Here is a 115343-nt window from a genome sequence, read left to right on the forward strand (position 1 = left end):
TTTGTCGGAGCCTCTACTTTGTTTGTAATAGGGAAACTGAGCAGCCAACGGTTGATAAAATAGTGAGCAGTTACAGAAAGCAATTCACTAATATGGCTAAATGAGCGCACCCGTTGTCCATCGAAGTTGATGTATCGTTATCGCGTCGATCTTCGAAATTTTTGAAGTAAGTCGGTATTTTAAAGCCGCTTGGCTGTATTAAAATGGTCTACTATTGATAGATGGCTTAGCCTCTTTAATAGCGTCGCTACTTAGGTTTTTCGTTATACGTTGTACGCTTTGAGTGTGATTAATATGGCTCAATAAGCGCACGCGGATCCAGCTTGGGAGGTGGTCTTGCGAAATTATCGTTGTTTTATGGTGGCGCTAATCCTTCTATTGATCTGCGACCTTGCAGAATCACAGGAAGATCGTTCCGCGAGCGACATATTACGAGAAGCCGAAGACTATTTAAATGTACTTCCATCACGCTCCTATGAATTACTCCATTCTGACGTTGATTTGTCTACTTTCCAAGCATCTCAGTTGTTTCGCTGGTACATCGCCAAAATGAGAGCGGCGGTGAGTACCAACAATCTCATTGATGTAGAACTCGATATTGAGTTGTTATTTAAGCTAAAACACGAAGACTACTTTAAAGAAAATGCGTGGGATGTGTTTCGTATTACAGGTATTGTTCTTCGCAAACTCGGATTTTGGAACGAATCAAAGCTTTCGTTTGAGTGTGCTCTCTATCTAACTCAAACAGATAAAGAAAAATTAGGAATTTTAATTAGCTTAGGCATTTTAGAGCGTCATCTAGATCAAGATGAAATGGCGAAAATCCATTATAAAAAAGCAGGTGAAATCGCGGCTAAATTAAAAAATGAGCGTGCACTAGCTTCTGTGTACAATAATTTAGGGACGTTGGAGCTTGACCAAGGAAATATCGAAAAAGCCGAGGAATATTATCGTTCGGCGTTAGTCGCATTTCAAGATACCAATAAACGATCTGGAAATATCACGGCAGGAACAAATCTCTTGCTCATCTTTGCCATTCAAAAGAACACGCTAAATTTCCAACGACTATTCAGCCCCATAAATACATTTGTAGAAAATTACCCTGATGAATCCAAAAAAGCACTTATGTATTGGCTTTCATCCGCAGATAAACAAAATCAAGGTGCCGCTATCGATGCTGAGACCAAGAAACAATTGACTAAGTCATTTGAACAATTGGAAAGCATTAAGATGAAGATATTGATTAATAAGTATTTAGCACCTCGATTTGGAATGGTGTTCATCGTTCCTGAACAGCCTGAGGTCACACCCAAAAAGTCGCTTGCTTGGCTGAGTGAACTGCCAAGTTGTTTTCAGTTAAAAGCAAAATAAAGTACGAATGGCTCACTACGGTCGGTATAAACAAACGAGAGATTTCCTCGTTTCACCCTCAATTCCAGTAGAAAATCACCAGTTTTAATGTCTTGCTTACGTAACACTTATCTCATGCATTCTTTAGCAAAAGAATGCGTTAAACGTCGGTAAATGAGAGATAGGGAGAGTTACAATGACTAAGCAAGAAATGACAAAAGTATGTACAGCCGCCGCACGTGCAGTTCGCAAATTCATCACTGGTAGTAGCAACTTGAACAGTTATGGAGAGGGAATTCGGCAAATAGGTCAAAACCTTGGGTTGAGACTTGATGACCTAGACAATCTGAAGAAAACCCGAGGGTCTTGGCTTGGTACAATGGTTGATTTTTTAGGTGAAGACAAAGTTACCGCAGTCTACCAACTCATCAATAACGGAGATAAACAACCATCGATCTGGAATCAAAACCAACGAATGCTCAACAATCGGCCCTAAACATTCAAAAACTTGCCGAAGTTTATGCCTCATTCAAAGATTTTAAAGTACTTTGGAACGCCGGAAATAAACACCCAAAGTGGAATGAAGAGGCAGGTGTTTTAGCGAGGTCAAATAAAGAAAGCTTTGAAAATCTGGCGATACGAGCCGCGAGCAACGCGACCGCAAATTGTGGAGAAACATCATTATTGGCTTATATGTTACTTACGACATTGCCAAAAGATGGGAAATATAAAGATTTACATACTGCAATTAGTAATCTTACGGTTGGGTGGTATCACGGTACAAACTTCGATCATGCCTATGTTATTGTCTCAAACAATGGCTATGCAGCTGATAAAAACTCCGTAAACAACTATTGCGTTTGCGATCCGTGGCTTGGTCAGTCATTTGCTGATCTACAAGGCAATCTGCACTACGATGGGGTAAACGTGCAAAACGTTGCTCAGACCAGCTCATCTATGCCTGAAATGAAAGTGGGTACCTACACATATGCGTCAACTTCTGACTCGTTAACCAAAATTCAAGGTGTTACACAAATTTTCCATTCCGCATTCTTAGACGAATGGAACAAGCTTTGAGCAAAGGCTGATTTAATAGCACCCATTAATTTCTAGTTTGAACGAATGAAATGAGGTAGTCAGAGCATGTAAACTAAATTGTTACATGCTCGACTTTAATTTATTCGGACATTTACTCGTTTCGGTTTATCTATACGGTTGCCTTCATTATCAATCTTGACCCAGATTAGATTTCCATTTTCTTCGTTCTCATGTCGACTGGCACATATAAATATCCAATCAAACTGTTTTATCAACGAGCCTTCACTGTATTCTTGTCCTTGATACCAACAAACTCGTCGCGGCATATCTACGAAGACTCTTGGTGTTTCTGCTGCATAAGAGTTTGTAGCGCATAGGAGCGTACTAAGTAACAATAAATTGATCCGTTTCATGGCGTTCTTCGTCATTGCGTCTAATCTTAGTTAATACCATAGCGTACCTATAGAGCAATCCAAATAGAATTTGGATAGACAGCAGGGTGTACCCGCGAGCTTCTAATCGACGCTTGGTATTAAGCATAGTGACAAATCTGTGAGTATCAATATAAAAAGAAGAGTAGGTAAATTATGGCGTTAGACAAAAATATGTTAGATGAGTTGATTTTACTTTCTAAGTTCCCAGACTCAAGTATGTATCAAGGGCTAAAACTACATAAAGACGCAGATCCTACTATGGTTGCAGCAGCTGACCGATTGTTTGAGAAAGGTATTACAGACAGTCGAGATGGTGGTTACCTTACCGATTTAGGAATAGATATTCGAGAACATCTCGACAAATTAAGCCTAGCACTAAAATAATAAAGGAGGGCTAACCCTCCTTTATTATTTTACTGTGCATCAGATTGATTTTCCGGACGCGCGGCATCAAATGCAGGAAGCTGATTACAATGCGTATAAACCGCTAGCAATTTAGGAAATGGTGACATATCAACCTCAAAGCGAAGTGCATTGAAGATTTGAGGCACTAAACAGATATCGGCAAGTGTGATTTTATCGCCAAAACAAAATGGACCTTCTGGCACAACAAGCGGTTCTAACTTTTTAAAACCTTCAATAATCCAATGACGATACCAAGTATTCTTTTGCTCATCAGTTGCACCGAGACTCGGCGGCTAGATATTTCAATACACGTAAGTTGTCGATTGGGTGAATATCACACGCTATGGCATAGCAAAAACTGCGCACTTGAGCTTTGTCCCACGGATTAGTCGGTAATAAAGGCGTATCTGGAGAATAGTCTTCCAGCCATTCAAGTATTGCCATGGATTGCGCTAATACACCGTGTTCGGTTTCCAAGGCAGGCAGCAATCCTTGTGCATTTTTGCTTGTGTATTCGTTGCTGTGTTGTTCTGACTTCAAGAGATTAACAGGGCTAATTTCATGTGCTAATCCTTTCAAGTTAAGGGCTATACGCACACGATAGGCGGCCGAACTGCGAAAATAACTGTATAATTTCATTGTTTGTCCTTAGTCACGACGAAAGCACCCCGAAGAGTGCTTTGTAATTCTAAAATCAGCGCAAGTGATTATGCACCTTTGTAGTATTTCTTAATTCCTTTCCAACAATCAAGGTAATTTGTTTGTCGCTCTTTACCTTCTAACGCGTATTTTGTTGGTGAAATAACGTAGCGTGATTCAAACATAAACGCTAACGTATTCTCATAGCGTTGCGGTTGTAACTCGGCATTTGAGGCCTTTTCAAACACATCTGCTTCAGGTCCATGCGGAGACATGCAGTTGTGAAGGCTCATGCCACCAGGCACAAATCCATGCTCTTTGGCATCGTATACACCCTCAATTAACCCCATGAACTCGCTCATGATATTACGATGATAATACGGTGGACGGAACGTGTTTTCAGCGACCATCCAACGAGGAGGGAATATCACAAAGTCGACGTTTGCAACACCGGGCGTTCCTGAAGGTGACGTTAGTACGGTAAAGATAGAGGGATCTGGGTGATCAAAACTTACCGTGTTCATTACGTTGAAACGAGCTAAATCATACTTGTAAGGTGCACTGTTGCCTGTCCAGGCAACGACATCGAGTGGTGAGTGACCAATATCACAGCGGAACAAATTGCCATTAAACTTGGCAACTAACTCAAAATCGCCTTCAACATCTTCAAATGCAGCAACTGGATATTGAAAATCACGTTGGTTTGTATATCCGTTTGCACCGACAGGACCTCGCTCAGGTAATATATACGGATGGCCGTAGTTTTCACAAATATAGCCACGAGCAGTGTCGTTAAGAAGTTCGACATTGAATTTAATACCACGAGGGATCACCGCTATTTCACCAGGTTTAATCGCCAACTTACCGCATTCAGTGTGCAGTACGATTTGACCTTGTTGTGGGACGAACAAGAATTCACCATCTGCATTGTAAAAATAACGACCTTCCATCGACTTATTGGCAACGTAAACATGGATACCAATACCTGCTTGGCCATTCGCGCTACCGTTTGCTGCCATCGTTACAAGACCATCGACAAAATCTGTAGGGGTCGCCGGAATAGCAATTGGATTCCAGCGCAGCATTGTTGGCGGTGTTGGTACTTCGGTAATAGGTGCAGTGCGCAGATGTCCATTATCTATTTGTTCATAGTCGCCTTGCACAACCGATGGACGAATACGATAAAACCAGTTGCGACGGTTATCGGCGCGTGGGGCAGTGAAAGCTGTCGTATTGTACTGTTCAGCATAGAGATCATATTTTACTTTTTGTGGTGAAAATTGACCTATCGGTAGGGCACCTGGTAACGCTTCAGTTTCGAATTCGTTACCGAAGCCGGTTAAGTATTGATATTCAGTTGTCATTATTCTTGCTCCACTTGGGTTTTAAATAAAGATACTCTCACATGAGAGTATTTTCAAGCGTCAGCTATTTTCTAGCTGTAAAGACTTGTGTACAATAGGTATCTAAATTTGCATGTTTGAATCAAGGTTTTATGGAATTGAAATTAAACGAATTTTTACCCTATAGGTTGGTAAAGCTTGCTGCTAAGGTAAGTGATGAATTCGCTAAAGTATATGCAAAAGAAGCGGGGTTAAGTGTAGCGCAATGGCGTGTCTTGGCTCATTTAGCTGAACACCCCCAAAGTACAGCAAAACAACTGTGCGACTTGGCTACTATGGATAAATCGACGGTATCTCGGGCGGTTAAACAGTTAGCAGAGCAGGGAATGCTAATAAGTGAAATGAGCGAAAAAGACAAACGCGCAACGTTACTTAAATTAACTGCGCAAGGTGAGTCGCTCTATGCGCGTTTGGTGCCTTTAGCGATAGAATGGGAGAAATCTCTGTTAGAGAAACTAAGCACGAAAGATAAACACGTACTTTTTCGAATCATAGAAGAGCTAGGCTCCTAATAAGGTCTAGCTCTGGTGTTAATATTGGTTAAGAACCAATCACGTCATTGAGTGTCGCAATTACTTCAACGGAAAGAGAAGTCATACGCTCAACGTAATTTTTTCGGTCTTCAGTCTCGCGGTCAACGAGCTCTTGCCATTCTTCAGGTCCGTAGTAACCAACCACCCATGGTATATGACTGCGATACTCATTAAAGTATTGGACTCGATTTTCATAACCATCAGGTGGAAGACCTCCACCTAAATAAATGTTTTTATGTACATCTGAAACGGTATCCATATACATTGTTTGTAAAACTGACACGTGTTTACGTGCGATATTTTTTAGATAATTCTTATCTACAGCATTTTTAAGATATAGCTCGGTTGTGATGGCCATATGTAATGTGACGGCGGCGGCATAGGTTTCGGTTAAGTAGAAACTTTCTGCATTTCTTGCTTTGTTGAAGATATAGCTATTTACAATTTTTTGGGAATCTAAGTATAACGAGTTTAAAAGAGGGAGACCGTTACTACCCGATGAGGAATTGTAATATGCAATAGAGTCATCTAACGCGTCTATCAACCCGAGCACCTCGTTTACATTTTGCTGAACGAGTTCTTTTTTGATTATTTCTTCAATTCTGCGAAGCGCTTCTTCCGACAAGTCAGCAGCGTTAGCTCCGCCAAAACCAAAAATTTGGTCCAGTAGAATTGATGCAATCTTTTTACGTGCACCGCTTTTGATATTCTTAAGCACATCAGGCCAAAACGCACCAAGACTTTGCACCGATTGTGTTTCTTGTGTATCCGCAGAATGGATTGTAACGAAATTGTCTGAAGCTAAGGTTGGAAATGAAAAAGCTGCGGCGATAGCGCAAGCTATTAGTGATTTACTCATAAATTTTCCTTTTAAGAGTGTATAAAAAAAGCGCGACATCATGTCGCGCTTTATATGTTCAATAACTATTAGAACGTGTAGCGAACGCCTACACGCATTTCCCATAGTGATGGGTCTTTTTGCACAGTCGGTGATGATGCGCTGAAGTTAGAGTAGATGTACTTTCCATCTTCGTATTTCACATCAACAACGCGGTTACCAACGAAGTCACCTTTCTTCATTACACCCCAATCATCATTTAACAGGTTAGTTAAGTTATTGATTGTGAAGAATACTTGGCCTTTGTGACCTTCAGCAAAACCAGGGATTTCTTGCGTTACTTTTAAGTCAAATTTGACATACCAATCCGCATTTTGCGCGTTACGGCCAGCGATTTGACCACGTTGTAGATTTTCATCTTCAATGAACGCATTAAATGCTGCAAGTTCTTCGCCTGTCATGTCATAAACTACGTTTACGTCATTCTCAAGTGGTACGTACATTAACTGACGACCATCTGAGTTCCAGTTAGAATCACCAAACTGTGAATCAGATTTGTTGAACAAGAAGCTGTAAGGTTGACCTTCACTTGCTTGACCGAATAGGTTGAAGCGTGTTGCATAGCCATCAACAAATTCTGTTTTGTAGCCAAGTTGGAACGTGAAACGGTGTGGTACTTCGTAATCTGACGTTGCAAGACCAGGATTTACAGCGTTAGAAACCGCAAGGTTACCGTAGTTCGAACCAGCTGTTGAACTCGTCATTGGGTTAATGTCTTTAGAATCGGTATAAGCATACGTCAACGTAAAGTCGATACCATTATCAAACTGCTTAGAGATTGCCGCGGAAATGACAGATGAACGCGCATCTTCGCCTTTAACGTTCGTTAGGATGTACTCACCAGAGCGACCATTAATGCTATCGATCAGTGCACGACCATCAACTGAGCTTGTACCAGCAACAAACAACGGCGCATCGATAGTTGTCGCTGAATCTTGTTTGTCTGTGTACAAGTAATCTAGCGTGATTACGTAGTCGTTTTCAGTCGTATAAGTTGCACCTAGAGCATATTTCCACTCAGATGGGATTTCGAAGTTTGGATCGATGGCATTTGTAGAACCGTCGCCTGCACCTACAGGTAATGCACCGATTTCATCGTACATTGATTGTGGTACGTCGAAACCAGGTGTTCCGCCATCAAAGTTAGTCATAGGAACATCGAATAACGCTACGTTTTTCTTTGATAGACCAACTTGTGTTACACCGTCATTTGAGTAGGCATTTGATACCCATACGTTCGGGTTACCGCCAGAGTATAGACCTGCGCCAGCACGAACTTCTAAAGCGTCATCCACATACCATTGGAAACCGATACGAGGTTGGATAAGATCAAGTCCATCCATGTTCTTCGTGTTTGAGTAACCATAACGCTCTTCAAATTTAGCGTTATAATTTGGACGATCATCACTTGTGTATTTGTCGTAGCGTAGACCGAATGTTAATGTAGCATCGATGTCATCGAAGCTATATTCGTCTTGAGCGTAGAACGTATGTAGTTGATATGAGAATGAAGCCGCAACATCATTTTGATTGTTAGTACCAGCTGCATTGTTGTAGTACACGCGAGAAGCTAGACCTGCTTCAAAGTCGTCAATCGAATTGAAACGGAACTCACCTTGAGTGTGCTGCATAAATAGGTTAAATACGTTTAAGTCTTCGTATTCGTAACCTGCAGTGATGGTGTGTTTATCAAGGTAATAAGTACCTGCAACCTTAACGCTGAACGTATCGTAATCTAGGTCGTTAGCTTGACGAGAATCATCAGGACCTAAATAAACTGTTCCGCCAGCCGTGTTGACTTGTACTTCACCGAAACCACTAGCAGCATCTAGAGAAATTTGACGACCATCAACATCTTGCTTAGCTACACGAACTTCAGTCGAGAAATCTGAAGACCAATCTGAGTAAACAGACGCAACGATAGACTTAAGCTCTGTACCTTGCTCATAAAAATGGCTATCTAAAGAAACAACTTTTGAACCGCCGTCAGACTGAGAAAGTCTAAAGCCATCATTATAGTTGTAAACTAAACTTGCACGGTGGTCTTCGTTAATGTTCCAGTCGATTTTAAGAAGAATTTTTTCATCATCTACTGGCATGCTACCAGGTGTACCACCAGCGTTATAGCCGTATTTAGCATTTGCGATAGCAATAATACGATCTACTTCAGCTTGGCTGATTTTACCAGAGTCAAAACCTGCATAGCTAAACTGTTCTACACCTTCTAACTTTTCGTATGAAGCGAACATAAACAGGTTGTCTTTAATTAAAGGGAAACCAACATTGAAACCGTAACGTTTTTCAGTGAAATCACCTGTGTCGTAATCTTTACCGTCAGATTTGTCACCCTTCATCGAATCATTTGTGTAATCGTAGAAGACGCCACCGTGAATCTCGTTCGTACCAGACTTTGTAACTGCGTTGATGTTACACGCAGTGAAGCCACCGTACTGAACGTCAAATGGTGCAAGTTCTACTGCTACTTGTTCGATTGAGTCGAATGAGAAAGGAGGGCGTACTGTAGGGTAACCGTTTGAACCTAAGCCAAAGTTGTCGTTCATACGAACGCCATCAACCGTTAAACTGTTAAAACGTGGGTTACCACCACCACACTGAATCGCGCCGCGGCTGTCATCTACGTATACACGAGGGTCAACACGTACGATGTCGCTAAGGTCACGGTTGATTGCTGGTGCGTTTTCTAGTGTTTCTAGTGTAAATGTTGCAGCAGGACCTGTGCCACCAGACATTGTACTGATAGGGCGACCAGTAACAACGATTTGTTCAACGTCCGTTTTAGCTTGTAGTTGAACGTTTACTGGGTAGTCGTTACCTAAAGAAAGATATACGTTCTCTAAAAGTTGGTCTTCAAATTTGTCAGAATCAACAATAATTTGGTATGGACCGCCAACGCGAAGACCTTTAGCGCTAAAATAACCTGCTTCGTTAACTTCAACAACTTTCGTTGAACCTGAAGGAACGTGCATAATTGTGATTGTTGTGCCTGCAGCAGGGTTACCATTTGGACCAACGATTTGACCTTTAACAGCTGAAGATGTTTCGTTAGCGAATGCAGTACCACTTGCACCTACCAACGCAGCAACTGCTAGAGACAGAGCCGTTTTTCTCATTTGTAGTTTCATTTTTCTGTTGTTTCCCGTGTTTGAGAGTGAGTTTTTAAACGTGAACTCTTATCGGTTCATCATTTCGACCTATTATATTTCCATTTTATTAATAGGTCAGCCATAACTTTACCTAATTGAGTTAAAATTCTACAAAATATAACGTAATTTTACGGGAAGTGTATTGCGGTTTTGTTTCAGTGGTAGGAAAAAGTGCAAAAAAGGCCACCGTTTGGTGGCCTTTACATTCTGGGAGGATTAAAACTTATAGTTTACGCCTACTTTAATTTGCCAAGACGATGCACCTGTCTCGATCTTAGAGTAGTTACGAACGTCAGAACCATTGAACTTACGCTCTAGAACATAACGACCTTGGTCGTCTACGTCACGTAGATCGTAAAGAACCTGATCTGAGTAAGCTAGTTTACGCTCAATACCCCAATCTTTGTTCAATAGGTTAGCAAAGTTGTCGATCATGAAGTAGATCTGGCCTTTGTGACCTGCTTTGAAACCAGGGATATCTTGCTTAATGCTTAGATCCATTGTAGTAACCCAAGGTTGAGTTGCTGTATTGCGGTCTAAGATTTTGCCACGTTCTTTAATGCCAGCTGCATTGAGTAACGTTTCTAACTCTTCCCAAGAGATTTTAGATTTTTCCCAGTTTACTGCTGGATCATCTGCACCTGTCGGGATGTACGCTAGGTAAGCGTTGTGTGTGTATAGGTCTGAACCGAAGTCACCCAATTGCTCGTCTTTGTACAAGCCCATTGTGTAGCTCATTGGACGGCCAGAACGACGTTCGAAGAATAGGTTAAAGTGAGTATTGTAACCTTCGAAGAATTCGTGCTTGTAACCTAAGTTGATTTTTAGGCTGTGCTCAACTTCATAGAAACCACGACCCACTAAATCTACGTTGCGGCTCTTCGTTGAGCTGTGCTTGTAGTTAGAGTTTGTTTGTGAAGATGAACCAGCTTGTACTTCTTCAACGTCTTGGTGTGCGTAGCTAATTGTTGCACTAACACCGTTATCCCACTCTTTAGCAAGTGCTGTTGAGAAGATAATTGAACGGCCATCATCTTCAGAGTTAGTTAACATGATGTCCCAGTTGTCTTGACGGTCGCCTTCGTAAATACTTTCGTAAACGATACGCTCGCCGTCAGCAAGTGTGCCTACTGGACGAATAGACGTGTTATGCCATACAACTTCGTTTTCTTTCTTGTGGTAGCTAAGTTCAGCTTCCCATGTGTAGCCGTCACCAAAAATTTCTGAATCAAACTCATACTCGAAACCAATTTGAGCACGAATTGTTGAAGGTAATTCGAAATTCGGGTCAATATAAGCAACACTACCAGCACCTTGAACAAGTGAATCATTCAAGAATGTTGGCGCTTGACGGAAGTCTGCTTTGTTGTTTGCGAAGTATTCGTTAATTGCGCTAGCGTGGTGCATTTACGTAAGTAATACCATCTTTTTGGAATGGATCATTGTACCAAACGTTTGGAATACCGCCTTGGAAACGACCGATACCACCTTTAACCGTTAACGCCTCAGTTGCATAGTACTTGAAGCCAACACGAGGAAGGATAATGTCAAGACCGTCAAGGTTCTCTTGGTTTGTGTAGCCGTAAGTTGACTGGAATGTTTCGTTCAATGATGGTTTGTCATCAGAAGAAAGACGCTCATAACGAACACCCGCTGTTACTTCAACATCATCCGTCACGTAGAACGTATCTTCTACGTAAAGCGCTAACGTGCTGCGACGCGCATCGTATGCTACGTCATCCACGTTACCCGTATATGCGTTTGAGTAGTTGAAGTCGTAGTTGCCACGGTTAACCGAAAGATTACCGTTTGTAAAATCTTCAAAGTTATCGAAGATGTATGAGCCTTTAGAGTTTGGTGCAAAAATGTTGTAAAGGCGCAGGTTTTCGTACTGTAGACCAAAACCAATTTCGTGCTCATCCAATAGGTATGTTGCGTCGAAATCTAATACGAAGTTTTGGTTTTCTGCGTAGTTCGCGTGACGGTAAGTATCCGTTCCGAACACGAATGAAGAACTACCGTAACCATCTGTACGTACAGTAACTTGACCAAAATCTGATGAAGTTAAGCTGTCACTTGAAACGTCTTTGTAAGAAAGACCAATTTCAGTTGAGAATACATCACTCCAATCAGAGTATAGCTTAGCTGCGAAGTTGTTAAATTTAGTTTGGAACGTGTAGCCATTTGAAGCGAATTTAACTGTACTGCCGCCAAGACCAAACTCACGCGCGTCACGGTCATCTTGCCACTGGTAAGTGAAGTCTGCACGGTGCTGAGCGTTTACGTTCCAGCTTAATTTAACCAACACTTTTTCGTTTGTATCTTCTGGATCGCCACCTAGGCCATCTTGAACACCATAAGTGTTGTTCAGGATTGAAACAAACTCATCGTATTGCGCTTGAGTTACGTCAAACTCGTTTACTGCACCTGAGTTTTCAAAACCGTAGTCTAGGTCTAATTTGCTTGACCAGTTGCTGTAATCAACGAAGAAGAAAAGTTCGTCTTTGATAAGCGGACCACCAACGTTGAAGCCATAGCGCTTTTCAGTTTGCGTTGGCTTTGCTTCAACGATTTTGTATGTGCGGTGGTTGTTTTCATCTAAAACCGGCTTACCGTTTTCAGTGATTTCATCGATACGTACTGTATCGCCAGACATACTTGGAGTTGAAATTTCAGCAAATGATGAGAATTTGAACTCATTTGAACCAGATTTGGTTACCGCGTTGATCGTACCGCCACCGAAGTTACCTTTCTTTGCCGAGAAAGGAGAAACGTCAACAGAGATCTGTTCAATAGAGTCAAGAGAAACTGGAGGTTGCTGTGTTGGGTAGCCACCAAAGTTTAGACCGAAATCATCATTTTGACTGATACCGTCAACAGTAAGGCTGTTTGTACGTGGGTTGTTACCCGCGATGGTCATTTCGCCGTTACCGTTAATAGACGCTAGAGGGTTCAAACGAGCGATGTCTTTGATATCGCGGTTGAAGCTAGGTGTGTTATTAATAGAGTCTGCACCGAATACGCTGTTAGAGCCGCCCGCACGTTGTACGATACGGTAGCCAGCTACCTCGATTTTCTCCATTTTAAGCGCTTCTAACTGAGAGTTAAGACGCTTAGTTTCACCAAGTTCTAGGTAAATGTCTTTTAGCTCAGCATCGCTGAACGTGTCAGAGTCGATTACGATGTTGTAAGGACCGCCAACGCGAAGACCTTTAGCACTATAAAAACCTTCTGAAGTTGTTGTCACTTTACTCACAGTACCAGTAGGCACGTGAATAATTGTAATCTCAACGTTAGAAGCAGCTTCACCAGTTGGTGTTGTAATTTTACCGCGAATAGCAGATGACGTATCTGCAGCAAGCGCGCTTGTCGTTACCCCAAGTGCAAGCACCATTGCGCCTGCTACTTTCGATAAGCGTAAGTTTCTCATTGTGTTGTTTCCCGTGTGTGATGTATTTTATGATTTACGATTAATTTGCTGATTCCAAAGCAAGAGGCTTAGAAAGCGACTTAGCTTTAGCTTGCATCGATCCATCAAAAATTAGGTTCAGCAGACCCGCAAGGCGGATACCGCCTTGAACTAAACGTGTTTTGACAATGGGCATATGGTCAAAAACGTAGCGGTACTTCATTTCCGTTTGTTCCGCGTTGTAAATACTTTCTGCAATGTTGCTTGATTCAATCAGCCAGTCAGCCGGTGTGCTTGCAAGATACTCAGCAATCAGTTCTTTATTCTCTGTTTGGATAAAGCGAGTAAATTCGGTGAAAGATAAATTTTCGTTCTGGATTAATTCAGTATCCCAAACACTGTGTAGGTTTGAATTCTTACCGAAGAATTCAACTTTAATTTTATTTCCGCCGTGATCGTCTGCACGTCCAGCATGGAAAGGTTGGTGGCTATCACCGACAAGGTGAACTAGGAAGCGCATTGCAAAACGCTTTTCATCAATACTTGTCTTTTCAGACTTTAGCGTGTTGATTGTGTAATAAATGCCATCAAGAATGTTTTTTACTTGTTCTTTACTATGAATATCGGTGTGGACATGTTGTTGCATGTTCTTTGGGTCTGACACGTTAATATAGTGCCACTTTGTCGATTTTTTTTGCCAAAATTCATTTGGAGATGAACGCATTTCATCAGCCCAAGTCGAAACTTCAGCAAGCGAATCACCTTCTAATAAAGGAAGAATGGCTTGTTTTGTTGTTTCAGTTAAGTGAGCCTCTGCTAATTCACCAACGATGCGGTGTCCATTTTGACCCCATGCTTGAACCTGACTCGTTACAAGTCCAAGTAGCAATGTTGTAGCAAGCGTAATGCGACGCATATTGTCTCTCCAGTTACTGTCGAAAATTGGCAATAATCCCGTGTGTGTACGGTCAATTGTCCTGTTTTTTTGTTTTGCTAAACAGGCTTTGTTCATATTCATAATTTCCTGTTAATAAAGTAGTTAAAACAATAAGATATATGCATTAGGTAAACTTACCTATTGCAATGAGTAAAGAAAGTTGTTCAAATGGTCTTTCTGTTCTTTCGTACAATGATACTTGCTTTGATTAATGCAATGAAAAATACGTGGTTAGGTTTTGCTCTGATTGTTGTTTGTACTGCATTAGCATGGGTTTGTGGGCAAGCTTTTGTGAGTTACAAACCGCTTGCGATACCTGTAGTTGAACAAAACTATATTGATTGTAAGACTGGCTTATCCCAAAACGATCAAGCACTGATTGGTTACGTCCCAGTAAAGGGCATGGCAAAGCGGTTTGCTAACCAGTTATGCCAAAATAATGTTGTTTCAAAGCAGTACGGTCGCGTTGTGGTTTATTTTGGTTCTAGCATGGCGGAACAAATTGAATTTATTGCCAAAGGAGTTGCGGATGTCATCTTGGCTAAAGACGTTGTGGTATCAGCCTTTAAAGTAAAAGAGACCTATAACTATAAGCCTTTGGTCAGTTTCAAACAGTATAGTGCATACCTTATATCTCTACGTGAAAAGCCAATTCTGTCTAAAAATTACCTTTTAGATAAGCGGATCGGGCTACTTGACTATCCAACAAGTCGCTCTGGCCATATCCTACCTATGCAACAGTTCAAAGCACTTGGGTTAGATGTTGATAATATGAATATTGTTTACGGGAATACCCATAGCGAGCTTCAGAGAAATGCTCATGGCTGGCAATGTCGACATTATATCGTCTTATTGGCAAGAGAAGGACAAAGCGCATTTTACTGAACAGTACATTACGCCTTTTGCACAAAATATTGATGGTACAAAATGGTATTTTAAGATGAGCGAAAACAATACTGCGTTGGCATGCGCCTTACAAAATGAAATTGTAAAGGACGCGCAAGAAAATCAGTCAGGGTATTTCAGCTCACCAAGTACCTATTGGCAATGTGATAGTGCGCCTTTTCATTTTCTAGGTGAGGATGTGCATCATGATTAAGCGATTTAAGCCACTGTTACTGCCAGTTTTGTCTATGTTGATCTGTGCAACGGTATTTTCAGTGTCATACAACATTGCACTCTCTGATGCAAAATTGCATGCGTTAGAAAACATCAAGCTGCGAATCGCACTCGATTTCGATTCGATAGGCGTAGAACAACCGTTTTTTAAAAATGCAGGAAATGAATGGCAGTTAAAAAATTACATTGAAGCATTGAATGTAAAACTGAAAGAACAAAAGTCACCCGTGCTGGTAAAGCAAATTACGGCCATTTCAAAGGAAGCCGCGTTACATAGTAATGGTTTACATGTACTTGAGAAACCTTTTGGTACAATTCAGATAGACCTTACTAATATAAATACCTTCCCCTGGCACGGACTACCAATCGCCATGCTTATTGGTCTCGGCGCAAGTTTAATTTGGCAACGCAAACAAGTAAAACATCGTCACCGAGTCGAAATTACTGCATTGCAATCAGCAGAGCAGCCAGAAAAGCCTTTGTTAATTATCGACCTTTATCAAAAAACAATGCAGTTATTCGAAACGGGTAAAAAAGTAGCTCTGGCGAATAAACCGCTCTGTTTTTACCTCGCGCTACTGGAATACAGTACGATGAACCCAGATAAAATACTAAACGCGAATAAAGACTTGCCTCCGGAGTTTCAGGAGTTGGCAGATAAGTATTTTCATCGCTTAGTGGCGCTCGGTCACACTATCAGAAAAAGACCTAACTTTGGTAACAGTTTAGAAAAAACACTGAGTGAAATTCGTGCTGCATTGGATGAAGTGTTTGAGGAATTGCCAGATCTTAAAGCGTCATATTATCCGCCAAAAGCGCACGGTGAGGCTCTCGTTCGAAACTGCATAGCTTTAACCTACAAACATTTGATGCGGATACGGTTCAAATTCACGGTAAGTAGTCAGCAATAGATGATAAAAGTGCCGTTCTAGAGAATATATGAAGCATCGTTTGACGATAGAAACGATACTCGCGCTGATGTAGATAAAAGAAAAAAGCCATCGCCTGAATTGGGCAATGGCTTTTGCATTTTCTAGATAGATTAAAATCTAAAAGCAGAGGTCGCTACAGGACTATGATGTTGAAAGTATTCTTTCAATACTTCCGCGTCAGTACGTGATGTATCGACGTACGTAGGATTGTTTGTGAGGCTAGGGTAACCGTCACCACCTGAAGCATTGTATGAATTGATACTCATACGGTATTTGCCGTCAGGCTTTATTTGCGCACCATTTACTTTGATGTTTTCAATAGTATCTTGGCCTACCGTAAACGTAATGTTGTGGTACTGCAAATATGCACCTGAATCTGGTGGGTAACGCGCGATAATGTTCAAGTAATCGGCGAGTTCTTTACCCGTCCATTCCACGTATGTGATGCGGTTTTTGAAAGGGTGTACTTTTAAAATGTCTTTGTAGCTCACTTCACCAGCTTCGATGCTTGCTCTGATTCCACCGCCACTAATAATACCGAAGTCGGCATGAGTTGCGGCCATTTGTGCAGCAATTATAAGGTCAGCAAGCGGACTTTGTTTAAAACGTACTGTGCTTCGTTCGCCATCGAAAAAATCAACGGCATGACCCACTGCGCCCTCTAATTGTTTTGCCCCTTTTTCTTGATAAGGTGTTAAAAAGGACAGCATTTCAGGGTCTGGTTTGATTTCAGGATTAACAAAGTTACCTGTTTTATCTTTCAAATTCACTGGGATCAATGCATAGCTTAGTAGCTCGACTTTACCATCTTGAATTTTAAATTCTGCTTTACCAACATACTTACCCCATTCATGGGCTTGCATGATCCACGTACCATTTTGGTTATCTGGTTTACATGCTTTTCCTGGCGCAAACGAAGTATCTTCATCGCCTTTTTCGTCAACGCACACCGGTTCCTGTGAATGCCCACCTACAATTAAGTCTAATGTACCTTTTGGTAAGGTACGCGCAAGCGTAACATCACCCGGTGCGTTAATACCAAAGTTCGCGTTATGGTAATGACCCATGTGTGTCACGGCGATTGTCACGTCAGGGTGGTATTGCGCTTTGATACTTGAAGCTAGTTTTTCGGTAATAGTTGCAGGCTCTTCAAATTTCAAACCTGCAATATAGTCAGGGTTTGCAATTTTGGCTGTATCGACAGTCGTTAAACCAATAACGGCTATCTTTAAATGGCCTTTATCAATGATGGTATAGGGCTGATAGGCAGGTTTAGCGGTTTTCTCATCAATAATATTAGCTGAAAGGACGGGAAACTCGGCCCACTCAATTTGCTGTTTTAAAACGTCTTGGGTGTTGTCAAATTCGTGGTTACCGATGGCCATGGCGTCATAACCAAGCATTTTCATGCCTTTAAAATCCGGTTCTGCAAATTGCAGATCAGATTCTGGAATACCAGTGTTTATGTCACCGCCTGATAGCAGAATGACTTCTTGGCCTTTGCTTTTTGCTTCTGCTCGTAGATTATCTATTAATGTTTTTCTTGCGGCCATGCCATATTCACCGTGTTCGTTTTGCCAAAAACGACCATGGTTATCATTGGTATGAAGTACAGTTAGATATTGAGCTTCGCTCGATGTGTTCAGCTGAGCGCATGATGCCAGCGAAAGAGAAATAAGTAGTGTGCTAATTCGGCGCATACTGATCCCACTATTGCGTAAAAGTAACCACCAAGTTTAAAGCAAATGTCTAGCTTGAAAAGTAAAAAATCAGCTAATTTGTGGATTTATATGGTTGCTCGCTTCAACCGCTTCTAAACGACGGTTAAGTTCTTGCGAAGCATAGTCAGCAAAAGGGTGAGAGGACGCTATCATCCAATTTAAAAAGCTACTAGGTAGGCTTGTATAGGGTTCACCTTTATAAAGGCCAAAGTCACAGATTTTTGAGGTATCCATAGTTTGCTTCCGACTGTTCGAAATAAATTTCGAGCGACATCCTATCAAAGTAAGAAGCAAATTAAAGATTAATATGTTGTAAAAATATTGTTCTTATTGTTTTTGGGAATATGTGGCTGTCTATATGCCTATAAAAACAGTAAAGAGTAAACAAAGCCACTGCAAGAGGTTCATCAAGCAACTGATAAGAAAAATGCGATATCGGACAATAACCGTGTTTTTTCCAAGATGAATAATGGCATGCGCAAAGCGAGTTGTGACAAACACACAAGAGAATGCTACAAACCAAACACTAACAGCGTTTAGCGACAGTGCAGTAAGACTGGCAACGTAAAAGAGCACCGGAATTTCAAATTGGTTTATGAAACTTCTATCTGCAACTCTCACATGATCTGGCGCAGTTTCCAAACGCATTGTCGCAAAATCTTCTTTTTGTATTAATTTTTGCTTAGCCGCCGAGAAACGTCGACGACCCATAACGACGAGAATGCCATAAGTTAAAATAACTTGGGCAAAAATCGTCAGAATTAAGAACTTTTCTAGCATTTGCATGCTCCTACGATTTACTTAATGTTACAAACACACGACCTATAGTCGTTGCAAATGACAACATATTTCATAATGATAGTGTTAATCAAGAGGTACAAGTTAAGAGTGCATCTTAAACTTTGTAGCAAAGAATTTATAAAAATGGATTGATATGAAAAAACTATTTCCCCTTACGCTTCTCAGTATTGCAATTTTATCGGGCTGTAATTCAACACCATCTCAAGTTTATTCAAGCACGGAGTCTGCGCAGGCATTAGCGCCTCTCGTGGTCAGTCCTAACGATAAGCGCCAATACAAAACATTAACGCTCGCCAATGGCATCGACGTGATCTTAGTGTCTGACCCTAGCGCAGAAAAATCTGCTGCGGCATTAAGCGTTGGGGTTGGGCTTTTACATGATCCAATGTCGCAACAGGGACTAGCGCATTATCTCGAGCACATGCTGTTTTTGGGAACTGAGAAATATCCTGATACCAAAGGCTATTCAGAATTCATGACTAAAAATGGCGGAGATCAAAATGCATATACGTGGTTGGACATTACGAATTACATGTTCAAAGTAAATAACGATGCGTATGGCGAAGCGCTCGACCGCTTCTCTGATTTTTTCAAAGCACCCAAGCTTTATCCCGAATATTCTGAAAAAGAAAAGCACGCCGTTAACGCAGAATGGTCGATGCGCCGTGAAATGGACTTTTTTGGGCAGTATAAACTGGCTCGAAACATGATGGGCGACCATCCGGCAAATCGATTTTTGATCGGAAACTTAGAAACGCTAGGCGATAAAGAAACGAGTAAACTGCACACCGAAATGGTTAATTTTTACGATCAATATTATTCGTCAAACATCATGAAAGTTGCGATGATTTCAAACAAATCCATTGCTGAAATGGAGAAGCTCGCTGATCAGTATTTCTCGGATATTAAGAATAAAAATATTGACCGGCCTAAAGTGGAGCAGAAGCTAGATTTGTCGAAAGTGGCCGGCAAGAAGATTTTTTACAAGCCTAAAGAAGATGTGAAACAGATCAAACTAGATTTCACAATCGACAATAACATGGACCAGTTTGCTGCGAAGCCAAATTACTTCGTAACGTACTTAATTGCTAATGAAATGGCTGGAAGTCCTGCTCAAGTCCTTAAGCAACAGGGTTGGGTTAGTCAGTTATCTGCAGGTACGGAGCTCGACCTTTACGGTAACTATGGTTCGCTGACGGTTAATATTGAATTAACTGATGAGGGTATGAAGCACCGAGAGGAAATCGTTGCAACGGTGATGAACTATATCAACTTAGTTAAAGACAAAGGCATTGATAGTAAATATTTCCACGAAATTAAAACAGCGTTACAAAACCAATTCCGTTTTCTCGAAAAAGGAGACGAGTTTAATTACGTCAGTAACCTAACTGACAGCATGCAAAAATATCCTCTGCAACATGTCATCGATGCTGGTTTCCATTATGCGGGATTCGACGCCGAGGCGGTACGTAATGTATTAAATAGCTTAAATGATAAGTCTGTTCGGATCTGGTATGTGTCAAAACAGGAAGAAACTGATAGCAAGCTGCATTTTTACGATGGCGAGTATCGAATTGAACCTATTTCGCCAGACGAGGTGAAATCTTGGCATGAAAAGAGCCAGTTTGCTTTGCAATTGCCAAGTGTAAACAAATTACTACCAGAGAGCTTTGACATTAAAGAATCGCTCGCAAATACCGGACAAACCCCCGCGATTGTGTTTGATAAACCCGGTTTAACAATTTGGCATTTGGGTAGCCAGAGCTTTGCGCACCAGCCAAAAGGTTCTTTGGATATTTCAATCAATACGCCGCTTGCGACTCAAAATGAAAAGAATGCCATTTTGTTTGCCGTTTGGGCCGACCTTTATAACTTGCAACAGAGTAAGCTCATTACCGAAGCGTCAGTCGCAGGTGTCCCTTTCTCACTGTCTGCTAGCAATGGTTTATCGTTAAACATATCTGGTTTTACGGATAAGCAAACGGTTCTGCTCGAGGAAGCTTTAAAAGCACTTATTACGATAAAAGTGGATGAGCAGAGTTTCGCTCAAGCCCTTGAGCGACGACGTCAGGCTATTTTTAATCAGGGTCAGCAATTCCCGATTTATCAGGCGTTTGGTAAACTTTCTGAGTTAGTCGTGAACTCAAGCTTTGATGATAAATCCGTCCTAGAAGCACTTAACAGTGTAACACTCAAAGACTTCGAACTGCTTCAAAAGTCAACACTTGAACAACATCAAACACGTGTATTTAGTTTTGGAAATTATGATCAAGCTGATATTGATCAAATGGCAAAACTATTAGACAAAACGCTTGCACCGAAACGCGTTACCGAGTTCCAAAAAGCAAAATATTGGAAACCTGAATCTGAGCAAGTACTCGTTTGGAATGAAGACTTAGCTGTTGCTGATGTGGCTATTGTAGATATGTTCATGAACCCAACGCCAGGGTACAAAGCGAAAGCGGCTGCTGCTGTGTTACAAGGTCATATTGGTACGGCGGTATTTGAAAAGTTGAGAACAGAAGAGCAACTTGCCTATGCAGTAGGTGCTTCTGCACGCGCAATCAATGAATACTCAGGTCTTGCGTTTTACATTCAAACACCAGTCAAAAATGTTGCAGACATGCAAAAACGCTTTGACGAATATAAACATGAATATGCACAAGAATTGGCAACGTTAGACTCAGAAACATTCTCGAAACTCAAGAATGCAGTGTTAGTTTCATTAAAAGAGCCTGCCAAAAACTTGAGTGATGAAGTGTCTCCTTTTATTCGTGACTGGTATAAAGAAAACTACAACTATGACTCAAAGTCGAAGTTAATTGCTGCAGTCGAACAGATAACGATTGATGATGTAAAACGTTACTACCAAGAGACAGTAATGAATGACAAAGCCGCTCGCTTAAATATACAACTTCGTGGTAAAAAGTTTGCATCAGAACCCTTTGCACAACTTGAAGGCCAAAAACGAATTGAATCAGTCGATGCAATGAAAGAGCAAGTGAAGTTCCAATTGTAGGATAGAAACCGTGTTAAGTACCCCTAGAACCAAAATTCGTAAAGCGCAGATAGGTGACGTTGATTTTATTTTTAAATTGCTCAACGAAGAGGGTTTTTTGCAATTTATTGGAGATAGGGGTATCAAACAAAAAGAAGATGCGGAGAAATATATTGAATCCGCCTTTTTTAACTCTTATGCGACGCATGGATTGTGTTCACCCTTTATCGTTTCTGATATAGAGGGGCGTGCAGTTGGGATTGCAGGGTTTTACCATCGTCCCAGTATGCAATGTCCTGATTTAGGCTTTGCGTTTTTAAAAGAAATCGAAGGACAAGGTTACGCTTTTGAAGCATGTCAGGAAATTCTTTCATTTGCAGCTGAGTCGTTAAAACTAAAGACGGTTGCTGGTATTTTAATGCCATCTAACCAACGCTCGAAGTCTTTATTGAAGAGATTAGGGTTCAAGGAACTGGGTAATATCGTTATTAACCCAAATCTGGAAAAAGTGTTGTTGATGCACATCGATTTATCGAAGTAAGTATATGTATAAATTAAAAAATAAAACTAAAGAACTTTCCATATCGTCGAATGAAAACTATGACAAAGTCCGTTAAACAACGAATAGGTAGTATCGCCCTCGTCGTAGAAAACTATGACGATGCAATTGAATTCTATACTCAGAAGCTACAGTTTGCCGTGGTGGAGGATACGGATTTAGGTGGTGGTAAGCGCTGGGTGTTGATCTCCCCTCCAAATTCGAATGGGACAAATCTTCTGCTTGCCAAAGCAACAACGAGTGAACAAAAAGCGACTATCGGTTATCAAACGGGAGGTCGAGTTTTCTTATTTTTACATACCAATGATTTTTGGCGAGATTACGAATCAATGCGCAATAATGGGGTCACATTTCATGAAACCCCAAGGGTAGAACCCTATGGTACTGTTGCAGTGTTTCAAGATTTATACGGTAACAAGTGGGACCTTTTACAGCTTGATGCAGAGCTAGAAACACTTTAGAAATCTAGCCTAACTATTGGCTATATGTACTTTCCATCAAACTTAGTTTTTGTCGAATTAATGCTACAAGTTTATCCAGATTCAACTGATGAGATTTGACCAGTTCTGGGAAACCTTCGTGCGACAAAGCTTGTTCAAATCCGAAGGAAAACTGACCTTTAAGCTCCTTTGAGCTGTTTTCGAATTGATATAAATAAAACACGCCTGTAAGTGCTGCTTGATTTGATTTTATACCCACAAGTTGATCGATTCTCACATCGACGACCCAACTTGGGCTTAGTGATTTTGTCGATTTCCCACTCGGTGTGAATATAAACTGGGATTCATCGTGATTTAGTGCCACAAGTATATATTGAGTGACTAGCTTACTTGGGATTGACGCCCATTGATGGTAATTCGCGAGGTGTGTTATACCTGAATCTAACACTTGAACCAAGGCAGGGCTATCTGAGACGCCGACGATATCGACATTTTTAACCAAAACGGCGTGTTTGGCTGTCGAGTTAAACACAACGCCCTGATTTGAGAGCGGCGTATTAAATTGGTAGTAATAGGTTTCGCTCACGGGGGTAGGTGTACACGCCGAAAGTATAAGCAATGTACACGCTGTAGTAATAATCGAGATGGCTCGCATTTATTTACCACCAGGTACAGGGTCTAGTTGCATTTGATTATTGAACAACAACATATTCGGTTGTTCTTTAAACCCCTTTGTAAGAGGCTTTAATGTCTGACTGAGTTCTTCAAGCTCAGACAGTGTCGTTGTTAATTGATCAACCATATCTGAACCTTGTTGATAGTTCGTCAAAGTGCCTTCAAATTGTTTGAGGCTACTTGTTAGTTGATCTAAAGTTGCTTTTAAGCTGTCTAAATTTGTTGTCATTTTGGTTGCAGCGCCATTGTTGTTTAACTCTTCAATAGTCGCGTTTAGGTTTGAAGCTAAGGCCTTATATTCCCCAATCGCACTATTTAGGCTTGAAACAGTTGTTTCAATTGGCAAGGCATTTAATTTTGTGAGCAAACTGTTAACTTGCTCGCTTATCGCCGTAAAACCACTCGTAATGCTTGGCAGAACGGGGTAATACGCATTTTGTCTCATCCTTGCAGGAGGCGCACTAGGATACATATCTAAGTCCACATATGCACCACCTGTTAAAAAATTACCACTTTTTAACGAAGCGCGCAAACCAGAATTAATCCATTTTTCTATGTTAGTGTGCCAAAAAGTACGGGCTTCTTTACTATTTTCGAATATTCGACCGTATTCAACACGGATCACAACCGGAATTGAGGTCTCATCCGTTCTAAAATGCAAAGGTTTGCCATTAACTAAAATGTTAGCGGGTGCTTGAGATACAGTTCCTATTCGCATTCCTCGATATTCGACAGGTGCGCCAACGTTCAGGCCCCGAATGGATTGTTCAAATTCAATCACGTAATAGTCAAAATCATTGAAGCGTTGTTCTAACGCTTGATTGTAGGTGCTGAATAAAGGGAAGGTGCTTCCTTCTGATACAACGCTCCCTTTCGATTTGCCCGGAGGGTAATCTAATGAAACGCCACCTTTTAGCAGTTTAGACAACGAGCCTGTATTGACACTGATGCCATCAACGGATAAATCAACGCTGAGTCCTGAACTTAACCAAAAAATGGTATTGTCAGCGATTAGGTTGTCGTAAGGTGCATAAATGAAGAGACCGTATTCCATTGATTGGGTCTCAACATCGAACTCGGCGGTTTCAATTTGGCCAATTTTATAGTTTCTGAAAAACAAACCTGTAGCGACGTCCAGTACTTCGCCACCTTTGCTTTGTAGCTTATAGCGCCTACCGTCAACATCATTGGAAATAAGTGCAGGGCCATCGGAGAGCGCAAATAAATTTGCCTTGTTTTCAGATTTTCCGGGAAGAAACTCGAGGTACATTCCAGACAAAAGCGTACTCATCCCAGAAATACCTGATTCATCTATCCGCGGTTTAACAACCCAAATTTTGCTGTCTTCTTTGAGTATGTCTGAATACTCAGTCTCTATGCGTGCGCGTGCAACCACGGTGTTGCGTTCAATTTCTAGGCGTAACGAGTCAATAAGGCCGATTTTGACATTTTTTACTTTGATTTCTGTTTTTCCGGCAACAATACCTTCGGCATCATTCATGGTAATAAATATAGTCTGGCCTTGGCGTAAATGGTGTTGATACAGCATCCACAAAGCGACCAGCAATGCAACCAGCGGTAGTAGCCAGATATAAGAAAGTTTGGACTTTTCTTGTTTGATAATCGGATCAGCCATGAATTTCCTTTGGATTGTCCCAAATAAGTCTAGGATCGAAATAGTGAACAGCCATGATTTGCGTAAACACCATTAAGGCGAAGAATAATACACCAATGTCTGCGGTAACTGACATAAAAACACCGAGTTGAACTAACGATACCAAGAATATAACGACAAAAACATCAATCATTGACCATTTTCCAATGAGTCTCAATGTAACGATAAATTTGCGTGTACTGATGGGAGCGAGCGTGACTTAATTGGTTGACTTGGTAAAGCAACATGCCAATAGCGACGAGCTTTACCACGGGGATCATAATACTGGCGATGAAAATCACGATGGCGATGGGATAGGAGCCACTGTCCCAAAGCTGCAGCACGCCTGTAAAAATGGTCGAAGGGATGGACTCGTGTAATTGTTGCGTGTTCATTATCGGTAACAAGTTTGCAGGGAAGAATAAAACAATACTTGTTGCCAACCAGGCTGAGACTTTAGTAAGGCTTTCTGGTTTTCGCGAATAAAGTAACGTGTGACATCTTGGACAAAAAGCGTCTTTAGATATTTGGCTGCAGGTAGGGCAGCATTTTATGCCTTGAGAGGAAGCGGTTTGTGTTTTATCAACACCCTCGGGTGAAGTATAAGGTGATATTCTTTCCCACAAATCATCTAAATGTATCAAATTCAGCATTTGAATAAAGCACGCTACAAAACCGCTATATGCCCAAAAGCTTGGGCCGAACTCAATATCAGCGAGAACCATGAGTTTGATGAGGCTGACTAAAATTGCGATAAGAAATATTTCCGACATGTTCCAAGGTTCTGCATAAGTCAGTAACTTTGTAAGCCTGCGAGCGAAAGAAAGCTGCACCTTGTTCCAAATAGGCGAGTACATCATGAGCACAGTAGCTAAAATAATACTTGGAAATACGATAACGAATAATGAAAGGAATACGGCAAGCGTTTTAGCGTCATGTTCGCCCAACGTCGGTATCGCGGTAAGCAGCGTAACAGAGTGTTTTATACCACCCATGGAAAATGAAATAAATTCGTAGCTTAAACTTGATATTAATAAAAGAAGAGCAGAAAGCGCGAACGCAAAGACGGATTGAGTTGAAGACGTCTTCGGTGCTTGGATTGGGGCTTTACAAAATCCACAATATGCCTTTTGCCCACAACTGAGTAGGGGAAGTTCCGAAAAGTGGTCGCAATGTCTACAAACAATGAGTTTTGGCATGTATCACTAATCCGCTGCAAATAGTTTTGCTTTTGACAATATAGTTTGTGATTATGGATTATAATAACACCAGTTGCCTAAACGGTTAAGGGATGAAAATGAAGCAGCTATTTGTGCTATGTATTCTGTTGCTTGGTTTTCAGGTAAATGCGAGTGGTTATAACAGTGATGTTAGTATCAAGTCTACGCAATTAGTTATTGCGGCAAGTGGATTCGTCCCTCCTTATGTAATTCAGCAAAGCGACAGCGGCTACCAATTAGAGTTAATTAAAGCTTCTTTGCGGACGCAAGGTATAGAAAATATAGAATTCGTATACATGTCCAATAAGCGCGCTGAGCAAGCGCTGAAATCAGGTATGGTGGACGTAGTTGTCAATTTGCCGAATACTTTTGGAGGTAAAGTGTTTGCCAGTGACACTTTACTTAGCTACCAAAATTTCGCGATAAGTCTTAAAGAAAATAATTATCGGATTGAAACGCCGCAAGACCTTAAAGGATTTGGCGTTGTTGCGTTTCAAAACGCGAGTGCGTTTTTAGGTAATGATTATCGCTTAGCAACGAAACAGCTCAGGTCCTATGAGGAAATCGTTAACCAATTTGCACAGGTCGAATTACTGATGAAAGGTTGGGCCGATGTGATCGTGATGGAACGAAGGATCTTCGAATATTACTTAGCAAAATATGCCAAAAAGCACCCAACTAAAGACGTTGTTTTTCATCCGTTGTTTAATCCAGCCCCAAGACCTATTTACTTTTTAAGTGAATCAATGCGCGACGTGTTTAATTTGGGCTTAAACGAAATCAAAATTACGGGTGAATACCAAGCCATTTTGGCTACAAATGGACGAATTTACGCAAAACGTTGAGGTGTCAATGAGGACCGCATTGGTTATGCGATCCAATTTGGGCCGTTTACAGAGAGCTATTCAAATACTGCAACGGTTTGTCGGCTAATCGCCAATAGCTTCCCGTCTTGACTCCAAATGTTTGCATCCTCAAGTCCATAGCCATTCGCGCTGTGATGAGTAATTGCTTCAAATCCTAGCCAAGAATCGGCGTCTAGATTTATTTCATCGATAAATTCGATATACCAAGACATGCTACTGGCAGGTGCTGGTTTCGAAAATTTTTGCAGAAGTGTTGGTGGCCACGCATCGGTAAGCGCCGTAACGTGCATTTCGTTCATTGCCGTGTCTGGAGCGGCTTTAAACTTCATCCAACCACCAAGATGTGAGGACGTTGCGTTGCTAAAAGGCAATGCGCCTTGTTGAGGATTTAATGCGACGTGTTGGAAAAAGGCTGGCATGATCCCTTCTTGATAGGGCAAAACACGTTCAGGCTGAACAGGTGATAAGCCACATTCTTTTGTAATCGCAACTTCAATTTGCGAATCACGTTTCATTGCATAGCACCCTTGTGCTACAACGCAAACTTGCCCATTTTGTGTAATTTTAGCTAATAACTGTGTTGCGCTTTTGCCTTCTCTTAGAACCTCGATATCAATATCAAATGAGATTCCAGGCTCAAGAGGCCCAACAAAGTTAGTGCTTAACGAAAGTAATCTACGTTGGTCCTTGATTTTTTTGCTCATCGCACAAATTAACATGGCGGCAGAAATCCCACCGAATGCCGTTCGACCTTGGCACCAATCGGCTGGGAAAGAAAAGTTTTTGTTCGAGTCGTTTACTGCGACTTGTTGGATAAGTTGATCAAATGTGGTCATAACGCCTCCTTGAAATAGACGTTATCTATAGCATATTAAATCTGGTCATACCAGATTGGGGCGAAAAACAAGCGAGTTGGCTAAGAAAAGCACACTAATGCATAAAACTGTAAAAAAATTTAAATTTTTTTACTTGTAACGCTTGAATTAGGAAACAGTGACCACATTAATGAGTCATCTAACGTTTTAACGTATGTTTTTAAAGAATTTGAAGTCGGAGAAGATTCATGGGTAAGATTATTGGAATCGATTTAGGTACAACTAACTCTTGTGTTGCTGTACTAGATGGCGACAAGCCACGCGTAATTGAGAACGCTGAAGGCGATCGCACAACCCCGTCAGTTATTGCTTATACAGAAGACGGTGAAACACTTGTAGGTCAACCTGCAAAACGCCAAGCGGTAACGAACCCACGCAATACATTATTCGCAATCAAGCGTCTAATTGGCCGTCGTTTTGAAGACGAAGAAGTACAACGTGACATCAGCATCATGCCTTACACTATCAGCAAAGCTGACAACGGTGATGCATGGGTTGAAGTTCGTGGTAAAAAATTAGCAGCGCCTCAGATTTCTGCTGAAGTGCTTAAGAAAATGAAGAAGACAGCAGAGGACTTCCTAGGTGAGCCGGTAACAGAAGCGGTAATCACAGTTCCTGCATACTTTAACGATTCACAACGTCAAGCTACAAAGGATGCTGGCCGTATCGCAGGTCTTGAAGTAAAACGTATCATCAACGAACCAACAGCGGCGGCGCTTGCTTACGGTCTTGACAAAAAGTCAGGCGATAACGTTATCGCTGTGTACGACTTAGGTGGTGGTACGTTCGATATTTCAATCATCGAAATTGACGAAGTTGACGGCGAGCACACGTTTGAAGTTCTAGCAACAAACGGTGATACGCACCTAGGTGGTGAAGACTTTGATACGCGTGTAATCAACTACCTAGCTGAACAGTTTAAGAAAGATCAAGGTATCGACCTTAAAAATGATCCGCTAGCGATGCAACGTGTTAAAGAAGCCGCTGAAAAAGCAAAAATCGAACTTTCATCTGCACAGCAAACTGAAGTAAACCTACCGTACATCACGGCAGATGCTACAGGTCCTAAGCACATGAACGTTAAGCTAACGCGTGCGAAACTAGAATCATTAGTAGAAGACTTAGTGGCTAAATCTATTGAGCCAGTAAAACGTGCTCTTGCAGACGCAGATCTATCAGTAAGTGACATCAACGACATCATTCTTGTTGGTGGTCAAACACGTATGCCACTAGTACAAAAGACTGTATCTGAGTTCTTTGGTAAAGAGCCACGTAAAGACGTTAACCCTGATGAAGCGGTTGCAGTAGGTGCTGCAGTTCAAGGCGGTGTACTAGCTGGTGACGTTAAAGACGTTCTACTTCTTGACGTATGCCCACTTTCTCTTGGTATCGAAACAATGGGCCAAGTGATGACGGCACTTATTGAAAAGAATACAACGATCCCAACGAAGAAATCGCAAGTGTTCTCAACTGCTGAAGATAATCAATCAGCTGTAACGATCCACGTGCTTCAAGGTGAGCGTAAACGTGCAAGCGATAACAAATCGCTAGGTCAATTTAACCTAGAAGGTATTCGTCCTGCTTCACGTGGTACGCCACAAATCGAAGTAACGTTTGACGTAGATGCGGATGGTATCCTACACGTATCAGCAAAAGACAAAGATACAGGTAAAGAGCAAAAGATCACAATTCAAGCATCTTCTGGTTTGAGTGAAGACGAAATCGCGAACATGGTACGTGATGCAGAAGCACACGCAGAAGAAGACAAGAAGTTTGAAGAACTTGTTGGTGCGCGTAACCAAGCTGATGCGCTAGTTCACGCAACGCGTAAGCAAGTAGAAGAAGCGAGTGACGCTTTACCAGCTGAAGACAAAACAGCAATCGAAGCAGCACTTGCTGACCTAGAGGGCGCGATTAAGTCTGGTACTAAAGAAGACATCGACGGTAAAACGCAAGCACTTGCAGAGAAGTCTCAAAAGCTGATGGAAATTGCACAAGCTAAAGCCCAAGCACAACAAGCGGGTGGAGCAGAGCAAGCGAAATCAAGCAAGCAAGACGACGACGTAGTTGATGCTGAATTTGAAGAAGTGAAAGACGACAAGTAATCGTTGTTAAGTAGGGCGCGCAGGGATGTATTTCTTTTCGCGCCCTTAGTCTATGTAGAATTTGCCCTTTGGGCGTTGTGCAGGCACACTGCGCAACAGAATTAATAAGTTGTGTGATAGCAATGTCAAAACGTGATTATTACGAAGTATTGGGCGTAAGCAAAGACGCAAGTGAACGCGACATTAAAAAAGCGTACAAACGACTTGCGATGAAGTACCACCCAGACAGAACCGCGGGTGATACCGAGCCTCGAAGCGAAATTCAAAGAAGTGAAAGAAGCTTACGAAGTCCTGACTGACGATAAAAAACGCCAGATGTATGATCAATACGGCCATGCTGCGTTTGAACAAGGTGGTGGTCAAGGTGGCTTTGGCGGTGGACACGCTGACTTTGGAGACATCTTTGGGGACGTATTCGGTGATATTTTTGGAGGCGGTCGCCGACAATCGCGCCAGCAACGTGGTGCGGATCTCCGTTACAACCTTGATTTAAGTCTAGAAGAAGCGGTTCGCGGTAAAGACGTCGAAATTAAAGTACCAACTTGGGTTTCATGTAAGCCTTGTGATGGTAGCGGCGCAAAACCTGGTACTAAGCCAAAAACGTGTACGACCTGTCACGGTGCTGGACAAGTGCAAATGCGTCAGGGCTTCTTTGCTGTACAGCAAACGTGTCCTACGTGTTCGGGTACTGGTCAGATTATTTCTGATCCATGCGACAAATGCCATGGTCAAGGTCGCGTAGAGAAAACGAAAACGTTGTCTGTAAAAATTCCAGCTGGTGTTGATACAGGAGATCGTATCCGTTTATCTGGTGAAGGTGAAGCCGGTGTCAGTGGCGCCCCAGCGGGTGACTTGTACGTGCAAGTTACAGTACGAGAACACCCTATATTTGTGCGCGACGGCAACAACCTGTATTGCGAAGTACCCATCAGCTTCTCTACAGCCGCTTTAGGGGGGAAATTGAAGTCCCTACACTAGACGGTAGAGCAAAATTAAAAATACCAGCGGAAAGCCAAACGGGTAAAATGTTCCGTATGCGCGGAAAAGGCGTTAAATCGGTTCGTAGTGGCATGGTTGGTGACTTGATCTGTAAAGTTGTAATCGAAACACCTGTTAATTTGAATGAACGTCAGAAAGAATTACTACGTGAGTTTGAAGAAAGTATGGGTGGCGACAGCAGCAAAAACAGCCCGAAAGCACAGGGTTTCTTTGATGGTGTTAAAAAGTTTTTTGATGATTTAACCAAATAAATCAGCAAACAAAAAACGGTCAACACACAAACGGCGCATTCTGCGCCGTTTTAATTTATCAATAATAAATAGTCGTGTTCACCATTGCATTTACAAGCAACCGTGAGATTTTCTTCGCTACGCATTAACTTACCGCCTTTACAACCTAGCGCACCACATTTTGCGTCACAGGCTAAATTTTGATCCCACAAATTGTATTCATCCGTTAAAAATGCCAAAGTGGATAGTACTAGAAGCAGACAGCTTGCGATAAACACAATTCGAGACTTCATAACTGCAACCTCCCACCAGTGGAATAGATTTATCATCCCGAGGCGCGTTGAAATTTGCTTTCGGTAGGATGATTAAGCTGGTGTTATTAGACTTTAGTCTAGTGGTTTTTAAATTCTAGGTTATCGATGTAGAAACAGGGAAAAGTATGACACCAGCAATAAATCTACTAAAAAAGTCTAAGTATGATTTTACCGTCGTTGAGTTTGAACACGACAAAAACAACATGAATTTTGCTAAAGAGGCAGCTCAAAAATTGGGGATAGCCGAAGCTATCGTGTTTAAAACTTTGCTAGTTGACGTTGATGGGAAACTTCATGTTGCGGTTACACCGTGCACGAATCAAGTTGACCTTAAACGATTTGCACAATGTGCTGGAGGAAAAAAAGCCACTATGGCTGATCCTAAAATTGCTGAGCGCACAACTGGGTATTTGGTCGGTGGAATAAGCCCATTTGCACAAAAAAAACGTTTACCAACGCTTCTGCATGTCACCGCAGCGACGGAAGAAAAAATATACGTTAGTGCGGGGAAGCGGGGAGTAGAAGTCGTGATTGCTCCTTCAATCTTGGTAGAATTGTGTTCAGCAAAGTATGCCGAGTTTTAGCAAAGAAAGAGCATAAATCGTCTTGGTGGTCGATTTATAACCTAACATATTAATGCAAAGTTAGTAATTATCCCTTCTAATGACGTCCAAATTACCATTCAGCGTACATCTGTACACTACTAATTTTATCAATTAATACATAGTGATAGCGTATTTAAGATGAAATAATCGTTAATTTTTTTGATAGAGTAATTGATCTAATCGGAAATTTATGCCGTAATGTAGCTATATCAATCTGGTCGGATGAGTTGGATTATGAGCTTAAGAACACAATTACGAAAAGTATTACCTAGCATTTCAATTACAGAACAAGAAGCACTCGATGCGGGTGATGTTTGGTTAGAAGGAAGTATCTACCAAGGTACACCTGATTTTAGCGCGTCGCGCGATGTCCCTGCGGCGACACTGTCCGCTGAAGAACAAGCATTCCTAGATGGCCCAGTGAAAACACTAATGGGCATGATAGACGACTCAGTTATACAAAATGGTCAGCATTTACCTGAACATATTTTAGAGTTTTTGAAGAAAGAGCGTTTCTTCTCTCTAATTATTCCAAAGTCTTTCGGTGGCCGCGAATTTAGTCCTTACGCAAACAGTACAATTGTAGGAACTATTGCGACTAAATCTTCAGCTGTTGCTGTTACAGTGATGGTACCTAACTCGTTAGGCCCAGGTGAGTTACTGCTCCACTATGGTACTAAAGAGCAACAAGATTATTACCTTCCTCGACTTGCTGTTGGAACAGACATTCCTTGTTTTGCATTGACTTCGCCTGAAGCTGGTTCTGATGCAGGTGGTATTCCTGACCGCGGTATCGTGAAAAAAGGCATGTACAATGGTGAAGAAGTTGTTGGCCTTGAAGTAACTTGGGACAAGCGATATATCACACTTGCACCGATAGCGACTGTGCTTGGCCTTGCTATCAAAGTGTTCGATCCAGAACAGTTACTTGGTGGAAAAGAAGACTTAGGTATTACTTGTGCGCTTATTCCACACGATTACCCTGGTGTTCAGCTAGGCAATCGCCATGATCCAATGGGGATCCGTTTCTACAACGGTACGACTCGTGGTGAAAAAGTGTTCATCCCGATGGACTTTATCATCGGCGGTCAAAAGAACATTGGCCGTGGTTGGCAGATGCTTGTAAGCTGTTTGGGTGCTGGTCGTGGTATTTCACTTCCTGCGCTAGGGGTTTCAACTGCACAAGTTGCGTTGAAAGGTGCATCTGAGTACGCCGCTGTGCGTGAGCAATTTGGTCTTGCTATTGGCCAATTCGAAGGTATTCAAGAAAAATTAGCAGACATCGCAGGTAAAACTTATCTGCAAGAAGCCATGCGTGTATTGACGACCGAAGGTCTTGGTTTAGGCCTTAAGCCATCGGTTGTTACAGCAATTGCTAAATACCACATGACCGAAATTGGCCGTGAAGTATTAAACCATGCTATGGACATTCAAGCGGGTAAAGCGATTCAGAACGGTCCGCAAAACACTCTAGCGAGTGGATATGTAGCGCAACCGATCGCAATTACAGTTGAAGGCGCGAACATTCTTACTCGTAACCTTATGATTTTTGGTCAAGGTGTGATGCGTTGTCATCCATACCTTCAATCAATGGTTGAAGCGATCCACAGCGAAGAAAAAGACGCAGATAAAACGTTTAACCGAATTCTGCGTAAAACAGTTGGCTACAGTGTAGGCAACAGTCTCCGTGCGTTCCGTTTAGGCTTATTGCCATTTACAGCAGGTAGCAAATCTTCTCTTGCAGAAGTGCGTCAATATGAAAAGGCTGTGCACAAGCTCGCCGCTAAACTGGCCGTATACGCAGATTTCTCTCTACTTGTATTAGGTGGCAAACTTAAGCAAGCGGAAATGCTGTCTGCGCGTCTTGGTGATGTGATGAGTTTCTTGTACGCCGCAATGGCTTCTATTCGTTACTACGAGCAAAAAGTATCAGCAGAAGACAGAGCAAGTGCGGCACCTTATTTCCACTACGCAACTCGCTTTGCGTTACAAAGTGCGGAAGAAGCATTACATAAGTTCTTAGACAACTTCCCAGCATCATTTACACGTAAGTTTATGCGTGTGATTACTTTACACTTTAGCCATAAAATGCCGGCTATTAGCGACGATTTGATCCGCGAATTGGCTCAAGCGGCACAAATGGATACGGCCTTTAAATCGCAGCTGACGCATTTAGTTATGCCAATGCCTGGTGACGGTCATGACATTAATGAACAAGCCTATAAAGCTAAAATGGCATGTTTGGATTTGCTTGGCAAAGTCAAAAAAGCGCTTCGTGCAAAAACGATTCGTTCAGGCGTACGTTTCGCAGAAACATTAGATAACGCATTGCAAGCTGGTGTTATCAATGAAGCGGAATACGCAAAACTACAAGATTACAACGTGAAACGTGAGCGTGCGATCCGTGTTGATGAGTTCGATTATGATTTAAACTTGTTAGACGTTAATGGAAAGCCGACAAACGAGTTAAAAGCGGCAAGCTAATCACATAATCAATAATGCATAGGTGTTCTCACCGCAAAGGCCCGTTTCGGGCCTTTTTTTATTCTTTCATTTGAACAATGTTCGATTTTTAAATAACTAATGTTTATTTGTATTTGTTCCGCTGTGTCAGGAACGTTTAATTTGAGTTAGCATCGGTGTAGGCAGTTAGTGTGGAGGAAGAGTACGTTGCTCTATTTGTTACTTAGTGCATTTTGTTGGGCTGCATTCGATTATATCAGAAAGACGCTCACGAAAAGTTTGAGTCCTGCGCAGCTAACGGTGCTTTTCACTCTTGTTGCACTGCCTTTGTATATACTCTATTGGGTTGTAGAAGGTGCGGCAGTACCAGTCTGGAGGGACTATCTTGTACCAGCGACTATAAGTGGTGGACTGGCAGCACTTGGCAGTGTGCAATACCTAAATGCGTTACAACGCGGTGACATCTCTAAGGTAATTCCTATTTTGTGTGTTACGCCTGTTATATCCGGCATAGCAGGCTGGCTTGTGTTAAATGACGCGCTTACTTGGTTAGATTGGTGTATGGTTGTTTGTATTGCCGTTGGCTGTGCACTGATGGGAACTAACAGCCTAAATTTGCGGACTTCAGGGTTTATTCCCGCATGCATAACGGCCCTCAGTTGGGGCTTGTGTATCGTGTTTGATAAAGTGGCACTGCAATATGCAGCAATCAGCTTTCATTTGGTCTTTCTATCTGTTTGCATACTTGCCTTAAACTGGTTTTTTCTAAGACCAAAGTTAACCATCGCGCAGAGCGGAAAGTTGTCGCAGGTGCTCTTTGGTGCGGGTATTTTTGTTGGAGCAATTGTGTTTCAACTTAACGCGCTTCAAGAAATACATCCAGGTATTGTGGAAGCAACTAAGCGAGGGCTGGGTGTTGTATCCGCGTTGGGAGTCGGGTATTGGTTGTTGTCTGAACAAATTACGCGAAAACAGTTGTTTTTGTGCTTTGCGTTAGTTGTCTGCGTTTGTTTGTTGGTGATTGATGTATAGTTTAATAGCAAGAACTTTTATAAGTTCAGATTTGGGGGCAGAGTCCTCAATTTTACCTTAGTTACACTTGCTGCCTTTCTTCCAGACGTTTGAGAAAATATCTGGTTGAGCACCGCGCGACCACCAAATGGATTCGTATTCAAAGTTGTTATATGAAATACGATCACCAATTCGGTATGTTTTATTTGCATCCCATGGGCTAATCCCAATACAGCCACCTGTATCGCCACCGTCTTTAATCGTCACGACCATCGACTTTTTCGCAGAACCTTCGCTTGATGAAGCTGTTAATGTAACTGTATAGTTGCCTGACGTAGCGTAGGTATGTGATGGATTTGCTTGTGTGCTTTGTTGTCCGTCACCAAATGTCCAGCTGTAACTTGTTGCGTTGGCTGATTTGTTGTTAAAACTGACTGATAGACCTTGTACTGAATAAGTAAAGTCAGATACGACAGGGTCTTGAACATCACCACATTTATTGCGCGCTAAATAGTCAACCGCCGCTTTCGCCTGCACAATCCCGTAACCATAAGAAGTGTCGCGACCCGCTACGCCTTTATCTTTAGCAGATGCGTTGAGCGCATTACGGATTTGTTGGTTAGAACACTCTGGGAACTGGCTCCAAACGAGTGCAGCTACGCCCGAGACATGGGGTGTCGCCATCGAAGTACCACTGATTGACTTATAGCCACCGTCATTCCATGTAGAATTGACACCCACCCCTGGACCCGCAATTTCAACTTGATTGTTGTATTGCGAGAAAGACGCTTTATTTTCATTGCTATCGACAGCGGCGACAGAAACGACAGCGTCATAAGATGCAGGATAGCTTAAACTGCTGTTACCGCTGTTGCCTGCCGCGGCAATATGTAGCATTCCACGCGCGTAGCTTTGCTCAAATGCTTGACGTTCTGCTGTCGAGCTGCCACTTCCACCCAAGCTCATGCTTGTGACATTTGCACCTGCAGCTTCGCATTGTTCAATCGCTTTAATGAGATCTGAACCATACGCCCAGTTACCCTGATCGTTAAATACTTTTACAATGTGAAGACCAAGCTGACCTGATGGGTTTACACCCACAACGCCTTTACTGTTACCGCCAATTGCTGCAATAGTCCCCGCGACGTGCGTTCCGTGTCCATTACCATCATGATACCAGTTGCCAGTATCATTTGAACCATAGCCATCATTTCCTGTTATACCTGCGTTTGGCAAGTCTTCGTGTCCTAGCGTGTAGCCGGTATCCATAATACACACTTTACGGTTTCCGCTGAGTGAATCACTGACTAAATTTGCTTGTGTCATGGCAATCCCATAGGGCGATGTTTCTGCCATCAAGAATCGCTTAGGGTCTTCTTCAATATTAACGGCTGCCCCACTGGCAATAAGAGCTTGTTGCTGTTCTAGGGTTAGATCCAAAACCACCGCATTTACACTTGGAAGGGTGTTTAAGACATCAGCATTTATAGAATTTGCCAACGTTGTAACGTTCTTACGGAACATCTGCTCCGTGGATGCGCGAGCATTTTGTGATGTAACCGTTGGCATTGTAACGATAACTCTATGGTTATCTGATGCCATTACTTGAAATGCAGGAGCACAAGCGAGTACTGCTGCAATAGTGCCAGATAATACCGATCGGTTAATCATTCGATGTTGCTTTTTCATAGTATTGACTCTCTTTACATGTTGTTAACGGTATGTATTTAAGGTGTTAATGATAGCGCTGTCAATATACGAAATTAGAGAGGGTTTTAGCGATAAAATTAACAATGTTGCAATAGCAACATTAGGTGTGCTTCATGCTAAAAAGTGGTTCTAAATCGGGTAATTTGGTCGAATGTTAGCCAAAAAAAGACTAAAAGTTTTTTTCGAATTCAAGTCGAATAGTGTTCATATTAAATGGAAGGGTTGAGTCCGCAGAGTTGGTAAATACTCTAAAATTGATGGTGTCGATTTGTTTAAGGTAAATTGCATGAAGCAGTTTTTGGTAGTCTTCATTATATGGTACAAAAATGGGCAACTCTTTATGTGGCGAAACAAGAGAACCTTGATCTTGTAGGTTTATTAGCTCAATGAGTGCATAGGCACCAAGCATAAAATGCCCGCCAAAGCTAATGTCTAATTGTTCTATTTGAGGATCCCAATTTATACCGCCGATGGCGACTTTTTCTCGAATTCCTAATTGATTTAAAGCTCTGTCCGCACCTGCCGCCATCGCATCGTTGGCTGCCCATACAATACTGAGATCTGGATAACGTTGTGCGAGACCGTGAGTAAGTCTGTAGGCTTCGAGCTCAGACCAATTAGCGTATAGCCTTTCTCTCAGTTTTAGCCCATGTTGACGGTTGATAACCGACAACATGCCTCGTTCTCTCAGTATAGAAGCTTGTGTCGAGGTGTCTCCATATAGTGCGATTATCGTCCCTTTAGATTGCTTGGCTTTCTCAATTAATGAGGTGATGAGGGCTTTGCCAACGTGCGTGTTATCCGCAATTACACTGCCTACCACATTAAAACCTTTTCGTGTGAGGCGCTCTAAATCAACACTGGTTGGTGTATTAAGCAAAAAATATATTTTCGTCTTTGACGGTGGGCTGGATAACAGCAACTTGGTAACGGCAGATTTTTCATCTACCAAAACTAAGAAGTCAGGAGACTCGTTTAGCGCATCCAATACGAGCTTTTTCATTTGAATATGATCGCGATTGGCGTAATGAATTTTCAAAGCGATATCGAGGTCCTTAGCGGCTGCACCCATTACCGTTGAAACGTTTTGCCAAAATGGACCGGTAGGGTTGTTGGCAACAAATCCGGGATTGATAAAAATTACCGACGTCTGAGCGACACCCAGCGAGCTATATAGGCATAAAACAAAACAGATAAAAATCTCGTAAAATTTCATTGTACCTCGAATGTAAAGCCCCTTTACACGTAGTGTAGCATTTTCCATGGCCAATGTTTCGGATATAATGCGATTGAATTTTTGGGGGTACCATGTCAAATCGATTTTCTCAATTCTGCATTTTAATTTTTTTACTCATCGGTTCTTCTTTTGTCTATGCGAATGGCCAAACGAGTGAGCTTAATGAAACCATGAAGAAAATTGGTTTCAGTTACAAACAAATCATGAAAGCCAAAACCACCGATGAAGCGCTCAACGCCATTTCTGAAATGGAATTACTCATTGAAAAGAGTAAAGTGCTTGGATTTAAACCAGAGTTAAAAGACAAATCATTTGAAGGCTTAAACCAGGTAAAAAAGCAATTAGATGAATTAATACCTATGCTAAAGGCTGGTGAACTTGATAAAGCAAAAGAGCACGCTTTGAAAATTGATGCGTTAAGAAAGGAATATCATAAATTGCACGAACCACCTAGTTTTTGGGAACTCCTATTCGGGAAGTAATACCCTAAACTCTTGTAGATTCAATTCAGATTACGTAAGCCTTGAATGCGATGACACTCAGGGCTTTTTAATGCGCCCATGTTTGTTGGATAATTCGACATTAGAGCGATGGCGATTAAATTTTAAATAAAATAGAACAGTCCATTGTCGTCGAAGAAAACACCAAAAATTCACATTTCGATTACGTAATGACCAAACGGACATTCTGGCTCTAGCTATTCCTAAAATTCTTGGTATAAGTAGATTATGTCGTGCGAATTGGTTGAGGATAACATGGGAAGTTCTAACGAAAATATAGACAACGAAGTATTGGCGCAACTAAAACAAAACAATCAAATACCGATAATCGAGACACTTGATAATCTAGGTTGTACACACAGTGACATCGTTATGTTACTTGTAGAATATCAGGTGATGAGTGAGCAAGATGACGACGAAGTTTTCGACCAATGGTACGATGCATTATGTGACGATAAGTTAAAAGTGCTCAAAGCATTTGAAATACTGAGAGCACAATTCGAGCGAACCGTTAACGAATAGATAGATCGTATTTTTGTAAAATAGCGTCAACATAGTGATAGCGGAGTGACTCATGCTTTTCGTGAGCGGCATTATGACTGAGGCCCCGATTTAAAAGTTTCAGCGCTTTAATTAATAACGCCCGTTCCTCTAGTTGAAGTGATGTTTTGCTTCGTTCTTCAGTAATTTCGTCCACCAGAACCCTGCCTAGGTCAATATAAACGACTTCCTCAACTAACCCGTTTTGGCTAATCACGCCATATTTACTGCATAAAAACTGTTGCCACGATTGCTGTATATGCTCATCGAGCTCTTCATTAAATGCCTCGCTTAGGCATTGCACACCTTGCTGAACAATTTTTGCCAATACAGTTGAGTATTGTTGTGCGAAGATTTCATATGCATGAGACGCCTGTGTCACTTTGTGTTTTTGTATTAACTGACCCCATTGGTATGCGCCCTTAGGATAATAGTCTCTAAATTCCTCGCACTCGTAAAAACCAAGGTAGGAACTACATTTTATCTGGTTCTGAATACAATAACTTGGTTTAGGAAAGAGCTTATTTGCTTGCCAGCTTGCAAGTTCGGTTTGTTCAAGACGCAACAGATCACATAATTCTTTTTCAGTGTAAAAATGGTTAGATAGATAATTCGTTAGGCTCATGTTGAACACTGGATGAATATACAGTGTTTGTAGTTTGAATCGAACCGTTATTTTTATCAAGCATTTTTTGAAGGCAATTTGATTTGGCACTCGGAAATAACCCTAGATTGTGATACAAATACCACAACGGAAATAGAGAACACCAACGCATGCAAAGTATTCAAACTATCAAAAAAGCAAGCCTTATCACGGCCATCAAAACACCCTATACAATGAAAGGTGAAATAGACATAAAAACTTTTGATAAGCTCGTCGAAGAGCAAATTAAAGGTGGTGTTGATGGTATTGTTGTCGGTGGTACAACCGGTGAAGGTCAGTTGATGCATTGGGAAGAACACCTAATGCTTATTGCCCACAGCGTCTCAAAATTTGGCAGTAAATTACTGATTGTTGGAAACACAGGAAGCAATAATACTCGCGAAGCAATTAAAGCGACGGAATATGGTTTTGCGAGTGGTATGGACGCGGCGCTTCAAATTAACCCTTATTACGGTCGTACGTCAAAAGAGGGCTTAAAAGCACACTTTGAGCGTGTACTAGATATTGGGCCTGCATTTATATACAACGTACCGGGTCGCACAGGCCAAGATCTCACGCCGGATATTATTGAGCCACTCGCCGCACATAAAAACTTTATTGGCGTTAAAGAATGTGCAGGAAACGAGAGAATTGGTTATTACGAATCCAGAGGTATAGCGTGCTGGTCGGGTAATGATGATGAAGCCCATGATGGAAAACATCAATATCAATCTCATGGCGTTATTTCAGTCACATCAAACATCATACCTGGTTTAATGCGTCAGTTGATGGATAGCCGTTCTGAGGAACTCAATACGCAGCTTCAGCCCCTGATGAAATGGCTTTTCTGTGAGCCGAATCCAATCGCTATTAACTCGGCATTGATAATGACAGGCGCTGTCGCACCGGTGTTTCGTTTACCATATGTACCACTTAATGTGAACCAGCAAGAAGAAGGTATGGCCTTGCTAAATGCATTAAATGAAAAAGACGTTGTGGGTGGTAAAGCGTCATTAATAGATGCAACGTTACTGAAGTTAGTGTAAGAAGGCATTAGGCAATTACATTAATTTGTCCTATAATCTGCGGCCAATTTGCTCGGCCGCAGGTTTAACCTATGAATTTCAAATCGTTTAGTTTCTCTCCTTTAATTTTAGACGCACTAGAAGAATTAAACTTTCAAACACTTACGCCTATTCAACAGGCGGCTATTCCTGCGATCCGTCGAAATAAAGACATCCTTGCAACAGCACAAACTGGAACGGGTAAAACAGCCGCTTTTGCGTTGCCGATTATTCAGCGCTTATTAGAAAGCGATATAAAAGGTGAAACACAAGTACTTGTGGTAGCGCCGACTCGTGAATTAGTCGAACAGATCGCAAATAATTTCAAAGCGTTTGCAAAACATACTGAATTAAATACTGTTGCACTTTTTGGCGGTGTTAACCATGCGGGTCAACGAGACGCCCTTAAACTTGGTGCTGACATCATTGTAGCAACGCCGGGACGTCTGCATGATCATATTGCCCGAGGCAATGTTTCTCTTGCGAACGTTCAATATCTTGTTTTAGATGAAGCAGACCGTATGCTAGATATGGGCTTTATTGACGACATGCAGAAAGTTATCGCGCTTGTAAAAGAATCACGCCAATTGATGCTGTTTTCTGCAACGTTCCCACCGGCAATGAAACAATTTGCAATGAGTGTGTTAAAACATCCTGAAATAGTTCAAGTTGCCCCAGAAAATACGACGGCAGAAACGGTACGTCACATTGTTTATCCTGTTGATCAAACAAGAAAGTTAGAGCTTCTTTCAGAGTTGATTGGTAAGAAAAACTGGCAACAGGTTCTTGTTTTCGTCAATATGAAAGACGTTGCGGATTCGGTAGTTGAAGAACTACAGCAATATGGCATTACTGCTACTGTATGTCACGGTGACAAAAAGCAAGGAGCAAGACGTCGTGCACTTCGAGAGTTTCTAGAAGGTAAGGCTCGAGTACTCGTCGCAACCGAAGTAGCAGCTCGTGGTATTGATATCGTCGGTTTGCCTCGAGTGATTAATTTTGATTTACCATTCTTAGCAGAAGACTATGTTCACCGCATTGGACGTACAGGACGCGCAGGCTTAAGTGGTCACGCGATTTCGTTCGTTAGCCGTGAAGAAGAACGTGTGCTAATGAGTATTGAAGAATTAATTGGTCAGCGAATTAAGCGTTACTATCTACCTGGATACGAAGTTGCCAGCCGTGAAAAGCTAGTTGATACGCTCAATAAGAAGCCTGCAAGTTATAAGAAAGGTAGAACGAATCGTCCAAGTAATCAGGCATCTGCGGAGGCCCGATTAAAAATGCGTTCAAAAATATCTAAAGTTCGTAGTGCGATGAAAGGTAAGTAGTCGATAGCGATAGTGTTAGAAAAAAGCGCTGATATGTATCAGCGCTTTTTTTATGGGTTAAATCTTAAATTTGCTCGTAGCGTCGAGTAGTGAGTCAGAAAGATAATGGAGGTTTTTCGCGACATCACGCACTTGTTCAAGTGCCTTCATTGTATCTTGGAATGACTGGTGCATGTTCGAGACATTGTCAACAACCATTGCCGCGACTGAAGTTTGCTCTTCCGTAGCGGCTGCAATTTGAGAGTTCATTCCATTGATAGCGAGGATCTGAACAGAAATTTGTTGAATGGAACGTCCTGTTGCATCAGCCGTCGCGGCATTGCTTGATGCCATATCTCTAGCACCATTCATGGCGGTAACGGCATTGCTTGCTGCAACGGTTAGCACGTTTAGCAATTCGCGAATTTCGTTAGTTGATTTTGCTGTTCTAGAAGCAAGTTCACGGACTTCGTCTGCAACCACAGCAAAGCCTCGTCCTTGCTCACCCGCACGAGCCGCTTCAATTGCCGCGTTTAATGCCAGTAAGTTTGTTTGCTCCGCGATAGAGGTAATAACATTCAATATTTGCGTAACGTTTTGAGTATCTTCAGCTAACTTGTTAATCGTTAATGCGGCTTTGTCGATTTCGTTACTCAGAGTTTGAGATTGCTTAACAGAAACACCGATCTGAGCTAAGCCTTCATCAACGCCTTTCTCTGCTAATTGTGCGGCTTGAGATGCGCTTGCTGCTGATTGTGAGATATCACCAACACTTTGTTTCATCTCTTCCATTGAATGACGCACAACTTCCGCATCGCTACTTTGCTGCTGAGTGGCGTTTTCAGCACTTTCCATACCTTGTACAAGACGTGTGCTGTTTTCCATCAGTGGCTCAACAACGTTGATTACGTCTAGTACGGTCCCTTTTAACAGCCCCACGAACTCGTTGAAGTTTTGAGAAACCTGGCCTATTTCATCGTGGGAATGGACATTGAGTTGAGAACTAAGAGAACCTTTACCGTCGGCAAGCAACTTAAGGTTATTTGCAGCCTCACTTGCTGATTTACCAATGGCTCGTGCGATAGCGATGGCCAGACTAACCAAAATCACGAGCGATACAACGGCAACAACGAACATCATCGTCAGTGCTTTGTCTGAACTCGTTTTAGTTTCGTCGATCAATTCAAAGAAGCGATCATCGGCACGTTTTTGATCTGCTTTTAATGTTTCCAGAATGCTGTCGTACAACTCGCCTTTCTGCTTGGCTTTTTGCTGAATGACGGCAAAATCCGCGGTCCCATCAATCATCGATAACGCGATGTCATGGGCTAACTTCGAGTAGCGCCCTAGGGTGTCGAGCGTATTATTCGTTGGAAAAGCCACATTCAAAGAAGGGAGTTGTTTGAGGTTCTCTTCGAGCGTGCTTTTTGTTTGATTTGCTTTATTTAAAAGATCGCTATCCCCAAAAGTAACAGCTTGAGTGTAGGTCTCATCCAAGTTTTGGAATGCAGTTACGTTGCTCAACGTTAATATCAACAGTTTATAGGTTTGACTTTCAAGCTCACCTAACGATTTCTGATTTGATTGCATAGAGCTGTAGTTGATCAGCACAAGTCCAATAAACGCCGTTACCGCGACAACAGTAATAGCGTGTATCTTTTTAGTGATGCTCAAGTTACGAAACGACCAAGATGTTTGCGACATAAGATACCTTTTTTACAACAGAGATCGCGATTTGTATGCGAGCTCGTAGGATGTAACGTTACTTCAATGTTAATTACCATACGAAATAATTGCATACGTTCGCTATAAAATTTAGTAAGAATTTGGCTTTTTTCAATAAAAACTTTCTTTTTCTTAAAGTTAACTATACTTACCAGTGCAAAACGTGAACAAAAGATTGGGAGCCAATCAATGAAATTAAAATATTCTCTTCTTGTAGTTGCGCTCACGTCACTCTCAGCGCATGCAGACGTGAACATTTCAGGGTTTGCCAGTGTTAACGCAGGCAAAGTATTAAACGGAACAGGGGTGCCTCAATACGGCGTTGAACCGACCTTTCTTGCTGATTATCCAATAGTTTCTGCTTATACGGAAGATTTTTCGTTTAAACCAGAATCACTTATTGGTCTTCAAGTAAGTGCTGAGCTCGGGGAAGGCTTAAGCGTTACAGGGCAAGTGGTCGCTCGAGGGGCTGACGATTACAACGCAGAATTCGAATGGGCTTATATATCCTACGAGTTGAACGATAGCTGGACCGTTCAGGCAGGTAAGAAACGGTTACCTTTGTTTTATTACTCGGACTTTTATGATGTTGGGTACGCTTACGTTTGGATGAGACCTCCAGCGGATAACTACACATGGCAAATATTTAACTATGAAGGGATCAACTTCCTTTATAACGGGTCGATTGGCGATTGGTCCATGACGGCCAATATTTATGCTGGTAAAGAAGACGATCCGAATAACAAACTCCTTTCCGATTTTTTCTTTCAAAAACCTACACGAGAGATCTGGGAAGACATTTTCGGTGGTGTCGCCACGTTTAGTAAAGATTGGTTAGAGATCCGCGTAACTCACATGCAGTATACCAACCGCCGTTTCATCGATGGTGAACCGTCAATGTGGGATGGTAAAGACTCTCGCGATGGTAAATTCTATGGTCTGGCGGCCAACGCAGATTTTGGGAATTTCTTTATTTTATCTGAATTTAACCGACTTGATCTCGGTGGCAATTTGGACACCTATATGCTGAGCGCAGGTTATCGTTTTGGTGATGTTACTCCGTACGTTATGTTCTCGGACTTTAGCCAAGATGGTGATGGTGATACAGAAAAACACAATACAAAAGCTGTAGGCGTTCGTTGGGATTTTCATCCTTCTGCAGCATTCAAAGTGCAATACGACAAAGTTGAAGATGAATCGTTCGACTTAGCGGTGGCTGGTGACAGTGAAGCAATCACTTTTGGCGTTGACGTCGTATTTTAGAGGGGCATTAGGATGATCAAGTATTCATTAATCAGTTTAGCGCTTCTAAGTGCAAGCGCGTCAGCAGGTGTAGCGGTTGTTGTCCATCCAAGTAATACCAGCGCATTGGATGCCGCAGCGATAAACCGCATATTTACGGGTAAAGAAAAAGCATTTTCTAACGGAAATAAAGTAATTCCGATAGGGCAAGATAGCGGTACTGCGGCGACAGGTGAGTTCAATGAGAAAGTGTTAAATAAGACTGCCGCTCAGTTGAAAGCGTATTGGTCAAAACTCGTCTTTACAGGAAAAGGCACGCCGCCGAAAGAAGTGTCGAACGATCAAGAAGTGATTAAATTAATCAGTTCTAATCCCGATACGATTGGTTATGTGTCAACCGACGCTGTGGATGCTTCGGTAAAAGTGGTGATGGAGTTTTAAGCCATAAACCTGCTTACACAATAACCATGTAAACATACTGTTGTACAAGGCCAAAAGTGCGAAACTTTTGGCCTTTTTTATGTTAACCCTTTAAATAGTAGGGGATATTTAAGGATCTTTCTACTGATATAGTCATCATTCAATATTTGCGATGTGATCCGCTCGATGTCATCATCGATGCAAAATACCCACTCAAGGCGTTCTATTGCGGTGAGCAACCCTTTGTTGAACGAGTACTCGCGTTTTAACTGTTGGCAGTTACATCTAAGCTGAGACAGCTTGCTCGGGTCTGCAGTTAGTCGCTCAAGCGCCGCTCTCACATAGTCCAAGTTTTTACTATTCGTCGGTCTACGTCTGACTTTGTTCATTGAGGGCAAGATCTTTAATTCGATGTATGGCATCCATGAAAACCAATTTTTGGTCTTCTTTTTCGTAGTCGAGATGATAGGTATTGTGGAAACCAAATCGCAATTGTGCGCCGTTTGTCTTTAAATACACTGTGTAGCCATCGAAATCTGAGAACGCGGTTACGCCATTGAGCATTTTGCCTTCATCCACTAATTCACCATGGAGCTGTATATGCTCGTAGACGAGCAGTAAGGTCTTGCTATCAATTTCATTTTTCATAAGATCTCCAGTTAAGAAGTTTGAAGCGTTTTTGAACTATTGAAACGATTTTTACCCTCTGGAAAGAATAAAAACAGGCTTAGTTGCCACATCCGCGACCACTTCTATCGTCCTTGTTTTATAGGTCCGTTGAAGTGAAATAGATCACAAATTGGGATGCCTTATGTTGTAATAGAGGCAGTCATTGCAATATTCAAGTTATTAATAAGTGAATATACATTTTTTAGGCACATCGTCAGGTAGTCCGAGTCTCAGTCGAAACATGTCGGCTACAGGGATAAGCTTTGAACGTTCAAAAGCGTGGGTATTAGTTGACTGCGCTGAAGGCACACAACATCAACTTCTTAAAAGTTCTTTATCGCCATACCACTTAAGCGTTATAGCAATAACACATCTTCATGGTGACCACTGTTACGGCTTACCTGGTCTAATTGCTGCAATTATGGTCTCCGGTCGAACAGCCGCTGTTGATCTGATAGCACCAGAGAAAGTCATTCAATTTGTTCGCACGACACTTGCATTAACTCAACTTGATTTGCCTTTTGATTTACGCTGCCATGCAATTGAATACATAGAGAATAAGCTGACGTTTGATTGCTGTGAAATTGAAATACTCGAATTGAAACACCGAGTACCAAGCTATGGTTTTCGTATTACAGAACTTCAAATTCCGAGAAAACTGCGAATTGAACAACTTCAAAATGATGGTGTTCAATCTGGTCCTCATTACAACACCTTACAAAAAGGAAATGACGTTTACTTCAATGAACGGTTTTTGAGAGCGAAAGACTACACCTTCTATTCTTGGCGGCCTAGAACAGTCATTGTGTGTGGGGACAATGAAAAACCAGCTTTGTTAGCAGACGCAATTAAAGGTGTAGATTTACTCATACACGAGGCAACGTTTACAAATCGAGATCTAATTAAAATACGCTCGAACACTGGGCACAGTGATGCTCTGCGAATTGCACAATTTGCACAGAAGCATCAATTACCAGCTCTTGCACTTTTTCATTTTTCGGTGCGTTACCATGGACAAGATATGCTGACTCCACTTCAACATGAAGCCAGCAAAAATTATTCCGGTGAGCTAATTTTCGCGTACGACGGGCTTCGTCTATACGGTGAGAAAGCATCTCAACTAGAAGTGCATGGTCTTGGGATACTTGGTCTGCGTATTTTGTTGCCATGTCGACCAGTTTGTCTATGTATCTAGGTAACACGTCAACGACCTGTTGCTGAAACGCAAGAGAACGACGGTCGCCTCTCATATGCGCGAGTGCTAACGCTTCTCCACAGGTTTGAGCATATTGTGTAAAACCGTCTTTAATCGCAGCACGTTTTCCAAGCGTGAAATGCTCAGGATCAATCCCAACTCGGGCGTGATGACGTGAGCGGATTAGGTAGTGTTGTCCTTGCCAAAGTGCATCATCCAAGATTAAATCTGGACGTCTTTGCATTCTGCGCTGGCAATGCACAGTTAAATGCGCTGGATTTAAGCGGTTAGTTACGCAGAGTTGAGGGAAAAAGTGTAGCGGTGCAGCTTCGCGCTGTTGTTTAACTTCTACGATGTAACAAAGAGAAAGTGTTTCGGGTGTAATGTGTTTTGGACCAACAAGCAAGTAATAGCGTAACATGTTGTTCGACCCTGTACCTGCGTCAATACGTTCAACGATGTCTAAAATTTCGTCAGATACATAAGGCGCAAACACGTTTCTAATTTCTTCATCCGTAGGCTGGTCTAAACGTCGAAACTTACTATCGTCTTCCTTGAACTTTAGTGGAAAAGAGAAGCAATCTATTTCTTTAGCTAATGTACTTTTTGTTAGAAACGCAGCACCATCACTTAAACGTTGTAGGCCTTTTTGCCAACGTTTGAATAAAATGTGCTTCTCGCTAAACGCCAGCAGAGCCGACTGGCTTGTTATATGGCCTGCTAATGATGATTGACAATATTCCATGTAAGATTGAATGAATGCATGCATTGCTTCCTGAACCTGAGATACTTTTACATGATCTTTTTCTCTGTCGGGTGATTGGTCGTTGATAAATTCTTGTTTTAATCGAACGCCTTCTTGTTGCGCGAGAGGCAGGCTGACAAGGTATCTTAATAGATCCCAAGCTGCATGACCAATACAGGCATCGTCAAAGTCGTTGGGTGCAAAAATAAGGGTTTCGCCGTGTGCTCCTTCTTCACTGATGAAGCCGAAATTGCTGACATGGCAATCACCCATAATGGTCGTCAACGGTATACTCAACAGTTCATTTGGTAATGACAAATGGTTAGAATGAATATCAGCGTAGAATACGCTGGCACTGCCTCTAAAAAAGTAAAATGGGCTGGTGGCCATCTTTAGGTGTTTAGCAATAGATTGGTCTGGCGCTTTGCCATCAACAAACTGCAGTCTTGCCTTTAACCATGTAGAGCGTTCCATAATTACTCCTTAACGCTGAGTCCGAGTTGTTGTTTCGCGAGCTTCACGACTTCGCGGTCGATTTCAGGGGGCGCAACAACGATATCTTCACTCAGTGCGCTTACTATCGTTTCAAGAATTTTCACACGTGCATACCATTTATGTTCAGCCAAGATGATATGCCATGGAGCTGTTTCTGTATCGGTCTTACAAAACATATCGTTATAAGCATGAATGTAATCTTCCCGCTTTTGACGATTACGAACGTCTTCTGCAGTGAGCTTCCATCGCTTAAATGGATTATTAAGACGCTCTTCAAAGCGTTTTAGCTGTTCATCTTCATTGATGTGGAGAAATAGCTTGATCACTTTTACATCATCATCAATCAGTAATCGTTCAAATTCATTTATTTCTTGATAAGCGCGTTGCCATTGTGCGTGCGTTGCAAGGCCTTCAACACGCTCGACTAACACTCTGCCATAATAAGAGCGGTCAAAAATCGTTAAGCACCCTTTACTAGGCAATTTATTAAAAAATCGGTAGAGGTAATGCTTTCCCTGTTCCTCCTCATGTGGCGCTGAAATAGGGTAGACAGCATAGCCTCGAGGATCCAACTTTTCTGTAATGCGACGAATTGCACCACCTTTACCTGCTGCATCCCAGCCTTCAAAAACTATCAACGCTCTTTTTTGTTGATGGTAATAGGCTTGCTGCACGTGGAGTAGTTCGTTTTGCCAGTACTTAAGTGCTTGCCGATAGGCCTTTTTATCTTCAAGCGCAGGGTGAGCTTTAGCCAACTCTTCAATGCAAATATTGTTGTTCCGTAAATTAATGGGACTAACCATTGTTACCTCCTACCTTGGTCAACGTTCTGGATTAAAGCCGCAATCTAAGCCTGATTCTTATGCTTCCTAAGTCGTTATTTTTTTATTTTTGGCTTAGGTGAATGTTTCTTAGATACATTTTCAACTTTATGAACGGCTCTTATCTTGACCAAGACGAGTCGCTAAAACAACACTTGTATCCAACTTAGATCAAAAATAAGTCAGTAATGTGACGGATAATTGAACAGTGATAATCGCGTTAAGTTGTCTTGGGTTAAAAAGATGATTTGTGTTGAAATGAGAAAAGAAAAATGAAAAAAGCGGCCTAAGCCGCTTTGGGATCACCTAAGGTGATAGCTAAACAAGAGTATCTTTCATTAACGAAAGGACTAACGAGCGTTAGTACTTTCGAAAATTTTATCCGCTGAAGCGGCAACAAAACCGGTATAAAGCTCGCCGTCTGCTTTAGGGTAGCGAAGGGCGAATTCATAAAAGCAACTTGGGATTGCGAATTCGCCATCGCTGAATTTCACTGAGAACTCATCAGCAAGCGTTGAAGATTGCTCTAGCAAAACTTCTGGTGAGCCTTTGATTTCACCGCCTGAAGTATTCAATGCAAAACCACCGTCTTTTAATGCTTGATTCACAGATTCGATAGTGTCGAAGTTGTTCAGATAGTTAATGCTAACGGTAAAGTGATTAGCTCTGAAGCCCCATGCAGCCATCCACGCAGCATATTCGCTCTCAGTTAACAAGGTTTTGTATTCTTCATGGCTTACTTGCCAATGTGTTCCCGAGTACAAAAAGTTGTCGTTTTCAACAACTGAAGGATCAATTTGGTCGATCATTCGATTGATAATACTTTGCAGTTGTTCAGAACACTGTTCTAAAAGTAGTTCCGAAATAAACACCTTTGGCTTAGTTGGATCTGAATGTTCGAAGTGTTTAGCGTATAATTTCTTTGCTTCGAAATGATATTCGCCACACTCTTTGTAACCAACTGCTAAAAAGTGCGCAGCAAGCTTTTCTAAACCGATTTTCGAGTGGTTAAATGTACGTAAAGCGATGTGGTCATTTATTACGTCGTCTTGTTGTGTTGACCCCAAAAGCTCATGAACTTTAACCGCTGATGGTGTAACTGATAAGTAGTTATCCCATAGGTTTGCAAAAAGTGTATCTACGTTGTTGTGCATAATGTTCTTCCTAATAGTTTGCAGTGTTTGCTGCAAGTTTGACTCGCGTTTAATTTCTAAGCACGACGCGAGACACTTATAATTCGAAAAACCTCACAGAGTCGCCATTTTTAAGCTCAAGCGCTTCAGCCACTTGTGGTGTTACAACCAGTTCTTGTTTACTTTCGTCGAAAATAGCCTGTTTAGTGTAAGTCGCTCTAAAATCGGCGAGCTTTTGGTTGCTTATGGCAAAAGTGACTTCACCACGAGCTTCACCAATAACGATTGGATATTCTTTCGACTCTTTGATGCTACGAATGTTTTGCATGCGACACTCGACTGTTGGACCCGCGTCGAACAAATCAACATAGCCACGGTGTTCAAAACCTTCTTTTTCAAGCAGTTTAAGTGCAGGCTTGGTCTTTTCGTGAACATGTCCAATGACAGACTGAGCCTCTTCACTGAGCAAATTCACATAAATAGGGTGCTTTGGCATAAGTTCAGCAATGAACACTTTATTGCCAAGCCCAACAAGGTGGTCGGCAACAGGAAAATCAATGCTAAAGAAATGATCTTGCAACCATTCCCAGAAGGGTGAATGGCCATTTTCGTCATTCACACCGCGCATCTCTGCAATGACAGTGTCGGAGAATCGACTCTGATGATCTGCCATGAATAAGAAACGAGAGCGAGATAAGAAGCGACCAGCTAACCCTTTTCTAAAATCTGGGCGTAAAAACAAGGTACAAATTTCGGTTGCACCGGTGTAGTCATTACACATAGTTAAAACTTCAACGGTGTTGTACACATTGAGCGTTTTCGAATGGTGAACCGATTTACTTTTGTAGTAATGATACAGTGGGGTATCCATGCCAACTGCTGCTTCAATTGCCGTTGTACCAAGTATGGTTTTTGTTTCGAAATCTTCCAAAACAAATAGATAACCTTCGTCAGTAGGACAATCAACAGGCTTTTTGAAGCTGTCTTCAGAACGCGTAATCTTACTTTGTAGCTTTTCATCGTCAACCGGTAACGAAGTAAATCCGGGGCCGGATTCTTCCGCTATCGTTCGAAGGGCTGCGAAGTCAGTCGCTTTTATGGGTCTTAATACTTTCATAGTAGGCTCCAAACGGGGGTAGATTACCCCTCGTTTAGGTCTTATCTAAATTAGCCGTTAACCACGTCAGCAACCGCTTTTTCAAACGCCGCTAAACCAGCTTCGATGTCTTCATTTGGGATAACTAATGATGGAGTGAAGCGTACTACATTTGTACCAGCAACAAGCGTAAGCAATTTATGGTTTGCGCTTGCTACTAGGAAATCACGCGCTCGGCCATCGTAGTCTTTGTTTAGTACAGCGCCAATAAGAAGACCTTCACCACGAATTTCAGAGAATACGTTGTATTTAGCGTTGATCGCTTCTAGTCCTTCACGGAATAGCGCTGATTTTGCTTTCACACCTTCGAGTACTTCAGGCGTATTTACTGTATCAAACGCTGCTTCTGCTACCGCACATGCTAGTGGGTTACCACCATACGTTGAACCGTGCGTGCCTACTTTTAAATAGCTCGCGATCTCTGTCGTTGTGATCATCGCACCAATAGGGAAACCACCACCTAGCGCTTTTGCTGTTGATAGAATATCAGGTGTAACACCTAAACCTTGATAAGCATAAAGATTACCAGTACGACCAACACCTGTTTGTACTTCATCAAAAATTAAAAGTGCATTGTGTTTATCACATAACTCACGCACTGTTTGAGCGAATTCAGCATTAGCTGGAATGATACCACCTTCACCTTGAATTGGTTCCATCATTACCGCGCACGTGTTGTCGCTGATCAACGCTTTGAATGCCTCAATGTCATTGAAATCGCAATGCACGATATCCTGAGGCTTTGGACCAAAGCCATCTGAGTATGCAGCTTGTCCACCAACAGTTACGGTAAAGAAAGTACGGCCGTGGAAACTTTTAGCAAATGAGATAATTTGAGTTTTGTTTGCACCGAACTTTTCAATCGCGTATCGACGAGCAAGTTTAAGTGCTGCTTCGTTTGCTTCCGCACCTGAGTTAGCGAAATATACTTTTTCTGCGAAAGTTGCGTCTGTTAGTTTTTTCGCAAGGCGTAAAGCAGGCTCGTTTGTCATAACGTTCGATAAGTGCCAAATCTTTTCACCTTGTTCTTTTAACGCGTTTACAAGTGCTGGATGGCAGTGGCCTAAACAGTTAACCGCAATGCCACCGGCGAAGTCGATATACTCGTCGCCATTTTGGTCCCAAATTCTTGAACCTTCACCCTTAACTGGGATTACCGCTGCTGGGTTATAGTTTGGGGCCATTACTAGATCAAATAGCTCACGATTTACTTGCATGACGACTTCCTCATAATTTTGAACGGGCTGAGTGGAGATGTTTTTATTTGCTCAGCGTTAGTTTTTTCATTATTGAACCATTTTAATCAAAATTGCAGTGTTAAAATGATAAAAATGAGATAATATTTTTACAAAATGAATGGTAATGGTGACGATATGATAAGTGAACAAGATGAAAAGCTGTTAAATTTACTTCGCGCTGATGCAAGAATGAGCATAACGGACTTAGCAAAACTATTGTCAGTATCTCGGGCAACTGTACAAAATCGAATCGCCAAGCTAGAGCAAAGTGGCGTAATAAAAGGTTATCGAGTTGAATTTGGCGGTGACTATGCGAATGCGTTGGTTTCGGCCCATGTTTCAATAAAGGTTAAACAAAAGCTGACCACTAAAACGAATTTGGCACTTAAGCAAATGAGTAATATCTCTGCGCTTTATGCGATTAGCGGCGAGTACGATTTAATCGCGATTGTTTCTGCACAAAACCTAGAAAAGCTAAGCCATTTACTTGATGAAATTGGAAATTTAGATGGGGTTGAGCGAACCACGTCGTCGGTGATTTTAGAAACTAAATTTGAACGATAATTAGCAGCGTCTTGCGCCTAAAAATAAGCTAAATGCTATTCAGGTAACCAGACGCTTGTGCCTGTAAGCGCTACATTGTTAACGTTAGCTTTGAGTACTTTGTTGTTAACACGGGTCGATGATTGAGGTTGACTTACAAGGTATCCCTGCACGCAGCTTATTCCGAGTTGCTTAACCAGCTCGAACTGTTCAGTACGTTCAACACCTTCTGCAACAAGCTTTAGCCCCAAGTCTTTTCCGAGTCTCGCTAATTGATTGTAGAATTTTGAAATACTTGATGCTGTCATGGGCCGAAGATATGAACTGTTTGTCTATTTTTATGACATCAATGGGCAAATCAGCTAGGGTACTTAATGAACTAAAACCAGTACCAAAATCGTCAATCGCAATAATAATGCCTGCCGCACGACATTGTTCCAACTCTTCAATGATATGGGAACTTGCTTTTATGAGCGTGGTTTCAGTGATTTCAAGCATCAGTGAAGAGGCTGGCAATTTAGTTTTAGCTAGAATATCGGAGACCCAACTATAGAGTTTTCTGTGGCGTAATTGGACACCTGAAACGTTTACCGACATTTTTACCTTTTTCATTCCAGCGTAGTACCAAGCGCTCATTTGGGCGCAAGCTTCGTACATGATCCAATCGCCTAGCTCCAAAATGATATTTGTTTCTTCAGCAATCGGAATAAATTCACTTGGCGTAATGTAACCCTCAACAGGATGATGCCATCTAACTAATGCTTCAAAATAATCAATCGTGCAATCACCAACATGAACAATAGGCTGAAAGGTGAGAAAAAAGTTGTGAGACGCAAGTGCAAGGCGTAACTCTTCAACTAAATAGTGATACCGTCGAAGCTTGCTGCTCATCTCTGGTGAATAGATTTTGAAGATACCGCGGCCATCTGTTTTTGCTCTATACATCGCAACATCCGCCATTTGTAGTAATGACTGTGGTGTTGCGGCAGAATCAGGGTACGTTGCGATACCAACACTCGCACTAATTTTGATTATTTTATTGCCTATATCAAAGTCAGTTTCGATCGCATTTAATACGTCTTGTGCAATTTGAACACATTTGTCTTGATTGTCGAATTCGTCTATGAAAATAGAAAACTCATCACCGCCTAAACGGGATAGGCAATAGTCAACTTCATTGTCGTTAACTGTAATTAAATCACTAATCTCATGACGTCGCGTTATTTCGTTTAGCCGTTTGGCGACGCTAATTAGCACTTCATCACCATAACTGTGGCCAAATGAATCATTAACTTGTTTAAAGCCATCTAAATCGATAAACAGAAGTGCACACTTGGATTTTGAGCGTTCTGCAAGCATAAGCTTTCTACTTAAATGCTTGAGGAAGGCGTGCCTATCAATTAATAGCGTGAGTTTGTCTTGATGATGAAGGTAGGTCGACTGAAATTGTAACTGAGAAAAACGTTCTGTAGATTTTAGAAGCAATTGTTCGAGGTCATCGCAATATTTATTTTCTATAGGGCTAGAAAGCGTTTGGTTTTTCGTAATTCCTTGAGATAAAAAAAAGTGATTGAGGGTTTCTGTTATTTTGTCTTCATGCTCAATTGTTTGTTCTTCGTGATTGAACAAGCGGTGAAGATAAATACTACCAGCCGTAAAGAATAGCGTTAACAATAAAAAAACAGGGTCGAGCAACGTGGATATAATTGCGATATTTGCAGGAACAATAACGAACTCACTTTCGTCTTTACTTACTAAAAAATAGAGCGTTTGTTTATCGTTGATGTAGTGGACATTGAAAAACGAACGAGCTTCACTGAAGTGATTTTGCTGGAGTGATTGCACTGGGATATGAATTTGGTGAGGCGCTGTTACACTTTCAGTGGAGTTAGCTAATGTTGCAATTAAAACAGAATTGAAAATCAGCAGGACCGAGAAAAATAGACCTGTTATTAGAATACTTCGTTTTAATACCAACTTACTCAATTTAAACCCTTTCTAAGCGAAAAAATGGTGTGCTACTTTACCAATCAATGTGCGAATCAACTTGTCTAGCAATACAAACATAAGGCTAGCTGAAGTATATAACCTAAAGCTTAATAGACCTAATAACATATTATTACAGACCATTTTTCTAACCTTGTTTTTCATGTTTCGGGATGGTGTGTTTGTACTTAAATTTAGCATCTATTGTTTATCGAAATGCAATTGTCAATCTAGGACTCTGTGATCCATGTCCCCAAAGTTTGTCTCTTTGACAGCACAAATTTGTCTTTTTGCAATGTTCTACCAGATTAACCCAAATCGATGAGAAAAATTTAATCCTAGAACAAATTTCAAGTTGTATTTTTCCACCAAATGGCTTTTTAAAACTTGGGCAAATAAACGAATCATTACAATAAACCTAAGTAAAGCAAACGTAACTCCCCAAAAAATATCGACATGTGTGTAGAAAAATTTAGTTATTTTCACTTTACAGTAAAAATATGCTCGACTAGTTTAAATAAGCAATCTCTCATGTTGGTCTAACAATTGCTCTTGTTCAAAGGAAATGTGAAAAATGAAGAAATCGAGCAACTTGCCGTAAATCATGCACCAAACAGGTGCGCATTTTTTCATTCTTGCACTGTCATAATGCGTAAACAATTGTTTGTTTTACTCATTTATTAGCTCACAGATAACCGTTTTTGGGCTGTATACGGCTCTGTGATTAAGAACTATTTGTTTATTCTGGAGCTGGTTATGTTGACTAAACGTTTTTTCAAAACTAAAGAAGAAGCTGAAGTGACTTTCGAACACGTTTGCCCATCTGCTGAAAAGGTTGAATTGGTCGCTGAATTCACTGGGTGGGAACCTATCGAAATGAAGTATTCCAAAAAGGACAACTTGTTTCGTTTGAAGCAACGTCTTCCAGTTGATAAAGCGTACTTGTTTAAATACCTCATTGATGGCGAAGTGTGGGATAACGACCATGCTGCCGACGACTATATTCCGAATGATTTTGGTACAGACAACAGTTTAGTCAACACAGCTAGATAATAAGGTTCCACCATGGATGTATTGGAACAAGCCATGTATCTACATGGTGTTGGTAGTGAGTTTACTAAGTACACAGGTGAACACGTTTATTTTTCCCATGACACACGTAAGCAGGCTTTGCGGTGTTGTGACATTGACGTGTCTGACATAGTTGCTCTCAGTGCACACAATTTTGAACATGATATTGCGAAATGGTTGAAGCCAGTGACTGACGTTTCGCTTGTAAAAGAAAAGGACTTTAGGTTATCTGTTCGAGTTCCAGAATCAGATTTAGATATGTTGATTGGACTTGAAATCCCGAGTCTTCAAATCAATCTGCAGCAGAAGCTAATACCAGATGTACTCGGTGATTATCGCTACAATGATATTCGCTATGTGGAAGTCGGATTGCATCTTCCATCCATACCAATCGGTTATCACAATGCAAAATTGACTTTTAAAGGAGAGCAATTTCCGACCGAGCTTTGGATTGTCCCATCGGAAGCCTTTGGAGCTGACGATGAAGATAAACGAGTAGGGCTTTCCATTCAGCTATATAGTTTGAACGAGAAAGGTAATCTAGGTATCGGGGATTTTGGGGACCTGAAGCAACTTATTCAACAAAGCCGAGGACAGCTCGACTACATCTTGCTGAACCCTTTACATGAGCTATTTGAAGATCAACCTGAAAGAGCAAGCCCATACAGTCCAAATCACCGTTGTTTTTTAAATCCGCTCTACATCAATCTGGTGGAAGCCGTTGCGCTCGCTACGACGGATACGGGGACGCAATTGTCGCGAATAGTCGAGGAAGCTTCACAGACAATCAAACGCGCATCTTTTATCGACTACAGTGAGGTGTCAAAAATAAAGTATGAAGTGTTAGGACTACTTTATCGAGATTATCTAACGTGGAATGTTGAGAGGAAAGAGCGAGCCTACAATGAATTCCTGTCTTACGCAGTAGTTGCTGCCTCTGAAATTAATGAACACGAATTGACGCAAAGTCACTTTTATCAATGGTTAGCGCACAAACAACTTTATGATTGTCAAACCATGTGTGAACGCGTTGGTATGGGGATTGGTTTAATTAATGATCTAGCCGTTGGGTGTGCGAACGATGGCGAAGAGTTCCGAGAATATAGGCATTTGTTTGCGAATGGAGCAAATGTTGGTGCGCCGCCAGACCCTTGGGCAGAAGATGGACAAGATTGGGGCTTACCCGCGCTCGATACTAAACATCTAAGCTTGGATAACTATGCTTATTTTCGTCGCCTAATAAAAAGTAACATGAAAGGCGTAGGCGGTTTACGTATAGACCATGTCATGGCTATCCGCCGACTGTGGTGGTGTTTTACTCAAGAAGATGGACATCGCACGGGTTGCTACATGTATTACCCATTTGAACATCTGCTTTCTATATTGCTGATTGAGTCTCAATTGAATAACGTCATGCTAATAGGCGAAGATCTGGGTATCGTGCCTGAGGAAGTTCGTGCGGCTCTAAAAGAGTCAGGGATCTTTTCAAACATTCTTTTTTATTTTGAAAAAGATCACCTAGGTCAATTCGTCAACCCCATCACGTATCGAACAGAAAGCTTGCTCATGATAGCAAATCATGACGTCCCTCCGTTTTATGGCTGGTGGGAGTCGAGAGACATTGAACTTCGCTATGAATATTCACTTATAAATGACCAAAAGAAAGACGAGTTGTTACAAGAAAGGCAATTAGAAATTGCTAAGTTATGTACTTGGATCCATCAGCACAGTGGTAATCAAGTCACAGCATTGTGCTCGCCTGAGTTGGTGTATGAGGTCCTTCTTAAAATTCTCGCTAAATCAAATGCACGCTTGTTGACTGTCCAGTTGGATGATCTTGATGAAGCCACTGTCCCAGTAAATATGCCGGGAACGAACTTGGAGTTTCCGAATTGGCGCAGAAAATTAAACCACTCGGTCGAAGATATTTTTAATAAGAAGCTCGAGCTTCTAAAAGAAGTAAAAGAATTAAGGACATTGAATGGGTAACATCCGACTAAAAAATGAGGAAAGTGGTGAGTGGCAAGCTGAATTGGATGCGCTTAATCATGCCAGTTTTCGAGACCCATTTTCATTTTTGGGATTACATAAGCTCGATGCTAAAACCAATGTAATCAGGGCATACTTACCAACCGCTATTGATGTCAGTGTGAGTGTTGGTACGCAAGAATTTGTTATGCAACGCGTAGCTAAATCGTCGCTTTTCTTTGTGATGTTGGACGTTTCAATTGACGCTAAGAAGTATACATTACAGGCAGAGTATGAAAATGGAAAGGTAAGCCTTGAAGACCCTTATCGCTTTGGGACATCGCTTAATCATCACGATTTATACCTCTTCAATGAAGGAAACCTCGAAACGAGTTATAAGTTACTTGGTTCGCATCTTGTCGAGTTAGACTCGATATCCGGTGTTCGTTTTAGCGTGTGGACTCCCAACGCCAAAGCTGTGTCGGTCATTGGTCATTTTAATGGCTGGAATGCCTGCGCTCATCCAATGCGATTTCATCCAGCGGCTGGAATTTGGGAGCTTTTTGTTCCAAATCTGCGTGCCAATGAGACCTATAAATACAGTATTTTGGCAAGTGATCTAAATCGATATGAACGCGCCGACCCATACGCATTCAAAATGGAACAATCGCCAGGCACCGCATCCATCGTGCAGCCGCTCGTCTCTATCTCCGACAAATCGGCGGAATGGATAGAAAGCCGGAAAAAGCAGAACGCAGTCGACGCACCCGTTTCAATTTACGAAGTGCATTTAGGAAGTTGGAAGAGAAGAGCAGAAGAAGGTAATCGATATCTCACCTATCGCGAACTTGCGGATGATTTAGTCAGCTATGTTAACGAGCTTGGTTTTACGCATATTCAGTTAATGCCGGTTAGTGAATATCCCTTTGATGGTTCATGGGGGTACCAGCCAGTTGGTTTATTTGCGCCAACAAGCCGTTTTGGAAGTGTTGAGGATTTTTCCTATTTCGTAGAGCGTTGTCACGAAGCTGAATTGGGTCTAATCGTGGATTGGGTTCCAGGACATTTTCCGTCAGATGAAAATGGTCTACATCTTTTTGATGGTACTCACTTGTACGAGCATGCGGACGCGAGACAAGGTTTTCACCCAGATTGGAACACCTACATCTATAACTACGACAGACCCGAGGTTCAGTCTTATCTACTTGGTAACGCACAATATTGGCTAAGAGAGTTCAAAATTGATGGGCTGCGTGTTGATGCAGTTGCTTCAATGCTCTATCTCGACTATTCGCGTAAAGAAGGTGAGTGGATCCCAAATTGTTTTGGTGGGCGCGAAAACCTCGGTGCAATCGCATGCTTAAAAAAGTCAATGCGAGAAGCTATGCTAATTGTCCACAAGTAATGATGGTCGCGGAGGAATCTACGGCGTGGCCTGGTGTGACGGCACCGACCGATTACAATGGTCTCGGATTTGGTTATAAGTGGAATATGGGGTGGATGAATGATTCGCTGTCTTACATTAAACGTGACCCAATTCATAGAAAATACCATCATCACGAAATCACCTTTTCGATGGCCTATGCTTACAGTGAAAATTACATTTTGCCCTTAAGCCACGATGAAGTAGTGCATGGAAAAGGGTCGCTATTATCAAAAATGCCCGGTGATGATTGGCAACAATTCGCAAATCTTCGGGCTTATCTTGCGTTTATGTTTGCGCATCCAGGTAAAAAGCTTTTGTTTATGGGCGCAGAACTTGCCCAACGAGAAGAATGGAACCACAACGGGCAACTTAATTGGCCACTGTTAGATTCTGAACCTCATCGCGCTGTGTTCGAACTCGTTAAAAAACTGAATCAGCACTATCGTACGATCCCAGCTTTACATGAAAACGATACAAAGCCAGTCGGGTTTAAATGGATTGATTGCCATAATGCAGAGCAAAGTATGCTCAGTTTCATCCGATTCGGGAAGCAAGCGAGCGAAGTTGTGGTGGTTATCGCTAATTTTACACCCACAGTTCACCATACTTACAGGATTGGGGTTCCTTCATCTGGGGTATATCAAACAATACTGAATACGGATGATGAACAGCTCTATGGTTCTGGGGTTCTTGCAGTTTCACATGCACAGCAACTGGTCGAATCAAAGCCTGTTACAAGTCATGGATTTGAGCATAGTATTGAGTTAAGTATTGGGCCTCTTACCACACTCTATCTGAGAAAGGTGGCAGGGTAGCATCATGATCAAGTCTGTAAGGGGAGTACCTAAGCCACTCGGACCTACACCTTGGCAAGATGGGGTGAATTTTGCGGTGTATGCACCTCGAGCATCTAGTGTATTGCTGTGCTTGTTTGACCAAAGTGGACATAGCGAAGTTGCTCGTATTGCCTGTGTTAAGCATGAAGGGGGCTTTTGGAGTATTCGTGTCAGCCCACTCAATGAGGGGGCATTATACGGCTTCCGTGTTGACGGACCGTATGAACCCGAGCAAGGCTTATTTTTTAATGTCAATAAACTACTTTTGGACCCCTATGCGACGGACTTGCATGGTGAATTTACGTGGAGCGAACGTCATTTTTGCCATATGCCTCTTGGAACACTCAATATCACTGACAACGCCATCGACATGCCTAAAAGTAGGGTACGTTGGCTAAGTAAATACGAGGGTGAGCGACCTAACCACCCTTGGGCAAAAACACTGATTTATGAAACACATGTTAAAGGTGCAACGAATCGAAATCTTGCAATTCCAGAAGGCACAAGAGGAAAGTATCTCGCTCTGTGTGACGAAGCGTTCATGGACCACATCAAGCAACTGGGTGTAACGGCTATTGAATTGCTTCCTTGTCATGCATTTATTAGTGAACAATTTCTGACCACGAAAGGACTCCAAAACTATTGGGGTTACAACACTCTCTCTTTTTTCGTTCCACACAAAGCGTATTTGGTGGGGCAGGACATCGCTGAGTTTCAGCAAATGGTTCGAAAGTTACATCAAAACAACATTGAGGTCATTGTTGATGTTGTCTTTAACCATACTGCGGAAGCTGGCATTGATGGACCTATGCTGTCTTTTAAGGGATTCGATAATGGAGTTTATTATCGAACGGTTGAAGGAAAGCCTGACGCCTACATAAATGATACCGGATGTGGAAATACCATCAACATAGATCATCCAGCCACGCTACGTTTAGTCATGGACAGTTTGCGATATTGGGTTGAAGTAATGGGAGTAGATGGTTTTCGCTTTGATTTAGCGACAATTCTTGGTCGTAATTTAGGTGGATTCAATCCACATCACGCGTTTTTGCAAGCAATTGCGCAAGACCCCATTTTACAAAAATCGAAACTCATTGCTGAGCCTTGGGATGTTGGACCTGGTGGTTATCAGCTAGGCGCTTTCACCGCGCCATGGCGTGAATGGAACGATAAATTTAGAGATACAGTCCGTCGTTTTTGGCGAGGTGATAATGGGATTTTGCCTGAACTGGCAAAACGTATTCATGGTTCAAACGATGTGTTTGAACACAATCTTCGTGGTCCGTTAAATAGCATTAATTTCATTACAAGCCATGACGGCTTTACACTCGCGGACTGGGTGAGTTATGAGCAAAAGCACAACGAAGCCAATGGAGAGCAAAACCGTGATGGGCACAGTGAAAACTTCTCTTTCAATTGCGGTGTCGAAGGTTTTTCAAGTGATCCCAATATCAATGCGCTTCGTCTAAAAATGCAAAAAAATGCATTGCTGACACTCCTAATTTCAAAAGGTGTGCCCATGATAAGTGCTGGCAGCGAATTTGGACATTCGCAAGGCGGTAACAATAATGCCTATTGTCAGGACAATATTTCTAGTTGGTTAGCTTGGAAAACGGCTCAAAAGGGCCATGCACTGAGCTTCTTCATTCACGATGTGCTCAAGATCCGTAGGCAGTTTTCACTCTTTTCTAATCCATTTTTCGTTCATCCAAACCATCCGCGGTTTGGAGTTAACTGGTATACGGAAAGTGGCGAGCTGATGAATCAAGAAAATTGGCATGAGTCAAATCGTAAGTGGTTGATATGTGCACTACTAGATAAAAAGCTTAATCAAGCGGTGTTGATCGTTTTGAATGCAGGGGACAGTTTGTTGAATCTCACACTTCCTTCGTGTCCGGTCGATGCGACATGGCAATTTGCCATCTCAACCAGCAATTCGAATATCACATTACCACCACAAGCGAATCTACAAATCGAAGCGAAGAGCAGTTGGCTCTTCACGGCAAAGAATGAGGAACTGAAATGAGCAAAAAGTCGAATGCCCCAACAACCCCTCAAGCTAATCAAGACGTTTGTATCGTAAAACATTGGCTCGATGCACCTAAGATAGACGAAAACACATTAGTTGATGATTTAACGCGCCATTTCTATTACACATTAGGTCGAGATAAAGTTGGTGAATCGCATCTGTATTTATACAACGCGTTAGCGTTAACGATTCGAGATAGACTCGTTGCTCGATGCCGCGCGACTAGACAGCATTTAAGAAGTAAAAAAACGCGAAAAGCGGCGTATCTATCGCTTGAATTTTTGATGGGGCGAGCACTAGGAAATGCGCTCCTTAATCTTGATTTAACCGATTCATCGCGAAATGCGTTGCAACAATACTGCACTTCACTTGAGCAAGTGCAAGAAGCTGAACACGATGCTGGCTTAGGCAACGGTGGCTTAGGGCGTCTTGCTGCGTGTTTTTTAGATAGTTGTGCGACGCTTGGCTTACCTGTACTTGGCTATGGTATTCGCTATGAATACGGTATGTTTAATCAAATCATTGACCACGGTAATCAAATTGAGCAACCCGACAATTGGTTGCGAGAAGGCCATCCTTGGGAGCTCAGCGCACCGGAGCAAGCTGTTCGGGTGAAGTTTTTCGGACACATTGAAACGCATAAAGATAAAGATGGACGCGAACATCGAGTTTGGGCAAACACTCAAGATGTCCTAGCCGTACCGTATGATGTGCCAATCCCGGGCTACCGTAATGAAGTCGTGAATACGCTTCGACTCTGGAAATCAGAAGCGACAGATGAGTTTGACCTTTCAGAGTTTAACGCAGGCAGTTATTCCGAAGCCGTTGCCAAGAAAAACCTTGCTGAGCAAATCACAATGGTTTTGTATCCGAATGATAGTAGCGAAAACGGTAAAGAACTGAGACTGCGCCAACAATACTTTTTATCAAGCGCCAGTCTGCAAGACATATTATTAACGTGGGTAAACCAAAACGGGCATAATTTTAAAGATTTTGCTGAACATCACGTTTTCCAATTAAATGACACCCATCCAAGCATTGCCGTTGCGGAATTAATGCGACTTCTGATTGACGAATATGAACTCGAATGGGACGAAGCTTGGGTCATAACAACAAAGACAATGGCCTACACAAATCATACGTTGTTACCGGAAGCGCTAGAAAGGTGGTCAGTACCACTTTTTGAAAAGCTTTTACCGCGACTACTTGAAATAATATACGAAATTAACGCACGGTTTTTAAGTTTGGTCGCACGTCAATGGCCTGGTGACGTTGATATGCAGCGTACACTTTCAATTATTGAAGAAGGCCCAGTACAGCACATTCGTATGGCTTATCTAGCGATTGTTGGTTCGTTTTCTGTTAATGGTGTTGCGGCACTCCACACCGACTTACTCGAACGAGGTTTGTTTAAAGACTTCTACGCGCTATGGCCTGAAAAGTTTAATAACAAAACGAATGGCGTTACACCTAGACGCTGGCTTGCCCAGTGTAATCCTTCGCTAAGTGAATTGATCACTGAGTATATAGGACCTAATTGGGTCAGACACTTTGACCAAATTAGTCAACTACGCCGTTATTTTGATGACGAGGTATTTCAAGAAAAATGGCGCAACGTTAAGCAAGATAACAAGGCGAGACTGGCTGGTTTTGTGCGAGCGAAAACGGGTGTGGAATTTGACGAAACCATGATGTTTGACGTGCAGGTTAAACGTATCCACGAATATAAACGTCAGCTATTAAACATTCTTCACGTGATCCACTTATACGACAGAATTGTGCGTGGCGACATCAAAGATTTCGTTCCTCGTTGTGTGTTATTGGGCGGCAAAGCAGCACCCGGTTATTACATGGCGAAGAAGATAATAAAACTAATCAATAGTGTTGCCGATGTCGTGAACAGTGACGAACGAACGAATGGACTACTTCGTGTTGCATTTCTACCGAATTACAACGTCTCCGCAATGGAACTCATATGTCCTGCGACTGATCTGTCCGAGCAAATTTCAACAGCAGGTAAAGAAGCGTCTGGTACGGGTAACATGAAGTTCATGATGAATGGTGCGATTACCATTGGTACGCTGGACGGTGCGAATATTGAAATTCGAGACGCAGTAGGTTCTGAAAACTTCTTTTTGTTTGGCGCTCAGTCAGAGCAAGTTTCTGCAATTCGGGCCGCCTACAACCCAAATCAACTAATTGCACAAGATGAAAACCTTAATCGAGTCATGGCATTGCTTGAAAGTGGGCACTTCAATTTGTTCGAGCAGGGTCTTTTCGACGACATCATTAGCGCAATACGAAGCCCGAACGATCCATGGATAGTTGCGTACGATTTTGCCTCTTATGTTGAACAGCAACAGCAAGCGGCACTTACCTATTTAGATAAAAACGTTTGGACTCGAATGAGCATTTTAAATACGGCTGCGAGTGGCGAGTTTTCAAGCGATAGAACAATACAACAATACAGTGATGAGATTTGGCGGTTGTCACCCATGTAGTGAAAGCGCAAAGCAGGATAATGGAGAAAATATATGCCTAATTATGCAAACCGATATATCAGTAATTTAACTAGGGAAACTTATGCGCTTATTTTGGCTGGAGGCCGAGGTTCTAGACTCCATGAGTTAACGGATTGGCGTGCTAAACCAGCTGTCTATTTCGGTGGTAAACATCGTATTATCGATTTTCCACTGTCTAATTGTATTAATTCTGGTATCCGCCGTGTAGGTATTGCGACGCAATACAAGTCTCATAGTTTAATTCGTCACGTTAATCGAGCGTGGGGCCATTTTAAGAAGGAACTTGGCGAATCTGTCGAGATTTTGCCAGCATCACAACGCTATGGTGATGAATGGTACTGTGGTACAGCTGATGCGGTATTCCAAAATATGGATATCATTCGTCATGAATTACCTAAATTTGTTATGATTTTATCCGGCGATCACGTCTATCGCATGGACTACGGTGCATTGCTTGCAAAACACGTAGAAACTGGTGCAGACATGACTGTGTGTTGTATTGAAGTTCCTTGTGAAGAAGCTGCTGGAACGTTTGGCGTAATGACCGTTGACGAAGATAAACGCGTGCGTCGTTTTGACGAAAAACCCAAAGAACCAACCGCTATCCCTGGTAAACCAGGTGTTTGTTTGGCGTCGATGGGTAACTACGTATTTAACACCGAATTTCTGTTTGAGCAGCTTCGAAAAGATGCGCAAAAAGAAGGTTCAGGCCGTGATTTCGGGCACGATATCATTCCTGCGATAATCGAAGAACATCACGTTTACGCTTTCCCATTCCGCGATCCTCGACATGAGGGGCAACCTTATTGGCGTGACGTAGGAACATTAGATTCATTCTGGGAAGCCAACATGGAACTCGTGATGCCTGAACCGCAACTCGATTTGTACGATCCAACGTGGCCTATTTGGACGTACCAAGAGCAGCTTCCTCCCGCTAAGTTCATCTTCGACGACGATGATAGACGTGGGATGGCCGTGGACTCAACAGTATCAGGTGGTTGTATTATTTCTGGTTCGGTGGTGCGTAAATCGTTACTATTTTCAAATGTTCATGTTCACTCTTACTGTGAAATCGAAAAATCAGTGGTATTACCAGGCGTGGTGATCGGTCGCCATTGTAAAATTAGAAATGCCATTATTGATAGGAGTTGCCACATTCCCGAAGGCATGCGAATTGGCTATGATGAGCAAGAAGATTTGCACAATGGTTTCAGAGTGAGTAAAAAGGGTATTGTGCTAGTCACTCGAGATATGATGACAGCCCTAAAACAAAAATCGAAAGATAACAAGGCATTAAAAAGCGCGTAGTAAGGCAAAATATGCATATAGTTATGGTGGCAGCGGAAAATGATGCGCTGCCAAATTGCAAAGTTGGAGGCGTTGCGGATGTTGTCAGAGACATCCCTAAAGCGCTTGCTGGTTTTGAACATCAGGTTAGCGTCATCGTCCCGGACTATGGACAAACGTCGTTAACACGCCAGTTTGTTGCTGATATTGCAGTCCCTTTTCGTCAGCATTTAGAAACAGCAACACTCTGGAAAGTGTCCTCGGTCGGATGCAATGTATCGCAGTACGTTGTGGGTCACTCATTATTTAGCCAGCATGGTGGCGATATTTATTGTAATGACGAAGGGTTTCGTCCGTTTGCAACGGATGCGACCAAATTTGCCTTTTTCAGCGCTGCCGTATGTGAGGTACTTGAGCACAAATTAATCCCTGATGCGGATGTAGTGCATTTACACGATTGGCATGCTGCGACAGTCGCGACGTTAGCACGTTTTAGCCGTCGATTTGAACATTTGGCGAGTAAACGACTCGTTTATACCGTACATAACTTGGCGCTTCAGGGAATACGACCGTTCAAAGGGGATGACTCAAGTTTGGAAGCGTGGTTTCCAACGTTGAGTTACGACGGTCGTTCTATCTGCGATCACAGTGCTCCGCATTGTTATAACCCTATGCGTGCGGGCATTCAATTGTGCGACAAAGTACACGTTGTTTCGCCAACTTACGCAAAAGAAGTCATGAACCCAAGTGTACCTGAGCACGGATTTTTTGGCGGAGAGCGACTTGAAGTTGATATGCAAGAAGCAAGTCATGTCGGCAAATTAGCGGGAATAATTAACGGGTGTGACTATTCTACTGGAAGTCCAGGTACAGAGACCTTAGCTGATTTTCTCGGGCAATCCGAGGAACAGATATTCCGTTGGATGGCGAAATTTGGTGAATTAAAGTCGACTTATTACATCGCACACCAACGTATTTCGCAATGGCTTAAAGAAGACTTCTCAGGTCCGTTAATCACCAGTGTTGGGAGATTAACTGACCAAAAAGCGTTTTTATTAAGGCAACCATTGAACTCAGGTATCACCTTAGATGCGCTCGCAGATGTCGTTAGTCAATGTGATGGCAGAATGGTTATTTTAGGCTCAGGTGACGGGCATATCGAGTACTTGTTTACTCAAGTGATGGCACGCCATAAGAACGTCCTGTTTTTAAATGGTTATGGGCAAGGCATAGGTGACATGCTCTACCATCTGGGCGATATTTTTTTAATGCCTTCCTCATTTGAACCTTGTGGAATAAGCCAAATGTTAGCGATGCGTGCAGGCCAGCCTTGCGTAGTGCATCAAGTCGGTGGACTGGCAGACACCGTAAAACATGGCGCTACGGGTTACACTTTCTCTGGTTATAATATTGATGAGCAAGTGCATAACCTTATTGAGGTTTTCAAGGAAGCAGTAAATGATGCCGCGCAGAACAATGAGCGCTATCAACACATAAAGGACTCAGCTCAATCACAGCGATTCGAATGGCATTTCATCGCTGAACAATACCTTCATTTACTCTATCATTAAAATTAAGGATGGAGGCGATGTTAACGCCTTCATCCAATTTTTCTTTTTTCTGTTTCATGTTTGGAAATATAGCAAGTTATAGATAATACTTCTTTCTGATTTATGCATGAAATTCGTGTTAATTTAATGAGTTAGTTTCAAAATTACGATTTTAGGTTTAAAATGCAAAAAAAATAATAAACAAAAGTATTGCACATTTGCATTTCTGCACAGGTCGAGCGCTCTTGAGCTATTCTAGTTGTGTATGGATGTTTTGCTTCAACGAAGGAGCCTAACTTGAAGGTATTTGTCGCGCGTCAGCCGATTTTCAATAAAAAGCAGCAAGTGGTTGCCTACGAGTTATTATTTAGAGATGGAACAAGCAATAGTTTTCCGAATATTTCTGATGATAGAGCCACAGCTCGCCTTATCATGGATAATCAGCTCAACCTTGGTACTCGTTATCTCACATCGGGCAAAAAGGCCCTTATCAACATTGGTCCCGATTCTCTTAAACAAGAGTTAAGCTATTTTCTCCCTTCTAAAGACGTCATTCTCGAATTATTAGAAACGATCCACCCAACACCTGAAAATTACGAGCTTGTGCGATCGCTGTTTCACAGTGATTATCGTTTGGCGCTCGATGATTTTGTTTATTCTAAAGACTGGGAACCGTTTCTTAAACTTATTCGCTTAATCAAGTTTGATATTATGGCAACGCCACTATCAGACATTAAAGCTGAAGTAGAGGATCTAAAACAAAGAAAAAATCTCAAGCTTTTAGCCGAAAAAGTGGAGACATTGGAAGAGTTTGAACAAGCGAAATCGATGGGATTCAACTTTTTCCAAGGTTATTTCTTCGCCCAGCCCAGAGTCATTGAACAAAACGATATTGATGTCAATTACGCTATCGCGTTGTTGATTTATTCTGAAGTGTTAAGACCTAACATCAATATCAATAAAATTGCGGAGTTGTTTGCGCAGGACACGGCGCTTGCGTACAAGTTGTTAAGACTCATTAATTCAGGTGTCTTTCCGATTAAGAGTCGAATTGAATCATTAAAGCAGGCTTTGGTGTATCTAGGTGACGACAGAGTGAGAAAATTTGTTGGTCTAATAATGACCGCACATGTCGCCCATATGAAACCATCTGAATTGACTCGCTTAAGTATCGTCCGATCACGATTCTGTGAATTAATAGCAAAGAAACTGATGCCGACGAATTCCAACTCGGCATTTCTTGTCGGCTTGTTCTCATTGCTCGACGCTATTTTAGACAAGCCTATGGAAGTGGTGATAAACAAACTGCCGTTTCCTGAGGCAATTCAAGAGGCGCTTTTGGGAAAACCAAATTTCCTTTATTATATTTTAAATGTGGTTCGCGCTTATGAAAAAGGAAGCTGGTGGGCATTACAAGAAGCCTGCATGCTATTAAACCTAAGTGACGATTGTTTGCCTGATTTTCATCAAGCTTCAATTCGATGGGCGGACATGTATAAAGACCGAATATAAAGGAACTTATGACACGATATTCTCAACTCGACGCATTGCGAGGTTTCGCGGTGTTGGGTTTATTTTTGATGAACCTTCCATATTTTGGGTTGTTTGAATGGGGATATGTGTCTAAATGGGAAGCGCATCCTCTTGATGCGTGGATATCAAGCTTTATCAATGTGTTCATAGACGGTCGATTTCGTACTCTTTTCTGTCTTCTCTTTGGCTGTGCTATAGCGCTTCAATTCGAAAAATATGGTTCGACCGTTCGCATTCAAAATCGCAATCGCGCGCTCATCGTTCTAGGTTTTTTGCACGGACTTTTTATTTGGGCAGGTGACATACTCTTTGCATATGGCTGTGCTGGTTTGTTACTTGTCAGGTATTTAGAAGAATCTGGTGAAAAGAACCTTAGAGAGGGCTTTATACTTCTCGTCGTCATGTCCTTGGTTTTGTTTGTTGCCACGGCGACGGAACCTGAGACTCCCTTTTAGCCGAGACGGTGCCAAGTTTATAGAAGCCTATGAGAGTTTATATTCAAACGAAGGCAGTTTTATTTTAGAGAACGCAAAAAACTTCTTTATTATGTTGGTGATCCTCCCATTTCTTACTCTTTGGTATACCTTAGCACTAATGCGAATTGGTCTAGGGGCATGGCAAAAAGGATGGTTCAAAAATGGCTTTCCAAGCGATGTAACGGGGCTTTCTGGTATTTTAGCGATTATGTTCTCTGCACTTGTTGTTATGTTCAGTCTATCAGGGAACGCACGGCTTCAAGCAAGTGCTGAAGCCTTAAATTGGCTTTCCGCGTTGTTTACTTCCGTCGTTTATATCGCGGTGATTTTCTGGTTGTTGAAACGTAAATCAGTTATCGCAAAAGTACTCGAATCTTGCGGGAAACTAGCTTTGACCATATACATAACTCAAAGTGTGATAGGCGTTGCTCTATTTCGTTACTTCTTTCCTGAATGGGTGATGACGTTTGACCTAATCAACTACGTTTTATTAGCGACATTGGTCGTCAGTTTGCAAGTAATTACAGCGTATGTTTACCTGAAATTCTTTAAGCAAGGACCGCTCGAATGGTGCCTAACTCGGTGGCTAAAAAGAAAGTCCATTTAGATAATTAATTTTATCACACCGAAGGTTATTATACTTTTCACAACATCGTGCGTAAGAAAATGCCAAACGAAGTTAAAGCATTAAACTTTGCGGGCATACGATGTCATTGATCTCTTGTCGTAATAGCTGGATGAAAAATCGTTTGATTTTGACATCTGAATACCTCTATAGGGCTTTCTGCGCAGTGTTTGTTAGTTTATCTATCGATTATCGGTCCATTATTGTGGGCGCAATTTGTAATGAGGTTGCAGTGCTAAAATTCATGGTTTTTTTAAGTTTGCTTTTTGTTCCATGTGTCTATGCTGACTCAATGGATGGTTGTTATTTGGCAAACGAAAACATAACCAGCTTTTCATCAGAAGAGTCTGAGATTCGCACTACTTACGTAAAAATAGTAAAAACTTCCGGAGACTATTTTGTAGAGGGTCTTATTTGGGGCGCTAATTTTCACGTTTGTCATGTTGCTTCGCCAGTTGAAGGCTCTGATGGTCCGCTACGTATGGAGTACGTTGAGAATAAACTCGTTTATACTCAAAGAGAGGCTGAAGACGACATCAATTGTAAACTTGAATTCTCCTTTCAAAATAATCGATTAACGATTGAGGACGCAAATCAGCATTGCTCACGTTACATCTTTTATTGCGGTGCTCTCGTTGAGTTAAATAAAGTTGAATTACCAAAGGTTGAATACGGCTGCCCTTAAACAAGAAACTCCAAGGAGTTCAAAAGGCACTGTTTGAGTTGCGTTTGGTGTTTCGCCTGCCGGATTAGCGAGCGTTATCAGGGGACTTTTCCTCAATAAAGTAAATTTTTGCCTGTGAACTTCTCTCTTTGTTCTGTACTAACAAAACTTGAGTTTATCTAGATTCCCTTTCTGGTTTACAATATCCACTTTGTGGTTAAAAGAGAATCCAAATGACGGAATTGAAACGTCTCAACAAGTTTATCAGTGAGACGGGCTACTGTTCACGCCGTGAGGCTGATGCAATTATTGAAAGTGGACGCGTTACAGTAAATGGTAACATTGCAGAAATGGGCACAAAAGTCAGTAACGAAGACGAAGTGCTGGTTGATGGGCGTTCCTTAAAAGCGAAACCTAAGCGTGTCATTATTGCCTACAACAAGCCTGTTGGCGTGACGTGTACCACAGAAAGCAAAATTAAAAGTAATATCGTAAAAGCGGTAAACTACCACGAACGTATATTTCCTATCGGTCGATTGGACCGACCTTCTGAAGGCTTAATTTTTCTGACTAATGAAGGTGATATCGTTAATAAGATCCTGCGTGCAGGGAACAACCACGAAAAAGAATATGTTGTAGAAGTCGATAAACCAATTGATAAGCATTTCATCGACAAGATGTCTGGTGGCATCCCAATTCTTGGAACAATCACAAAACGCTGTAAAGTGAAAAAAATGGGCGAGTACCGTTTTTCTATTATCCTGACTCAAGGATTAAATAGACAAATTCGTCGCATGTGTGAATACCTAAATTACGAGGTAACTTCGCTTAAACGTGTTCGTATCATGAACATCAATTTAAATGGTTTGCGTGCTGGAGAGTGGCGCTTATTGACGGATAGTGAACTCCGAGTCATTGATTCGGCAGTAGAAAATTCCGCAAAGACGGCGGAAGGTAGCGTAGACCCTCGTAAACGAGACGACTGGCAGAATCCGCAAAGTAAGAAAGTAAAGCAGGCAAAAATATTAAGCAAGGTTGACGAACAAGAGCAACAAGCGCAAGAGAAGCCTTCTCGTTTTGAACGTCGCCGTGACGACACTCGACAAGACAAACCTCAAAATACAAATAAGAAACAAGAACGTAATGCACCAAAGGAACGCAAGTTTAAAAAGACGAATGGTAGTGATAAACCAGCTGGTCCACGCAAGCAAGGTACGCTTAGTTTGAAAAAGTAGCCAATCTACATTCGTAGTTCGATTGGAAAAGAAAAAGGCCCGTTTGGGCCTTTTCTATTTTAGTGACTCGGTTTTATTTTAAACACCAGCGCGTAAAGTACCGGTACAATTACAAGCGTCAGTACGGTAGCAAATCCTAGCCCGAACATGATGGTCACGGCCATTGATTGGAAGAACACATCAAACAACAGTGGGATCATGCCGAGTATTGTTGTAATTGCGGCCATTGAAACTGGGCGTACGCGGCTAACTCCAGAATCAAAAACAGCTTGGTATGGGTCTTTGCCACTGGCGAGTTCTAGATTGATTTGATCCATCAAAACAATACCGTTCTTGATTAACATACCTGATAAACTCAGCAAACCTAATAGCGCCATAAAACTAAATGGTGCATTCATCGCAAGCAAACCTGTAGAAACACCAATAATTGCAAGCGGTACGGTCGCCCAAATCACGAGAGGTTGTTTAACCGAGTTAAACAATAAAACGGTGATCATAAACATCGCTAAGTAACCTACAGGCAGTGAACCGAAGATGGCTTTTTTAGCTTTAGATGAAGATTCAAACTCTCCACCCCACTGCATCTCGTAACCATGTGGTAACTTGATTGCTTCAATATCCGTTTTCACACGAGCAAAGAGTTTTGCTGGGGTTTCGTCACCGATAACATCATGGTCTGCCATAACCGTGATAGTGCGCTTACGGTCACGTCGCATAATGATAGGGTCTTCCCACACAACATCGAATCCATCAACGACTTGAGTTACAGGGACAAATACACCATAAACTGGACTAAAAATTTGTAAATCAGGGAGATTTTCAACATTCAGTCGCTCTTCTTCCGGTGATCGAGCGATAATAGGTAACAATTGAGTTCCATCTCGGTACAGTCCAACGGATTTGCCAGACATACTGGTTAATAACAATTGGTCTAGGTCGGCTTTGGATATGCCTAATCGACGCGCCTTTTGTTCATTAAATTGCGGACGGATAACTTTAGTACGTTGACGCCAGTTATCACGGATGTTGTAAGCTTTCGCATCGCTATGAAGAATGGCTTTTGCTTCACTTGCTAGCTGACGAAGCACAACAGGGTCTGGCCCCGAAAAACGCGCTTCAATTTTAGCATCGGTTGATGGACCAATTTCCATGCGTTTTACTTTTAGTTTTGCGCTGAGTACATGAGTACGTTCGTATTCACGGACTTTAGCTATCATCGTTGCAACTGCTTCGCGGTCTTTTACGCGAACAATTAGCTGCCCAAATGCTGGATATTGTTTCTCTGGCGAGTAGGTCAGCATAAATCGAGGTGCACCCTGACCTATTGTTGAGGTGACTTCTTCGACAAGCTGATCTTCCAATAAAAAGGCTTCAAGTTCTGCGACGTTTTTCGCGGTATCACGAATGTCAGCGCCTTGGTAATTCCAATAGTCTACATAGAACATTGGTGTGTTCGATGCTGGGAAAAACGACTGCTTGACGGATTTAAAGCCAATGACAGACACGACAAGTAATACAACCATTGCGATGATGGTTAACCATCCGTGCTTCATTGTGAATCTAAGCAAGGCTTTATAACCGTTAAATAGAGCACCTTGATATGGGTCTATGTCAGCGCCTTCTTCAACTTTTGTTTCTTTAAACAATAAACTTGCAAAGAAAGGCGTGAGTGTAATAGCGGTAACCCAGCTCAAAAGTAGACTGATGAGTAATACCCAGAAAAGGCTGCCCGCAAATTCACCACTGGCGTCAGAACTTAAACCAATTGGCGCAAACGCCGTAATTGCTATCACCGTTGCACCCAATAGTGGCCATTTTGTTTGCGCAACGATGTTTACCGCGGCTTCCAATCGGCTCATACCACGTTTTAGATTTATCAAAATGCCTTCTGTAACAACAATGGCATTATCGACGAGCATACCGAGAGCAATAATTAGTGCGCCAAGACTAATCCGCTGTAAGTCGATGTGGAAAAGCTTCATGAAAATAAACGTACCCAGTACGGTTAAAAGCAAAATACCGCCAATCAATAATCCGCTTTTAAAGCCCATGAAAATAAGCAATACGATTATTACGATTGCAACGGCTTCAATTAAGCTGACTATAAAGCCATCTACTGATTTTTGTACTTCGTTTGGTTGGTTGTAAACAGTACTGATTTCCATGCCATGAGGGCGTTGATATTCTAGTTCGTCTAGGTGTTGTTTTATTCGAGCGCCGACATCAACCACATTAACACCTGAGCTAAACGATACACCGACTAATAAGGCTTGCTTTTGATCATAGCGTGTAATGTGACTTGGGACTTCCGCGTACTCACGACTCACCGTTGCAACATCGCCCAAATAAATCAGCTCTTTTGCTCCAGGTTTTGAAATCAGGAGATTTTTCATTTCCTCGACGTTTTGGAATTCACCGGTTGGATGAAGACGAATGTATTCGTTGTCGACCTGCACACTACCTGCGTTAGAAACGGTATTTTGTTGCTGTAAAATTTGGAAAATAGTGTTTGGCGAAATGCCCAATTGCGCCATTTTTTGCGTGGATATTTCAACGATAACCTGAGCTTGTTGTTCACCTGCAACTGTTACTTTACTGACGCCGTTTACAAGAACCAATTCACGTTTAAGAAAATCAACGTAGTCTTTGAGTTCGTCATATGAATAACCGTCGCCGGTTACTGCGTAAAGCACTCCGTATACATCGGCAAAATCATCGATTATTTTGCTTGGTTTAACACCTGGAGGCAGGCGAGGAGTTAAGTCGTTTACTTTGCGGCGTAGTTCATCCCAAATTTGTTGTAAATCCTTTTTACGGTACGTACTTTTCATTTCAACAGAAATCTGTGACTTACCCGGAGTTGAAATGGACGTCACATAGTCAACGTATGGCAATTCTTGGATTGCATTTTCAATAGGAAAGGTGACTTCTTCTTCAACTTGTTGAGGTGAAGCACCGGGATACGCCGTAATTATCATGGCTTTTTTGAGTGTGAATTCAGGGTCTTCAAGTTGCCCTAAACCGAAATACGACACGGTACCGCCAATCAATAGGAGTAAAGAAAACATCCAACTGATGACTTTGTTTTCGATGGACCATTTAGCAAGACTCATGGTTATAAGCCTCGCTCTTTCTGCCATGGTCTTACTTTTAAGCCTTCTTCAAGATGATGAACGCCCGCCGCGACGATGATTTGGCCTTTCTCAAGACCATCAGTGACTTCAATACCATGCTGGTGAAGCTTACCCACCATAACGGCTTGCTTTTGAACGGTTTGGGTTTCATTGTTATACACCCATACGTAGGCATTGTCTTTTAGGCGTTGATTTGGCTCTGAGAAAACGGATTCAACAGGAACAATGTGCGCAGCTTGTTGACCTGCCGTAATTTTGTTGAGATCGATATATACATGACCAGTCATACCTGCAAGCAGGTTAAAATCTTTCGGCACAGGGAGTGAAAACACCACTTTATACGTCAAGGTAATAGGATCAGCTTGAGTATCCCATTCTTTAACGGTGAGTTTATAAGCTTTGTCTGGGAAACCGTCAAATGTAACCGAAGGTTGGTAATCGGTGTCTTTGTCCACACGCGCGACTAATTTCTCTGGAACTTGTATTACAACGTCCATTAAGTCGCGAGTTTCCAATCTCAAAATGTTTTGTTTTGCTTGGATATTTTCGAAGTTCTTTACGAATACTTTAGCAACTGTACCGCTAAATGGCGCTCTTAATTCCGAATTCTCTAGATTTGTTTTAGCGATTTTTAGAGCCGAATCGGCAACTTCTTTATTCGCTTTCGCTTGGTCAAGTTCGGCCTGACTTGCTACACCTTGTTTGTTTAATGCTTCAACACGTGACAACTGAGAAAGTGCAAGTTCATAACGCGCCTTACGTTCTTCGAATTGAAGTTGGAAATCTTTTGGGTCCAGCTTGGCGAGTAGCTGACCTTTTTCAACATGTTGTCCGGCTAGGACAGGGAATTGCAACAGCTCTCCGCTCACGCGAAATGCTAGGTAAGAACCTTGGTTTGCAACGACTTCAGCAGGAAAATGTCTTAAGTTTTCTTTTGATAAGCCGTCAACCGTAAAAAGTTTTACAGGCCTTACGATATCAACGTGTTCGTTTTCTACGGCTTTATCTTGGCAGGCGCTTAAAAGCACCATTAAAGGCAATATTGCCCACATTTTTGCTGCCATTTTTTTGTTACTCCATGTCGAAATGTATTGCGTGAGGATACGAAAATTCGATATAAATTAAAAATTATTAGAACTTAGAAACAACATAAATATTAATTATGAAGTTAGCGCAGTTAGAAATGCTCGATGTCATCGCCAAGTCAGCTAGTTTAAGTGAAGCGGCGATTAAACTACATAAAACTCAACCCGCTTTAACCCAAAGCATTCGCAAACTTGAAGAAGAAGTCGGCTTTCAACTGCTTGATAGAACACAGTATAGACTGACGATGACAGAAAAGGGGCGGCATTTTCATAAAGAAGTCGAAATGTTGCTCGCAAACCATACCCATTTGAAATCGTTGGCGAAAGAGTTGGCGCTTGGGAACGAACCTAAAGTACAAATTTGCTATCAGCCAATTTTCAATTCTCCAACCTATCAAACGGTCATTTCAGAAGTGTTTCATCAGTTTCCCAATACGGAGTTTGTAATTAGTAATGGCAAGCGATTTGCAGCGCTAGAACAAGTGAATACGGGAGTGGCAGATATTGGTATCGGCCCGTGGTTTGACCTTTTCCACGCAACCGGCGATTTTGACTCAATGCCGATAGGTGATATTTCTTTTGGTATTGTCTGTAAAGCGGGCTTGATGCCTCAATCGCTTGATTACGAAACGTTAACGAATTTTCCGTGCCTTGCTATGGTTGAAAGTGATTTCAGTTTTGACAGCGAGCGGCTCGCTTATGCCAAAGGCGCGAGTTTAATGAAGGTTGACGACCTTGATACTTTAAAATCTTTTGTTTTGAGTGGATGCGGTTGGGCGCTAATGAGTCTCACTCATTGCCAAACTGAGTTGGAAGCAGGGTTGTTGCAGCAAATAAAAATACACAATAAACAGCATGAGTTTTTTGCAAAAATCCATGTTTTCAGAAAACCGAATAAACACCATGGGCCAGTTTCAAGAGCACTTTGGTCTGAATTTGAAAAATTGAGTGTCGAGTATGAACGACGAGTTTAAAGTAGCAGTCTACAGCGCCATAGGGTCCGTACCTGAAGGATTTACCGCATCTTATGGCTATATCGCACGACTTGCGGGACAACCTAAGCATGCACGGGCGGTGGGTTATCTTTTAAAACACTTACCTAAGGACTCTTCGTTACCATGGTTTCGAATTGTAAACAGTAAACGAGAAATATCGTTTCCATTTGGAACATCGAGCTATCAACGCCAGTTAGAAGCACTTCAAGCCGAGGGGATTAGTTTGGACAATGGAAAAATTAAAAAAGAGTTTTTTGTTGGCTGATCGTAAGACCAGCCGATAACGTAAGTATCGGCATGATTAATTAAAGCTCATAGGCACAATGATTAGAGCGTTATTTCCACTGCCCATTTTCCTGTTACCGGGTGGCGTAACACGATTGAGAATATTTGAACCACGCTATTTGTCGATGGTGAAGCACGTATTAAAGAATAATTGTGGCTTCGTGTTGTGTGTGTATCAAAAAGACACCATACATAATGTTCCGAAACGAGGTGCCTATGTCAATATTGTCGATTTTAATCAAGATGAAAGCGGCCAGTTACTCATCGATGTTGTGGCTGAGTGTTTAGTCAATATCGAAGAAGTGTGGGTTGATGCGGATAATTTAAGGCAAGGGCGGGTTGCTCGAATTGAAAGTCCACTTTGGAATATCGACGAAAATAATGATGAGGGCATTGATGAACATTTGCGTGAAGCGCTCAAACGCGTTCATGCCGCAAACCCAGAACTCAGTGCTCTGTATCCGTCTAAGCAATACAGCGATCCTGTATGGGTTGCAAGTCGCTGGCTTGAAATATTGCCGGTGTCAATCAAGCAAAAAGAAAATACGCTGCATCTTCAACACTTTGAACAAATTAGAGATTTCCTTCATACTTTAATCAATCCAAACTGATCTGAAAAAGTGCTTTGTCCGTATATCTCGATATGTTGAGAATAGGGCTAACACCGATGGAAATTAGGACCAGTTTTTCTGTAGATACGTTTGAATCTAGGAAATCGACTTTGGTATCAGAAACCCCTACGCAAGCGCTAAGTGAGGCGCTTGTCGCTGTGTCTGAATCACGTGACAAAAAAGCGTTCGCTAAGCTCTTTGATTATTTTGCACCGAAGATAAAACGCTTCGGTATTAAGCAATTGAGACCCGAAGCTTTGGCAATGGAGCTAGTGCAAGACACGATGACGTCAGTGTGGAAAAAAGCGCACCTTTATCACCCTTCAAAAGGCGCGGCGACAACGTGGGTGTACACCGTAATGCGAAACGCCTCGTTTGATACACTTCGAAAAATGAAGAGTACGAAAGAAGACCATCTAAGTGAAGAACTCTGGCCATTACTTCAAGAGCCGAAAAACTCGGCTCTTGAACATCTAGACCATCTTGAAGATAAGCGAATTAAGCGTTTCATTGATACATTGCCTCAAGCTCAGAAAGAAATTCTATGGGGTGTATATTTTCAAGATTTATCGCAAGAGCAGTTGGCTGAACAATTGAATATACCCCTTGGTACTGTTAAATCCCGACTTCGACTCGCTTTACAAAAGCTACGTATTGAGCTTGGAGGGAATCATGATTAAACATCATCCGACTGACGCTTTACTCTTTGCCTTCGCGGAAGGTTCTCTGTCTGTGACATTATCGATGGCGGTTTCGGCTCACATCGAATTATGTGAGTGTTGTCAGCAAAAGCTAACTCAGCTGGAACAATCACTCGGCGAAGAAAGTTTAGGTGGTGAAGAAGAGATTTTAGTCGATTCGGCGTTTGCAGCAATGTTTGACGACATTACGGCAGATGATACGTTCGCACAAACGGTCGACACGGTTGCTGAAACCATCATGTATCAGCGTAAGGAGATTATACTTCCTCGTGCGCTTTCGTGTATAGAACGTACAGAATTCTTGAATTTGGGCAAGATTGGTCGTTCGCGTTACACAGTTGAAGATGGAACGCTGAGGGCGAGCTTATTGCATATCGGCGCTGGTGGTGAAATCCCAAACCACACACATACTGGCTTTGAAGTTACATTGCTGTTAGATGGTGATTTTGGTGATGAAGATGGTGATTATGTACCGGGTGATTTTATTATGCTCGACGGTCACCATACCCACACGCCGAAAACGAAGGAAGGGTGCTTGTGTTTTACAGTTGTAAGTGCGCAGCTACACTTCAATAAAGGGTTGAGTAAATTACTTAATCCAATTGGTAATTTAATTTACTAACGAGGTGAGCGTGATAAAAATAGGAATTAGCGCTTGTTTGACTGGCCAAAAAGTACGTTTTGACAGCCAACATAAACGATCTGATTTTTGTATGAACGAACTTGGCCAGCACGTTGAATATGTCCCATTTTGCCCAGAAGTTGCAATTGGCATGTCGATTCCGCGACCGGTCATCCGTCAGGTACAAGTTGGGGAGACGATTAAAGTATGTCATGTTGATGGCAGTAACGACGTAGCCTCGAAGCTCTACGATTACGGCCAAACGGTCGCAGCTAATCATCTCGATGATTTAAGTGGCTACGTATTTTGTGCCAAAAGTCCGAGCTGTGGAATGGAGCGCGTAAAGGTATACAACGAAACTGCAACATGGGCCACCTACGATGGTGTTGGCGTGTTTGCGAAATCTATCATGGACAGCGACCCACTATTACCGTGCGAGGAAAATGGGCGATTGAATGATGCCCATTTACGAGAAAATTTCGTCATGCGAGTCTTTGTATACCATGCATGGAAAACGCTTGTTAAAGAGGGACTGACACTTCATAACGTGACCACATTTCATGCAAAACACAAATATTTGCTAATGAGCCATAAATACCAAGCTTATAAAGAACTGGGACGTTTACTCGGTGACTGTAGTAAAGAGGCACTAGAGAGCGTATCGAAAGAGTACATTGCGGGGTTGATGAATGCGCTTGCGAAACCTGCGACACGCAAAGCGCAAACCAACACGCTGATGCACTTGCAGGGGTATTTCAAGAAGCTGCTTAGTAAGCTCGAAAAGCAAGAGTTGTGCGAAGCGATAGAACAGTACCGTATTGGCAATGTACCTCTTTATGTGCCGTTGACCCTCCTGAGTCACCACACTCGTATTCATGACCTTGAGTATCTAAAAGATCAGGTCTACTTCTCTCCTTATCCAAATGAATTGAAATTAAGGTTTGGAATTTAATGAAAGCTTTGTTTTGGTTTCGTAGAGATTTGAGACTCTACGGAAACGAGGCGCTTATCGAAGCGGTTCAATCAGGCGCGCGAGACGCGCTTTTTTTTGTAAGTAAAAAACAGTGGGAAATCCATGACGCAGCGCCAATTCAAATAGACATGGCACTGCGCCGCGTTGCTGAACTTGGAAAAATGCTCGCGCAATATGGTATTTCGTTGCATGTTATTGAAGCGCCTTTGTTCTCAGATCAAATCACCTCTCTTTGTAGTTTGGTAGAACAACACAAATTCAAACAGGTTTATGCCAACGCTGAATATGAAATCAATGAGCGAGCAAGGGATAAATCTATTGCGCATGCTTTGGAAAGCGGAGGTGTCGGATTTCGGTTATTCGATGGTGATGTGATTGCAAAACCAGGGTCAATTCGTACAGGTTCTGGCGAAATGTTCAAAGTATTCACGCCATTCAAAAACGCATGGCTTAAGGCTAATTTTGACTTTCATGCAATTTACAATGTCTGGCCGCTTTCTGAGAACCCTATAAACTGGGCTACTCCTGATACTTTGATGTCAGATGGGACGTCAGCGAAATGGCCGATAGACGACCAAACCCTGCGAATGATTACGGAAGCCTTTATTGACGAGAAATTGGTAACCTACAAAGAAAAGCGAGATTTTCCTGCGATAAAAGGAACATCTGGATTAAGCCCTTACCTTGCGCTTGGGATCGTGTCTGTAAAACAGTTACTTGGTGCAATCCAATCAAAATTTCCTGATATTTTGCAGCAAACGGGGCGACCAGAATTTTGTTGGATAAACGAATTGGTTTGGCGTGAATTTTACCGACATTTGATTGTTGAGTGGCCACACCTTTGTAAGCATCGTAATTTCAACAATAAGTACGATTACGTTAGCTGGCGAGATGATGACGAATCCTTTAGGTTATGGTGCGAAGGTAAAACTGGCTATCCACTCGTCGATGCAGCGATGAGGCAGTTGAACCAAACTGGCTGGATGCACAACAGACTGCGGATGGTCGTAGCAAGTTTTCTCACAAAACACTTACTCATCGATTGGCGATGGGGAGAGCATTATTTTATGCGTCATTTGATTGATGGAGATCTGGCTAGCAATAACGGCGGTTGGCAGTGGGCTGCGAGTACAGGTTGTGATGCTCAGCCCTATTTCAGAATATTTAACCCGATAACACAAAGTGAAAAATTTGATCCCAAAGGCGATTTCATTCGTAAATATATTCCTGAATTACAAGCGGTTCCGGATAAATACATACACTTTCCTCATGACTACCTAGCCTTGATGAAAGACATTGATTATCCAAAACCAATAGTCGATCACAAAGCAGCTAGAGAGCGAGCTTTATTAGCATTTAAGGTTGAGTAATGGATAACCGAGTGGCGAAATTTGTCGAAAACTACAATAAGCTGTCGAAGCATGAACTTGATAGACTGAACGACATGTACCACTGGAATGTGCGCTTTCAAGACCCTATACATGACATAGAAGGATTAGATGCACTGCGTGGGTATTTCTCGTCACTTTACCAGAACTTGGTTCACATCAATTTTGTTGTCGAGCACTACTTCGAACTAGAAGAATTTGTTTTCCTTTATTGGACGATGAACTTTCGACATCAAAAACTCAATGGCTGCAAGGATATTTTAGTCAGCGGGCACAGTCACTTGGTGTTCGAAGGCGAAAAGGTCTCCTACCACCGTGATTATCTAGATTTGGGGGAGATGTTGTATGAGCACATTCCCGCCCTTGGCTGGGTGGTCAAAGCCATTAAAAAGAAAGCCTCACAGTGAATATTTTAATTACAGGTGCGTCCTCAGGGATTGGACTCGCATTAACAAATAGACTTGCGAAATCACACAATGTTATCGCTTGCGGGCGAAATCAAAACAAGCTCGATACGGTTAAGCACGACAAAAATGTAACAACGCTTGCGTTCGATGTCAGTGTTAAAGAAGATGTTGAGAACGCCTCTAAAAACATTGAAAAACTGGATTGGCTGATTTTAAACGCAGGGACGTGTGAATACATCGATAATCCAACAAGATTTGATTCGGCACTTTTCGAACGTGTAATCAGCGCAAACCTCGTTTCAGTTGCATATTGCTTAGAGTTTCTCATGCCTAAACTGAAAGACGGCGGAAAATTGATAATCATGAGTTCTAGTTCAATGCTTTTGCCATTACCTCGTGCGGAAGCTTATGGCGCTTCAAAAGCCGCCTTGACGTATTTAGCTAAAACTCTCGATTCTACGCTTGAACACATCGACGTTACTGTGGTCCATCCCGGTTTTGTCGCAACGCCACTTACACAAAAAAACGACTTCCCAATGCCATTTCTTGTTGATGTAGAAGATGCCGCGACACGCATTATCAAAGGAGTTGAAGCAGGTCAACACACCATCGAATTCCCAAAGCGATTAATATGGATAATGAAGTGTCTATCTTGGCTACCTCAGCCCATATGGCGCAGTTTGGCACGTAGGATGAAAAAATGAAAAAAATAGCAATCATCGGTTCAGGTATTTCTGGGATGACAGCAGCACACTGTCTACGAGAAAAATATGATGTAACGTTGTTTGAAAAAAACGAATACATAGGCGGTCACACTGCGACAATTGATGTTGAATGGAATGGTGAATCGGTTGCTGTGGATACTGGTTTTATCGTTTATAACGACAGGACGTATCCGCTTTTTAGAAAGTTACTGAAGCGAATTGGTATTGAAGGCCAAGAAACCCAGATGAGCTTCAGCGTTCGGAACATGGAATCGGGGCTTGAATACAACGGGCATACTTTTGCAACACTGTTTGCTCAAAAACGTAATCTGTTTAGACCCAAGTTTTGGAAATTACTCAAAGACATTATTCGTTTTAATACGCTGTGCAAAGAGATGTATTCGACGGACCAATTTGGTGGCATGAATACATTGGGAGAATTGCTGGACAAACATCATTTTAATGATTTTTTTCAGCGCCATTATATTCTCCCTATGGGGGCGGCAATTTGGTCTACAAGTCTAAATGCAATGGCTCAATTTGAGTTGGCCTTCTTCATTCGTTTTTTCTATAACCACGGCTTACTCGATATAACAAATCGCCCACAGTGGTATGTCATCCCTGGTGGCTCTAAGCAATACATTGAGCCGTTGTTGGGTGAACTAAAAAATAAGGTTGAACTAAATTCTACTATCAAAGCAGTCACTCGAACCAATGAAGGCGTGGCGTTAACGTTTGCAAATGGGGTTGTGCGCAGGTTTGATCACGTTGTGTTTGCTTGTCATTCTGATGAAGCATTGAACTTGCTAGGTGATCCTACAATAGAAGAAAAATCAATTTTACAAGGGATTCCCTACACAGATAATTCTGTGGTACTGCACACTGATGTTGGCATGCTTCCTAAAAGAAAGAAAGCGTGGGCAAGCTGGAACTATCAATTATCACATGACTTAGACGCCCCTGCGTCCGTGACATACCAAATGAATATTCTACAGGGCCTTAAAACGAAAGATCAGTTTTGCGTCACCTTGAATGGTGAAAGTGCAATTGATAAAAGCAAGATTATTAGGACGTTCAATTATAGCCACCCTGTTTTCAATAAACAGTCGTTGCTGGCACAGTCTCGGCGTAGCGAGATAAACGGTCAGCAAAACACCTATTATTGTGGAGCCTATTGGTACAACGGGTTCCATGAAGATGGTGTTAGAAGTGCAGTTGATGTTGCTTTGCTATTGGGAGTTGAATTTGAATAGTGCGGTATGTATTGGTTCTGTGCACCACGCTCGTACAGAACATGCGCAACATAAATTCAAGTACCCAATCTATATGTTATGGATTGAACTCGACGATTTACAGGCTATTAATCAGATTCATTGGGCAATTGGAACAAAGTTCTTCAACCCAATACGGTTTAAACAGTCGGATTACCTTGTTGGATACAGCGGGTGTCTTGCAGAGCGAGCAATTGCGGCACTGAGAGATTTGGGCATCAATGATGCGATTGAGAAGACGTACGTGCTATGTCAGGCTCGGTGTTTCGGGTTTTATTTTAGCCCCGTTAATTTCTTTTTTTACCAGATAGATGGCGAATATCGTTACATGGTTGCTGAAGTCTCCAATACACCATGGAATCAAAGACATTGCTATTTAGTGCCGTTAAAGCAAGAAAATGTGAACTTTAAAAAGCACTTTCACGTATCACCTTTCATGGATTTAGATATGAATTACCACTGGCAGGTCAATGTCGATGAAAACAAGGTTTTTGTCCACATCAAAAATCAACGTGGTAGCCAAAAAGTGTTCGACGCTTCGTTAACACTGAAAAAGGAAAGGCTAAGTCCTGTTGTCATTCGAAAGGTATTAAAAATGTTCCCAGTTATGACCTTCAGCGTTGTAAAAGGCATTTACTGGCACGCCCTTCGATTGTTTTTAAAACGAGTTCCTTTTATCGCTCATCCAGGAAAGTAACATGGAAAAAATTACGACATTACAAACTGCTTCAACAAATGTGTCTGGACTCTTAAAGGTATATCGCCACCTCGTTCATAAGGCGTTTTCCAATCTTAAATATGGAAAGCTGGTGATCAATGAAGCAGGTAATCGTTATGAGTTTGGTCAAAGTAACGCAGTGGATGTCGTTATCGATGTTACTGATCCACGCATGTATAAAAGTTTTGCTCTCGGGGGGAGCGTTGGTGCAGCTGAAGCATATATTGCGGGCTATTGGAACACGGATAGACTAACAGACTTAATTGAGTTGTTCGTAAAAAATCAATGTGTGTTAGATGAGTTCGAGAAGCAATTTAGTTGGTTAACTGCGATTTCAAATAAAGTAAAGCATCGCCTGAATCGAAATACGAAAGCGCAATCGAAGAAAAATATTGCTGCGCATTATGATCTTGGAAACGACCTCTACACGGCGTTTTTAAGTGAAGAAATGCTTTATTCGAGCGCAATCTTTTCACACCCAACGGAGTCACTTGAAGAGGCTCAGCAAAATAAACTGCGCGCAATTTGTGAACGACTTGATTTAAAAGAAGGCGAAACACTCGTCGAAATCGGCACAGGGTGGGGGGCTTTAGCACTCTACGCGGCTGAAAATTATGGCGTGTACGTGACGACCACGACCATATCTGAAGAGCAATTTAGCTATGTTAAGGAAAAAGTCGCGGAAAAAAATCTCGAGCATAAGATAACCTTACTTAAGAAGGACTATCGTGAGCTAGAAGGGAAGTTTGACAAGCTGGTTTCAATAGAGATGATTGAAGCTGTAGGGCACGAATATCTTGCGGGATTCTTTACGAAATGTAATGCACTACTTAAAGAGAATGGTTTAATGTTAATCCAAGCGATCACGATTGCTGACCAGCGTTATGATCATTACTTGAAAAACTCTGACTTTATTCAACAATATATTTTTCCTGGGGGCTGTTTGCCTTCAGTTGAACAAATGACTAAGCACATTCGTGAAAGTACCAACTTGGTCGTACATGCCCTTCATGATATTGGTCTGCATTATGCGCATACTTTAAAACACTGGCACGAACGATTTGTAAATGCGTGGCCTAACTTGGATAGAACGAAATTCGATGAATCTTTTTACCGCCTTTGGACGTTTTATTTTTGTTATTGTGAAGGCGCATTCAAACAACGTGCAACCAGTGCCGTACATTTAGTCGCACGAAAACCGAGCGCTAGAACATCAGACTGTCTCAATGCGCTTAGCTATTAATGGCATTTTGTTTCAAATAGCGTGGTGGGCAACCGCGCTATTTCGAGGTAAAGCTGTTGAGTGTTTAGTAGTTATTGCGTTATTGCTGTATTTATCAAATCGAGACAAACGGCAAGCTCGTTTAGATACGGTGGTCCTTTTACCTTCTTTGTTACTTGTAGAGCAAACACTCTCATTTCTAGGTTTATTTCGCTATGACGACGCGATGCTTCCAGATTACATTGTATTACTCTGGGTTTGTTTTGTGTTCACAGTCCGGGAAAGTCTGTCGTTTATTTTCAAGTTGAATACATTCTCTCAACTATTTTTGCTGAGTCTGGGTTGCTCTATCAGCTACCTAGCAGCGGAAAATTTGAACCTGCTCACACTTCAATTTGAGCGAATTGAGTTTGTTCTGTGGTTTGGAACGAGTTGGTCGGTTTGTTTTATTCTATTGGCTCAAACGTCCCTTAAACTGAGCCTTAGGGACTAGTAATGTTAACAGCAAACGATGAGTTGCATTTATAATTACCTAAAACAAAAACATAGAATGATAATTTCATCGATAAAGTTAAAAATGATGCATTTAGTAGTTGCCAACGCAGTAAAAATGCATAAGTATAGGATTTGCTAAGGCATAAAAATAAAGAATAGGAATCAAACGATGAATAAAGCTCAACTAGTTGAAAAAATGGCGGCGGATGCAGAAATTTCTAAAGCAGCGGCTGCGCGTGCATTAGACGCATTCACAGGTGCTGTTACTAAATCTCTTCAAGATGGGAATGCAGTAGCACTGGTTGGTTTTGGTACTTTCTCTGTTAAAGAGCGTGCAGCTCGTACAGGTCGTAACCCACAAACTGGCGCAGAAATTCAAATCTCTGCAGCAAACATTCCTTCATTCAAGCCTGGTAAAGGTTTGAAAGATAGCGTTAACCCATAATAGTTACGCTTTCGAATTAAATAAAAGGGGCTAAAAGCCCCTTTTATTTTGTCTAACTTCTCAGTGCTTTATCACCGCGACCTATGCCAACGGTTCCACTTCGAACCACCTCAATAAGGTCGGTTTCGTGTCTTAACATATCTAGGAAAGATTCAATTTTGTCTTTACCTGAGACCATCTGTAAAGTGTAGCTCTGCTTACCCATGTCGATGATTGAACCCTGAAACACATCGCACACACGTGTTACTGCGGCTCTGCTTTGCTCATCCCTTGCATACACCTTGACTAACAGTAATTCGCGTTCAATGTGTTGCATTTCAGTTAGATCGAGCACTTTTAATACATCAACCAACTTGTTTACTTGTTTGGTTATCTGTTCAACCACTCGGTCGTCACCATGAGTGGTAATGGTGATACGCGAAAGCGTTTGGTCATCGGTTGTTCCAACAGTCAATGAATCGATGTTATAGGCTCGTTGTGAAAACAGACCAACAATTCTTGACAATGCACCCGGCTCGTTTTCAAGTAAGATAGCTAAGATACGTTTCATTATGCTTTTACTCCCTTTTTAAGCCACATTTCGTCAACGCTGCCTAGCTTTATATGCATTGGATATACGTGTTCAGATTCATCGACACAAATATCTAAGAACACCAATCGGTCATTGATGCTGAATGCTCTCTCAAGGGCTTCATCAAGTTGGTCTCGCGTATCGACTTTAATACCAACGTGGCCGTAGGCTTCTGCTAGTTTGACGAAGTCAGGTAATGACTCCATGTAGGAACTGGCATGACGACCACCGTACAGCATGTCTTGCCACTGTCTAACCATTCCTAACGAACGGTTGTTGAGTGATACAATTTTCACATTTAAGCCATATTGCAAACAGGTGCTGAGCTCTTGAATGTTCATTTGAATAGAGCCATCGCCTGTTACGCAGATTACTTCGCTTGAGGGGAACGCAACTTTTACACCCATCGCTGCAGGTAGACCAAAGCCCATGGTGCCAAGGCCTCCCGAGTTAATCCACTGACGAGGATTCTTAAAAGGGTAGTGCTGTGCGGCAAACATTTGGTGTTGACCTACATCGGAACAAACGTACGCCTCGCCGTTAGTAATGTCATAAACCTTGCGGATAACTTCCTGCGGCTTGATTTTTTCGCCGGAGGCATCAAAGCTTAAGCAGTTTTGTTCACGCCATTTGGTGATTTGATACCACCAATCTTCTTGTGCACTTCGGTCGATACGGTCTTTCGATGCGTCAATTGCGCTTTGTAGTTGCTCGAGTACTGTCGCTAGACAACCAACAACAGGAATGTGTGCCTTTACAGTTTTTGAGATTGATGTTGGGTCAACATCAACATGCACGATCGTGGCATCGGGACAGAATTTTTGTACGTTATTCGTAACTCGATCATCAAAACGTGCGCCAAGCGCTAGAATAACATCGGCATTGGCCATTGCTTTATTTGCTTCTAACGTACCATGCATACCAAGCATGCCGAGAAAATTAGGGTGCGTGCCACTTAACCCACCCAATCCCATTAAGGTATTCGTACATGGCGCGTTAAGTGATTCAACAAGCTGCGTGAGTTGCAAAGAGGTATTCGACAGAACAATACCACCACCAGAATATACAACTAACTTCTTGGCACCCAGTATCGCACTTACAGCCTTTTTAATTTGTTTTGGATGGCCTTTAACATTTGGATTGTATGTACGCATTTCAATGTTTTCAGGCATTTTGAAATCAAAGAACTGTGCTGGGTTAAGTATATCTTTCGGTAATTCAACAACAACGGGTCCAGGACGTCCTGATTTTGCTAAGAAAAACGCCTTCGCAAGTACAGTTGGGATTTCTTCAGCATGGCGACAATTGAAACTGTGTTTTACGATAGGGCGTGAACAGCCAACAATATCTGTTTCTTGGAACGCGTCGTCTCCAATTAGATTTGAAGGAACTTGGCCTGAGAGCACAACCATCGGGATAGAGTCCATGTAAGCTGTCGCGATGCCTGTTACGCAGTTTGTTGCGCCTGGTCCTGATGTCGCAAGAACGACACCCACTTCGCCTGTGCTACGTGCGAAACCGTCAGCCATGTGTGTTGCTGCTTGCTCATGACGTACTAAGATATGCTCTATCTCTGATTGTTGAAAAAGTGCATCGTAAAGATCTAGCACCGAGCCACCCGGGTAGCCAAAGATGTATTTTACATCGAGTGCTTGTAGCGCTTTTACAACTAATTGAGAGCCATTATATTGCTCGTTCATCCTCATTCCTCAGTTGTGATTGAAGCCAATACATCTGCGATACAGCGAATACTCACACCGTTATGCGAGTTTTCACTGACAAATTAGCGTAAAGCCAATTTTTGAGTATCAGTGGTCAATTCGAGAGAACTTCACTTCCAACAATTAACCGCTATACGCAGAGATACTGATTTTAGTTAAAAAAAAACCCCGCAAATTTGCGGGGTTGTTTAGCCAAATGCTATCTAATACGACCCCGCTAGACTTAAGACTAAGACCAGTACTAGGACGTTGACGATAGCGAATACGTTTTTCATTTTGGCGACATTGTAATCTGTTTCAGTAATGAACTATTTGTATGCTTTTTAGATTTCTATGTCAACCCTGTTATAGAGAAGTTGCATATATTTTTTTTAGTAGCAGGCATTTCGGAGGAATAATGCAAGGAGTTTATTTAAAACATAGCAAAAGGCAAAATTATTCAAAAAACAAAAAGCCAACGCATTGCGTTGGCTTTTTTCAACTAAAACGGCAAATTAAAGGCGTTCAATTACCGCTTGTGTGAAATCAGTTGTACCATGCGTACCACCGAGGTCACGAGTTGTACGATCACCTGATTTAATTACATCTGCAACAGCTGCACGAATCTTTTCTGCAGTTTCTGGCATGCCTAGGTAATCAAGCATTTGGATAGAAGCAAGGATTACTGATGTAGGGTTTGCAAGGTTTTTGCCTGCGATGTCAGGAGCACTACCGTGTACAGCTTCAAAAATCGCCGCGCCTTCACCAATGTTTGCGCCAGGAGCCATACCTAGACCACCTACAAGGCCTGCACAAAGGTCAGAGAGAATGTCGCCGAACAGGTTTGTTGTTACGATGACGTCGAATTCTTCAGGCGTCATGACCAGTTTCATACAGGTTGCATCAACGATCATTTCAGCTGATTCGATATCTGGGTAACGCTCTGCAACTTCGCGCGCAACTTTCAAAAATAAACCAGATGTTGACTTAAGAATGTTTGCTTTGTGCACTGCTGTCACTTTCTTACGACCTTCGCGACGTGCTAGTTCATACGCAAAAGTAACGATCTTTTCAGCGCCTTCACGTGTGATCTTTGACATTGCTTCAGCTTCAGAACCATCAGCAGAGACAACTTGGCCAAGGCCCGAATACATACCTTGCGTGTTTTCGCGAACAGTAATAATGTCGATGTCGTTGTAACGCGCTTTAGTGCCTTCAAACGATTTCACTGGGCGCACGTTTGCGTATAGGTTGAATTGTTTACGTAAAGTTACGTTGATTGACGTAAAACCTTCGCCAACAGGTGTTGTAAGTGGACCTTTTAACGTGATCTTGTTACGCTCAATAGCTTCTAAAGTTTCTTTTGGAAGAAGCTCGCCCGTTTTTTCTAGCGCTGCTAAGCCAGCATCAACGAACTCATACTCAAAGTCACAGCCTGCTGCGTTTAAGATTTCGATCGCTGAGTCAATGATGCTTGGGCCGATACCGTCGCCACGGATCACCGTAATGGTTTGCTTTGCCATATCTAGTTCCTATATCAATAATGCGCCTACGACTACTGCTGACGATAAAAGTATCAGTGTAGCATCTGGTTTGTAGGCTTGGGATTCGCTTGAAAAATTAAGCGCGTTTTATAGCAATTTATTCATACTTATTCCAGTTTGGAATGCTTAATAGACATAAATGCTATTTATGTTAGTTATCAGTACAATCTATTGAAGAAATGATGAGCAATTAGATTGGGTTATAAGGTGCTTGTTCAATGATTTTTCCAACAAAATGCTCAAAATCAATCACCGAAAGACTATTTAGCTGTTCTTGGATTAATGCTTTTTGCCAAGCAGAGAACGGGACTTCGGGTTTTAAAAGTCGATAAACGGCAAGCTTAATGAATACCATTGCTTTGGACAAACCGATTAGCTGGTCTTTTGATGAAAGTTCTGAGGAAATAAAGGCTTTATGCGCACCGCTAAAAGAAAAATGTGCTTGTATTGATTCGCACACGGTTTTGTTATCTACCGAGCTAATGCCGAAAATATACGCATAACTGAGCGGTTTGGCCTCTTGTTCGAATTCGACATCCGGTATTTGCCACTTAATATCCTGATAGGTGCATAATAAGTAATAAACATATGCGGTAAACGGGCCGGCAATCGCTTCGAAATGATAGGTCGTTTGTAACGCCGTATAGGCTTGCACCGCTTTTAATGTGATGGCATAGCGACTTAACACTTCAGCCATCAATGGATGTGCATAGTCTTCAAGACTCTGCTCGAGCAGTACACGCTGACACATAAGCGCGGCATTATCGAGTCCCACCATTGTTAAACTGTGCCTTAGCCCGCCTGCTTTTTGTTGCTGTTTGTTGTATTGACGTGCGGCTGTCAAAAGTCGTTCAACAAGATTTGGATGACACGAAAGCGCTTTTTCTATTTGTTGATAACTCACGAAATCATGATGACCTAGTTCTACAGCAGTTTCGATAACACTCGGTTGTTCAGCTTCTTCAGAACGGATGTCGTCTACTTGCTTTCTTGCGAACCAAATACCGAAAATAAGCGTAGGATCTACAAGCGGAATACTTGATTGTCTAAAGTGTAAATGCTGCTCTGTTGTTATCGTTTGGAGCTGCTTTTTGTCGTTCACGACACAAAGTTCGGTGTGCGTTTTTGCATGTTTCAAACAAAAAGCATTATAACCCTTATAGCGGGTGAGTTGGCCAGGAAAAGGGTATTCAAGCTCTGCAACCAGTGCTTTTAAAACTGTACGCACTTTCTCACTTGCAGCGCTTAAGTACAGTTCCTTTAATGTGTCTTTTAGTGGGTTGGTTTTTTCATTCGAACTTTTTGGCGTAATGCGCCTTGCAATCAAATCGGCAACCGCAACGATGAGTGTTTTAAAGTCATAGAGGTTAATAAGGTCAGGGTAGTTGAGGGCTTTTTGATATTTCGTTAGGCGCATTAAGATATGCGTGATTTCATTTGTAGTAGTGCCGCTTCGCTCAAATAATTTTACGGCGAGATGATGCCTAAATTGCCATTGTTTTTTTGTTTGGGTTGAAACCGGTTCACTTCTTGCCATCGCGTTGTTTTCATTGGTAACGCATAAGTAGTTTGCTAAACAGGCTGAAACTAATTCCGCAGTCACTTTCTCTGAATAACCGAAGTGTTTACACACTGCGAGGACAAGAACCACTTCGTTTACGACCATGTTAGTCGTGTAACCTTGAGATTTAATGTAAATCTGGAGTTGAGCTTGAAGTGCGACTGGATTTTGTGAGTAGAGCTGTATGTAAGCATCACTTAATTGGGCCAGTAGAGGCGTAATGTGATGCCATTGGTTTTTGTTGTAGTATAGGCGTAGAAGTTGGTGTGTTCGCTCGATTAGCTTTTGTAGGAAAATAGCGTTCGGATAAGCGCTCATTAATGATCAAAACCTTTTTGATAGGCAATCATTGCGCTCGAGATTCCATAACGTGAGCTTACCGTTCTCAAACAGTAATCCAGTGCATTCGTCTTGTGTTGTAATGCCGTCTGGCTTTACTAGCTGAGTTCGATAAAAAACGATTTGCATGACATTCTCTTCGCTTTTTTTAACGTAAGTTAAATCAGGGCTACCAAGTGTTTCTAATACTTCATCAAGCACGATGTCGCTGTCGACAGACAGTTTCTCAATAAAACGCTTATTGAATGCTTCGCGGTCTTGCCAAATCATCGCGCTCGGGTCGTCTTTATAAAAATTGATCACTAACATGACGATGCCCGCATACACAGCTAGTCCAAGAAAAACGTATTGGAGTATCTTTTTAATCATAATTAGTACAAGCCACAAATTCTCGCATTTACTATACCAAACAAATCATTTTGCATCAGGACTCTGCGACTAACGAAGTCGAAATTCGCAAATCCCTCAAGCTTATACCAAGATCTATATCTGTTCTTAGCGTTAAAAGTGCTTTACTCAGAATAAAATCATCAATGCCACTTTGTAGTTTTTGCGCTACTTTACTCTCTAGCGTTTCTGCTGTGACGGCATTATCGACAGAACCATGTTGAGCTAGCAAGGTTAGAGCGGTTTGTTTTCCAATACCTTTAACACCTGGAATGTCGTTTGTTTTGTCTCCAACGAGAGCAAAGAAATCGATCAATTGCTGTGTATTAAGCGAAAATTTCTTTTCTACTTGCGCTTCTTCTATAAAACATTGTTGAAAATAATCATAAATAGACACTGTCTGAGTGAGCAATGGTAGAAAACCTTTGTTGGTAGACACAATGGTACTATCAAGGTTAACCTGCGTAACTTTGTTTGAGAGCGCAGCAATCACATCATCCGCTTCGTCGTTTTCTGGGTAATAAACGGCTATTCCAGCAAGCTCAAAACCTGAAGCCACGTGTTGTAAATTTGCCTTTAGTATCTCAGGCATTGGCGCTCTACTGAATTTATACTTGGGATAGTATTGATAGCGCCAGCTATTTCTACCATCAAATATGGCGACAGCATATTGAAAGCGTTTCAACTTTAGGAGCCTTGCACACGCTTTGTGAACGCGAGCTTTGCACGCAATGATAAGCGCTTTTGGATCTTGAGTGTGTTTTTCTTCTACAGCGTAGATGCGCCTAATTAAATTAAGCGCATCGATGATCAGGATATTTGGTTTATGCATTGATTTTATAACAAGGTATATATTTGCTGCCAGGTAACTTCATTCTTCCTTGTTCAACAAATGCTTGAAGCAACTTATCCATTTCAACCATCAAGGTTTTATCGCCATGTAATTCATAAGGACCAAATTGCTTGATTGCTCTAAGTCCCTCATCCTTCACGTTGCCGGCTACAATGCCAGAAAAAGCGCGTCGAAGATTGGCCGCTAACTGTTGTTTCTCTTGCTCTAAATGGAGATCGAGATTGGCCATATTTTCATGGGTTGGGGCGAATGGCATTTGAAATTCGTGTTCAATTTTAAGCGTCCAGTTGAAGTAATAGGCATCACCTTCGTTCTTGCGATATTCCCGTACTTTTGGCATGGCTTCTTTCAGTTTTTGAGCCACTTGGACTGGGTCATCGACAATGATCTCAAATTTGCCCAATGCTTCTTTACCTAGCGTCTTTTCAATAAACTTCGCGAGTTCTTCGAAATACGCTTTTGACTCTTTAGGGCCAGTAAGAATAACGGGAAGCTTTTGCTTCGCATTTTCTGGGTGTAACATGATGCCAAGCAAATAAAGTAACTCTTCTGCCGTACCTGCGCCGCCTGGGAAGATAATAATGCCGTGAGCAACACGTATAAAAGCCTCGAGCCGCTTTTCGATATCTGGGAGTATCACAAGCTCATTAACGATAGGATTCGGCGGCTCGGCCGCAATAATGCTTGGTTCAGTTAAACCTAGATAGCGATTGTCCGTGATACGTTGCTTAGCGTGACCAATGGTTGCACCTTTCATCGGGCCTTTCATTGCACCAGGCCCACACCCAGTACAAATATTTAGACCGCGTAAACCAAGCTGATAGCCAACTTCTTTCGTGTATTTGTATTCAATCTCGTTAATGGAATGACCACCCCAACATACGATCATGTTCGGATCTGTATTGACACGTAGCGCATTGGCATTTCGCAACATGTCAAAGACCATGTGCGTAATTTCTTTTGCTTCGGTAATGTCTTGCGCGTATTTTTGGCAAATGAAAAGCATATCTCGAATGACTGAGAAGATATGCTCGTGGATACCAGTAATAATGCTTCCATCCACGAAGGCTGTTTCTGGTGGGTTTGTTAATTCGATTTTCAGGCCGCGTTCGCGGGTGATGAGTTTAATATCAAAATCTTGATATTTATTATAAATCTCAGAACTTGAGTCAGTATGGCTCCCGACATTTAACACGGCAAGAGCACAATTTCTGAATAGTCTATAACGCTCACTGGTTGAAGATTGCTGTAATAAATCCACTTCCAACTGAGAAAGTAAATTCAATACTCCGGTTGGATTTAGCTGAACATGCATAGACACTCTCCTTTTTATTGGCGGAGACAAACCCTATCACGACCACTGTTTTTCGCTTCGTAAAGCGCATCATCGGCTCTATCGAAAGCAGTCAAAGGGGTATCTCCTTCTTTCAACTGAGTCGCACCCAGTGAAATGGTAATTTCTACTTCTTTGTCCTTAAACTTAAATGGGATACTCTTTATGGTCTTACGGATCTTTTCTAAGGGGCCATTTGCCTCTTCCAACGGCATACCTGGCATTAACAGTACAAACTCCTCACCACCATATCGAGCGATAAAATCCGACTTCCTTATAGACATTTTTAGTGCTCTTGCAATGACTTGTAAAGTTTTATCGCCCGCGCTGTGGCCATATTTGTCATTTATCGACTTAAAATGGTCGACATCGATGACGACCAAAGTCACATCAGATTTAGTCGTTGAGTAGATATGAAATTCTTGATTGTACTTGTCGTCAAATGCCGCGCGGTTAGGTAATTTAGTTAATCCGTCTAACAGGCTTCTAAATCGTTGTTCAGTCAGTCTTTTCTTGTAGTTGTTGACTTTAGATTCCAGCTGATTAACGCGTTCGTTGATAAATTCGAAACTTGCGATCAGGGCCGACTTCTCAAGTTGTTCTAATCGTTCGCGTTCAACCAAATCTTTGCTTAGCGATTTGAGTTCATCATCAACTAATGCCTTTAACTCAACGATTGAGGTTGCTGACTGAGTGGCGTTAGAGAGATTTTTAATTTTTGATTCTATTTGAGAATTCAGTGTTTGTAGCGCTGAATTGACACTCTTAGATTGCTCACTTGTTTGAACAATAGATTGATTTAATTCTTCGAGTGTTTGATTTAACGAAATCAAAAAACCTTGCGCAGTTTGGCGTTCACGCGCAATGCTTTTAACGACAATACGAATGATCGCAATCGAAGCATCGAGTAATTTATCCGCTGAATCAGTTAGCGCAATGCCATTTTTTACGGCTTTGACTTCGTCGGAAACGTCTTCATCAAACATTAGCTCATTTGATAAGGCCAATAAATCACGTGCGAGTTCAACATACTGCTCGGTTTCACTCGATGAACCATCTGAACCGGCAGCCTTCAATTTCGCTTGTAAGGCCTGATGGTACAGATCGACCAACTTTTCCATTAAAGGAATGAAGTCGCGTAGCGCTTTTACGTTACCGATTTCGTGGTCCAATAAATGGCGTAAATTTCGGCGCGAATCGTCAGGAAGGCCTTTCGTTTTTTGCAGTTGTTTACCCGCTGAAAGGATACTATTGACAAGATCACGTTCTGAGGTGACGAAGGACGCTTCTTGTTGTTTTAACAAACCAGAAATTTGATCAATCATTGGCATTAGGTGTTCAAAGTCGACACCTTTTGTCAGCGCGCTACGGAATTTAGCCAATTGATTATCTAAAGAAACGTCTAGTCCTTTACAACCGACCGATAGACGCATAGCGAATTGGGTTAATGTTTCAACTTGTGCTTTTCGTGCTTCTTCTAAGGATTTTCGCGCTTGAATTGCTTGAGTTAACTTTTTTCTAAGTTTGCTTGCGTGTTCGACACCAACATTAACCACTACATGTTTCTCTGGACTACGGTCAAGTTTACAACAAATTGCGCATCGAGGTAGCAAAAATTAAAGCCTCTTTGACAGGAAACAAAGTTTTTAGCCAGCGAATAGTCCTAAAAATGCTGTGGTTGGGCGAAAAAATACAAAAGCGTATAGAATTTTTGGTATGTTAGAAAAAAACAATCTAAGTAAATACCATGAAATCGATTAAATATTCAGCACTTGCAATGGCTACGGCTTTTAGCTCGCTCTCTTTCGCGGATGTGAACTACTCGCTTTCAATCACTAATCCAACTCATCACTTAGCCGATGTAACCGTTGCATTGCCAAAAGCCAACATGGCGCACATTGATGTTCAATTGCCAGATTGGCGCACAGGTCGTTATGAAATCTTAGACCTCGCAAATGGTGTTCGTTTCTTTAGTGCGAAGAATAAAAAAGGTGCAGAGCTTTCTTGGTCCAAAATTGACAAAAATACATGGCGTGTTTATTTAGATGAGCCAACTGAGGTAAAACTTTCCTACCAAGTTTATGGCAATGAATTGGGCTTCCGAGGCTCGTCACATAGACGACAGTCACGCGTTTATCGATGCATCGGGTTTTTTCATGTTTAGTGAGTCGTTTAGGCAGGAAGCCGTCTCTGTTCAGTTAAACGTACCTAAAACATGGCGTTCGGTGTCAGGCATGGAATCCCCGAGCAATCATAAGTTTGTTGCCGACAATTACGACATCTTAATCGACTCACCAATTGAAACGGGTATTAATAAGTTACACAAATTCGATGTTGATGGTAAGAAATATGAACTAGTGATTTGGGGTGAAGGTAATTATGACGAATCGCTCATGCTAGACGACCTTAAAAAGCTCGTAAAAACGGGTAATTTGATTTGGGATGAATACCCCTTCGAGCGTTATGTTTTCATGGTGCACGCGACGAGTGGGGCAGGTGGTGCGACTGAGCATTTAAATTCGACAATAATTCAACGTCCCCGATATAAATTTGCTAAGCGTGAAGACTACTTAGGTTTTATTTCAACCGCTGCACATGAATTCATTCATACGTGGAATGTAAAAAACTACCGTCCTGATGGATTAGTACCTTACGATTACGTAAATCCTAATTATTCCGACCTACTTTGGATTTCTGAAGGTTCAACCAGTTATTTTGAAGACTATTTACTGCTAAATGCCGGAATTTCGACGAGTAAAGAATTTTTGAAAGGCCTAACTAAATCCGTTAATCGTCATCTTAAAACGCCAGGTAGGGAAGTGCAGTCGGTTGCAGCAACGAGTCTTGATAAGTGGATTAATCAAGGCGGCGATCACGGCAAGAACTTTACGACAAATATTTATTCTGAAGGTTCGCTTGTTTCGATGGCGCTTGATATTAAACTGCTAGACGACAGTGATGGCAAAGTGAGCTATCGAGATGTCCATAGAGCACTCTACAATCAATTTAAATTGCCAAAAGGTTTTAACGCGGACGATGTTAAGGACATTTTAAAACAAGTCAGTGGCAACGATTACTCGCTCTGGTGGCAACAGAATGTGGAGAAACCCGCAATAATAGATTTTGACGGTTTGTTCAATAAAGTCGGCTTGGTTTACCACTATCCAGAGGATGCCAAGGCAATAGCTGGATTTGACGGCAGTGCAAAATTTGACGGTCAACTATTAACGCTAACGCACGTAGCAAGAAATAGCTTAGCGTGGCAAGCGGGACTTACCAGCGAGGACAAAATCGTTGCGTTTAATAAAAAACAGGTACATGAAAGCTTAAAAGCATCGTTGGAAGTGTTTATGCCAGGCGATAAAGTGGTAGTCGACTTCATTCGTCGTGATGAATTAATGACGACTACATTGACGCTTTCAGAAGATTTTGACAAAGAAAAAGTAATTACAGCAGTTGAAAATCCAACAGAACGTCAAGCGATGCTATTCAAAGCGTGGATGGGTATCAATCATCCGAGCGTTAAGTAATAAACGACTGAATGACGTCAACCTTTTTGTTTTTGATATAAAACAAGAAGGTTGATGGTGTTTCTACAGTTTAAGCTCCCTCTTTTTAAATAGTGTATTGTGAAGCCTTCTCAACTCCTGTTCAGATGAAGCGATGCCATTACACGGTATCAAAAGCCTAGGGTGTTGCTATGAAAATACTTATCACAGGTTCAGCAGGTAGAGTAGGACGTGCAATTTACATTAACCTAATGAAATCGCATGATGTCATTGGTATCGATAGAGTGCCTTGTTCTACGACGGACATTGTTGGGGATGTTCAAAATCTAGAGCTTGTAGGCGGTGCATTAGAAAACATTGATGTTATCGTTCATACAGCAGCACTCCACGCGCCCCATGTCGGTTTAGTGTGTGACGCTGAATTTACTCGAATTAATGTTGAGGCAACAGAACAGTTGGCTCTTCAAGGGGTTAAATGCGGTGTTAAGCATTTTGTTTTTACGAGTACAACGGCCTTGTATGGATATGCATCTACCCCATTGAGTCATGCAGGTTGGATTAATGAACACGTTACGCCGCAACCGAAAACGATTTATCACACAAGTAAAATTGAGGCTGAAAGGAAACTCCAAAAGATATCAGGTGTTTTTAATCTACCGGTAACGGTTTTGCAAATGTCGCGATGTTTCCCTGAACCTGCAGACCGAATGGCAGTATATCGCATGACACGTGGTATCGATGTTAGAGATGTTGCCAGTGCACATAGACATGCAATAGAAAAACGTTTGTCCGGCTTTCGACGGTATATAATCTCGGGTAAAACGCCATTTGTTCAGTCAGATAGTTGTAATTTACTAAACCATGCGGCCGCGACGATAGAAGAGAAGGCACCTAAACTTGCTAACGTATTTCAACAACGAGGGTGGCCATTACCTGAAAGTCTTGACCGAATATACGACTCATCGTTAGCGCAACGAGAATTAGGTTGGTGGCCCAGACATGGTTTCGAAAGTGTCTTAGAAATGTGGGACAACGAACTACCAGAAGTTCTGCCGCCTTCTATTACTCATATCGGCTAGATAGTAGGCGAGCAAAACTTGCTGACTGACAAGATAGACGTTTCCACAAGTTTACAAATTCAAATTAGCTTTCTTCTTTCTTAACTCGTTCAATACCGACTGCACCAAGAAGATATTTCTCGTAGATGGGTTCACTCGTCCCGTGCTTTACTTTGTACAAAAAGTACTTTTCAAACGCAATTTTGGCCACATGTACCCATTTCCCCATAGATGTCCAGTTAGTATTTCTTGGGGGATTTTGTGGCAGGGCGATAAAGGCAGCCCCTTTATCGCCCATATCAGCTAAGCAAATTGCATTGAGCGTAGGTCGTGTGTGCATTTCTTCTTGTCGCTCAAGACTTAAAATATTCTCAACGATAGCGGTCGTCATTGATTCAATCATAAATCCTGTTTTTGGTGCTCCAACTGGAACGGGTGTTTGCTCTAGCGGAGGAATGGCGACGCAAACACCGGCGGCGAAAATGTTGTGATAGGCGTTACTTTGTTGAAATTCATTCGTCAGAACAAAGCCTTTGGGGTTACATAAATCTGGAACCTGCGCGATTGCAGGTGACCCTTTAAATGGGGGTAAAAACATTGCCATCTTAAAAGGAAGCTCGTGCGAAAATTCAATCTGGCCTTTTCTATCTAGTTCATCGATATGAGCTACATTTTCCTCAAATTTTGCAACTTTGGCGTTGCAGATCCATTTTATACCACGCTCCCTAAATTCGTGTTCCATTAGTGACTTTGAGTCACCAACACCCCCTAACCCCATGTGACCGACATACGGCTCAGAGGTAACAAAAGTCATTGGTATTCTGTCGCGTATTTTGTGTTTCCTGAGTAAACTTTCAAGTGACAAGATATATTCATAGGCGGGGCCAAAGCAACTTGCCCCTTGCACAGCGCCAACTAGAACCGGCCCAGGGTTTTCAAGGAGCGATAGATACGCGTAGTACGCCTTTTCTGCATGTGCGACTGTGCAAATTGATTGCGTAAAACCATCGTCAGGCCCAATTCCTTCAATCGTTTCAAATGCAAGTTTTGGTCCGCTGCAAATCACTAAGTAGTCATACGTTAAAATCTCACCTTGTCCATTGGTTAACTGGTTCTCTTTTGCGTTGATATTTGCCACACCACTACTGTCAAACGGAACATTGTACTTAGCAAGATACGGTTCTAAATTAAGTACGACTTGCTCTCGTGTTCTCTCCCCCAATGCAACCCAAGGATTTGACGGGATAAAATGAAACTCTTTGCCTTCGCCAATGAGCAATACTTCATGCTCTTTTGGGAGTTTTTCTCTAAGCTCATAGGCAACTGAAATACCGCCTAATCCAGCCCCGATCACTATCGTTCTTTTCATTTAAAGTTCCTCGTGTTCAGATCTTTCAGAGCATGTAACAAGGCAAATAGATGCAATCGCTATATTGCCGAAAGACAGAATGCTGACAACGTTTACTCAAAAAACATTAGAATATTAGAAAGTGCTAATGTATAGATAGACGGGTATGGATGAAAAGGCAAATAATTTTGACCCAAAGAACGATGGTGAAAATCCGGTCCCAAGCATCGCGTTTGAAATTGGTTTTGTCGCTCTTGCACGCATTTTTTTAGAGTGAAATGATTAGCTACTCAGGCAAAGAGGTTGCTTTCAAAGGGAAGATTCAGGTTTAGTGGCAAAAAGTCAAATTTACAGAAGGGTGGGGAATTAGGCCGATGATTCAGCCTAATTTAAACGTAGCGCTACTGCCACTATATACCGCCATTCGCTAAGGCGTGGAGTTTATAAGAGCCAGCAACGCTAATCGTAAAAGCGTATAATCTCGTTTGATTAAAGAACGCGCTTACGGAATTCGTTTGTACGAGTGTCGATTTCGATTGAATCACCGATTTCAACGAATGCAGGTACATGCATCTCGTAGCCCGTGTTAAGGCGAGCAGGTTTTGTTACTTTACCTGACGTATCACCGCGAGCTGCAGGTTCTGCGTACTCAACTTTACGAACAACGATTGTAGGCAGCTCAACTGAGATTGCTTTTTCGTTGTAGAAAGTTACTTCACATTTGTCTTCCATACCGTCAACGATGTACATAACTGCATCGCCTAGGTTCTCTTTTTCTACGTCGTATTGGTTGTATTCTTCATCCATAAATACGTACATAGGATCAGCAAAATAAGAGTATGTACATTCTTTACGATCAAGAATGATGGTATCTACTTTCTCATCCGCTTTAAGAACTGTCTCAGTACCACTGTTATTTAATAGACCTTTCAACTTCATTTTAACAACCGCTGCGTTACGGCCAGATTTGTTAAATTCAGTTTTCAATACGATCATTGGCTCGTTATTAAAGCTAATAACGTTACCTGCACGAAGTTCTTGTGCTGTTTTCATCTAAGTATTCCTCAACGTTGAATGTCGCGAATTATACTTTGCTATTTAAAAATTTCACTAGTTGTGTGACTAAATCTTCACAATTAATTCTTTTTTCTTGCCAATCTTGGCTCCATTGATGCCAATTAGGGAGCTGATCGAACATACTCATTGCAGTTTCAAGCTGAAGATCATCGCGATTGAACGCTACGTGATATGACTTCACGCACGATGGGACCTGAGCTAAGTCCAAAAATGCACTTAATTTGTCGAGATGTGCATCTTCATCTTGTTTGTAGATGTGCCAGACGAAGGGCTTGCCAGCCAGTTGAGCGCGCACAAATGAATCTTCACCACGCACAAAGTTTATATCGCAGCTCCATAGAAGCTCGTCATAGTGTTCTTGAGTTGAGAAAGGGATTGTGTACAAACTTATATTTTTGTAAATATAACAAGAAGTTGTTTTCGTAAAAAGTGGTAACAGGCTGTTTAGAGAACGACCATTTGGGACAATTAAACTAACAGGACGTGAAAGCATAGACAGTGCTTGAAGCGTCGCTTGCCAACTTTGTGCTTCATAGGTGAACACGCTCATGCGCAGTTCATCAGAACTTGGTACTGGAATATCGTGACGTTGCCAATAAGTAGTTGGCTCAAACTCGTTCAATCTAGACTGGTAGTCTTTCTCTACGATTACGCCACCTGTTTTCGGTGTAAAGCCGGGAAAGAAAAAGTATTTTGGGACTATATTGGCACCAGAACTCATACCATGACAGGATTCGACCCACGATTCTGCGCTTAAGTACTCGAGGTTTAGCCAAATTTTACTTTCTCGTGGCATATTTTCAACGTAAGCGCTTGGCAAGTTACAGGCGAATGCTTCTATGACGTATGTGGCAGGGATGACATTCGAAGGAAATTTACTTGGCCAAAGCTCAATTGAAACGCCTTGTGTTTCGTAACTGGTGCAGCTTTCCAATTCTGGAAGCATTGCGCCGAAACTATTAAAGTCATTTACCCAAAGGCGAACAGACCCAAGTTCTCGAGCCGCTAATTCCTTAGCTAAACGCCAAGTTACGCCAATGTCGCCAAAATTATCGATGACATCGCAGAATATATCCCAAGTGTACTTCATATATCGGTCCAACAAGATTAATCAAAGAATTGTACCAAGGAAAGGCGGTGGCTCCAATCTACAGGCATTGAAGACAATTTAAAGAATGTCAATTTGCGAAGGGAGATGAAGGCAAGCTTTCTAAGCTTACCTTCACTTTAAATTAAAATTATTTGTGGCGTTCTTTCAACACTTGGGCAACTTCTTCTAGTGAACAACCTGAACGAATTAATAGTACGCTGAGGTGATAGATCAAATCCGCCGATTCATTAAGTAGTTCATCTTTATCACTTTTCATTGCCGCTAAGGCTACTTCGACGCCTTCTTCACCAACTTTTTGACAGGAGCGGCTTATATCTTTAGCAAAAAGAGACGCTGTGTAGCTGCTCGTTGGATCGCTTTCTTTGCGTTCATTAATGACCGTTTGTAATTGACCAATAAACGAAAGCAATGGCGCTGCTTCGCCGAAGCAACTTTGCGTGCCTAAATGACAGGTTGGTCCCTTTGGCTTTGCAAGGACCAGTATCGAGTCTTTATCGCAATCCGTATGTACGGAGACAACTTCTAAAAAGTTGTCTGATGTTTCACCTTTCGTCCATAATCGGTTTTTGCTCCGAGAGAAAAAGGTCGCCAAGCCTTTTTGAAGTGTCATCTCCAGAGCTGCTCTGTCCATAAATCCTTGCATTAATATAACGCCGTTTAAATTATCTTGGACGATAGCAGGGATCAATTCACTCTTTTGAAAATTAACTTCATTAATTGTTTGTTGTGTTATCTGCATAATCTTGCTGCCACATCATTTGCATCTAGAGCCGTCTTTAACTCTTGAATGTCTATTATATTTTTGTGAAAAACGCTCGCGGCCAATGCTCCATCGACATTAGCTTGTTTAAATACGTCAATAAAATCTGCAATTTTACCAGCACCACCAGACGCAATAAGGGGGATATGGCATTGTTGTCTAATTATAGAAAGTTGTTCTATATCGTAACCATTACGTACACCATCTTGATTCATGCAATTAAGCACAATTTCGCCAGCACCTAAGTCCTGTACGCGTTTTACCCAATCTTCCGTCAGGTAACGAGTACGACTTGACGCATTTGGATCGCCTGTTAGTTGATAAACCTGATAAGTCCCTGATTGCACATCATAAAAACTGTCGATACCGACAACCACACACTGTTTTCCAAACTCATCGTGTAATTCTTTAATCAACTCCGGTCGAGCGATAGCTGGGCTATTGATTGATATTTTATCAGCACCTTGTTCTAGCACTTTCGCAGCGTCGGCAACGGACTTGATACCTCCAGCGACACAAAACGGAATATCGATGTGTTTAGCAATTTCAGTAACCCAATTGACGTCAAGCAATCGTTTTTCGACACTGGCGCTAATTTCGTAAAACACGAGTTCATCCGCACCTGCATCTGAATAGGACTTGGCTAAAGTGAGAATGTCACCGACGATTTCGTGACCTTTAAATTTAACCCCTTTAACAACTTGACCGTCTTTTACATCCAAACATGGGATTATACGTTTTGATAGCATGCAACGGCCTCCTTAACGGTAAACGCGTCATCTAACAACGATTTACCTAAGATAATCCCACCAACACCAATTTCGATTAGCTTTTGAATGTCTTCAATGGAGCTTACACCTCCAGAGGCTTGCACTTTTAGGCCAGGATTGTGACTAACAAGCGCTTGATAGAGAGCGAAGGAAGGCCCGCTCATCGTGCCGTCTTTGCTGATGTCAGTACACAGAAAATCAACGACGCCTAGCGCGACGTAGAAATCGACGAGTTCGAATAAGTCGTGTTCCGAATCTGCAAGCCAGCCATGTGTTGCGGGAACCCATTTATCATTGGAAAGGTTCACATCAAGTGCGATAACAAAACGTTCTGCGCCGAACTTTTCAATCCAACTTGCCACTTCGTCTCGTTTATCGACAGCCATGGATCCGATCACGACCTGACTTGCGCCTGCTTTTAGCCACTCTTTTACATCTTCGAAGCGACGAATGCCGCCACCGACTTGAAAAGGGACATCAAGCGTTTGAGTTGCATTTTGAATATGCTGCCATTGTTTTTGTTCAGGGTCTCTAGCGCCTTCGAGGTCCACTAAATGCAATTTTTTTGCACCATCTTGCTGATACTGCAAAAGCCGAGCTGACAATTCAAAAGGATAAAACTGGGCGGTGTCGTATTTACCTTGATATAGGCGTACGATTTTATTTTGTAATACATCTAACGCTGGGATAATCATCGTTCTATTGTCCATTCCAAGATAAAAAGTTATTGAGTAGCTGTGTTCCAACTTTTGCACTTCGTTCAGGGTGAAATTGCATTCCTGCAAAATTGTCTTTCGCCACGATTGCGGAAAATCCGCTGCCATATTCACCTTGAGCAATAGTCGCAGACGTTGCATTCGTGAGCGAAGCTATGGACAAAATAAACTTGGTCCTGCGTTTCAACCTGTTTAGTCAGCGCATGGTTTTGTATATGCGCTAAATTATTCCAGCCCATATGGGGTGTAGTATGACCCTTTGTATCCAATAACTTAATTTGGCCCGGAATGATCCCTAAGCAAGTTACATTGCCTTCTTCAGTTGACTCGCAAAGCAATTGCATGCCAAGGCAAATCCCGAGTAAGGGTTTTTGGTAATCTTTTATCGCTTCATTCCAACCTGTTTCTATTAAACGTTTCATCGCAACTTGTGCGTGTCCAACACCAGGAAGTATGGCGCGATCATAGCGGCTCAATTCCTCAGGATTTGAAATTACGTCAGGATTTACACCAAGACGCTCAAAAGCAAATCGAACGGAATTTATGTTGGCGCAGCCTGTGTTTATTATGGCTATCATAAACACCCCTTTGAGCTTGCTGTTTGCTGAGATTTATCCGCAGCGACAGCCATTCTCAAGGCGCGTGAAAATGCCTTGAATAAACCTTCGACTTGGTGGTGGCAGTTACCCTCGGATACTGACAATATCAACGAAATTTCGGCATTGTCTGCTAATGATCTAAAAAAATGTTCGACCATTTGCACGTCTAAGTCACCCGCTTTTTCTCGTGAGAAATTGGCATTTAAAACAAAGGAAGCACGACCAGACAAATCTAATTGGCACTCGGCTTTGCATTCATCCATTGGCAGAGAAAATCCATAGCGCGCAATTTGCGCTTTTGTGCCTAATGCTTCTTTGAGTGCTTTTCCTAGTGCTATACCAACGTCTTCCACAAGGTGATGTTCGTCAATGTGTAAGTCGCCTGATGCTTTTACATCCAATAAGATGTTTGCGTGTGTTCTTATCTGATCAAGCATATGATCGAAAAAGCCAAGACCTGTATCGACTGAACCAGATTTTGTGCGGTCGAGGTTTACTTTGACAGCGATTTGGGTTTCTTTGGTGTTACGCGTGATTAAACTTTCTCTGTTTGATGTCGTCAATTGAGTAACAATCGCAGGCCAACTATTTTCAGTATAGAGAATTCCCTGAATGCATAAGTTTTCAGCCAATTGAATGTCTGTTTGTCTGTCACCTATGACATAAGAGCGAGCGAGGTCTACTTTACCCGATCGCATTAGGTCAGTGAGCAATGCTGTTTTCGGTTTTCTGCAATTACAATTGTCTTTGCTAAAGTGGGGACATATCAACACTTCATCAAACTGGATACCCTGGCTCTCAAAAATTTGCATCATCATATTGTGAGGGGCGTCAAACGTGTCTTTTGGAAAACTGGCTGTTCCAAGCCCATCTTGATTTGATACCATGACCAAACGGTAACCTGCTGTTTGTAACGCAAGCAGGGCAGGGATGACATTTGGTAATAATGCCAGTTTTTCAAGTTTGTCGACTTGTTTATCTACAATTGGTTCTTCAATTAAGGTGCCGTCACGGTCGATAAAAAGATAAGGTGAGTCCCATTACTTTGTTCCTTTTGCTGCAATGCTATCAAGCCATAATTTGACGTTATCTAATTCACTTTCACTGCCGATTGAAATGCGTAACCAATCGGATTCACCATAGAGTGTGAAAGGTCTCATGATCAATCCAGCAGTCTTTGCTGCTTCATATGCTGTGACATCAGCGAGTTTTAGCGTAACAAAATTACCCTGGCCTTCAAGCACAGTTAAGACCGCGTTTGAGTTGGTTAACCATCCAATTAGTTTAGCTTTGGCACTGTTTAGGATTGTCACTTGTCGTTTCATTTGAGTGATTGAATCTGGCGATAAGACTCTCGCTGCAATTGAGGCTACGACCGTTGACACCGGATAAGGCGCAATTACTTTTCGAATCGGCGCTAAGGTTTTCGCTTGAGCAAGTGTAAACCCAGAACGAAGTCCAGCCATCGCAAAGGCTTTAGAGAGCGTTCTCAATATAACTAAATTACTGAAATCATTGATGAGTTTGCACGCAGTTAACGCATCAGAAAATTCAATATAAGCTTCATCGACTACAACAATTGCCTGACCAGCAAGTGCGGTGGCTATTTCAGCAATTTTGGCTGGCTGAATCGTAGCGCCAGTTGGATTATTAGGATTGCAGATAAAAACAAGCTTGCTTTGTGCAGACCGAGAGGCGATTTCAGCTGCCGATAACGATTGCAAATCGGATTGAGACAACTCATTGATGGCAATGTTGTGCGTATCCGCAGTCACTTTGTACATGCCGTAGGTCGGTGTAAAAATTGTGATGCTATCTTGTTTGAGACCACAAAAGGTGCGAACCAGCAACTCAATCCCTTCATCTGCGCCACGTGTCATAAGTACTTGGTCGCTAGTGAGTTCAGCGTATGCTGCATAGGCGTTAATAACCGCTACAGGCTGTGGATCTGGATAGCGATTTAAATCATCAAGAGTCAAAGTAAAAGACTGCGCATAAGGACTTTCATTGGCATTCAACCATGTAGAACCAACTATTTTCTCGCTTTTGGCGGAGCTATACGCTTTTAAATTTTCAATGTTTTCTGGTAACGAAATAACAGTCATTATTGTTGTACTCCAAGGCGAATAGTGACGGCGTTTGCATGAGCATCTAACCCTTCCGCCTCAGCTAGAGGCAAAATTGCACGGCTTAATTCTTGCAGCCCATTTTGAGTAATTTGTTGAACCGTGTAAGTGCGATAAAAGTCTAATAAGTTGAGGCTCGAATACACTTTACTGTAGCCATATGTTGGCAATACGTGATTGGTACCAGAGGCATAATCGCCTGCTGATTCAGGTGTAAAGTCACCGACGAACACCGAGCCTGCATTCTTAACTTGGTCCAGATAATCGTCCGCGCGACGTATTTGCAGTATTAAGTGCTCTGGACCGTATTCTGCACTTATTGAAAACGCTTGCTCAAGTGATTCGGTTAAGATGAAACTGCTGTTCTCGAGCGCGGCTCTCGCGATGTTTGCCCTAGAAAGTGCTTTAAGTTGTTGTCCAATTTCTACTTTTGTCTCTTGGATTACTGATTCAGAGGTGCAAAGTAGAATAACCTGTGAATCTTCACCGTGCTCTGCTTGTGACAATAAATCTGCGGCGATAAAGGCTGGATTCGCACCATCATCCGCTATCACTAACACCTCTGAGGGGCCTGCTGGCATATCAATCGCAAAACCTGGCAATTGCTGCGAAAGTAACTGTTTTGCCATTGTTACGTAGCTATTTCCTGGGCCAAAAACTTTATTAACCTTGGGGATAGTACTCGTGCCAAGCGCCATTGCCGCGATTGCACCAGCGCCACCAGCTTCAACAATGGTATTAATACCGCAGAGTTTCGCAGCGTAAAGAATTGCAGGGTGAATTGAGTCATCGCCTTTTACCGGTGTGGCCAAGACAATCGTTTTTACACCAGCTAGTTGTGCGCACACTCCTTGCATTAATACGGAGCTTGGCAAAGGTGCGCTGCCGCCAGGGACATAAAGACCGACAGATTCAATCGCTTGAAATTTCAACATGCAGTCGACACCCGGCTGCGTCTTTACGCTGATATCGGACGGTTTCTGACATTCATGAAATGTCCTGATATTTTGATAAGCTCGTTCGATAGCTTCTTTTAACTCTGTACTTAGTGCTGACGTACTTTGCTCTATTTCTTCTTGTGGTACTAATAGTCTAGGCGATTTACGATTATCAAAGTTCTTCGCCATTTCTAGGAGAGCCTCGTCGCCTTGGTTTTTTACAGACTCTATAATCGATGTAGTAACTGCCATCACTTTCTCGCTTACTGCAATTGCAGGACGGCAAAGAGCAGATTTTTGCATCGATTCGCTAACCTCATTCCAAACGATCATGCGCTTACTCCATCATTTTTTCGATTGGCATAACCAAAATCGAACTTGCACCCAAGGCTTTTAATTCTTCCATGGTTTCCCAAAAGAGCGTTTCACTGCTGACCATATGAAGCGCAACCAGCTCATCGCTGCCAGCTAGTGCCAGTAATGTTGGCTGTCCAGTTCCAGGTAACAATGCGCAGATTTCGTCTAATTTTGCTTTCGGCGCGTGCAACATAATGTATTTGCTTTCTTTAGCTTGGCGAACGCCTTTCAAACGCGGCAATAGTTTATTGATAAGTGCCGCTTTATCGGGGCAACTCATTGTCGGATTCTTAATTAGACAGGCGTTTGATTCGAGGATGGTGTCACCTTGCATTAGGCCATTGGCTTCAAGCGTTGCACCTGTTGAAACCAAATCACAAATGGCATCTGCGAGGCCTGCACGAGGAGCAACTTCAACCGAACCCGTTAGCACAACTACTTGTGCATTGATGTTTTCCGCTTTTAGGTAGTTTTTTAAGATTTGAGGGTAGGTTGTTGCAATACGTTTACCTTGAAACCAAGACTTTGACTGAGGACCTAATTCTTGTGGCCATGCGAGCGCTAATCGACAATAACCGAAATCGAGCGAACTTAGTTTCTCAACTTCAGCTGGTTGCCCACCTTTCAAACGCTCCGCTTGCGCTTCAACGAGGACGTTTTCGCCAACAATGCCTAGGTCACATACGCCGTCCATAACAAGACCCGGTATATCATCATCCCGAACACGAAGAACGTCGATAGGCATGTTTGTTGAGTGTGCAATTAAACGCTCTTCGCGAAGATTAAGCTTTACGCCCAATTGCTTAAGGAGTGATTGGCAATCTTTTGAAAGACGGCCTGATTTTTGAATTGCTATTCTAAGTCGATTTGTAGAACTCATTTTACTTTCCTATAGTCTAAAACTAAAAACCCCAAGGTTGGACCTCGGGGCGAAAGTAATTCAGAGTGCTTGTGTCGCCGGAGGTCCCTTTTTAGGAATAACCTACCAGCGAAATACCTGACGGGTTATTCCGATGCGTGATGGTGATGATGGAAAACAGTTGTCAGGATATTTAACATTTTTCGAACCTTATTCAGTTTTGGTTGTTCGTATAATACCTTTATAGATAAACATACCAACTTTGGCTTTGGCAAGTGAAATTTTTAGTAATTTAAGAATAAATTATAACTGCCGATAATATACTAAATAGGTATTAGTTTTTAGTGTACCTACCTCGTGTTACTGTTTAATGCCGATATTTGGAAATGAGCGGCATTTTTGGAGGAAAGTATGGATGCATTTATTCCCTACATGGGAAAAATAGTTCGATTAGACGTTCATCACCAACAAGCATTTAGTATTGCTGGTGTCGTTGGGAATCGGGTCGAAGCTATCAAAAAAAGACGCGAAAAGATGTTAACTGAGTTAAAAAAGCAAGAAAAAGAATCAGAACTACAGCGTGACAGTGCGAAAGATGAAGATGAAAACGATCATCTGGATGTGTGGGTTTAGTGCTATTTTTTAGGTCAATAATGACAGGTTATTGCTTTAAAGATAAAGCACTTTCACCTTGAATGTGTATTTCGCTCTCTATACAATTTGTGCAATTTACGTAATTCTAGGTTTGCCCCCATCAAGCAGTTATTCTCGGACAACGGGCCTATTGCTCGTCACTTTCAAGGTTACCAACCAAGACAACCTCAAATTGATATGGCCGTTCATGTTGAAAATGCCATTGCCGAACGTGCAACGTGTGTTGTGGAAGCTGAAACAGGAACGGGGAAAACCTTTGCGTATTTGGCTCCAGCGCTCAAAAGCAACAAGAAAATCATCATTTCAACAGGCTCAAAAGCATTGCAAGAACAGTTGTTCCATCGTGATTTACCAGAGCTTGTTAAGGCGCTCAATGCGGGACGAAAAGTCGCATTGCTCAAAGGCCGAGCAAACTATTTGTGTTTATATCGCCTTAGTCAACATGTAAGTCACGTACCAACTGATGATCCTGATGTTATGCACCAACTTGCCATGGTGGCAAAATTCGCAACTGAAACCAACAACGGGGATTTGGCGGACTGTGTCGGCATCGAAGAAGACGCAAAAGTCTTACCATACGTAAATTCCACAGCAGACAATTGTTTAGGTAAAGAGTGTCCTGATTTCCAAGAATGCTATATTCGAAAAGCTCGTTTACGTGCAATGGATGCCGACCTTGTCGTAATTAACCACCATCTCTTTTTTGCGGATATGGCTGTGAAAGACAGTGGTTTTGCCGAACTCATGCCAACAGCAGATAGTTATATTTTTGACGAAGCTCACCAGCTACCAGAAATTGCGTGTGACTACTTCGGCGAATCGTTTAGTACTAAGCAATTGCAAGAACTTATTACCGACATACGCGTCGTTTATCGAGCTGACATTCCTGATATGCTGCAACTCGGAAAAACACTCAATAAATTAGAAACGGCGGTGGCAGATTTTCGTTTAGTGTTTCCACTTGAAGGCGCAAAAGGAGACTGGCGAAACGTACTGAAAGAGAAGTACATCTGTGACGCGATTCACCGTGTAATTTCTGATTTGGCCTTTTTGTATCAAGTGCTTAAGACCTGCTTAGACCGTAGCGATAAAATAGAACCATTGTTTGAACGCACGCTTTCTTTAAAGGGCAAGTTAGAGCGTGTTTTTGATATTAACGAAACGGGTTACAGCTATTGGTATGAAGTTGGACGTAGAACGGTTCAAATACATATTACGCCACTGAACGTTGCGACTAAGTTCGCTGAGTTAGTAGAAAAAACCCAAGCGGGATTTATATTCACGTCAGCTACTTTATCTGTGAACGGCGAATTGAACCATTTTTCGGATAGTTTAGGCCTTAAACCGAAATATCAACTTTTGCTTGAAAGCCCGTTTGATTACAAAACACAAGCGCTTCTTTGCCTACCTCGTTATTTGCCTGAAATTAATGATGATCTAATGCCTCATGCCATCGTAAAAATGGCAAAGGAAGTGATAGCTGCATCGAAAGGTCGTTGTTTTATGTTGTTCACGAGCTATCGAATGATGCATTTGGTGTATGAAGGCTTAAGCGAGCGTATTCCTTACCCCGTTTTCATGCAAGGTCAGTCATCAAAGCGTATTATTCTCGAACAATTTGTTCGTCATGGTAATGCGGTGTTGCTGGGTACAGCCTCTTTTTGGGAAGGTGTAGACGTACGTGGTGATGCGCTTAGTTGTGTCATTATCGATAAAATACCTTTTACTTCGCCGGACGACCCGCTACTCCAAGCTAGAATGCAAGATTGTGAAAAGCAGGGTAAAGATCCATTTGCCTCTATACAAATACCACAGGCAGTGATTGCCCTAAAACAGGGGGTTGGCCGTCTTATCCGTGACAGAAATGATACAGGCGTCCTTATCTTGTGCGATAATAGGTTAGTAACAAGACCTTACGGTCAAGTATTCTTAAAAAGTCTGCCAAACATGACTCGAACACGAGACATTACGGCTGCAATTAAATTTCTAGAGAACATCAATTAATATGAGTATGAACCTACTTGCACTCGATGCATCGACAGAGGCGCTTTCGGTCGCTTTACAGTTCAATGGCAATGTCTTTTCATTTTTTGAAGTTTGCCCTCAACAACATAGCCAGAAAATTCTACCTACCGTAGATAGCCTTCTAAAAGAAGCAGGTTGCTCACTTAAGGATCTCGACGGCATTGTTTTTGGTCGAGGCCCAGGAAGTTTTACTGGTGTTCGAATTGGCGTGTCGATTGCGCAAGGTTTGGCGTTTGCGTCTAACCTAACGCTAGTGGGTGTGTCGACGTTGCAAGCGATGGCGCAGCAAGCTATCGAAGAAAACAATGTAACAGAGGTGATTGCTGGTATTGATGCCAGAATGGACGAAATTTATTTTTGTGAATATCGTAAGGACGAAAATGGTATCGCCATCGAAGCGTATAACGAGGGTGTGATTCGTCCTGAGTTTATGAACACCCAGCAGCAAAATTCGATGGCAGTAGGTACAGCTTGGCAGACCTATCCGAATGTCTTAGATGACAAAAATGTCACTATTTCTGAAGCGATTTTGTATCCAGATGCGCGTTTTATGTTACCAATCGGAATAGCAGCAATTGAGCAAGGTTTAGCGGTTGCTCCTGCAGACGCTCAACCGCATTACGTGAGAGATACGGTTACTTGGAAAAAGTTGCCAGGTCGCGAATAATATTTATACTAATATAAGGCGCGTTAGCGTT

98 protein-coding genes and 8 pseudogenes (1 of these 106 only partly in view) are annotated in these 115343 nt (G+C 42.0%); 57 read left to right on the top strand and 49 right to left on the bottom strand.

Annotation, left to right across the window (positions count from 1 at the left end):
* From J5O05_RS19800 to J5O05_RS19815, 4 genes are all read left to right on the top strand, one after another.
* On the top strand, window positions 1-28 hold the end of the coding sequence (locus J5O05_RS19800; RefSeq protein WP_244370097.1) for a type 2 periplasmic-binding domain-containing protein. It extends 623 nt beyond the left edge of the window; 28 of the gene's 651 nt are visible here — the last part of the coding sequence; its start codon lies off the left edge, out of view; it ends in the stop codon at window positions 26-28.
* Between the two features lie 308 nt (window positions 29-336).
* Window positions 337-1371 carry a tetratricopeptide repeat protein gene (locus J5O05_RS19805; protein WP_208844682.1) on the top strand — a complete coding sequence of 345 codons (1035 nt, stop codon included), beginning with the start codon at window positions 337-339 and terminating at the stop codon, window positions 1369-1371.
* 175 nt (window positions 1372-1546) lie between these two features.
* Window positions 1547-1846, top strand: a complete 300-nt coding sequence (locus J5O05_RS19810) for a hypothetical protein (protein WP_208844683.1) — start codon at window positions 1547-1549, stop codon at window positions 1844-1846.
* 188 nt (window positions 1847-2034) lie between these two features.
* On the top strand, window positions 2035-2427 hold the full coding sequence (locus J5O05_RS19815) for a hypothetical protein (RefSeq protein ID WP_208844684.1): 393 nt from the start codon (window positions 2035-2037) through the stop codon (window positions 2425-2427).
* Window positions 2428-2522: 95 nt separating this feature from the next.
* Here J5O05_RS19815 and J5O05_RS19820 read toward each other — a convergent pair whose 3' ends face one another.
* On the bottom strand, window positions 2523-2816 hold the full coding sequence (locus J5O05_RS19820) for a DUF1496 domain-containing protein (RefSeq protein WP_208844685.1): 294 nt from the start codon (window positions 2814-2816) through the stop codon (window positions 2523-2525).
* 159 nt (window positions 2817-2975) lie between these two features.
* Here J5O05_RS19820 and J5O05_RS19825 point away from each other — a divergent pair, with 159 nt between their 5' ends.
* Window positions 2976-3206, top strand: coding sequence for a TIGR02647 family protein (locus J5O05_RS19825; RefSeq protein WP_208844686.1), 231 nt, complete (start codon window positions 2976-2978; stop codon window positions 3204-3206).
* 29 nt (window positions 3207-3235) lie between these two features.
* Here J5O05_RS19825 and maiA read toward each other — a convergent pair.
* Together maiA and hmgA are read right to left on the bottom strand one after the other, a co-directional pair.
* Window positions 3236-3866, bottom strand: a pseudogene (gene maiA / locus J5O05_RS19830) (maleylacetoacetate isomerase).
* Between the two features lie 68 nt (window positions 3867-3934).
* Window positions 3935-5230 carry a homogentisate 1,2-dioxygenase gene (gene hmgA, locus J5O05_RS19835; protein ID WP_208844687.1) on the bottom strand — a complete coding sequence of 432 codons (1296 nt, stop codon included), beginning with the start codon at window positions 5228-5230 and terminating at the stop codon, window positions 3935-3937.
* A 131-nt stretch (window positions 5231-5361) separates the two neighbouring features.
* Here hmgA and J5O05_RS19840 point away from each other — a divergent pair, with 131 nt between their 5' ends.
* Entirely contained in the window at window positions 5362-5781 is a 420-nt protein-coding gene (locus J5O05_RS19840) for a MarR family winged helix-turn-helix transcriptional regulator (protein ID WP_208844688.1), read from the top strand.
* A 28-nt stretch (window positions 5782-5809) separates the two neighbouring features.
* On the opposite strand, the gene J5O05_RS19845 is transcribed toward J5O05_RS19840, so the two are convergent.
* From J5O05_RS19845 to J5O05_RS19860, 4 genes and pseudogenes are all read right to left on the bottom strand, one after another.
* On the bottom strand, window positions 5810-6661 hold the full coding sequence (locus J5O05_RS19845) for a hypothetical protein (RefSeq protein ID WP_208844689.1): 852 nt from the start codon (window positions 6659-6661) through the stop codon (window positions 5810-5812).
* A gap of 68 nt (window positions 6662-6729) precedes the next feature.
* Window positions 6730-9843: a TonB-dependent receptor gene (locus tag J5O05_RS19850; RefSeq protein WP_208844690.1), complete on the bottom strand. Its 3114-nt coding sequence runs from the start codon at window positions 9841-9843 to the stop codon at window positions 6730-6732.
* A gap of 237 nt (window positions 9844-10080) precedes the next feature.
* Window positions 10081-13294, bottom strand: a pseudogene (locus J5O05_RS19855) (TonB-dependent receptor).
* 40 nt (window positions 13295-13334) lie between these two features.
* Window positions 13335-14189, bottom strand: a complete 855-nt coding sequence (locus J5O05_RS19860) for a S1/P1 nuclease (RefSeq protein ID WP_208845398.1) — start codon at window positions 14187-14189, stop codon at window positions 13335-13337.
* A 237-nt stretch (window positions 14190-14426) separates the two neighbouring features.
* Here J5O05_RS19860 and J5O05_RS19865 point away from each other — a divergent pair, with 237 nt between their 5' ends.
* The 3 genes from J5O05_RS19865 to J5O05_RS19870 are packed head-to-tail and all read left to right on the top strand — an operon-like array spanning window position 14427 to window position 16240.
* Window positions 14427-15095 (top strand): PhnD/SsuA/transferrin family substrate-binding protein, encoded by a 669-nt coding sequence (locus J5O05_RS19865; RefSeq protein WP_244370099.1) that lies wholly within the window; start codon window positions 14427-14429, stop codon window positions 15093-15095.
* A gap of 55 nt (window positions 15096-15150) precedes the next feature.
* Window positions 15151-15309, top strand: a complete 159-nt coding sequence (locus tag J5O05_RS22165) for a hypothetical protein (RefSeq protein ID WP_244370101.1) — start codon at window positions 15151-15153, stop codon at window positions 15307-15309.
* Window positions 15302-16240 (top strand): hypothetical protein, encoded by a 939-nt coding sequence (locus J5O05_RS19870; RefSeq protein ID WP_208844691.1) that lies wholly within the window; start codon window positions 15302-15304, stop codon window positions 16238-16240. Before J5O05_RS22165 ends, J5O05_RS19870 begins: the two co-directional genes overlap by 8 nt.
* A 131-nt stretch (window positions 16241-16371) precedes the next feature.
* Here J5O05_RS19870 and ushA read toward each other — a convergent pair whose 3' ends face one another.
* The 3 genes from ushA to J5O05_RS19885 all read right to left on the bottom strand — a co-directional run bounded on the left by ushA (window position 16372) and on the right by J5O05_RS19885 (window position 18762).
* The gene (gene ushA, locus J5O05_RS19875; RefSeq protein WP_208844692.1) at window positions 16372-17961 is read right to left on the bottom strand and encodes a bifunctional UDP-sugar hydrolase/5'-nucleotidase UshA; all 1590 of its coding nucleotides are present in this window, start codon (window positions 17959-17961) and stop codon (window positions 16372-16374) included.
* A gap of 69 nt (window positions 17962-18030) precedes the next feature.
* On the bottom strand, window positions 18031-18216 hold the full coding sequence (locus J5O05_RS19880; protein ID WP_208844693.1) for a hypothetical protein: 186 nt from the start codon (window positions 18214-18216) through the stop codon (window positions 18031-18033).
* A gap of 120 nt (window positions 18217-18336) precedes the next feature.
* Entirely contained in the window at window positions 18337-18762 is a 426-nt protein-coding gene (locus tag J5O05_RS19885) for an MAPEG family protein (protein ID WP_208844694.1), read from the bottom strand.
* A 154-nt stretch (window positions 18763-18916) separates the two neighbouring features.
* Between J5O05_RS19885 and J5O05_RS19890 the strand changes: the two genes are divergently transcribed.
* The 3 genes from J5O05_RS19890 to J5O05_RS19900 are packed head-to-tail and all read left to right on the top strand — an operon-like array spanning window position 18917 to window position 22801.
* On the top strand, window positions 18917-21802 hold the full coding sequence (locus J5O05_RS19890) for an insulinase family protein (protein WP_208844695.1): 2886 nt from the start codon (window positions 18917-18919) through the stop codon (window positions 21800-21802).
* A gap of 10 nt (window positions 21803-21812) precedes the next feature.
* Window positions 21813-22322 carry a GNAT family N-acetyltransferase gene (locus J5O05_RS19895; protein ID WP_208844696.1) on the top strand — a complete coding sequence of 170 codons (510 nt, stop codon included), beginning with the start codon at window positions 21813-21815 and terminating at the stop codon, window positions 22320-22322.
* Window positions 22323-22381: 59 nt separating this feature from the next.
* Window positions 22382-22801, top strand: a complete 420-nt coding sequence (locus J5O05_RS19900; RefSeq protein ID WP_208844697.1) for a VOC family protein — start codon at window positions 22382-22384, stop codon at window positions 22799-22801.
* Window positions 22802-22814: 13 nt separating this feature from the next.
* On the opposite strand, the gene J5O05_RS19905 is transcribed toward J5O05_RS19900, so the two are convergent.
* Genes J5O05_RS19905 through J5O05_RS19920 form a run of 4 tightly spaced genes read right to left on the bottom strand, consistent with a single transcriptional unit; the run spans window position 22815 to window position 26308 of the window.
* Complete coding sequence (locus J5O05_RS19905; RefSeq protein ID WP_208844698.1) at window positions 22815-23435, bottom strand: PqiC family protein; 621 nt, start codon at window positions 23433-23435, stop codon at window positions 22815-22817.
* Complete coding sequence (pqiB, locus tag J5O05_RS19910) at window positions 23436-25091, bottom strand: intermembrane transport protein PqiB (protein ID WP_208844699.1); 1656 nt, start codon at window positions 25089-25091, stop codon at window positions 23436-23438.
* Window positions 25084-25263 carry a paraquat-inducible protein A gene (locus J5O05_RS19915; protein ID WP_244370103.1) on the bottom strand — a complete coding sequence of 60 codons (180 nt, stop codon included), beginning with the start codon at window positions 25261-25263 and terminating at the stop codon, window positions 25084-25086. Before J5O05_RS19915 ends, pqiB begins: the two co-directional genes overlap by 8 nt.
* Window positions 25256-26308, bottom strand: a complete 1053-nt coding sequence (locus J5O05_RS19920) for a paraquat-inducible protein A (protein WP_208844701.1) — start codon at window positions 26306-26308, stop codon at window positions 25256-25258. Before J5O05_RS19920 ends, J5O05_RS19915 begins: the two co-directional genes overlap by 8 nt.
* Window positions 26309-26406: 98 nt before the next feature.
* Between J5O05_RS19920 and J5O05_RS19925 the strand changes: the two genes are divergently transcribed.
* The gene (locus J5O05_RS19925; protein WP_208844702.1) at window positions 26407-27174 is read left to right on the top strand and encodes a substrate-binding periplasmic protein; all 768 of its coding nucleotides are present in this window, start codon (window positions 26407-26409) and stop codon (window positions 27172-27174) included.
* A 56-nt stretch (window positions 27175-27230) separates the two neighbouring features.
* Here J5O05_RS19925 and J5O05_RS19930 read toward each other — a convergent pair whose 3' ends face one another.
* Window positions 27231-28031, bottom strand: a complete 801-nt coding sequence (locus J5O05_RS19930) for an acyl-CoA thioesterase (RefSeq protein WP_208844703.1) — start codon at window positions 28029-28031, stop codon at window positions 27231-27233.
* A gap of 227 nt (window positions 28032-28258) precedes the next feature.
* On the opposite strand from J5O05_RS19930, the gene dnaK reads away from it, so the two are divergent.
* The gene (gene dnaK, locus J5O05_RS19935; protein WP_208844704.1) at window positions 28259-30175 is read left to right on the top strand and encodes a molecular chaperone DnaK; all 1917 of its coding nucleotides are present in this window, start codon (window positions 28259-28261) and stop codon (window positions 30173-30175) included.
* Window positions 30176-30297: 122 nt separating this feature from the next.
* Window positions 30298-31425: pseudogene (gene dnaJ, locus J5O05_RS19940) on the top strand (molecular chaperone DnaJ).
* Between the two features lie 50 nt (window positions 31426-31475).
* On the opposite strand, the gene J5O05_RS19945 reads toward dnaJ, so the two are convergent.
* On the bottom strand, window positions 31476-31697 hold the full coding sequence (locus J5O05_RS19945) for a hypothetical protein (RefSeq protein WP_208844705.1): 222 nt from the start codon (window positions 31695-31697) through the stop codon (window positions 31476-31478).
* 146 nt (window positions 31698-31843) lie between these two features.
* Here J5O05_RS19945 and ybaK point away from each other — a divergent pair, with 146 nt between their 5' ends.
* The 3 genes from ybaK to J5O05_RS19960 all read left to right on the top strand — a co-directional run bounded on the left by ybaK (window position 31844) and on the right by J5O05_RS19960 (window position 35818).
* Window positions 31844-32302, top strand: coding sequence for a Cys-tRNA(Pro) deacylase (gene ybaK / locus J5O05_RS19950; protein WP_208844706.1), 459 nt, complete (start codon window positions 31844-31846; stop codon window positions 32300-32302).
* A 243-nt stretch (window positions 32303-32545) separates the two neighbouring features.
* Window positions 32546-34807, top strand: coding sequence for an acyl-CoA dehydrogenase (locus J5O05_RS19955; protein WP_280117701.1), 2262 nt, complete (start codon window positions 32546-32548; stop codon window positions 34805-34807).
* Window positions 34808-34993: 186 nt separating this feature from the next.
* Window positions 34994-35818 (top strand): DMT family transporter, encoded by an 825-nt coding sequence (locus J5O05_RS19960; protein ID WP_208844708.1) that lies wholly within the window; start codon window positions 34994-34996, stop codon window positions 35816-35818.
* A 57-nt stretch (window positions 35819-35875) separates the two neighbouring features.
* On the opposite strand, the gene J5O05_RS19965 is transcribed toward J5O05_RS19960, so the two are convergent.
* Window positions 35876-37486: a S8 family serine peptidase gene (locus J5O05_RS19965; RefSeq protein WP_208844709.1), complete on the bottom strand. Its 1611-nt coding sequence runs from the start codon at window positions 37484-37486 to the stop codon at window positions 35876-35878.
* Between the two features lie 190 nt (window positions 37487-37676).
* The gene (locus J5O05_RS19970; protein ID WP_208844710.1) at window positions 37677-38723 is read right to left on the bottom strand and encodes an ABC transporter substrate-binding protein; all 1047 of its coding nucleotides are present in this window, start codon (window positions 38721-38723) and stop codon (window positions 37677-37679) included.
* Between the two features lie 92 nt (window positions 38724-38815).
* Between J5O05_RS19970 and J5O05_RS19975 the strand changes: the two genes are divergently transcribed.
* Both J5O05_RS19975 and J5O05_RS19980 read left to right on the top strand, forming a co-directional pair.
* A complete protein-coding gene (locus J5O05_RS19975) occupies window positions 38816-39226 on the top strand; it encodes a cytochrome b562 (RefSeq protein WP_208844711.1) in 411 nt (136 codons plus the stop codon).
* Between the two features lie 273 nt (window positions 39227-39499).
* Window positions 39500-39766 (top strand): hypothetical protein, encoded by a 267-nt coding sequence (locus tag J5O05_RS19980; protein ID WP_208844712.1) that lies wholly within the window; start codon window positions 39500-39502, stop codon window positions 39764-39766.
* On the opposite strand, the gene J5O05_RS19985 is transcribed toward J5O05_RS19980, so the two are convergent.
* Entirely contained in the window at window positions 39756-40409 is a 654-nt protein-coding gene (locus tag J5O05_RS19985) for a DUF6058 family natural product biosynthesis protein (RefSeq protein WP_208844713.1), read from the bottom strand. The genes J5O05_RS19980 and J5O05_RS19985 overlap by 11 nt on opposite strands.
* Before the next feature lie 149 nt (window positions 40410-40558).
* On the opposite strand from J5O05_RS19985, the gene dapA reads away from it, so the two are divergent.
* The gene (dapA, locus tag J5O05_RS19990) at window positions 40559-41473 is read left to right on the top strand and encodes a 4-hydroxy-tetrahydrodipicolinate synthase (protein ID WP_208844714.1); all 915 of its coding nucleotides are present in this window, start codon (window positions 40559-40561) and stop codon (window positions 41471-41473) included.
* Window positions 41474-41544: 71 nt separating this feature from the next.
* The gene (locus tag J5O05_RS19995; protein WP_208844715.1) at window positions 41545-42822 is read left to right on the top strand and encodes a DEAD/DEAH box helicase; all 1278 of its coding nucleotides are present in this window, start codon (window positions 41545-41547) and stop codon (window positions 42820-42822) included.
* A 57-nt stretch (window positions 42823-42879) separates the two neighbouring features.
* On the opposite strand, the gene J5O05_RS20000 is transcribed toward J5O05_RS19995, so the two are convergent.
* On the bottom strand, window positions 42880-44505 hold the full coding sequence (locus tag J5O05_RS20000) for a methyl-accepting chemotaxis protein (RefSeq protein WP_208844716.1): 1626 nt from the start codon (window positions 44503-44505) through the stop codon (window positions 42880-42882).
* A 210-nt stretch (window positions 44506-44715) separates the two neighbouring features.
* Between J5O05_RS20000 and J5O05_RS20005 the strand changes: the two genes are divergently transcribed.
* Window positions 44716-45789 (top strand): porin, encoded by a 1074-nt coding sequence (locus J5O05_RS20005; protein WP_208844717.1) that lies wholly within the window; start codon window positions 44716-44718, stop codon window positions 45787-45789.
* Window positions 45790-45801: 12 nt separating this feature from the next.
* Window positions 45802-46209 carry a type 2 periplasmic-binding domain-containing protein gene (locus tag J5O05_RS20010; protein ID WP_208844718.1) on the top strand — a complete coding sequence of 136 codons (408 nt, stop codon included), beginning with the start codon at window positions 45802-45804 and terminating at the stop codon, window positions 46207-46209.
* Window positions 46210-46286: 77 nt separating this feature from the next.
* Here J5O05_RS20010 and J5O05_RS20015 read toward each other — a convergent pair whose 3' ends face one another.
* Window positions 46287-46577 carry a hypothetical protein gene (locus J5O05_RS20015; protein ID WP_208844719.1) on the bottom strand — a complete coding sequence of 97 codons (291 nt, stop codon included), beginning with the start codon at window positions 46575-46577 and terminating at the stop codon, window positions 46287-46289.
* Window positions 46558-46836: a DUF3081 family protein gene (locus J5O05_RS20020; RefSeq protein ID WP_208844720.1), complete on the bottom strand. Its 279-nt coding sequence runs from the start codon at window positions 46834-46836 to the stop codon at window positions 46558-46560. The genes J5O05_RS20015 and J5O05_RS20020 overlap by 20 nt, the downstream gene beginning before the upstream one ends.
* A 262-nt stretch (window positions 46837-47098) precedes the next feature.
* Between J5O05_RS20020 and J5O05_RS22170 the strand changes: the two are divergent.
* A pseudogene (locus J5O05_RS22170) lies at window positions 47099-47434 on the top strand (MBL fold metallo-hydrolase); the annotation flags it as partial.
* Between the two features lie 325 nt (window positions 47435-47759).
* Here J5O05_RS22170 and J5O05_RS20030 read toward each other — a convergent pair.
* From J5O05_RS20030 to J5O05_RS20050, 5 genes are all read right to left on the bottom strand, one after another.
* Entirely contained in the window at window positions 47760-49271 is a 1512-nt protein-coding gene (locus J5O05_RS20030) for a DUF2252 family protein (RefSeq protein WP_244370105.1), read from the bottom strand.
* Window positions 49272-49273: 2 nt separating this feature from the next.
* Window positions 49274-50095 (bottom strand): polyphosphate kinase 2 family protein, encoded by an 822-nt coding sequence (locus tag J5O05_RS20035; RefSeq protein WP_208844722.1) that lies wholly within the window; start codon window positions 50093-50095, stop codon window positions 49274-49276.
* A gap of 368 nt (window positions 50096-50463) precedes the next feature.
* Complete coding sequence (locus J5O05_RS20040; RefSeq protein WP_208844723.1) at window positions 50464-51267, bottom strand: DUF1338 domain-containing protein; 804 nt, start codon at window positions 51265-51267, stop codon at window positions 50464-50466.
* Window positions 51268-51343: 76 nt separating this feature from the next.
* A complete protein-coding gene (astA, locus tag J5O05_RS20045; RefSeq protein ID WP_208844724.1) occupies window positions 51344-52363 on the bottom strand; it encodes an arginine N-succinyltransferase in 1020 nt (339 codons plus the stop codon).
* 50 nt (window positions 52364-52413) lie between these two features.
* Window positions 52414-53619: an aspartate aminotransferase family protein gene (locus tag J5O05_RS20050; RefSeq protein ID WP_208844725.1), complete on the bottom strand. Its 1206-nt coding sequence runs from the start codon at window positions 53617-53619 to the stop codon at window positions 52414-52416.
* Between the two features lie 156 nt (window positions 53620-53775).
* On the opposite strand from J5O05_RS20050, the gene J5O05_RS20055 reads away from it, so the two are divergent.
* A complete protein-coding gene (locus J5O05_RS20055; RefSeq protein WP_208844726.1) occupies window positions 53776-54204 on the top strand; it encodes an Lrp/AsnC family transcriptional regulator in 429 nt (142 codons plus the stop codon).
* A gap of 35 nt (window positions 54205-54239) precedes the next feature.
* Here the strand turns inward: J5O05_RS20055 and J5O05_RS20060 are convergent.
* A pseudogene (locus J5O05_RS20060) lies at window positions 54240-56040 on the bottom strand (putative bifunctional diguanylate cyclase/phosphodiesterase).
* An 885-nt stretch (window positions 56041-56925) separates the two neighbouring features.
* On the opposite strand from J5O05_RS20060, the gene J5O05_RS20065 reads away from it, so the two are divergent.
* The 12 genes and pseudogenes from J5O05_RS20065 to rluF all read left to right on the top strand — a co-directional run bounded on the left by J5O05_RS20065 (window position 56926) and on the right by rluF (window position 73394).
* Complete coding sequence (locus tag J5O05_RS20065; RefSeq protein ID WP_208844727.1) at window positions 56926-57222, top strand: isoamylase early set domain-containing protein; 297 nt, start codon at window positions 56926-56928, stop codon at window positions 57220-57222.
* A 12-nt stretch (window positions 57223-57234) separates the two neighbouring features.
* Window positions 57235-59229, top strand: coding sequence for a 4-alpha-glucanotransferase (gene malQ / locus J5O05_RS20070; protein ID WP_208844728.1), 1995 nt, complete (start codon window positions 57235-57237; stop codon window positions 59227-59229).
* Window positions 59222-61449, top strand: a pseudogene (gene glgB, locus J5O05_RS20075) (1,4-alpha-glucan branching protein GlgB). The gene malQ and the pseudogene glgB overlap by 8 nt, the downstream one beginning before the upstream one ends.
* A 4-nt stretch (window positions 61450-61453) precedes the next feature.
* Entirely contained in the window at window positions 61454-63499 is a 2046-nt protein-coding gene (gene glgX, locus J5O05_RS20080; RefSeq protein ID WP_208844729.1) for a glycogen debranching protein GlgX, read from the top strand.
* A complete protein-coding gene (locus J5O05_RS20085) occupies window positions 63496-66003 on the top strand; it encodes a glycogen/starch/alpha-glucan phosphorylase (RefSeq protein WP_208844730.1) in 2508 nt (835 codons plus the stop codon). Before glgX ends, J5O05_RS20085 begins: the two co-directional genes overlap by 4 nt.
* A 33-nt stretch (window positions 66004-66036) precedes the next feature.
* Window positions 66037-67332 carry a glucose-1-phosphate adenylyltransferase gene (glgC, locus tag J5O05_RS20090; RefSeq protein ID WP_208844731.1) on the top strand — a complete coding sequence of 432 codons (1296 nt, stop codon included), beginning with the start codon at window positions 66037-66039 and terminating at the stop codon, window positions 67330-67332.
* Between the two features lie 11 nt (window positions 67333-67343).
* Window positions 67344-68882 (top strand): glycogen synthase, encoded by a 1539-nt coding sequence (locus J5O05_RS20095; RefSeq protein ID WP_208844732.1) that lies wholly within the window; start codon window positions 67344-67346, stop codon window positions 68880-68882.
* 276 nt (window positions 68883-69158) lie between these two features.
* Entirely contained in the window at window positions 69159-70373 is a 1215-nt protein-coding gene (locus J5O05_RS20100; RefSeq protein WP_208844733.1) for an EAL and HDOD domain-containing protein, read from the top strand.
* Window positions 70374-70381: 8 nt separating this feature from the next.
* A complete protein-coding gene (locus tag J5O05_RS20105; protein WP_208844734.1) occupies window positions 70382-70849 on the top strand; it encodes a DUF418 domain-containing protein in 468 nt (155 codons plus the stop codon).
* Window positions 70815-71477, top strand: a complete 663-nt coding sequence (locus J5O05_RS20110; RefSeq protein ID WP_208844735.1) for a DUF418 domain-containing protein — start codon at window positions 70815-70817, stop codon at window positions 71475-71477. The genes J5O05_RS20105 and J5O05_RS20110 overlap by 35 nt, the downstream gene beginning before the upstream one ends.
* Window positions 71478-71577: 100 nt before the next feature.
* Window positions 71578-72180, top strand: coding sequence for a hypothetical protein (locus J5O05_RS20115; RefSeq protein ID WP_208844736.1), 603 nt, complete (start codon window positions 71578-71580; stop codon window positions 72178-72180).
* Between the two features lie 212 nt (window positions 72181-72392).
* Window positions 72393-73394: a 23S rRNA pseudouridine(2604) synthase RluF gene (gene rluF, locus J5O05_RS20120; protein WP_208844737.1), complete on the top strand. Its 1002-nt coding sequence runs from the start codon at window positions 72393-72395 to the stop codon at window positions 73392-73394.
* Window positions 73395-73453: 59 nt separating this feature from the next.
* Here rluF and J5O05_RS20125 read toward each other — a convergent pair whose 3' ends face one another.
* Together J5O05_RS20125 and J5O05_RS20130 are read right to left on the bottom strand one after the other, a co-directional pair.
* Window positions 73454-76507 (bottom strand): efflux RND transporter permease subunit, encoded by a 3054-nt coding sequence (locus J5O05_RS20125; RefSeq protein ID WP_208844738.1) that lies wholly within the window; start codon window positions 76505-76507, stop codon window positions 73454-73456.
* Window positions 76508-76509: 2 nt separating this feature from the next.
* Window positions 76510-77592 carry an efflux RND transporter periplasmic adaptor subunit gene (locus J5O05_RS20130; RefSeq protein ID WP_208844739.1) on the bottom strand — a complete coding sequence of 361 codons (1083 nt, stop codon included), beginning with the start codon at window positions 77590-77592 and terminating at the stop codon, window positions 76510-76512.
* 98 nt (window positions 77593-77690) lie between these two features.
* Between J5O05_RS20130 and J5O05_RS20135 the strand changes: the two genes are divergently transcribed.
* The 14 genes from J5O05_RS20135 (at window position 77691) to J5O05_RS20200 (ending at window position 88450) form a co-directional block, all read left to right on the top strand.
* Window positions 77691-78587: a LysR family transcriptional regulator gene (locus J5O05_RS20135; protein ID WP_208844740.1), complete on the top strand. Its 897-nt coding sequence runs from the start codon at window positions 77691-77693 to the stop codon at window positions 78585-78587.
* A complete protein-coding gene (locus J5O05_RS20140; protein ID WP_208844741.1) occupies window positions 78571-78873 on the top strand; it encodes an MGMT family protein in 303 nt (100 codons plus the stop codon). The genes J5O05_RS20135 and J5O05_RS20140 overlap by 17 nt, the downstream gene beginning before the upstream one ends.
* Window positions 78874-78931: 58 nt before the next feature.
* A complete protein-coding gene (locus J5O05_RS20145; protein WP_208844742.1) occupies window positions 78932-79504 on the top strand; it encodes an LON peptidase substrate-binding domain-containing protein in 573 nt (190 codons plus the stop codon).
* A gap of 56 nt (window positions 79505-79560) precedes the next feature.
* Window positions 79561-80184 carry a sigma-70 family RNA polymerase sigma factor gene (locus J5O05_RS20150; RefSeq protein WP_208844743.1) on the top strand — a complete coding sequence of 208 codons (624 nt, stop codon included), beginning with the start codon at window positions 79561-79563 and terminating at the stop codon, window positions 80182-80184.
* Entirely contained in the window at window positions 80177-80827 is a 651-nt protein-coding gene (locus J5O05_RS20155; protein WP_208844744.1) for a ChrR family anti-sigma-E factor, read from the top strand. The genes J5O05_RS20150 and J5O05_RS20155 overlap by 8 nt, the downstream gene beginning before the upstream one ends.
* Window positions 80828-80831: 4 nt before the next feature.
* Window positions 80832-81779 carry a YbgA family protein gene (locus J5O05_RS20160; protein ID WP_244370108.1) on the top strand — a complete coding sequence of 316 codons (948 nt, stop codon included), beginning with the start codon at window positions 80832-80834 and terminating at the stop codon, window positions 81777-81779.
* On the top strand, window positions 81779-83170 hold the full coding sequence (gene phrB, locus J5O05_RS20165) for a deoxyribodipyrimidine photo-lyase (RefSeq protein ID WP_208844746.1): 1392 nt from the start codon (window positions 81779-81781) through the stop codon (window positions 83168-83170). The genes J5O05_RS20160 and phrB overlap by 1 nt, the downstream gene beginning before the upstream one ends.
* Entirely contained in the window at window positions 83170-83595 is a 426-nt protein-coding gene (locus J5O05_RS20170; RefSeq protein ID WP_208844747.1) for a nuclear transport factor 2 family protein, read from the top strand. The genes phrB and J5O05_RS20170 overlap by 1 nt, the downstream gene beginning before the upstream one ends.
* Entirely contained in the window at window positions 83592-84299 is a 708-nt protein-coding gene (locus tag J5O05_RS20175) for an SDR family NAD(P)-dependent oxidoreductase (RefSeq protein WP_208844748.1), read from the top strand. Before J5O05_RS20170 ends, J5O05_RS20175 begins: the two co-directional genes overlap by 4 nt.
* Window positions 84296-85552: an NAD(P)/FAD-dependent oxidoreductase gene (locus J5O05_RS20180; RefSeq protein WP_208844749.1), complete on the top strand. Its 1257-nt coding sequence runs from the start codon at window positions 84296-84298 to the stop codon at window positions 85550-85552. Before J5O05_RS20175 ends, J5O05_RS20180 begins: the two co-directional genes overlap by 4 nt.
* A complete protein-coding gene (locus tag J5O05_RS20185) occupies window positions 85491-86267 on the top strand; it encodes a DUF1365 domain-containing protein (protein ID WP_244370110.1) in 777 nt (258 codons plus the stop codon). The genes J5O05_RS20180 and J5O05_RS20185 overlap by 62 nt, the downstream gene beginning before the upstream one ends.
* A gap of 1 nt (window position 86268) precedes the next feature.
* Window positions 86269-87531 carry an SAM-dependent methyltransferase gene (locus J5O05_RS20190; RefSeq protein WP_208844750.1) on the top strand — a complete coding sequence of 421 codons (1263 nt, stop codon included), beginning with the start codon at window positions 86269-86271 and terminating at the stop codon, window positions 87529-87531.
* Window positions 87515-88003: a DUF2878 family protein gene (locus J5O05_RS20195; RefSeq protein ID WP_208844751.1), complete on the top strand. Its 489-nt coding sequence runs from the start codon at window positions 87515-87517 to the stop codon at window positions 88001-88003. Before J5O05_RS20190 ends, J5O05_RS20195 begins: the two co-directional genes overlap by 17 nt.
* A gap of 171 nt (window positions 88004-88174) precedes the next feature.
* Window positions 88175-88450: an HU family DNA-binding protein gene (locus J5O05_RS20200; RefSeq protein WP_208844752.1), complete on the top strand. Its 276-nt coding sequence runs from the start codon at window positions 88175-88177 to the stop codon at window positions 88448-88450.
* 52 nt (window positions 88451-88502) lie between these two features.
* Here the strand turns inward: J5O05_RS20200 and ilvN are convergent, their stop codons facing one another.
* The 8 genes from ilvN to J5O05_RS20240 all read right to left on the bottom strand — a co-directional run bounded on the left by ilvN (window position 88503) and on the right by J5O05_RS20240 (window position 98294).
* A complete protein-coding gene (gene ilvN, locus J5O05_RS20205) occupies window positions 88503-89000 on the bottom strand; it encodes an acetolactate synthase small subunit (protein ID WP_208844753.1) in 498 nt (165 codons plus the stop codon).
* Window positions 89000-90721 (bottom strand): acetolactate synthase 3 large subunit, encoded by a 1722-nt coding sequence (locus tag J5O05_RS20210; protein ID WP_208844754.1) that lies wholly within the window; start codon window positions 90719-90721, stop codon window positions 89000-89002. The genes ilvN and J5O05_RS20210 overlap by 1 nt, the downstream gene beginning before the upstream one ends.
* Window positions 90722-91236: 515 nt before the next feature.
* Window positions 91237-92244 (bottom strand): isocitrate dehydrogenase, encoded by a 1008-nt coding sequence (locus tag J5O05_RS20215; RefSeq protein WP_208844755.1) that lies wholly within the window; start codon window positions 92242-92244, stop codon window positions 91237-91239.
* A gap of 211 nt (window positions 92245-92455) precedes the next feature.
* On the bottom strand, window positions 92456-94144 hold the full coding sequence (locus tag J5O05_RS20220) for a hypothetical protein (protein WP_208844756.1): 1689 nt from the start codon (window positions 94142-94144) through the stop codon (window positions 92456-92458).
* Between the two features lie 6 nt (window positions 94145-94150).
* A complete protein-coding gene (locus tag J5O05_RS20225; RefSeq protein WP_208844757.1) occupies window positions 94151-94534 on the bottom strand; it encodes a DUF3192 domain-containing protein in 384 nt (127 codons plus the stop codon).
* Between the two features lie 55 nt (window positions 94535-94589).
* On the bottom strand, window positions 94590-95384 hold the full coding sequence (gene xni / locus J5O05_RS20230; RefSeq protein ID WP_208844758.1) for a flap endonuclease Xni: 795 nt from the start codon (window positions 95382-95384) through the stop codon (window positions 94590-94592).
* A complete protein-coding gene (gene ppnN, locus J5O05_RS20235) occupies window positions 95377-96720 on the bottom strand; it encodes a nucleotide 5'-monophosphate nucleosidase PpnN (protein WP_208844759.1) in 1344 nt (447 codons plus the stop codon). Before ppnN ends, xni begins: the two co-directional genes overlap by 8 nt.
* A 14-nt stretch (window positions 96721-96734) precedes the next feature.
* Window positions 96735-98294 (bottom strand): GGDEF domain-containing protein, encoded by a 1560-nt coding sequence (locus J5O05_RS20240; RefSeq protein ID WP_244370112.1) that lies wholly within the window; start codon window positions 98292-98294, stop codon window positions 96735-96737.
* 191 nt (window positions 98295-98485) lie between these two features.
* Here J5O05_RS20240 and J5O05_RS20245 point away from each other — a divergent pair.
* Window positions 98486-100268, top strand: a pseudogene (locus tag J5O05_RS20245) (M61 family metallopeptidase).
* Between the two features lie 170 nt (window positions 100269-100438).
* Window positions 100439-101326: an NAD-dependent epimerase/dehydratase family protein gene (locus J5O05_RS20250; RefSeq protein ID WP_208844760.1), complete on the top strand. Its 888-nt coding sequence runs from the start codon at window positions 100439-100441 to the stop codon at window positions 101324-101326.
* Window positions 101327-101390: 64 nt separating this feature from the next.
* On the opposite strand, the gene J5O05_RS20255 is transcribed toward J5O05_RS20250, so the two are convergent.
* From J5O05_RS20255 to hisG, 11 genes and pseudogenes are all read right to left on the bottom strand, one after another.
* The gene (locus tag J5O05_RS20255; protein WP_208844761.1) at window positions 101391-102674 is read right to left on the bottom strand and encodes an NAD(P)/FAD-dependent oxidoreductase; all 1284 of its coding nucleotides are present in this window, start codon (window positions 102672-102674) and stop codon (window positions 101391-101393) included.
* A gap of 468 nt (window positions 102675-103142) precedes the next feature.
* A complete protein-coding gene (gene efp / locus J5O05_RS20260) occupies window positions 103143-103706 on the bottom strand; it encodes an elongation factor P (protein WP_208844762.1) in 564 nt (187 codons plus the stop codon).
* A 31-nt stretch (window positions 103707-103737) separates the two neighbouring features.
* On the bottom strand, window positions 103738-104820 hold the full coding sequence (gene earP, locus J5O05_RS20265) for an elongation factor P maturation arginine rhamnosyltransferase EarP (RefSeq protein WP_208844763.1): 1083 nt from the start codon (window positions 104818-104820) through the stop codon (window positions 103738-103740).
* Window positions 104821-104968: 148 nt separating this feature from the next.
* Window positions 104969-105580 (bottom strand): bifunctional phosphoribosyl-AMP cyclohydrolase/phosphoribosyl-ATP diphosphatase HisIE, encoded by a 612-nt coding sequence (hisIE, locus tag J5O05_RS20270; RefSeq protein ID WP_208844764.1) that lies wholly within the window; start codon window positions 105578-105580, stop codon window positions 104969-104971.
* Window positions 105571-106350, bottom strand: coding sequence for an imidazole glycerol phosphate synthase subunit HisF (gene hisF / locus J5O05_RS20275; RefSeq protein WP_208844765.1), 780 nt, complete (start codon window positions 106348-106350; stop codon window positions 105571-105573). Before hisF ends, hisIE begins: the two co-directional genes overlap by 10 nt.
* Window positions 106332-107066, bottom strand: coding sequence for a 1-(5-phosphoribosyl)-5-[(5-phosphoribosylamino)methylideneamino] imidazole-4-carboxamide isomerase (locus tag J5O05_RS20280; protein ID WP_208844766.1), 735 nt, complete (start codon window positions 107064-107066; stop codon window positions 106332-106334). Before J5O05_RS20280 ends, hisF begins: the two co-directional genes overlap by 19 nt.
* A 4-nt stretch (window positions 107067-107070) precedes the next feature.
* Window positions 107071-107665: pseudogene (gene hisH, locus J5O05_RS20285) on the bottom strand (imidazole glycerol phosphate synthase subunit HisH).
* Window positions 107662-108705, bottom strand: coding sequence for a bifunctional histidinol-phosphatase/imidazoleglycerol-phosphate dehydratase HisB (gene hisB / locus J5O05_RS20290; protein WP_208845404.1), 1044 nt, complete (start codon window positions 108703-108705; stop codon window positions 107662-107664). The pseudogene hisH and the gene hisB overlap by 4 nt, the downstream one beginning before the upstream one ends.
* A 21-nt stretch (window positions 108706-108726) precedes the next feature.
* Window positions 108727-109791: a histidinol-phosphate transaminase gene (gene hisC, locus J5O05_RS20295; RefSeq protein WP_208844767.1), complete on the bottom strand. Its 1065-nt coding sequence runs from the start codon at window positions 109789-109791 to the stop codon at window positions 108727-108729.
* The gene (gene hisD / locus J5O05_RS20300; RefSeq protein ID WP_208844768.1) at window positions 109791-111083 is read right to left on the bottom strand and encodes a histidinol dehydrogenase; all 1293 of its coding nucleotides are present in this window, start codon (window positions 111081-111083) and stop codon (window positions 109791-109793) included. Before hisD ends, hisC begins: the two co-directional genes overlap by 1 nt.
* A gap of 4 nt (window positions 111084-111087) precedes the next feature.
* Window positions 111088-111987 carry an ATP phosphoribosyltransferase gene (hisG, locus tag J5O05_RS20305; RefSeq protein ID WP_208844769.1) on the bottom strand — a complete coding sequence of 300 codons (900 nt, stop codon included), beginning with the start codon at window positions 111985-111987 and terminating at the stop codon, window positions 111088-111090.
* A gap of 390 nt (window positions 111988-112377) precedes the next feature.
* On the opposite strand from hisG, the gene J5O05_RS20310 reads away from it, so the two are divergent.
* From J5O05_RS20310 to tsaB, 3 genes are all read left to right on the top strand, one after another.
* Window positions 112378-112599 carry a hypothetical protein gene (locus tag J5O05_RS20310; protein ID WP_208844770.1) on the top strand — a complete coding sequence of 74 codons (222 nt, stop codon included), beginning with the start codon at window positions 112378-112380 and terminating at the stop codon, window positions 112597-112599.
* Window positions 112600-112719: 120 nt separating this feature from the next.
* Window positions 112720-114624 (top strand): DNA repair helicase YoaA, encoded by a 1905-nt coding sequence (gene yoaA / locus J5O05_RS20315; RefSeq protein WP_208845406.1) that lies wholly within the window; start codon window positions 112720-112722, stop codon window positions 114622-114624.
* A gap of 1 nt (window position 114625) precedes the next feature.
* Window positions 114626-115312, top strand: coding sequence for a tRNA (adenosine(37)-N6)-threonylcarbamoyltransferase complex dimerization subunit type 1 TsaB (gene tsaB / locus J5O05_RS20320; protein WP_208844771.1), 687 nt, complete (start codon window positions 114626-114628; stop codon window positions 115310-115312).
* Window positions 115313-115343 lie beyond the last annotated feature (31 nt).

It is taken from the genome of Pseudoalteromonas xiamenensis (assembly GCF_017638925.1).
Lineage (GTDB): Bacteria > Pseudomonadota > Gammaproteobacteria > Enterobacterales > Alteromonadaceae > Pseudoalteromonas > Pseudoalteromonas xiamenensis.

Bases quoted from the DNA above. Each gene is read 5' to 3' on its own strand.
- J5O05_RS20225 (WP_208844757.1), bottom strand. From the start codon at position 94,534: ATGATTAAAAAGATACTCCAATACGTTTTTCTTGGACTAGCTGTGTAT.
- J5O05_RS19980 (WP_208844712.1), top strand. From the start codon at position 39,500: ATGGGAAGTTCTAACGAAAATATAGACAACGAAGTATTGGCGCAACTA.
- J5O05_RS19850 (WP_208844690.1), bottom strand. From the start codon at position 9,843: ATGAAACTACAAATGAGAAAAACGGCTCTGTCTCTAGCAGTTGCTGCG.
- J5O05_RS20200 (WP_208844752.1), top strand. From the start codon at position 88,175: ATGAATAAAGCTCAACTAGTTGAAAAAATGGCGGCGGATGCAGAAATT.
- J5O05_RS20065 (WP_208844727.1), top strand. From the start codon at position 56,926: ATGTTGACTAAACGTTTTTTCAAAACTAAAGAAGAAGCTGAAGTGACT.
- J5O05_RS22165 (WP_244370101.1), top strand. From the start codon at position 15,151: ATGAGCGAAAACAATACTGCGTTGGCATGCGCCTTACAAAATGAAATT.
- J5O05_RS20180 (WP_208844749.1), top strand. From the start codon at position 84,296: ATGAAAAAAATAGCAATCATCGGTTCAGGTATTTCTGGGATGACAGCA.
- J5O05_RS19905 (WP_208844698.1), bottom strand. From the start codon at position 23,435: ATGCGAGCCATCTCGATTATTACTACAGCGTGTACATTGCTTATACTT.
- J5O05_RS20095 (WP_208844732.1), top strand. From the start codon at position 67,344: ATGCATATAGTTATGGTGGCAGCGGAAAATGATGCGCTGCCAAATTGC.
- J5O05_RS19965 (WP_208844709.1), bottom strand. From the start codon at position 37,486: ATGAAAAAGCAACATCGAATGATTAACCGATCGGTATTATCTGGCACT.
- efp (WP_208844762.1), bottom strand. From the start codon at position 103,706: ATGAAAACAGCACAAGAACTTCGTGCAGGTAACGTTATTAGCTTTAAT.
- phrB (WP_208844746.1), top strand. From the start codon at position 81,779: ATGAAAGCTTTGTTTTGGTTTCGTAGAGATTTGAGACTCTACGGAAAC.
- J5O05_RS20140 (WP_208844741.1), top strand. From the start codon at position 78,571: ATGAACGACGAGTTTAAAGTAGCAGTCTACAGCGCCATAGGGTCCGTA.
- J5O05_RS19915 (WP_244370103.1), bottom strand. From the start codon at position 25,263: ATGATTGATGTTTTTGTCGTTATATTCTTGGTATCGTTAGTTCAACTC.
- glgC (WP_208844731.1), top strand. From the start codon at position 66,037: ATGCCTAATTATGCAAACCGATATATCAGTAATTTAACTAGGGAAACT.
- hisG (WP_208844769.1), bottom strand. From the start codon at position 111,987: ATGAGTTCTACAAATCGACTTAGAATAGCAATTCAAAAATCAGGCCGT.
- J5O05_RS20020 (WP_208844720.1), bottom strand. From the start codon at position 46,836: ATGAAAAATGAAATTGATAGCAAGACCTTACTGCTCGTCTACGAGCAT.
- J5O05_RS20035 (WP_208844722.1), bottom strand. From the start codon at position 50,095: ATGGTTAGTCCCATTAATTTACGGAACAACAATATTTGCATTGAAGAG.
- J5O05_RS20255 (WP_208844761.1), bottom strand. From the start codon at position 102,674: ATGAAAAGAACGATAGTGATCGGGGCTGGATTAGGCGGTATTTCAGTT.
- earP (WP_208844763.1), bottom strand. From the start codon at position 104,820: ATGAAGTACACTTGGGATATATTCTGCGATGTCATCGATAATTTTGGC.
- J5O05_RS20250 (WP_208844760.1), top strand. From the start codon at position 100,439: ATGAAAATACTTATCACAGGTTCAGCAGGTAGAGTAGGACGTGCAATT.
- J5O05_RS19860 (WP_208845398.1), bottom strand. From the start codon at position 14,189: ATGCGTCGCATTACGCTTGCTACAACATTGCTACTTGGACTTGTAACG.
- J5O05_RS19845 (WP_208844689.1), bottom strand. From the start codon at position 6,661: ATGAGTAAATCACTAATAGCTTGCGCTATCGCCGCAGCTTTTTCATTT.
- J5O05_RS19925 (WP_208844702.1), top strand. From the start codon at position 26,407: ATGAAGCAGCTATTTGTGCTATGTATTCTGTTGCTTGGTTTTCAGGTA.
- J5O05_RS20135 (WP_208844740.1), top strand. From the start codon at position 77,691: ATGAAGTTAGCGCAGTTAGAAATGCTCGATGTCATCGCCAAGTCAGCT.
- ppnN (WP_208844759.1), bottom strand. From the start codon at position 96,720: ATGCATGTTCAGCTAAATCCAACCGGAGTATTGAATTTACTTTCTCAG.
- J5O05_RS20145 (WP_208844742.1), top strand. From the start codon at position 78,932: ATGATTAGAGCGTTATTTCCACTGCCCATTTTCCTGTTACCGGGTGGC.
- dapA (WP_208844714.1), top strand. From the start codon at position 40,559: ATGCAAAGTATTCAAACTATCAAAAAAGCAAGCCTTATCACGGCCATC.
- J5O05_RS20185 (WP_244370110.1), top strand. From the start codon at position 85,491: ATGAAGATGGTGTTAGAAGTGCAGTTGATGTTGCTTTGCTATTGGGAG.
- hisIE (WP_208844764.1), bottom strand. From the start codon at position 105,580: ATGCAGATAACACAACAAACAATTAATGAAGTTAATTTTCAAAAGAGT.
- ybaK (WP_208844706.1), top strand. From the start codon at position 31,844: ATGACACCAGCAATAAATCTACTAAAAAAGTCTAAGTATGATTTTACC.
- rluF (WP_208844737.1), top strand. From the start codon at position 72,393: ATGACGGAATTGAAACGTCTCAACAAGTTTATCAGTGAGACGGGCTAC.
- J5O05_RS20000 (WP_208844716.1), bottom strand. From the start codon at position 44,505: ATGTCGCAAACATCTTGGTCGTTTCGTAACTTGAGCATCACTAAAAAG.
- tsaB (WP_208844771.1), top strand. From the start codon at position 114,626: ATGAGTATGAACCTACTTGCACTCGATGCATCGACAGAGGCGCTTTCG.
- J5O05_RS20170 (WP_208844747.1), top strand. From the start codon at position 83,170: ATGGATAACCGAGTGGCGAAATTTGTCGAAAACTACAATAAGCTGTCG.
- J5O05_RS19970 (WP_208844710.1), bottom strand. From the start codon at position 38,723: ATGAAATTTTACGAGATTTTTATCTGTTTTGTTTTATGCCTATATAGC.
- J5O05_RS19865 (WP_244370099.1), top strand. From the start codon at position 14,427: ATGAAAAATACGTGGTTAGGTTTTGCTCTGATTGTTGTTTGTACTGCA.
- J5O05_RS19930 (WP_208844703.1), bottom strand. From the start codon at position 28,031: ATGACCACATTTGATCAACTTATCCAACAAGTCGCAGTAAACGACTCG.
- xni (WP_208844758.1), bottom strand. From the start codon at position 95,384: ATGCATAAACCAAATATCCTGATCATCGATGCGCTTAATTTAATTAGG.
- J5O05_RS20050 (WP_208844725.1), bottom strand. From the start codon at position 53,619: ATGCAAGTAAATCGTGAGCTATTTGATCTAGTAATGGCCCCAAACTAT.
- J5O05_RS20190 (WP_208844750.1), top strand. From the start codon at position 86,269: ATGGAAAAAATTACGACATTACAAACTGCTTCAACAAATGTGTCTGGA.
- J5O05_RS20030 (WP_244370105.1), bottom strand. From the start codon at position 49,271: ATGGAACGCTCTACATGGTTAAAGGCAAGACTGCAGTTTGTTGATGGC.
- J5O05_RS20115 (WP_208844736.1), top strand. From the start codon at position 71,578: ATGTCATTGATCTCTTGTCGTAATAGCTGGATGAAAAATCGTTTGATT.
- J5O05_RS20155 (WP_208844744.1), top strand. From the start codon at position 80,177: ATGATTAAACATCATCCGACTGACGCTTTACTCTTTGCCTTCGCGGAA.
- J5O05_RS20040 (WP_208844723.1), bottom strand. From the start codon at position 51,267: ATGCACAACAACGTAGATACACTTTTTGCAAACCTATGGGATAACTAC.
- hisF (WP_208844765.1), bottom strand. From the start codon at position 106,350: ATGCTATCAAAACGTATAATCCCATGTTTGGATGTAAAAGACGGTCAA.
- J5O05_RS20130 (WP_208844739.1), bottom strand. From the start codon at position 77,592: ATGGCAGCAAAAATGTGGGCAATATTGCCTTTAATGGTGCTTTTAAGC.
- J5O05_RS19825 (WP_208844686.1), top strand. From the start codon at position 2,976: ATGGCGTTAGACAAAAATATGTTAGATGAGTTGATTTTACTTTCTAAG.
- J5O05_RS20085 (WP_208844730.1), top strand. From the start codon at position 63,496: ATGAGCAAAAAGTCGAATGCCCCAACAACCCCTCAAGCTAATCAAGAC.
- pqiB (WP_208844699.1), bottom strand. From the start codon at position 25,091: ATGGCTGATCCGATTATCAAACAAGAAAAGTCCAAACTTTCTTATATC.
- J5O05_RS19810 (WP_208844683.1), top strand. From the start codon at position 1,547: ATGACTAAGCAAGAAATGACAAAAGTATGTACAGCCGCCGCACGTGCA.
- hisC (WP_208844767.1), bottom strand. From the start codon at position 109,791: ATGACTGTTATTTCGTTACCAGAAAACATTGAAAATTTAAAAGCGTAT.
- J5O05_RS20210 (WP_208844754.1), bottom strand. From the start codon at position 90,721: ATGAACGAGCAATATAATGGCTCTCAATTAGTTGTAAAAGCGCTACAA.
- J5O05_RS19920 (WP_208844701.1), bottom strand. From the start codon at position 26,308: ATGCCAAAACTCATTGTTTGTAGACATTGCGACCACTTTTCGGAACTT.
- J5O05_RS19985 (WP_208844713.1), bottom strand. From the start codon at position 40,409: ATGAGCCTAACGAATTATCTATCTAACCATTTTTACACTGAAAAAGAA.
- J5O05_RS20010 (WP_208844718.1), top strand. From the start codon at position 45,802: ATGATCAAGTATTCATTAATCAGTTTAGCGCTTCTAAGTGCAAGCGCG.
- J5O05_RS20310 (WP_208844770.1), top strand. From the start codon at position 112,378: ATGGATGCATTTATTCCCTACATGGGAAAAATAGTTCGATTAGACGTT.
- hmgA (WP_208844687.1), bottom strand. From the start codon at position 5,230: ATGACAACTGAATATCAATACTTAACCGGCTTCGGTAACGAATTCGAA.
- J5O05_RS19820 (WP_208844685.1), bottom strand. From the start codon at position 2,816: ATGACGAAGAACGCCATGAAACGGATCAATTTATTGTTACTTAGTACG.
- J5O05_RS20150 (WP_208844743.1), top strand. From the start codon at position 79,561: ATGGAAATTAGGACCAGTTTTTCTGTAGATACGTTTGAATCTAGGAAA.
- J5O05_RS20195 (WP_208844751.1), top strand. From the start codon at position 87,515: ATGCGCTTAGCTATTAATGGCATTTTGTTTCAAATAGCGTGGTGGGCA.
- J5O05_RS20215 (WP_208844755.1), bottom strand. From the start codon at position 92,244: ATGGCAAAGCAAACCATTACGGTGATCCGTGGCGACGGTATCGGCCCA.
- malQ (WP_208844728.1), top strand. From the start codon at position 57,235: ATGGATGTATTGGAACAAGCCATGTATCTACATGGTGTTGGTAGTGAG.
- J5O05_RS20220 (WP_208844756.1), bottom strand. From the start codon at position 94,144: ATGAGCGCTTATCCGAACGCTATTTTCCTACAAAAGCTAATCGAGCGA.
- J5O05_RS19890 (WP_208844695.1), top strand. From the start codon at position 18,917: ATGAAAAAACTATTTCCCCTTACGCTTCTCAGTATTGCAATTTTATCG.
- J5O05_RS19995 (WP_208844715.1), top strand. From the start codon at position 41,545: ATGAATTTCAAATCGTTTAGTTTCTCTCCTTTAATTTTAGACGCACTA.
- J5O05_RS19900 (WP_208844697.1), top strand. From the start codon at position 22,382: ATGACAAAGTCCGTTAAACAACGAATAGGTAGTATCGCCCTCGTCGTA.
- ilvN (WP_208844753.1), bottom strand. From the start codon at position 89,000: ATGAAACGTATCTTAGCTATCTTACTTGAAAACGAGCCGGGTGCATTG.
- J5O05_RS20125 (WP_208844738.1), bottom strand. From the start codon at position 76,507: ATGAGTCTTGCTAAATGGTCCATCGAAAACAAAGTCATCAGTTGGATG.
- J5O05_RS20280 (WP_208844766.1), bottom strand. From the start codon at position 107,066: ATGATTATCCCAGCGTTAGATGTATTACAAAATAAAATCGTACGCCTA.
- hisD (WP_208844768.1), bottom strand. From the start codon at position 111,083: ATGATCGTTTGGAATGAGGTTAGCGAATCGATGCAAAAATCTGCTCTT.
- J5O05_RS19955 (WP_280117701.1), top strand. From the start codon at position 32,546: ATGAGTTGGATTATGAGCTTAAGAACACAATTACGAAAAGTATTACCT.
- dnaK (WP_208844704.1), top strand. From the start codon at position 28,259: ATGGGTAAGATTATTGGAATCGATTTAGGTACAACTAACTCTTGTGTT.
- J5O05_RS19870 (WP_208844691.1), top strand. From the start codon at position 15,302: ATGATTAAGCGATTTAAGCCACTGTTACTGCCAGTTTTGTCTATGTTG.
- J5O05_RS20005 (WP_208844717.1), top strand. From the start codon at position 44,716: ATGAAATTAAAATATTCTCTTCTTGTAGTTGCGCTCACGTCACTCTCA.
- J5O05_RS19840 (WP_208844688.1), top strand. From the start codon at position 5,362: ATGGAATTGAAATTAAACGAATTTTTACCCTATAGGTTGGTAAAGCTT.
- J5O05_RS20015 (WP_208844719.1), bottom strand. From the start codon at position 46,577: ATGAACAAAGTCAGACGTAGACCGACGAATAGTAAAAACTTGGACTAT.
- J5O05_RS19885 (WP_208844694.1), bottom strand. From the start codon at position 18,762: ATGCTAGAAAAGTTCTTAATTCTGACGATTTTTGCCCAAGTTATTTTA.
- J5O05_RS19945 (WP_208844705.1), bottom strand. From the start codon at position 31,697: ATGAAGTCTCGAATTGTGTTTATCGCAAGCTGTCTGCTTCTAGTACTA.
- J5O05_RS19975 (WP_208844711.1), top strand. From the start codon at position 38,816: ATGTCAAATCGATTTTCTCAATTCTGCATTTTAATTTTTTTACTCATC.
- astA (WP_208844724.1), bottom strand. From the start codon at position 52,363: ATGAAAGTATTAAGACCCATAAAAGCGACTGACTTCGCAGCCCTTCGA.
- glgX (WP_208844729.1), top strand. From the start codon at position 61,454: ATGATCAAGTCTGTAAGGGGAGTACCTAAGCCACTCGGACCTACACCT.
- J5O05_RS20055 (WP_208844726.1), top strand. From the start codon at position 53,776: ATGATAAGTGAACAAGATGAAAAGCTGTTAAATTTACTTCGCGCTGAT.
- ushA (WP_208844692.1), bottom strand. From the start codon at position 17,961: ATGCGCCGAATTAGCACACTACTTATTTCTCTTTCGCTGGCATCATGC.
- J5O05_RS19880 (WP_208844693.1), bottom strand. From the start codon at position 18,216: ATGGATACCTCAAAAATCTGTGACTTTGGCCTTTATAAAGGTGAACCC.
- J5O05_RS20105 (WP_208844734.1), top strand. From the start codon at position 70,382: ATGACACGATATTCTCAACTCGACGCATTGCGAGGTTTCGCGGTGTTG.